The 112,709-nt window shown below is 65.6% G+C and carries 111 protein-coding genes and 2 tRNA genes (2 of these 113 cut by a window edge); 40 read left to right on the forward strand and 73 right to left on the reverse strand.

Going from position 1 to position 112,709, the window contains the following annotated elements; translation table 11 throughout:
• The 3 genes in view from nirB to LZ585_RS09790 are tightly spaced (at most 11 nt apart) and all read left to right on the forward strand, a layout consistent with a single transcriptional unit that may run on beyond the window.
• Positions 1-1,929: the 3' portion of a nitrite reductase large subunit NirB gene (gene nirB, locus LZ585_RS09780; protein WP_234853391.1), read on the forward strand. The gene continues 501 nt to the left of window position 1, outside the view; 1,929 of the gene's 2,430 nt are visible here — the last part of the coding sequence; the start codon falls outside the window, past its left edge; the stop codon is at positions 1,927-1,929.
• Positions 1,926-2,261: a nitrite reductase small subunit NirD gene (gene nirD / locus LZ585_RS09785; protein ID WP_234853392.1), complete on the forward strand. Its 336-nt coding sequence runs from the start codon at positions 1,926-1,928 to the stop codon at positions 2,259-2,261. The genes nirB and nirD overlap by 4 nt, the downstream gene beginning before the upstream one ends.
• Before the next feature lie 11 nt (positions 2,262-2,272).
• Positions 2,273-4,891 (forward strand): nitrate reductase, encoded by a 2,619-nt coding sequence (locus LZ585_RS09790; RefSeq protein ID WP_234853393.1) that lies wholly within the window; start codon positions 2,273-2,275, stop codon positions 4,889-4,891.
• 18 nt (positions 4,892-4,909) lie between these two features.
• Here LZ585_RS09790 and LZ585_RS09795 read toward each other — a convergent pair whose 3' ends face one another.
• Positions 4,910-6,316 (reverse strand): class II 3-deoxy-7-phosphoheptulonate synthase, encoded by a 1,407-nt coding sequence (locus LZ585_RS09795; protein ID WP_234853394.1) that lies wholly within the window; start codon positions 6,314-6,316, stop codon positions 4,910-4,912.
• Between the two features lie 147 nt (positions 6,317-6,463).
• Here LZ585_RS09795 and LZ585_RS09800 point away from each other — a divergent pair, with 147 nt between their 5' ends.
• Positions 6,464-7,438, forward strand: coding sequence for a GlxA family transcriptional regulator (locus tag LZ585_RS09800; RefSeq protein WP_234853395.1), 975 nt, complete (start codon positions 6,464-6,466; stop codon positions 7,436-7,438).
• A 55-nt stretch (positions 7,439-7,493) separates the two neighbouring features.
• Here LZ585_RS09800 and LZ585_RS09805 read toward each other — a convergent pair whose 3' ends face one another.
• The 6 genes from LZ585_RS09805 to LZ585_RS09830 form a co-directional block, all read right to left on the reverse strand.
• The gene (locus LZ585_RS09805; protein WP_234853396.1) at positions 7,494-7,943 is read right to left on the reverse strand and encodes a F0F1 ATP synthase subunit epsilon; all 450 of its coding nucleotides are present in this window, start codon (positions 7,941-7,943) and stop codon (positions 7,494-7,496) included.
• A 9-nt stretch (positions 7,944-7,952) separates the two neighbouring features.
• A complete protein-coding gene (gene atpD, locus LZ585_RS09810) occupies positions 7,953-9,377 on the reverse strand; it encodes a F0F1 ATP synthase subunit beta (RefSeq protein WP_234853397.1) in 1,425 nt (474 codons plus the stop codon).
• A gap of 17 nt (positions 9,378-9,394) precedes the next feature.
• Positions 9,395-10,273, reverse strand: coding sequence for a F0F1 ATP synthase subunit gamma (locus LZ585_RS09815; RefSeq protein WP_234853398.1), 879 nt, complete (start codon positions 10,271-10,273; stop codon positions 9,395-9,397).
• Between the two features lie 12 nt (positions 10,274-10,285).
• Entirely contained in the window at positions 10,286-11,821 is a 1,536-nt protein-coding gene (gene atpA / locus LZ585_RS09820; protein ID WP_234853399.1) for a F0F1 ATP synthase subunit alpha, read from the reverse strand.
• Positions 11,821-12,387, reverse strand: coding sequence for a F0F1 ATP synthase subunit delta (locus tag LZ585_RS09825; protein ID WP_234853400.1), 567 nt, complete (start codon positions 12,385-12,387; stop codon positions 11,821-11,823). The genes atpA and LZ585_RS09825 overlap by 1 nt, the downstream gene beginning before the upstream one ends.
• A gap of 482 nt (positions 12,388-12,869) precedes the next feature.
• Positions 12,870-13,697, reverse strand: a complete 828-nt coding sequence (locus tag LZ585_RS09830) for a class I SAM-dependent methyltransferase (protein ID WP_234853401.1) — start codon at positions 13,695-13,697, stop codon at positions 12,870-12,872.
• A gap of 58 nt (positions 13,698-13,755) precedes the next feature.
• Here LZ585_RS09830 and gloB point away from each other — a divergent pair, with 58 nt between their 5' ends.
• Both gloB and clpA read left to right on the forward strand, forming a co-directional pair.
• A complete protein-coding gene (gloB, locus tag LZ585_RS09835) occupies positions 13,756-14,502 on the forward strand; it encodes a hydroxyacylglutathione hydrolase (RefSeq protein WP_234853402.1) in 747 nt (248 codons plus the stop codon).
• 212 nt (positions 14,503-14,714) lie between these two features.
• On the forward strand, positions 14,715-17,036 hold the full coding sequence (clpA, locus tag LZ585_RS09840; protein WP_234853403.1) for an ATP-dependent Clp protease ATP-binding subunit ClpA: 2,322 nt from the start codon (positions 14,715-14,717) through the stop codon (positions 17,034-17,036).
• A gap of 125 nt (positions 17,037-17,161) precedes the next feature.
• On the opposite strand, the gene LZ585_RS09845 is transcribed toward clpA, so the two are convergent.
• Genes LZ585_RS09845 through LZ585_RS09860 form a run of 4 tightly spaced genes read right to left on the reverse strand, consistent with a single transcriptional unit; the run spans position 17,162 to position 22,936 of the window.
• On the reverse strand, positions 17,162-17,812 hold the full coding sequence (locus tag LZ585_RS09845) for an aminotransferase class IV family protein (RefSeq protein ID WP_390625061.1): 651 nt from the start codon (positions 17,810-17,812) through the stop codon (positions 17,162-17,164).
• Entirely contained in the window at positions 17,758-18,882 is a 1,125-nt protein-coding gene (locus tag LZ585_RS09850; RefSeq protein ID WP_256445614.1) for an aminodeoxychorismate synthase component I, read from the reverse strand. The genes LZ585_RS09845 and LZ585_RS09850 overlap by 55 nt, the downstream gene beginning before the upstream one ends.
• Positions 18,879-22,325, reverse strand: a complete 3,447-nt coding sequence (gene mfd, locus LZ585_RS09855) for a transcription-repair coupling factor (RefSeq protein WP_234853405.1) — start codon at positions 22,323-22,325, stop codon at positions 18,879-18,881. The genes LZ585_RS09850 and mfd overlap by 4 nt, the downstream gene beginning before the upstream one ends.
• A 38-nt stretch (positions 22,326-22,363) precedes the next feature.
• On the reverse strand, positions 22,364-22,936 hold the full coding sequence (locus LZ585_RS09860; RefSeq protein WP_234853406.1) for a hypothetical protein: 573 nt from the start codon (positions 22,934-22,936) through the stop codon (positions 22,364-22,366).
• A 91-nt stretch (positions 22,937-23,027) separates the two neighbouring features.
• Here LZ585_RS09860 and hemB point away from each other — a divergent pair, with 91 nt between their 5' ends.
• Both hemB and LZ585_RS09870 read left to right on the forward strand, forming a co-directional pair.
• Positions 23,028-24,032: a porphobilinogen synthase gene (hemB, locus tag LZ585_RS09865; protein ID WP_234853407.1), complete on the forward strand. Its 1,005-nt coding sequence runs from the start codon at positions 23,028-23,030 to the stop codon at positions 24,030-24,032.
• A gap of 111 nt (positions 24,033-24,143) precedes the next feature.
• Entirely contained in the window at positions 24,144-24,803 is a 660-nt protein-coding gene (locus LZ585_RS09870) for a lipid-binding SYLF domain-containing protein (RefSeq protein WP_234853408.1), read from the forward strand.
• On the opposite strand, the gene LZ585_RS09875 is transcribed toward LZ585_RS09870, so the two are convergent.
• Positions 24,800-25,447, reverse strand: a complete 648-nt coding sequence (locus LZ585_RS09875) for a GntR family transcriptional regulator (RefSeq protein ID WP_234855805.1) — start codon at positions 25,445-25,447, stop codon at positions 24,800-24,802. The genes LZ585_RS09870 and LZ585_RS09875 overlap by 4 nt on opposite strands.
• Positions 25,448-25,479: 32 nt before the next feature.
• Complete coding sequence (locus tag LZ585_RS09880; protein WP_390625062.1) at positions 25,480-26,229, reverse strand: M48 family metallopeptidase; 750 nt, start codon at positions 26,227-26,229, stop codon at positions 25,480-25,482.
• A gap of 61 nt (positions 26,230-26,290) precedes the next feature.
• Here LZ585_RS09880 and LZ585_RS09885 point away from each other — a divergent pair, with 61 nt between their 5' ends.
• On the forward strand, positions 26,291-26,605 hold the full coding sequence (locus tag LZ585_RS09885; protein ID WP_234853409.1) for an FYDLN acid domain-containing protein: 315 nt from the start codon (positions 26,291-26,293) through the stop codon (positions 26,603-26,605).
• Positions 26,606-26,732: 127 nt separating this feature from the next.
• On the opposite strand, the gene LZ585_RS09890 is transcribed toward LZ585_RS09885, so the two are convergent.
• Together LZ585_RS09890 and guaB are read right to left on the reverse strand one after the other, a co-directional pair.
• Positions 26,733-27,173 carry a YybH family protein gene (locus LZ585_RS09890; protein ID WP_234853410.1) on the reverse strand — a complete coding sequence of 147 codons (441 nt, stop codon included), beginning with the start codon at positions 27,171-27,173 and terminating at the stop codon, positions 26,733-26,735.
• 196 nt (positions 27,174-27,369) lie between these two features.
• Positions 27,370-28,818, reverse strand: a complete 1,449-nt coding sequence (gene guaB, locus LZ585_RS09895) for an IMP dehydrogenase (protein ID WP_234853411.1) — start codon at positions 28,816-28,818, stop codon at positions 27,370-27,372.
• A 248-nt stretch (positions 28,819-29,066) separates the two neighbouring features.
• Here guaB and LZ585_RS09900 point away from each other — a divergent pair, with 248 nt between their 5' ends.
• The 6 genes from LZ585_RS09900 (at position 29,067) to LZ585_RS09925 (ending at position 34,896) form a co-directional block, all read left to right on the forward strand.
• A complete protein-coding gene (locus tag LZ585_RS09900; protein WP_234853412.1) occupies positions 29,067-30,257 on the forward strand; it encodes an OmpP1/FadL family transporter in 1,191 nt (396 codons plus the stop codon).
• Positions 30,258-30,356: 99 nt separating this feature from the next.
• Entirely contained in the window at positions 30,357-31,217 is an 861-nt protein-coding gene (locus LZ585_RS09905; RefSeq protein ID WP_234853413.1) for an ATPase, read from the forward strand.
• Positions 31,218-31,221: 4 nt separating this feature from the next.
• The gene (locus tag LZ585_RS09910) at positions 31,222-32,148 is read left to right on the forward strand and encodes a homoserine O-succinyltransferase (protein ID WP_234853414.1); all 927 of its coding nucleotides are present in this window, start codon (positions 31,222-31,224) and stop codon (positions 32,146-32,148) included.
• 3 nt (positions 32,149-32,151) lie between these two features.
• Complete coding sequence (gene ppk2, locus LZ585_RS09915) at positions 32,152-33,030, forward strand: polyphosphate kinase 2 (protein ID WP_234853415.1); 879 nt, start codon at positions 32,152-32,154, stop codon at positions 33,028-33,030.
• 10 nt (positions 33,031-33,040) lie between these two features.
• Positions 33,041-33,763: an SDR family NAD(P)-dependent oxidoreductase gene (locus LZ585_RS09920; protein WP_234853416.1), complete on the forward strand. Its 723-nt coding sequence runs from the start codon at positions 33,041-33,043 to the stop codon at positions 33,761-33,763.
• Between the two features lie 92 nt (positions 33,764-33,855).
• Positions 33,856-34,896 (forward strand): ABC transporter substrate-binding protein, encoded by a 1,041-nt coding sequence (locus tag LZ585_RS09925; protein ID WP_234853417.1) that lies wholly within the window; start codon positions 33,856-33,858, stop codon positions 34,894-34,896.
• Positions 34,897-34,964: 68 nt separating this feature from the next.
• On the opposite strand, the gene metH is transcribed toward LZ585_RS09925, so the two are convergent.
• The 8 genes from metH to xdhA form a co-directional block, all read right to left on the reverse strand.
• Positions 34,965-37,679, reverse strand: a complete 2,715-nt coding sequence (gene metH, locus LZ585_RS09930) for a methionine synthase (protein ID WP_234853418.1) — start codon at positions 37,677-37,679, stop codon at positions 34,965-34,967.
• Positions 37,672-38,715 (reverse strand): homocysteine S-methyltransferase family protein, encoded by a 1,044-nt coding sequence (locus LZ585_RS09935; RefSeq protein WP_234853419.1) that lies wholly within the window; start codon positions 38,713-38,715, stop codon positions 37,672-37,674. Before LZ585_RS09935 ends, metH begins: the two co-directional genes overlap by 8 nt.
• 159 nt (positions 38,716-38,874) lie before the next feature.
• Positions 38,875-40,308, reverse strand: a complete 1,434-nt coding sequence (locus tag LZ585_RS09940; RefSeq protein ID WP_234853420.1) for a mannose-1-phosphate guanylyltransferase/mannose-6-phosphate isomerase — start codon at positions 40,306-40,308, stop codon at positions 38,875-38,877.
• Positions 40,309-40,435: 127 nt separating this feature from the next.
• A complete protein-coding gene (locus tag LZ585_RS09945; protein WP_234853421.1) occupies positions 40,436-40,891 on the reverse strand; it encodes a DUF1236 domain-containing protein in 456 nt (151 codons plus the stop codon).
• A 91-nt stretch (positions 40,892-40,982) separates the two neighbouring features.
• A complete protein-coding gene (guaD, locus tag LZ585_RS09950; protein WP_234853422.1) occupies positions 40,983-42,266 on the reverse strand; it encodes a guanine deaminase in 1,284 nt (427 codons plus the stop codon).
• Positions 42,254-42,994, reverse strand: a complete 741-nt coding sequence (xdhC, locus tag LZ585_RS09955; protein WP_234853423.1) for a xanthine dehydrogenase accessory protein XdhC — start codon at positions 42,992-42,994, stop codon at positions 42,254-42,256. Before xdhC ends, guaD begins: the two co-directional genes overlap by 13 nt.
• Positions 42,991-45,297: a xanthine dehydrogenase molybdopterin binding subunit gene (gene xdhB, locus LZ585_RS09960; protein ID WP_234853424.1), complete on the reverse strand. Its 2,307-nt coding sequence runs from the start codon at positions 45,295-45,297 to the stop codon at positions 42,991-42,993. The genes xdhC and xdhB overlap by 4 nt, the downstream gene beginning before the upstream one ends.
• 1 nt (position 45,298) lies before the next feature.
• Entirely contained in the window at positions 45,299-46,750 is a 1,452-nt protein-coding gene (xdhA, locus tag LZ585_RS09965; RefSeq protein WP_234853425.1) for a xanthine dehydrogenase small subunit, read from the reverse strand.
• A gap of 114 nt (positions 46,751-46,864) precedes the next feature.
• Between xdhA and LZ585_RS09970 the strand changes: the two genes are divergently transcribed.
• The gene (locus tag LZ585_RS09970) at positions 46,865-47,758 is read left to right on the forward strand and encodes a LysR family transcriptional regulator (RefSeq protein WP_234853426.1); all 894 of its coding nucleotides are present in this window, start codon (positions 46,865-46,867) and stop codon (positions 47,756-47,758) included.
• 21 nt (positions 47,759-47,779) lie between these two features.
• Here the strand turns inward: LZ585_RS09970 and LZ585_RS09975 are convergent, their stop codons facing one another.
• The 8 genes from LZ585_RS09975 to bhcA form a co-directional block, all read right to left on the reverse strand.
• Positions 47,780-49,042, reverse strand: coding sequence for a urate hydroxylase PuuD (locus LZ585_RS09975; protein WP_390625063.1), 1,263 nt, complete (start codon positions 49,040-49,042; stop codon positions 47,780-47,782).
• 3 nt (positions 49,043-49,045) lie between these two features.
• On the reverse strand, positions 49,046-49,399 hold the full coding sequence (uraH, locus tag LZ585_RS09980; protein WP_234853427.1) for a hydroxyisourate hydrolase: 354 nt from the start codon (positions 49,397-49,399) through the stop codon (positions 49,046-49,048).
• Positions 49,400-49,571: 172 nt separating this feature from the next.
• Complete coding sequence (locus LZ585_RS09985; protein WP_234853428.1) at positions 49,572-50,921, reverse strand: 8-oxoguanine deaminase; 1,350 nt, start codon at positions 50,919-50,921, stop codon at positions 49,572-49,574.
• Entirely contained in the window at positions 50,905-52,383 is a 1,479-nt protein-coding gene (locus LZ585_RS09990) for a nucleobase:cation symporter-2 family protein (RefSeq protein ID WP_234853429.1), read from the reverse strand. The genes LZ585_RS09985 and LZ585_RS09990 overlap by 17 nt, the downstream gene beginning before the upstream one ends.
• Before the next feature lie 35 nt (positions 52,384-52,418).
• The gene (gene bhcD, locus LZ585_RS09995; protein ID WP_234853430.1) at positions 52,419-53,381 is read right to left on the reverse strand and encodes an iminosuccinate reductase BhcD; all 963 of its coding nucleotides are present in this window, start codon (positions 53,379-53,381) and stop codon (positions 52,419-52,421) included.
• Entirely contained in the window at positions 53,381-54,562 is a 1,182-nt protein-coding gene (gene bhcC / locus LZ585_RS10000) for a 3-hydroxy-D-aspartate aldolase BhcC (RefSeq protein WP_234853431.1), read from the reverse strand. The genes bhcD and bhcC overlap by 1 nt, the downstream gene beginning before the upstream one ends.
• Positions 54,559-55,533, reverse strand: coding sequence for a beta-hydroxyaspartate dehydratase BhcB (gene bhcB, locus LZ585_RS10005; RefSeq protein ID WP_234853432.1), 975 nt, complete (start codon positions 55,531-55,533; stop codon positions 54,559-54,561). Before bhcB ends, bhcC begins: the two co-directional genes overlap by 4 nt.
• Positions 55,533-56,720: an L-aspartate--glyoxylate aminotransferase BhcA gene (gene bhcA, locus LZ585_RS10010; protein ID WP_234853433.1), complete on the reverse strand. Its 1,188-nt coding sequence runs from the start codon at positions 56,718-56,720 to the stop codon at positions 55,533-55,535. The genes bhcB and bhcA overlap by 1 nt, the downstream gene beginning before the upstream one ends.
• 184 nt (positions 56,721-56,904) lie before the next feature.
• Between bhcA and bhcR the strand changes: the two genes are divergently transcribed.
• Complete coding sequence (bhcR, locus tag LZ585_RS10015; protein WP_234853434.1) at positions 56,905-57,705, forward strand: HTH-type transcriptional regulator BhcR; 801 nt, start codon at positions 56,905-56,907, stop codon at positions 57,703-57,705.
• A 54-nt stretch (positions 57,706-57,759) separates the two neighbouring features.
• On the opposite strand, the gene LZ585_RS10020 is transcribed toward bhcR, so the two are convergent.
• The gene (locus tag LZ585_RS10020; protein WP_234853435.1) at positions 57,760-59,061 is read right to left on the reverse strand and encodes an NCS2 family permease; all 1,302 of its coding nucleotides are present in this window, start codon (positions 59,059-59,061) and stop codon (positions 57,760-57,762) included.
• 219 nt (positions 59,062-59,280) lie between these two features.
• Between LZ585_RS10020 and puuE the strand changes: the two genes are divergently transcribed.
• Together puuE and LZ585_RS10030 are read left to right on the forward strand one after the other, a co-directional pair.
• Positions 59,281-60,687, forward strand: coding sequence for an allantoinase PuuE (gene puuE / locus LZ585_RS10025; RefSeq protein WP_234853436.1), 1,407 nt, complete (start codon positions 59,281-59,283; stop codon positions 60,685-60,687).
• Positions 60,684-61,589, forward strand: coding sequence for a bifunctional allantoicase/(S)-ureidoglycine aminohydrolase (locus tag LZ585_RS10030; protein ID WP_256445616.1), 906 nt, complete (start codon positions 60,684-60,686; stop codon positions 61,587-61,589). The genes puuE and LZ585_RS10030 overlap by 4 nt, the downstream gene beginning before the upstream one ends.
• Before the next feature lie 31 nt (positions 61,590-61,620).
• On the opposite strand, the gene LZ585_RS10035 is transcribed toward LZ585_RS10030, so the two are convergent.
• Genes LZ585_RS10035 through LZ585_RS10045 form a run of 3 tightly spaced genes read right to left on the reverse strand, consistent with a single transcriptional unit; the run spans position 61,621 to position 65,000 of the window.
• On the reverse strand, positions 61,621-63,093 hold the full coding sequence (locus tag LZ585_RS10035) for a carboxypeptidase M32 (RefSeq protein WP_234853437.1): 1,473 nt from the start codon (positions 63,091-63,093) through the stop codon (positions 61,621-61,623).
• Positions 63,090-64,238 carry a heme A synthase gene (ctaA, locus tag LZ585_RS10040; RefSeq protein WP_234853438.1) on the reverse strand — a complete coding sequence of 383 codons (1,149 nt, stop codon included), beginning with the start codon at positions 64,236-64,238 and terminating at the stop codon, positions 63,090-63,092. The genes LZ585_RS10035 and ctaA overlap by 4 nt, the downstream gene beginning before the upstream one ends.
• A gap of 33 nt (positions 64,239-64,271) precedes the next feature.
• Complete coding sequence (locus LZ585_RS10045; protein ID WP_234853439.1) at positions 64,272-65,000, reverse strand: RNA methyltransferase; 729 nt, start codon at positions 64,998-65,000, stop codon at positions 64,272-64,274.
• 68 nt (positions 65,001-65,068) lie between these two features.
• Here LZ585_RS10045 and LZ585_RS10050 point away from each other — a divergent pair, with 68 nt between their 5' ends.
• On the forward strand, positions 65,069-65,683 hold the full coding sequence (locus LZ585_RS10050) for a thiamine phosphate synthase (RefSeq protein WP_234853440.1): 615 nt from the start codon (positions 65,069-65,071) through the stop codon (positions 65,681-65,683).
• Here the strand turns inward: LZ585_RS10050 and purN are convergent.
• Together purN and purM are read right to left on the reverse strand one after the other, a co-directional pair.
• On the reverse strand, positions 65,680-66,270 hold the full coding sequence (gene purN, locus LZ585_RS10055) for a phosphoribosylglycinamide formyltransferase (protein WP_234853441.1): 591 nt from the start codon (positions 66,268-66,270) through the stop codon (positions 65,680-65,682). The two genes, LZ585_RS10050 and purN, sit on opposite strands and share 4 nt — an antisense overlap.
• A complete protein-coding gene (purM, locus tag LZ585_RS10060; protein WP_234853442.1) occupies positions 66,267-67,307 on the reverse strand; it encodes a phosphoribosylformylglycinamidine cyclo-ligase in 1,041 nt (346 codons plus the stop codon). The genes purN and purM overlap by 4 nt, the downstream gene beginning before the upstream one ends.
• Positions 67,308-67,415: 108 nt before the next feature.
• Between purM and LZ585_RS10065 the strand changes: the two genes are divergently transcribed.
• A tRNA-Ile gene (locus LZ585_RS10065) sits at positions 67,416-67,491 on the forward strand.
• An 85-nt stretch (positions 67,492-67,576) separates the two neighbouring features.
• Here LZ585_RS10065 and LZ585_RS10070 read toward each other — a convergent pair.
• Positions 67,577-68,029, reverse strand: coding sequence for an Hsp20 family protein (locus LZ585_RS10070; RefSeq protein WP_234853443.1), 453 nt, complete (start codon positions 68,027-68,029; stop codon positions 67,577-67,579).
• A gap of 180 nt (positions 68,030-68,209) precedes the next feature.
• On the opposite strand from LZ585_RS10070, the gene LZ585_RS10075 reads away from it, so the two are divergent.
• Positions 68,210-68,956 (forward strand): DUF599 domain-containing protein, encoded by a 747-nt coding sequence (locus LZ585_RS10075; RefSeq protein ID WP_234853444.1) that lies wholly within the window; start codon positions 68,210-68,212, stop codon positions 68,954-68,956.
• Here LZ585_RS10075 and LZ585_RS10080 read toward each other — a convergent pair.
• Together LZ585_RS10080 and LZ585_RS10085 are read right to left on the reverse strand one after the other, a co-directional pair.
• Positions 68,877-70,061 carry an MFS transporter gene (locus LZ585_RS10080; protein WP_234853445.1) on the reverse strand — a complete coding sequence of 395 codons (1,185 nt, stop codon included), beginning with the start codon at positions 70,059-70,061 and terminating at the stop codon, positions 68,877-68,879. The two genes, LZ585_RS10075 and LZ585_RS10080, sit on opposite strands and share 80 nt — an antisense overlap.
• Positions 70,062-70,158: 97 nt before the next feature.
• Positions 70,159-70,557 carry a hypothetical protein gene (locus LZ585_RS10085; protein WP_234853446.1) on the reverse strand — a complete coding sequence of 133 codons (399 nt, stop codon included), beginning with the start codon at positions 70,555-70,557 and terminating at the stop codon, positions 70,159-70,161.
• A 54-nt stretch (positions 70,558-70,611) separates the two neighbouring features.
• Here LZ585_RS10085 and LZ585_RS10090 point away from each other — a divergent pair, with 54 nt between their 5' ends.
• Positions 70,612-71,385, forward strand: a complete 774-nt coding sequence (locus tag LZ585_RS10090; RefSeq protein ID WP_234853447.1) for an alpha/beta fold hydrolase — start codon at positions 70,612-70,614, stop codon at positions 71,383-71,385.
• On the opposite strand, the gene LZ585_RS10095 is transcribed toward LZ585_RS10090, so the two are convergent.
• From LZ585_RS10095 to LZ585_RS10105, 3 genes are read right to left on the reverse strand one after another with little or no spacing between them, the layout of a single operon-like run.
• Positions 71,363-71,689: a hypothetical protein gene (locus LZ585_RS10095; protein ID WP_234853448.1), complete on the reverse strand. Its 327-nt coding sequence runs from the start codon at positions 71,687-71,689 to the stop codon at positions 71,363-71,365. The two genes, LZ585_RS10090 and LZ585_RS10095, sit on opposite strands and share 23 nt — an antisense overlap.
• A gap of 36 nt (positions 71,690-71,725) precedes the next feature.
• Complete coding sequence (locus LZ585_RS10100; protein ID WP_234853449.1) at positions 71,726-72,088, reverse strand: cell division protein ZapA; 363 nt, start codon at positions 72,086-72,088, stop codon at positions 71,726-71,728.
• Entirely contained in the window at positions 72,088-72,573 is a 486-nt protein-coding gene (locus LZ585_RS10105) for a hypothetical protein (protein WP_234853450.1), read from the reverse strand. The genes LZ585_RS10100 and LZ585_RS10105 overlap by 1 nt, the downstream gene beginning before the upstream one ends.
• A 117-nt stretch (positions 72,574-72,690) precedes the next feature.
• Between LZ585_RS10105 and hisB the strand changes: the two genes are divergently transcribed.
• The 3 genes from hisB (at position 72,691) to LZ585_RS10120 (ending at position 75,189) form a co-directional block, all read left to right on the forward strand.
• A complete protein-coding gene (gene hisB, locus LZ585_RS10110; protein WP_234853451.1) occupies positions 72,691-73,278 on the forward strand; it encodes an imidazoleglycerol-phosphate dehydratase HisB in 588 nt (195 codons plus the stop codon).
• Positions 73,278-73,907, forward strand: a complete 630-nt coding sequence (gene hisH, locus LZ585_RS10115) for an imidazole glycerol phosphate synthase subunit HisH (protein WP_234853452.1) — start codon at positions 73,278-73,280, stop codon at positions 73,905-73,907. The genes hisB and hisH overlap by 1 nt, the downstream gene beginning before the upstream one ends.
• Positions 73,908-74,043: 136 nt before the next feature.
• Positions 74,044-75,189: a Hint domain-containing protein gene (locus LZ585_RS10120; protein ID WP_234853453.1), complete on the forward strand. Its 1,146-nt coding sequence runs from the start codon at positions 74,044-74,046 to the stop codon at positions 75,187-75,189.
• Positions 75,190-75,228: 39 nt separating this feature from the next.
• On the opposite strand, the gene LZ585_RS10125 is transcribed toward LZ585_RS10120, so the two are convergent.
• Positions 75,229-76,830, reverse strand: coding sequence for a bifunctional metallophosphatase/5'-nucleotidase (locus LZ585_RS10125; protein ID WP_234853454.1), 1,602 nt, complete (start codon positions 76,828-76,830; stop codon positions 75,229-75,231).
• 121 nt (positions 76,831-76,951) lie between these two features.
• Between LZ585_RS10125 and LZ585_RS10130 the strand changes: the two genes are divergently transcribed.
• Together LZ585_RS10130 and LZ585_RS10135 are read left to right on the forward strand one after the other, a co-directional pair.
• Positions 76,952-77,287: a DUF952 domain-containing protein gene (locus LZ585_RS10130; RefSeq protein ID WP_234853455.1), complete on the forward strand. Its 336-nt coding sequence runs from the start codon at positions 76,952-76,954 to the stop codon at positions 77,285-77,287.
• Positions 77,284-78,348: a quinone-dependent dihydroorotate dehydrogenase gene (locus LZ585_RS10135; RefSeq protein WP_234853456.1), complete on the forward strand. Its 1,065-nt coding sequence runs from the start codon at positions 77,284-77,286 to the stop codon at positions 78,346-78,348. Before LZ585_RS10130 ends, LZ585_RS10135 begins: the two co-directional genes overlap by 4 nt.
• On the opposite strand, the gene cysE is transcribed toward LZ585_RS10135, so the two are convergent.
• The 19 genes from cysE to LZ585_RS10230 form a co-directional block, all read right to left on the reverse strand.
• A complete protein-coding gene (cysE, locus tag LZ585_RS10140; protein WP_234853457.1) occupies positions 78,339-79,169 on the reverse strand; it encodes a serine O-acetyltransferase in 831 nt (276 codons plus the stop codon). The two genes, LZ585_RS10135 and cysE, sit on opposite strands and share 10 nt — an antisense overlap.
• Positions 79,170-79,235: 66 nt before the next feature.
• The gene (locus tag LZ585_RS10145; RefSeq protein ID WP_234853458.1) at positions 79,236-79,946 is read right to left on the reverse strand and encodes a DUF2793 domain-containing protein; all 711 of its coding nucleotides are present in this window, start codon (positions 79,944-79,946) and stop codon (positions 79,236-79,238) included.
• Entirely contained in the window at positions 79,936-83,820 is a 3,885-nt protein-coding gene (locus tag LZ585_RS10150) for a baseplate multidomain protein megatron (RefSeq protein ID WP_234853459.1), read from the reverse strand. The genes LZ585_RS10145 and LZ585_RS10150 overlap by 11 nt, the downstream gene beginning before the upstream one ends.
• A 22-nt stretch (positions 83,821-83,842) precedes the next feature.
• Positions 83,843-84,268, reverse strand: coding sequence for a C40 family peptidase (locus tag LZ585_RS10155; protein ID WP_390625117.1), 426 nt, complete (start codon positions 84,266-84,268; stop codon positions 83,843-83,845).
• Entirely contained in the window at positions 84,261-85,097 is an 837-nt protein-coding gene (locus LZ585_RS10160) for a DUF2163 domain-containing protein (protein WP_234853461.1), read from the reverse strand. Before LZ585_RS10160 ends, LZ585_RS10155 begins: the two co-directional genes overlap by 8 nt.
• On the reverse strand, positions 85,094-85,726 hold the full coding sequence (locus tag LZ585_RS10165; protein ID WP_234853462.1) for a DUF2460 domain-containing protein: 633 nt from the start codon (positions 85,724-85,726) through the stop codon (positions 85,094-85,096). Before LZ585_RS10165 ends, LZ585_RS10160 begins: the two co-directional genes overlap by 4 nt.
• 12 nt (positions 85,727-85,738) lie before the next feature.
• A complete protein-coding gene (locus tag LZ585_RS10170; protein WP_234853463.1) occupies positions 85,739-86,395 on the reverse strand; it encodes a phage tail tape measure protein in 657 nt (218 codons plus the stop codon).
• A gap of 12 nt (positions 86,396-86,407) precedes the next feature.
• On the reverse strand, positions 86,408-86,611 hold the full coding sequence (locus tag LZ585_RS10175) for a rcc01693 family protein (protein WP_167621751.1): 204 nt from the start codon (positions 86,609-86,611) through the stop codon (positions 86,408-86,410).
• Positions 86,608-86,922, reverse strand: a complete 315-nt coding sequence (locus tag LZ585_RS10180) for a gene transfer agent family protein (RefSeq protein WP_234853464.1) — start codon at positions 86,920-86,922, stop codon at positions 86,608-86,610. The genes LZ585_RS10175 and LZ585_RS10180 overlap by 4 nt, the downstream gene beginning before the upstream one ends.
• The gene (locus LZ585_RS10185; RefSeq protein ID WP_234853465.1) at positions 86,922-87,335 is read right to left on the reverse strand and encodes a phage major tail protein, TP901-1 family; all 414 of its coding nucleotides are present in this window, start codon (positions 87,333-87,335) and stop codon (positions 86,922-86,924) included. Before LZ585_RS10185 ends, LZ585_RS10180 begins: the two co-directional genes overlap by 1 nt.
• A gap of 12 nt (positions 87,336-87,347) precedes the next feature.
• Positions 87,348-87,767, reverse strand: a complete 420-nt coding sequence (locus LZ585_RS10190; RefSeq protein ID WP_234853466.1) for a DUF3168 domain-containing protein — start codon at positions 87,765-87,767, stop codon at positions 87,348-87,350.
• Entirely contained in the window at positions 87,764-88,102 is a 339-nt protein-coding gene (locus tag LZ585_RS10195) for a head-tail adaptor protein (RefSeq protein WP_234853467.1), read from the reverse strand. Before LZ585_RS10195 ends, LZ585_RS10190 begins: the two co-directional genes overlap by 4 nt.
• Positions 88,099-88,716: a head-tail connector protein gene (locus LZ585_RS10200; protein ID WP_234853468.1), complete on the reverse strand. Its 618-nt coding sequence runs from the start codon at positions 88,714-88,716 to the stop codon at positions 88,099-88,101. The genes LZ585_RS10195 and LZ585_RS10200 overlap by 4 nt, the downstream gene beginning before the upstream one ends.
• A gap of 190 nt (positions 88,717-88,906) precedes the next feature.
• The gene (locus LZ585_RS10205; RefSeq protein WP_234853469.1) at positions 88,907-90,070 is read right to left on the reverse strand and encodes a phage major capsid protein; all 1,164 of its coding nucleotides are present in this window, start codon (positions 90,068-90,070) and stop codon (positions 88,907-88,909) included.
• 115 nt (positions 90,071-90,185) lie between these two features.
• A complete protein-coding gene (locus LZ585_RS10210) occupies positions 90,186-90,713 on the reverse strand; it encodes an HK97 family phage prohead protease (protein WP_234853470.1) in 528 nt (175 codons plus the stop codon).
• A gap of 3 nt (positions 90,714-90,716) precedes the next feature.
• Complete coding sequence (locus LZ585_RS10215; RefSeq protein ID WP_234853471.1) at positions 90,717-90,950, reverse strand: GTA head formation protein, RCAP_rcc01685 family; 234 nt, start codon at positions 90,948-90,950, stop codon at positions 90,717-90,719.
• 4 nt (positions 90,951-90,954) lie between these two features.
• Positions 90,955-92,139, reverse strand: coding sequence for a phage portal protein (locus LZ585_RS10220; protein WP_234853472.1), 1,185 nt, complete (start codon positions 92,137-92,139; stop codon positions 90,955-90,957).
• Positions 92,140-92,241: 102 nt separating this feature from the next.
• A complete protein-coding gene (locus LZ585_RS10225) occupies positions 92,242-93,582 on the reverse strand; it encodes a DNA-packaging protein (protein WP_234853473.1) in 1,341 nt (446 codons plus the stop codon).
• Positions 93,533-93,943: a permease gene (locus LZ585_RS10230; RefSeq protein WP_234853474.1), complete on the reverse strand. Its 411-nt coding sequence runs from the start codon at positions 93,941-93,943 to the stop codon at positions 93,533-93,535. The genes LZ585_RS10225 and LZ585_RS10230 overlap by 50 nt, the downstream gene beginning before the upstream one ends.
• A gap of 207 nt (positions 93,944-94,150) precedes the next feature.
• On the opposite strand from LZ585_RS10230, the gene LZ585_RS14960 reads away from it, so the two are divergent.
• A protein-coding gene (locus LZ585_RS14960) for an IS630 family transposase (protein ID WP_390625058.1) occupies positions 94,151-95,108 on the forward strand; the annotation gives its coding sequence in 2 pieces (ribosomal slippage) (positions 94,151-94,489 and positions 94,491-95,108; 957 coding nt in all).
• 153 nt (positions 95,109-95,261) lie between these two features.
• Here the strand turns inward: LZ585_RS14960 and LZ585_RS10245 are convergent.
• The 5 genes from LZ585_RS10245 to nth form a co-directional block, all read right to left on the reverse strand.
• A complete protein-coding gene (locus LZ585_RS10245; RefSeq protein WP_234853475.1) occupies positions 95,262-95,693 on the reverse strand; it encodes a hypothetical protein in 432 nt (143 codons plus the stop codon).
• Positions 95,694-95,818: 125 nt separating this feature from the next.
• Entirely contained in the window at positions 95,819-97,003 is a 1,185-nt protein-coding gene (mltG, locus tag LZ585_RS10250) for an endolytic transglycosylase MltG (protein ID WP_234853476.1), read from the reverse strand.
• Positions 97,000-98,262 carry a beta-ketoacyl-ACP synthase II gene (gene fabF / locus LZ585_RS10255; RefSeq protein ID WP_234853477.1) on the reverse strand — a complete coding sequence of 421 codons (1,263 nt, stop codon included), beginning with the start codon at positions 98,260-98,262 and terminating at the stop codon, positions 97,000-97,002. The genes mltG and fabF overlap by 4 nt, the downstream gene beginning before the upstream one ends.
• Before the next feature lie 160 nt (positions 98,263-98,422).
• On the reverse strand, positions 98,423-99,436 hold the full coding sequence (locus LZ585_RS10260; protein WP_234853478.1) for an adenosine kinase: 1,014 nt from the start codon (positions 99,434-99,436) through the stop codon (positions 98,423-98,425).
• Positions 99,433-100,095 carry an endonuclease III gene (gene nth, locus LZ585_RS10265; protein ID WP_234853479.1) on the reverse strand — a complete coding sequence of 221 codons (663 nt, stop codon included), beginning with the start codon at positions 100,093-100,095 and terminating at the stop codon, positions 99,433-99,435. The genes LZ585_RS10260 and nth overlap by 4 nt, the downstream gene beginning before the upstream one ends.
• A 177-nt stretch (positions 100,096-100,272) precedes the next feature.
• Here nth and LZ585_RS10270 point away from each other — a divergent pair, with 177 nt between their 5' ends.
• Entirely contained in the window at positions 100,273-100,935 is a 663-nt protein-coding gene (locus LZ585_RS10270) for an OmpA family protein (RefSeq protein ID WP_234853480.1), read from the forward strand.
• Positions 100,936-101,006: 71 nt separating this feature from the next.
• On the opposite strand, the gene LZ585_RS10275 is transcribed toward LZ585_RS10270, so the two are convergent.
• The 5 genes from LZ585_RS10275 to LZ585_RS10295 all read right to left on the reverse strand — a co-directional run bounded on the left by LZ585_RS10275 (position 101,007) and on the right by LZ585_RS10295 (position 103,631).
• Positions 101,007-101,567, reverse strand: coding sequence for a F0F1 ATP synthase subunit B (locus LZ585_RS10275; protein WP_234853481.1), 561 nt, complete (start codon positions 101,565-101,567; stop codon positions 101,007-101,009).
• Complete coding sequence (locus LZ585_RS10280) at positions 101,564-102,154, reverse strand: F0F1 ATP synthase subunit B' (protein WP_234853482.1); 591 nt, start codon at positions 102,152-102,154, stop codon at positions 101,564-101,566. The genes LZ585_RS10275 and LZ585_RS10280 overlap by 4 nt, the downstream gene beginning before the upstream one ends.
• A 76-nt stretch (positions 102,155-102,230) precedes the next feature.
• A complete protein-coding gene (locus LZ585_RS10285; RefSeq protein ID WP_089343169.1) occupies positions 102,231-102,467 on the reverse strand; it encodes a F0F1 ATP synthase subunit C in 237 nt (78 codons plus the stop codon).
• A gap of 58 nt (positions 102,468-102,525) precedes the next feature.
• Positions 102,526-103,281: a F0F1 ATP synthase subunit A gene (locus LZ585_RS10290; protein ID WP_234853483.1), complete on the reverse strand. Its 756-nt coding sequence runs from the start codon at positions 103,279-103,281 to the stop codon at positions 102,526-102,528.
• A gap of 2 nt (positions 103,282-103,283) precedes the next feature.
• Positions 103,284-103,631 (reverse strand): AtpZ/AtpI family protein, encoded by a 348-nt coding sequence (locus tag LZ585_RS10295; protein WP_234853484.1) that lies wholly within the window; start codon positions 103,629-103,631, stop codon positions 103,284-103,286.
• 206 nt (positions 103,632-103,837) lie between these two features.
• Between LZ585_RS10295 and LZ585_RS10300 the strand changes: the two genes are divergently transcribed.
• From LZ585_RS10300 to selA, 10 genes are all read left to right on the forward strand, one after another.
• Positions 103,838-104,185, forward strand: a complete 348-nt coding sequence (locus LZ585_RS10300; protein WP_234855809.1) for an ArsR/SmtB family transcription factor — start codon at positions 103,838-103,840, stop codon at positions 104,183-104,185.
• Complete coding sequence (locus tag LZ585_RS10305) at positions 104,182-105,063, forward strand: PfkB family carbohydrate kinase (protein WP_234853485.1); 882 nt, start codon at positions 104,182-104,184, stop codon at positions 105,061-105,063. The genes LZ585_RS10300 and LZ585_RS10305 overlap by 4 nt, the downstream gene beginning before the upstream one ends.
• A complete protein-coding gene (locus tag LZ585_RS10310; RefSeq protein WP_234853486.1) occupies positions 105,060-105,974 on the forward strand; it encodes a pseudouridine-5'-phosphate glycosidase in 915 nt (304 codons plus the stop codon). Before LZ585_RS10305 ends, LZ585_RS10310 begins: the two co-directional genes overlap by 4 nt.
• 35 nt (positions 105,975-106,009) lie before the next feature.
• Positions 106,010-106,092: transfer RNA gene (locus tag LZ585_RS10315), tRNA-Leu, on the forward strand.
• A 108-nt stretch (positions 106,093-106,200) separates the two neighbouring features.
• The gene (locus tag LZ585_RS10320; RefSeq protein WP_234853487.1) at positions 106,201-106,611 is read left to right on the forward strand and encodes a cupin domain-containing protein; all 411 of its coding nucleotides are present in this window, start codon (positions 106,201-106,203) and stop codon (positions 106,609-106,611) included.
• A gap of 181 nt (positions 106,612-106,792) precedes the next feature.
• Complete coding sequence (fdnG, locus tag LZ585_RS10330) at positions 106,793-109,882, forward strand: formate dehydrogenase-N subunit alpha (protein ID WP_256445617.1); 3,090 nt, start codon at positions 106,793-106,795, stop codon at positions 109,880-109,882.
• Positions 109,879-110,859, forward strand: coding sequence for a formate dehydrogenase subunit beta (gene fdxH / locus LZ585_RS10335; protein WP_234853490.1), 981 nt, complete (start codon positions 109,879-109,881; stop codon positions 110,857-110,859). Before fdnG ends, fdxH begins: the two co-directional genes overlap by 4 nt.
• On the forward strand, positions 110,859-111,545 hold the full coding sequence (locus tag LZ585_RS10340) for a formate dehydrogenase subunit gamma (RefSeq protein WP_234853491.1): 687 nt from the start codon (positions 110,859-110,861) through the stop codon (positions 111,543-111,545). Before fdxH ends, LZ585_RS10340 begins: the two co-directional genes overlap by 1 nt.
• 31 nt (positions 111,546-111,576) lie before the next feature.
• A complete protein-coding gene (gene fdhE / locus LZ585_RS10345; RefSeq protein ID WP_234853492.1) occupies positions 111,577-112,494 on the forward strand; it encodes a formate dehydrogenase accessory protein FdhE in 918 nt (305 codons plus the stop codon).
• On the forward strand, positions 112,494-112,709 hold the 5' end (the start) of the coding sequence (gene selA, locus LZ585_RS10350; protein WP_234853493.1) for an L-seryl-tRNA(Sec) selenium transferase. Its footprint extends 1,152 nt past the window's final position; the window shows 216 of its 1,368 coding nt (coding positions 1-216); its start codon is at positions 112,494-112,496; the stop codon falls past the right edge of the window. The genes fdhE and selA overlap by 1 nt, the downstream gene beginning before the upstream one ends.

A 112,709-nucleotide genomic window follows, 5' to 3' on the forward strand; every position in this document is an offset into this window, starting at 1 on the left:
ACCGTGATCCACCTGATGGGGCATCTGATGGAACGCCAGCTTGATCCGGCGGCGGGGTATCTGTTGCAGCGCGACCTGGAAAAGCGCGGCATCGCCGTTCATTGCAAGGGCGCGACCAAGGCCATTTTTGGCACCGACCGTGCCGAGGCCGTGCTGCTGGAGGACGGCACCGTCTATCCCGCAGACCTGGTCTGCATGGCCGTGGGCATCCGCCCCGAAACCCGCATTGCCGTGGACGCGCATCTGGAGGTCGAGCGCGGCATCGTGGTGGACGACGCGCTGCGCACCAGCGACCCGGCGATCTTCGCGCTTGGCGAATGCGTGGAACATCGCGGCCAGGTCTTTGGACTAGTCGCGCCGCTTTACGATCAGGCCAAGGTTCTGGCGCAGACCCTTCTGGGCGCGGATGCCGTCTTTGCCCCCGTCCAGACCGCCACGAAGCTGAAGGTGACGGGCTGCGACCTGTTCAGCGCGGGCGATTTCGCCGACGGGCCGCGGCGCGAGGATATCGTGTTCCGCGATCCGGGGCGTGGCATCTACAAGCGCCTGGTGCTGGAAAACGACCGCATCATCGGGGTGGTGATGTATGGCGACACCGCGGATGGCGCCTGGTTCTATGGGCTGATGAAGGACGGCACCGACATCGGTCCGATGCGCGACACGCTGATCTTCGGCCCGGCTTTCCAGGGGGGTGCCGCCCCGGACCCTATGGCGGCCGTTGCAGCCTTGCCGCCTGAGGCGGAAATCTGCGGCTGCAACGGCGTTTCCAAGGGCGCGATCATGGATGCGGTGGCAGGCGGCGCCTGCACGCTGGACGCGATGCGGTCCTGCACCAAGGCAAGCGCCTCGTGCGGCACCTGCACCGGCCTTGTGCAGCAGGTGATGGCCCTGGCCCTGGGCGGCGCCGTTCAGGACGCCCCCGAAGGGATGTGCAAATGCACCGACCACACGCACGAGGATGTGCGCCGCCTGATCCGGTCCATGGGGCTGAAGTCGATCCCTGCCGTGATGCAGGACCTGGGGTGGCGGTCTGTCGGGGGGTGTCATTCCTGCCGCCCGGCACTGAACTACTATCTGCTGGCGGAATGGCCGCTGGAATACCGCGACGACCGGCAGTCGCGTTTCGTCAATGAAAGGAACCACGCCAATATCCAGAAGGACGGCACCTACTCGGTCGTCCCCCGGATGTGGGGCGGCGTGACCACGCCGGCGGAACTGCGCGCCATCGCCGACGCGGCCGAGAAATACGACGTGCCGATGGTCAAGGTGACGGGCGGGCAGCGGATCGACCTGCTGGGCGTGCGCAAGGAAGACCTGCCGCATATGTGGGCCGACCTGAATGCGGCGGGCCTTGTCAGCGGCCATGCCTATTCCAAGGGGCTGCGCACGGTCAAGACCTGCGTCGGCAAGGAATTCTGCCGCGTGGGCACGCAGGATTCGACCGGCCTGGGCATCAGGCTGGAAAAGCTGATGTGGGGATCCTGGACGCCCCACAAGCTGAAGCTGGGCGTTAGCGGCTGTCCCAGGAATTGCGCCGAGGCCACCTGCAAGGACATCGGCGTGGTCTGCGTGGACAGCGGCTATAACATTTCCATTGGCGGGGCCGCGGGAATGGAGGTGCGCGAGACCGTGCCCCTGGCCTCGACCCCGTCCGAGGATGAAACGGTCCAGATCATCCTGGCCGTAACCCAGCTTTACCGGGAAAACGCCCGCTATCTGGACCGCATCTGGAAATGGATGGGCAAGGTGGGCCTTGACTGGATCCGCGCGCAGGTCGTGGACGATCTGGAAAACCGCGCCGCCTTGGTCGAACGGTTCCAGATCAGCCAGTCCGTTTATCGCCGCGACCCCTGGGCCGATCTCTCCACCCCGTCCGAGACGCCCAAATGGGCGCCCCTTGCCGACCTGACGCTGGAGGCAGCCGAATGACCATCTTTGTCGATATTGGATCGCTGGACGACATCCCCGCACAGGGCGCGCGCCTGGTCAAGACCGCGCAGGGCTGCGTGGCCGTGTTCCGCACCGCCGACGACCGGGTCTTCGCCCTGGAGGACCGGTGCCCCCACAAGGGCGGGCCGCTGTCCGAAGGCATCGTCCACGGCACTTCCGTCACCTGCCCGCTGCACAACTGGGTCTTCGACATGAACACCGGGCAGGCGCAAGGCGCGGATCAGGGGATGGTGTGCACCTATCCCGTCAAGGTGCAGGAGGGACGCATCCTGATCGACGCCAGCCTGATCCGCCGCAGCGCCGCCGCATAGGGGGGACATCCATGACCATCCATCCCCCCCGCCCCGCCATCCGCACGACCTGCCCCTATTGCGGCGTCGGCTGCGGGGTTCTGGCAACCCCGGACGGCGCGGGCGGATTGGCGGTCGCGGGCGATCCCCGCCACCCCGCGAATTTCGGACGGCTCTGCGTCAAGGGCAGCGCCCTGGGTGAAACGGTGGGACTTGCGGGACGACTGCTCGCCCCCCGGATCGGCGGGCAAGAGGCAAGCTGGGATCAGGCGCTTGATCTGGTGGCGCGGCGGTTCTCGGACAGCATCGCGGAACACGGGCCGGATTCGGTGGCGATGTATGTCTCGGGCCAGTTGCTGACGGAGGATTACTATGTCGCCAACAAGCTGATGAAGGGTTTCATCGGCAGCGCCAATATAGACACGAATTCGCGGTTGTGCATGGCGTCATCCGTTGCGGGCCATCGCCGTGCCTTCGGAAGCGACACCGTGCCGGGTCTTTACGAGGATCTGGAACAGGCCGATTGCGTGGTTCTGGTGGGATCGAACCTGGCCTGGTGCCATCCGGTCCTGTATCAGCGCCTGGCCGCCGCGCGACAGGCGCGGGGGACCAGGGTGGTCGTCGTGGACCCCCGCCGCACCGCCACCTGCGACATCGCGGATCTGCACCTGCCGCTGGCAGCGGGATCGGATGGGGTGCTGTTCAACCTGCTGCTGGCCGAGATCCACCGGCGCGGGCTTGCAACGGAAAACCCCGATGGCCTGGCAGATGCGATTGCGGCGGCACAAGCCACCCTGCCTGCCCCCACCGCCCTGCCCCACAGCGCGCTGCGGCAGTTCATGGACCTGTGGTGCGGCAGCGAACGGGTCGTCACCGTTCATTCCCAGGGCATCAACCAGTCCGACAGCGGCACGGACAAGGTGAACGCGATCCTGAACTGTCACCTGGCGACCGGCCGCATCGGACGTCCCGGCATGGGACCGTTCAGCGTCACCGGCCAGCCCAATGCCATGGGCGGCCGAGAGGTGGGGGGACTGGCCAATATGCTGGCCTGCCACCTGGACATCGAAAACCCCGCGCACTGGGATGCCGTGCAGGCCTTCTGGAACGGCCCCCGCATGGCCGCCAATCCGGGCCTCAAGGCCGTGGATATGTTCCATGCGGTCGAGGACGGGCGGATCAAGGCGCTGTGGATCATCTGCACCAACCCCGCCGCCACCATGCCCGAGGCTGACCGCGTGGCGCGCGCCATCGCGCGCTGCGATTTCGTCGTGGTGTCCGACATGACCGCCCGGACCGACACGACCCGGCTGGCCCATGTGCTGCTGCCCGCGACGGGATGGGGTGAAAAGGACGGAACCGTCACCAATTCCGAACGCCGCATCAGCCGCCAGCGGCGCGTTCTTCCCGCCGCAGGCCAAGCCCGCGACGACTGGCGCATCATCGCCGATGTTGCGGCCCGCATGGGCTGGGGGGATGCCTTTGCCTGGGACAGCCCGGCGCAGGTCTTTGCCGAACACGCCGGCCTGTCGGGGATCGCGGGCGGGCTTGGCAGCGACTTCGACATCTCAACCCTTGGCGGGATCACGCCCGCGAAATACGACGCGATGGAGCCGTTCCTGTGGCCGCAATCGGCCTTGCGCCAAGGCGGGCGGTTCTTTGGGGACGGGCGGTTTCATACCCCATCGGGCAAGGCGCGGATGGTTCCGGTGACGCCCTGCCTGCCGCAGCCCGTCGGCGGGGCGTATCCTTTCCGCCTGAACACCGGGCGGGTGCGCGACCATTGGCACACGATGACCCGCACCGCCCTGTCGCCGCGCTTGTCGCGCCATTTGGCCGAGCCCTTCCTGGAACTGCACCCCGCCGACGCCGCCCGGTTGGGCCTGGTCCCGGCCGCATTGGCCGAGGTATCCAGCCCCCATGGCCACGCCATCCTGCGCGTGCTGGTCACGGATCGCGTGGCACCCGGTCATCCCTTCGCGCCGATCCACTGGACAGGGGAAACAGCCCCCAGCGGGCGCATTGATACCTTGGTCCCGGCGCTGACCGACCCGATCTCGGGCCAGCCTGCGCTGAAATCGGCCGCCGTGGCGATCCGGCCCTTTGCGGCGGCCTGGTATGGCTTTGCCGTCTCGACCAGAACCATCCGGCCCGATTGCGCATACTGGGCGCGCGCCGCATTGCCCATGGGGCAGCAGGCCGAGCTTGCGGCGCTGGCGGAACCCCCGGACTGGGCCGCTGCGGCCCGTGCGATGCTGGGCGCAAGGGGGGAACCGCTGACCGTCAGCGACCAACGCCATGGCATCCTGCGCATGGGTTTTGTCGAAGACGGCAAGCTTCAGGCCGCGCTGTTCGTGGCCCGTGAACCGGCCGCCTTGTCGCGCAGCCATGTCGCCGCCGCCCTGGGGACGGATTGCACGGGTGCGGTCCTGGCCGGGCGGGCGGGAACCGGCCAGCCGGACGAAGGCGCCCTGGTCTGCGCCTGCCTGGGCTTGGGGACCAACACCATCTTGCGCGGCATCGCCTCGCAGAAGCTGATGACGGTCGAGGCGATCGGCCAGGCGCTTGGCGCGGGCACGAATTGCGGATCCTGCCGCCCGGAACTGCGGACCTTGCTGGCGGCGGCTCAAACGAAAACAGCCGCCCGGTAAGGGGCGGCTGCGGAAAGGTCAGACGGCCAGGGCGTCCGGGGCCCGAACGGCGGCCTCGCGCCGGTTGCGCAATTCCTCGGCCACCAGGAAGGCCAGTTCCAGCGACTGGCTGGCGTTCAGCCGCGGATCGCAGGCGGTGTGATAGCGGTCCGACAGATCCTCGTCCGTGACGGCGCGGACGCCGCCGGTGCATTCGGTCACGTCCTTGCCGGTCATCTCGAAATGCACGCCGCCGGGGATGGTGCCCTCGGCCTTGTGGATCGCGAAGAACTCGCGCACCTCGCGCAGGATCGAATCGAAGGCCCGCGTCTTGTAGCCGGTCGAGGACTTGATGACGTTTCCGTGCATCGGGTCACAGGACCAGACCACATTTGCGCCCTCGGACTGGACGGTTTGCACCAGGCGCGGCAGGTGATCGCCGACCTTGCCCGCGCCAAAGCGCGCGATCAGCGTCAGCCGGCCCGGTTCGTTTTCCGGGTTCAACTTGGCCATCAAGACCTTCAGGTCATCCGCCGTGGTGGTCGGGCCGCATTTCAGCCCGATGGGGTTCTGGACGCCCCTGCAGAATTCCACATGGGCGCCATCGACCTGGCGGGTGCGGTCGCCGATCCAGATCATGTGGCCCGAACCCGCCACCGGCAGGCCGGTGGTCGAGTCCACGCGGGCAAGCGCTTCCTCGTATTCCAGCAGCAGGGCCTCGTGGCTGGTATAGAAATCGACCTGGGACAGTTGATGCGCCGTGTCCGAACTGACCCCTGCGGCCTGCATGAAGGCCATGGCGTCGCTGATCCGGCCCGCGATGTCGCGGTACTTCGCGGCCTCGGGTCCGCCCACGAAATCGGCGATCCAGCTTTGGACCCGGTGCATATCCGCGAAACCGCCGGTCGAGAATGCGCGCAGCAGGTTCAGGGACGCCGCCGCTTGGGTATAGGCCGCCAGCATCCGCTGCGGATCGGGAATGCGCGCTTCGGGTGTGAAGTCGAAGCCGTTGATGATGTCGCCGCGATAGGAGGGCAGCTCGACCCCGTCCATCACCTCGGTGGGCGCGCTGCGCGGCTTGGCGAACTGGCCCGCCATCCGGCCGACCTTCAGAACCGGCATCTGCGCGCCCCAGGTCAGCACCACGGCCATCTGCAACAGCACCTTGAAGGTGTCGCGGATGTTGTCGGCGCTGAATTCGGCGAAACTTTCGGCGCAGTCACCGCCCTGCAACAGGAAGGCCCGGCCCTGGGCCGCCTGGGCAAGCTGGGCTTTCAGGCGCCGCACCTCGCCCGCGAAGACCAGGGGGGGATAGCGGCGCAACTGCGCCTCGGCCGCCTGCAAGGCGTCGGGATCGGTATAATCCGGCATCTGCACGCGCGGATAGGCGCGCCAGCCGGCCTTGTCCCAGGCTTGGGTGGCGGTCTTGCGGTTCTCCTGCGTCATGGCACGGACTCCTTGGGGAAATGATCGGGACGATATAGACGGGAATGATGCCGAGGGGAAGGTGGTGGAGGGAAGGTGCCGGATCCCCTTGCGGCAGCGGGAAATCCCTGATGATGTGGCCCGATCACGCGCGCAAAGACTGCCTCCATGCCATCCGACAAGCCCCGCCGGTTCACGTTCCTTCTGCTGGACCGGTTCACCATGCTTCCCTTTACCGCCGCCATCGAGCCGCTGCGGCTTGCCAACCGCGCGGCAGGCCGGGATTTGTATTCCTGGCGCCTGGTCGGGCCAGGCCGGGACTGGGCCACGTGCTCGAACGGCGCCCGCGTCGCCCTGGACGGCGGCCTGGACGACACCTCGCCCGAACGCGACGACGTGGTGATCGCCTGCGGCGGCACCGAGATCGCGCGCGAGGCAACAAGGCCCGTGCTGACATGGCTGCGCAAGCAGGCGCGCGGCGGGGCAACGGTGGGCGCGGTCTGCACCGGCGCCTGGGTGCTGGCCGAGGCAGGGCTGCTGGACGGGCGAAAGGCCACGATCCATTGGGAAAACCACGACGGCTTTGCCGAGGCTTTCCCCCAGGTCGATCTGTACAGGTCGGTCTTTGTCAACAACGGCAATCGGCTGACCGCGGCGGGGGGCACGTCGTCCATCGACATGATGCTGCACCTGATCGCCGAAGCCCAGGGCGAGGCGCTGGCGACCGAGGTGGCCGACCAGATGCTGCACACCACGATCCGCACCAACCAGGATCGCCAGCGGCTGTCGATCCCCACGCGGATCGGCGTGCGCCACCCCCGGCTGGCCGCCGTGATCGCTCGGATGGAAGGCAACCTGGAAGACCCGATCAGCCCGGCCCAGCTGGCCGCCGATGCGGGAATGTCCACGCGGCAACTGGAACGGCTGTTCCGCCGTTACCTGAACCGCAGCCCCAAGCGGTATTACATGGAAACCCGGCTGGCCCGCGCCCGCAACCTGCTGATGCAGACCGAGATGTCGATCATCGAGGTCGCCCTGGCATCCGGCTTTTCCAGCCCGTCGCATTTTTCCAAATGCTACCGGGCGCTTTACGGCGGCACCCCTTATCGGGAACGCGGGACAGGGGCGGCGGCGCAGACATGAAAAAACCCGGCGCGGGACACCGCACCGGGTTCTTGGTTCCAGGCGGAACAGGCCCTTAGCTGGGCACGGTCGACTGGTTCGGGTCCAGCCCGATATGGGTGCCCATGGCTTCCATATCCGCCAGCAGCTTGACAGTGGCGGTGACGACATCCTCGCCCACGGTGTCGCGCTTGGCCTCGACCGTGCGGCGGCGGCGATGCGCCTCGGCCATCATGTCGTTGAAGACGGCTTGCGTCATTTCATCACGCGCATGGCCGCGTTCGGCGAGCAGGCTGACTGAATCGGCGCTGATTTCCACGAACCCGCCGGTGACGGCGAATTCGGTCTGCGCGCCGTCGGTCCCGACCACGGTGACAAGGCCCGGCCGCAGCGTGACAATGGTCGGCGCATGGCCGGGCATGGCGGTCAGATCGCCATCCGTGCCCGGCAGGCGCACCTCGCGCACGGGAATGGAGACGAGGCTCCGTTCCGGCGACACGAGGTCGAACTGCATGGTATCGGCCATGATGCCCCCTTACGCGGCTTCTGCCGCAAGACGCTGGGCTTTCGCCTTCACGTCCTCGATATCGCCGACCATGTAGAAGGCGCCTTCCGGCAGGTGGTCGTATTCACCGGCAACCACGGCCTTGAACGAGGCAATGGTCTTTTCCAGCGGCACCTGGACGCCGTCGGACCCGGTGAACACCTTGGCCACGTCGAAGGGCTGGGACAGGAAGCGCTGGATCTTCCGGGCGCGGGCCACGGTCAGCTTGTCCTCCTCGGACAGTTCGTCCATGCCCAGGATGGCGATGATGTCCTGCAGCGACTTGTATTTCTGCAAGATACCCTGAACGTCGCGGGCAACCTGATAATGCTCCTCGCCCACGACGGCGGGGTCGAGGATCCGGCTGTTGGAATCCAGCGGATCCACGGCCGGATAGATGCCCAGTTCCGAAATCGCACGCGACAGCACGGTCGTGGCGTCCAGGTGTGCAAAGGTCGTGGCAGGCGCCGGGTCGGTCAGGTCGTCGGCCGGAACATAGACGGCCTGGATTGAGGTGATCGAGCCGTTCTTGGTCGAGGTGATGCGTTCCTGCATCGCGCCCATGTCGGTGGCCAGCGTCGGCTGGTATCCCACGGCGGACGGGATGCGGCCCAGCAGCGCCGACACTTCGGAACCCGCCTGGGTAAAGCGGAAGATGTTGTCCACGAAGAACAGAACGTCCGTGCCCGAGGCATCGCGGAACTGTTCCGCAACAGTCAGGCCGGTCAGGGCAACGCGCATCCGCGCACCCGGCGGCTCGTTCATCTGGCCGTAAACCAAAGCCACTTTCGATTCGACCAGGTTGTCGGGAACGATAACGCCGGATTCAACCATTTCGTGATACAGGTCGTTGCCCTCGCGGGTGCGTTCGCCAACGCCCGCGAACACGGAATATCCCGAGTGCACCTTGGCGATGTTGTTGATCAGTTCCATGATCAGAACGGTCTTGCCCACGCCGGCGCCGCCGAACAGGCCGATCTTGCCACCCTTGGAATAAGGCGCCAGCAGGTCGATGACCTTGATGCCGGTGACCAGGATTTCCGACGAGGTGGCCTGCGCAGCGAATTCGGGGGCCGGCTGGTGGATCGCACGACGTTCGGTGACGTTCAGCGGCGTGCCTTCGTCAACCGGTTCGCCCACGACGTTCAGGATGCGGCCCAGCGTCACGTCGCCCACCGGAACGGTGATCGGACCGCCGGTGTCGCTGACCGGCTCGCCCCGGACCAGGCCTTCGGTCGCATCCATCGCGATGGTGCGCACGGTGTTCTCGCCAAGATGCTGCGCCACTTCCAGGACCAGCTTCTTGCCGTTGTTGCTGGTTTCCAGCGCGTTCAGAATCGCCGGCAGGTGACTGTCGAACTGCACGTCAACGACGGCGCCGATCACCTGCGTGATTTTACCAGTGGCCTCTGCCATGTGATTACCCCTGCGTGTCAGAGCGCCTCGGCGCCCGAAATGATTTCGATGAGTTCCTTGGTGATCGCTGCCTGACGCGAGCGGTTGTACACCGTTGTCAGACGGTCGATCATGTCGCCCGCATTGCGCGTGGCGTTGTCCATGGCCGTCATCCGCGCGCCCTGTTCCGAGGCCGCGTTTTCCAGAAGCGCCGCAAACACCTGCGTCGCGATCGAACGCGGCAGCAGTTCGCCGAGAATGGCATCCTCGCCCGGTTCGTAATCATACAACGCCGAGGCGCCGCCTGCCGCTTCACCTTCCGGCATTTCGGCCGGGATGATCTGGCGCGCGGTCGGGATCTGGCTGATCACCGATTCGAACCGGTTATAGAAGATCGTCGCCACGTCAAAATCACCGGCCTCGAACCGGTCCAGCACGTCGTCGGCGATGGCGCGGGCATTGTCATAGCCCACGCGCTTGACTTCGGACATATCGACATGGCTGACGAACAGGCTGCCATAGTCGCGCTTCAGCTGCTCGCGGCCCTTCTTGCCGACGGTCAGGATCGCGACTTCCTTTCCTTCGCCCCGCAGGCGGTCGGCGTGTTGCCTGGCCAGCTTGACGATGGAACTGTTGAAGCCGCCTGCCAGGCCGCGTTCCGAGGTCATGACCACCAGCAGATGCTTGCGGTCCGCACCCGTTCCCGCCAGCAGGCGCGGCGCCGATGCCGAACCGGCCGCATTCGCGGTCAGCCCGGCCATCACCGCCGCCATCCGGTCGGCATAGGGACGCGCGGCAACCGCCGCGTCCTGCGCACGGCGCAGTTTCGCGGCGGCGACCATTTGCATCGCCTTCGTGATCTTCCGCGTGTTCTTGACGCTTCCGATCCGGTTCTTGAGATCCTTGAGACTGGGCATCTATTCCCCCTCTCAGGCGCGGGTCTTGTTGTATGCGTCCAACGCGGCCTTGATCGCGGCTTCCAGGTCGCCCGAGACCTTGCGGTCGTTGCGGGTCATGTCGTCCAGCAGGTCGGACTTCTGGTTGCGCAGGAACTGGAGCAGCCCTTCTTCCCAGGCCACGACATCGCGCACCGGCACGTTGTCGATGTAACCCTTGGTCCCGGCATAGATCACGATCACGATCTCCGCGTTCGTCAGCGGGCGATACTGCGCCTGCTTCATCAACTCGGTCAGGCGCGCACCGCGGTTCAGCAGGCGCTGCGTGGCTGCGTCCAGGTCGGACCCGAACTGGGCGAATGCCGCCATCTCGCGGTACTGCGCCAGTTCCAGCTTAACCGGACCGGCGACGGATTTCATCGCCTTGGTCTGGGCAGCCGAACCCACGCGGGACACGGACAGACCGGTGTTCACGGCCGGGCGGATGCCCTGAAAGAACAATTCCGTTTCCAGGAAGATCTGGCCGTCGGTGATCGAGATCACGTTGGTCGGGATATAGGCCGACACGTCACCCGCTTGGGTTTCGATGATCGGCAGCGCGGTCAGCGAACCTGCGCCGTGGTTCTCGTTCAGCTTGGCCGAACGCTCCAGCAGGCGGGAATGCAGATAGAACACGTCGCCCGGATAGGCTTCACGGCCGGGCGGACGGCGCAGCAGCAACGACATCTGGCGATAGGCCACGGCCTGCTTGGACAGGTCGTCATAGATGATCAGCGCGTCCATGCCGTTGTCGCGGAAATATTCCCCGATCGCGGTGCCGGAATAAGGCGCCAGGAACTGCATCGGCGCAGGATCGGACGCGGTCGCGGCCACAACGGTCGTATAGGCCATGGCGCCGGTTTCTTCCAGCTTCTTGACCAGTTGGGCCACGGTCGAGCGCTTCTGGCCCACGGCGACATAGACGCAGTGCAGCGTCTTCATGCCGTCGCCTTCGCGGCCGTTGTAGTTCAACTGGTTCAGGATGGTGTCCAGGGCGATGGCGGTCTTGCCGGTCTGGCGGTCGCCGATGATCAGTTCGCGCTGGCCGCGGCCAACGGGGATCATCGCGTCCACGGCCTTCAGTCCGGTCGCCATCGGCTCGTGCACCGACTTGCGCGGCATGATGCCCGGCGCCTTCACGTCGGCGATGCGGCGCTCGGTCGCCTCGATCGGGCCCTTGCCGTCGATGGGATTGCCCAGGCCGTCAACGACGCGGCCCAGCAGGGCCTTGCCCACCGGCACGTCCACGATGGAGCGGGTGCGCTTGACGGTGTCGCCTTCCTTGATCTCGCGGTCGTCGCCGAAGATCACGATGCCGACGTTGTCGGTCTCAAGGTTCAGAACCATGCCCCGGACGCCGCCCGGGAATTCCACCATCTCGCCGGCCTGCACCTTGTCGAGGCCGTAGACGCGGGCGATACCGTCACCGACGGACAGCACCTGGCCCACTTCGGCCACTTCGGCTTCCTGGCCGAAATTCCTGATCTGATCCTTGAGGATGGCCGAAATTTCGGCTGCCTGGATTCCCATTATCCGACCTCTTTCATAGCATTCTGGAGGGAAGCGAGCTTCGAGCGGATCGAGCTGTCGATCATCTGCGAACCCAGCTTGACAATCATGCCGCCGATGAGAGCCTCATCGACGCGGGTGTTCAGTTTGACTTTCTTGCCGGACTTCCGTGCCAGCGTGTCGCGCAGGCGTGCCTGCTGGTCGTCGTTCAGGGCGATGGCGCTTGTCACGTCGGCGGTGACCTCGCCGCGTTCATCGGCGATCAGCGCCTGCAGCTGGCGCACCAGCTGGGGCAGCACGAACAGGCGGCGGTTCCGGGCCATCAGTTGCAGCGTGTTGGCCAGGACAGGCGACAAGCCCATCTTCTGGGACAAGGCGCCAATGGCGCGGGCCTGGTCGTCGCGGGTATAGATGGGGGAGCTGATCAGGTCGCGCAGATCGGCGCTGTCATGCAGCGCGGCGCCCAGATCCTGGGTCTGCTGCGCCAGGCCGTCGAGGCCCCCGTCTTCCTTGACGATGTCAAAGACGGCCTGCGCATAGCGCCCGGCGATGCTCTGGGACATGGAAACAGAGTTGGCCACGGTCATCCTTTACGGTTTGCGCAAGCCCCACTGGCGGGCCGGTTTGCTGCCGGTCTGTCGCGGGGTGCGGGTCGCAGTCGCACGGCTTATGGAGGGCCGTTCGGAAATCTGCGGCGTCTCTAGCAGGTGAATGCGGCCCGGGCAACCGGATAGCGCACGGAAATGAGAGGCTTGCGACCTAAGAATCCGCGCCGTGCGGATCGCCGCGCAAAACGCCCGGACAGGGTGCGGCAGGCTGTCGCAGGCAAGCGGCGGCGCAGGATGCAGGGCTGTTGCGGCCCCTGCCCCCCTGGTCCCAAAACAAACGAAAAAACCCGGCGCGCGCGGCCAGCAGGAACTGACCCCGTGCGCCGGGCGCAACTGGGAACGGAACAGAGGGGCTTGTCCGCGTCGTCGATATCGGGATCGATTGAACGGATGAACACAAACAGCAGGCTACCAGGTACAAATCCGGCATATGCCAAATCTTCACCGGGGGGCAGTTCACCTTATGGACAGGTCTGCCGCGATTCGACCGGCAAGCGCGGTCGGTCGTCTTGCAGATGCTGCAGATGTCGCCCCAGCGGCGCGCGGGCATGCCGGGGCCTGGCAACGCCGTCCAGGATCTCCAGCGGGCTGGGGACATGGACGCGCTGATCCGGTCCAATCATCGCCCGCACCTGCTTTGACAATTCGATCAGCACGACCCCCGCGATCAGGACGCGGCTGATGCGCGTGCCCGTGCGTTCCCACATCTGTGCGCTGCCCAGCCAGAACCGCCGGTCGGAAGGCGGGATATAGACGGCCGATCCATGCCATTCCGGCACGAAACCCGCCCGCCGGGCCTGGGTTTCGATCTGGCCGGTCGTATAGCTGCGGCCCAGGCCGAATGGGGTGCGCTCGGACGCGGCCCACAGGCCCGCCCGGTTCGGCACCATCACCATCATCCGCCCGCCGGGACCAAGGACGCGCCAGGCCTCGGCAAGAAGGGCGGTGGGATCGTCGCTGGTTTCAAGCCCATGCAGCATGACCAGCCGGTCCACGCTGCCGGTTTCCAGCGGCCAGGCTGTCTCGTCGCACAAGACGCTGTGATTGGGCATCCCGGCAGGCCAGGCCATCACCCCCTGCGGACCCGGCATCAGCGCCGTCACGCGCCGCGCCGAATGCAGGAACGGCCGCAGCATCGGGGCGGCGAAGCCAAAGCCCGCCACCGTCATGCCGGTGCATCCCCCCGGCGGCCAGCGCGACACCAGCCGGTCGCGCAGGATTCGCTGCACCACGCGTCCCAGCGATCGCTGGTAATAGAACTGGCGAAGGTCCGCGATATCGTGGTGCATTGCGCCTCGGCCCGGCTTTTGACAGGCTTGAACACAACACAGGAAAGGGACTTTGCCAATGCCGCTGGAACTGGTCACGCTGCGCTGCCGGACCGACAACTATGCCTATCTGCTGCACGGCGCCGACGGCACCGTCCTGATCGACGCCCCCGAGGCGACCCCCATCCTGCGCGAACTGGCCGCCCGCGACCGGAGCCTGTCGGCGATCCTTCTGACCCACCACCACGGCGATCACGTCGATGGCGTGGCCGAGATCGTCGAGGCGACCGGCGCCATGGTGATCGGCGCGGCAGCCGATGCCCACCGCCTGCCGCCGCTGGACCTGCGCATCACGCCGGGCGAACCGCTAGAGGTTTTGGGCGAACCCGTCGCGATCATCGACGTGCCCGGCCATACCGTGGGCCATGTCGCCTTTCATTTTCCCCAGTCCGGCTTTGCCTTTACCGCCGACAGCCTGATGGCCCTTGGCTGCGGCCGCCTGTTCGAGGGGTCGGCCGCGATGATGTGGGACAGCCTGTCGCGGCTGAACGCCCTGCCCGCCGACACGCTGATCTGTTCGGGCCATGACTACTGCACCGGCAACGGGGCCTTTGCGCTGTCGGTCGATCCCGACAACCAGGCCCTGCGCGACCGGCTGGATGCCGTCCAGCGTGCCGAACAGCCATGCGCCCCCGCGACCCTGGCCGTGGAACGTGAAACGAATCCCTTTCTGCGGGTCGCGGCCCTGCGCGCGTCGCTGGGCATGGACGAGGCTCCCGACGCAGAGGTTTTCGCGCGGCTGCGCGCCATGAAGGACAGGTTCTGACGGGCAAGTGAAAACCGCAGCGCCGGGGGTCGTGCTTGAAATCCGCATCCCGGCGCATCACATCTGCCTCAACCGTGGGAAAAACGTGGCATCGTGACGAGAAAGCTCTTGATGCTGACTGAAATCCACCAAATCTTAACTGTATCGTGACAGTCTGGGCAGGTGGGCCTCAAGATATGCCCATACCGCCAGTCGACTGACAGGAGACGACCGTGCCAAGTTTCTCGACCTCACTGGAACAGGCCATTCACCAGGCGCTTGCGCTGGCGAACGAACATCGACACGAGCTTGCCACGCTCGAACATCTTCTTCTGGCCCTGACCGAGGAACCGGACGCGGTCAAGGTGATGCGCGCCTGCAATGTCGATCTGGACGAACTGCGCAAGCTGCTGATCGATTTCATCGAAGATGACCTGTCCACCCTCATCACCGACGTGGAGGGATCCGAGGCCGTTCCCACCGCCGCCTTCCAGCGGGTGATCCAACGCGCCGCGATCCATGTCCAAAGCTCGGGCCGGCAAGAAGTGACGGGCGCCAATGTCCTGGTCGCGATCTTTGCCGAACGCGAATCGAACGCGGCCTTCTTCCTGCAGGAAATGGATATGACTCGCTATGACGCGGTCAACTTCATTGCCCATGGCGTGGCCAAGAATCCGTCCTTCAACGAAAACCGCAAGGTGGTCGGATCGGATGAGCCTGAACAGAAACAGGCCGAATCCGCGCCCGAGGCCAAGGACGAAACCGCGCTTGGGAAATACTGCGTCGATCTGAATGCCAAATCCAAGAAAGGCGACGTGGACCCCCTGATTGGCCGCGAACCCGAGGTTGAACGCGCCATCCAGGTTCTGTGCCGCCGTCGCAAGAACAACCCGCTTCTGGTGGGCGATCCTGGCGTGGGCAAGACCGCCATTGCGGAAGGGCTGGCGCTGAAGATCACGCGCGGGGAAACCCCCGACGTTCTGGCGGGCGCGACGATCTTTTCGCTGGACATGGGCGCGCTTCTGGCGGGCACCCGTTATCGCGGCGATTTCGAGGAACGCCTGAAGGCCGTCGTGAAGGAGTTGGAAAACCATCCCGACGCGATCCTGTTCATTGACGAGATCCACACCGTCATCGGCGCAGGCGCGACCTCGGGCGGGGCGATGGACGCCTCGAACCTGCTCAAGCCCGCGCTGTCGGGCGGCAAGCTGCGCTGCATGGGATCCACCACCTACAAGGAGTTCCGCCAGCACTTCGAAAAGGACCGCGCCCTTGCGCGCCGGTTCCAGAAGATCGACGTGAACGAACCTTCGGTTCCCGACACGATCAAGATCCTGATGGGCCTGAAACCGTCCTTCGAGAAGCACCACGATCTTCGCTATACTAACGAGGCGATCAAGTCGGCGGTGGAACTGGCCAGCCGCTATATCAACGACCGCAAGCTGCCTGACAGCGCCATCGACGTGATCGACGAGGCCGGTGCGGCGCAGCATCTGGTTTCCGAAAGCAAGCGCCGCAAGACGATTTCCCCCAAGGAGATCGAGGCCGTCGTGGCCAAGATCGCCCGCATTCCGCCGAAAAACGTCAGCAAGGACGATGCCGAGGTTCTTCGCGATCTCGAATCCTCGTTGAAGCGGGTCGTTTTCGGTCAGGACGCGGCGATCACGGCGCTGTCGTCAGCCATCAAACTGGCGCGCGCGGGCCTGCGGGAACCCGAAAAGCCCATCGGCAACTATCTGTTCGCCGGACCCACGGGCGTCGGCAAGACCGAGGTTGCCAAGCAGTTGGCAAGCACCCTGGGCGTGGAACTGCTGCGCTTCGACATGTCGGAATACATGGAGAAGCACGCGGTTTCCCGTCTGATCGGCGCACCTCCGGGCTATGTCGGCTTTGACCAGGGCGGGATGCTGACCGACGGCGTGGACCAGCATCCGCATTGCGTGCTGCTGCTGGACGAGATTGAGAAGGCGCACCCGGATGTCTACAACATCCTGTTGCAGGTGATGGACCACGGCAAGCTGACGGACCACAACGGTCGTCAGGTGGATTTCCGCAACGTGATCCTGATCATGACCTCGAACGCGGGTGCGTCCGATATGCAGAAGGCCGCGATCGGCTTTGGCCGCGACAAACGCGAGGGCGAGGATACGGCTGCGATCGAGCGGACCTTCACGCCCGAGTTCCGCAACCGTCTGGACGCGGTCATCAGCTTTGCTGCCCTGTCGCGCGACGTGGTGGTCCATGTGGTCGAAAAGTTCGTGCTGCAACTGGAAGCGCAGCTGATGGACCGCAACGTCCATATCGAGCTGACCCCCGAGGCCGCCGACTGGCTGGCCGAAAAGGGTTACGACGACAAGATGGGCGCGCGTCCCCTGGGCCGCGTGATCCAGGAGAACATCAAGAAGCCGCTGGCCGAGGAACTGCTGTTCGGCCGGCTGACTAAGGGCGGCGTGGTCCGCGTGAAGATCGAGGACGACAAGCCCGCCTTCGACATCACCGGCCCGGACGCCCCGCGCATCGGCAAGTCCAAGACGCCGCTGCTGACCGCCGAGTGATCGGCCCGACAGGAACGAAGCCCCGCCCGACCTTGTCGCGGCGGGGCTTTTCTTTTGCAGCGGGCGGCAAGCCGAAGGCTTGGCGTTTCCGGCCCCTTCGATGGGGGTTGGAAACGCCCTTCCCCTCAGACCAGTTGCGCCGGGATCAGCCCGCGCAAGGCGTTCCCCATGAACAGATCGCCCGCGGCCAGATCGGCGGGCATCAGCCGCGCCTCCTCGGCCCTGCCCGCGTCGATCAGCGACCTGCGCAGCACCCCCGGCAGCAGCCCGCAGGACAGCGGTGGCGTCAGCAGCCGGTCTCCCCGCCGCAGGAAAAGGTTGGTGATGGTCCCCTCGCAGACCTCGCCGCGTTCGTTCAGCAGGATCGCCTCGTCTGTCCCCTCGGGCAAGGCCGCGCGCGCCCGGTCATAGACGGGTCGGTGCGAGGTCTTGATCCCCAGCCAGGGATCTGCGCTGTCCAGCCGCAAAGGCGACAGGACCACCCGCCAGAAGGCCGGATTGGCAGGCAGCGGCTGGTGCGTCACACTAATCGCCCCCACCGCATAGACCGCCAGCCGCACCCGCAGGATTTGGCCCTTCGGCACGGCGCCCAGGGCGGCCTGGACCGCATCCTCATCCAGCGGAAAGCCCACCAGTGCGCAACCGTGCCGCAGCCGATCACGGTGCAGCGGCCACAGCGCGATCCGGCCATCCGCCTCGACGCGCATAGTCTCGAAAACGGTCAGGCCTGGCGGGACAGGTCCAGGAAAGCGGCCTTGCACAATGCTTCCTCCCATTCGGATCCGGCGCGGCTGTCATGGGTGATGCCGCCGCCCACATTCAGCAGCAGGCGGTCTGGGCGATCCAGGACCGGCGTGCGGATCGCCACCGAAAAGCGCATCGGCCCCGCAGGATCCATCCAGCCTATCGCCCCGCAGTAAACGCCCCGCGCGGCCTGTTCCAGTTCCGCGATGATCTGCATCGCCCGGATTTTCGGCGCCCCGGTGATGGACCCGCAAGGAAACAGCGCCCGCAGGATATCCGGGAAACCGACCCCAGGCGCCAGTTGGCCCGTCACGGCGGAAACCATCTGGTGCAGCGTGGCATAGGTTTCGACATGGAACAGCTGCGGCACCTTCACGCTGCCTGGCAGGCAGATGCGCGACAGATCGTTGCGCAGCAGATCGACGATCATCAGGTTCTCGGCCCGGTCCTTTTCGGACGCGGCCAGGGCGGCCGCGCGATCCGCGTCTTGAGCCGCATCGCCCCCGCGCGGGGCCGTGCCCTTCATCGGCCGCGTTTCGATGCGGCCCGACCTATCAACGGCAAAGAACAGTTCCGGGCTGCGCGACAAGACGACCGGCCCACCCAGATCGACAAAAGCCCCCTCGCCCACCGGTTGCCGCGCGGCGAGGGCGCCGTAAAGGGCCAAGGGTTCGCCTGCCACATCGGCTTGCATTGGGAAGGTCAGGTTGACCTGATAGCAATCGCCCGCAGCGATGTAGTCCCGCGCCCTGGCAATGGCTGCGTCATAGCGCGCGCGCGACCACAGCGGTTGCGCGGGGCCGATGGCGGCGGTGGATTCGGGCAAGGCCGGCACGGGCCGGGGGCAGTCGAAGACCCCCATCAGGATCAGCGGATGGTTGCGCACCGCAGGCATCAGCGGGGCCAGTTTCGGGGTCAGCGCATGGCCCAATTCATAGGACAGGCAGCCCGCAACCCAATGCCCCTGCGCCCGCGCGGCCTCGATGGCAGCCAAGGCCGGGGCGACGCCCGCCGCCGTGTCGGCGCGGATCACCATCCGGGGCGCCGCGAACAGGGTGCCGCCGGGCAAGGGGCCGTGGTCGAACCGGATTTGCCCGGTCACTTGGCGGCCTTGGCCTTGGCCGCCAGATCGCGGGCCACCGCGAAGGCGCCCTTGATGCGGTCGGCATCCGTCTTCCAGTCGTTGGCCACGAAGATCTTGTTGTCGGTGACCTTCGCCCGCGCCCGATGTTCGGTCAGGAATTCAACCAAGCCAGAGGGGTTGGGGAACTTGTCCATGTGGAACTGGACCGTCGCCCCCTTCGGCCCGGCATCCAGCCGCGAGATATTGGCCCGCTTGGCCATTGCCTTGATGCGGATCACCAGCAGCAGGGTGTTCACCTCTCTCGGAAGAGGACCGAAGCGGTCGATCAGCTCGGCGGCAAAGCCCTCCAGTTCGACCTTGGTGGTCAGTCCGGACAAGCGGCGGTACAATCCAAGGCGCACGTCCAGGTCGGGGATGAAGCTTTCCGGGATCGTCACCGGCACGCCCAGGTTCAGTTGCGGCGCCCATTCGTCCTCGGGCGTGCCCTCGATCTCGCCCGATTTCAGCTTGGCGATGGTTTCCTCCAGCATCTGCTGGTAAAGTTCGAAACCCACCTCCTTGATATGGCCCGACTGTTCCTCGCCCAGAAGGTTGCCGGCGCCGCGCAGATCCAAGTCCTGCGAGGCCAGGTTGAAGCCCGCCCCCAGCCCGTCGATGGATCCCAGGAATTTCAGCCGCCGCATGGCCTGCTGGGTCAGCGGCTGGCGCGGCTTGGTGGTCAGATAGCAATAAGCGCGGGTCTTGGACCGGCCCACCCGGCCCCGGATCTGGTAAAGCTGCGCCAGCCCGAACATATCGGCGCGCCAGACGATCATGGTGTTGGCGGTCGGGATATCCAGGCCGGATTCCACGATCGAGGTCGCGACCAGCACGTCATGGCTGCCGTCGTAAAAGCCGTTCATCCGCCCATCCAGATCGCCCGCCGCAAGCTGGCCATGGGCGACGAGATAGCTGACCTCGGGCATATTCTCGCGCAGCCAGTGTTCCACGTCCGGCAGGTCGGACAGGCGCGGAACCACGAAGAAGCTTTGTCCGCCGCGATATTTCTCGCGCAGCAGGGCCTCTCGGATGGTGACGCTGTCGAATTCGCTGACATAGGTGCGGATCGACAGGCGGTCCACGGGCGGCGTGCCGATCACCGACAGGTCGCGCACGCCGGTCAGCGACAGTTGCAGCGTGCGCGGGATCGGCGTCGCGGTCAGGGTCAGGACGTGGATGTCCGACCGCAGTTCCTTGAGCCGTTCCTTGTGGGCCACGCCGAAATGCTGTTCCTCGTCGATGATCAGCAGGCCCAGGTTCTTGAAACGCACGCCCTTGGCCAGGACTGCATGGGTGCCGACGACAATATCGACCGCGCCGTCGGACAGCCCTTCGCGCGTCTTGGCCGCATCCTTGGTGGAAACGAAACGCGACAAGGGGCGAACCACGATCGCCGTGCCCCGGAAACGTTCGGCGAAGGTCTTGAAATGCTGCCGCGCCAGCAGGGTCGTGGGCGCCACGACCGCGACCTGCATTCCCTGCGACGCCGCGATAAAGGCCGCGCGCATCGCGACCTCGGTCTTGCCGAAGCCCACGTCGCCCACGATCAGGCGGTCCATGGGGCGGCCCGCCGCCAGATCCTCGGCCACGTCGTCGATGGCGGACAGTTGGTCGTCGGTTTCGCTATAGGGAAAGCGCGCGGCGAAGGCCTGCCAGTCGTGATCCTCGGGTTCCAGAACGGGCGCGGCGCGCAGCAGGCGTTCGGCGGCAACCCGCATCAGCTTGTCGGCGATCAGCTTGATACGTTCCTTGAGGCGCGCCTTTCGCGCCTGCCAGGCCCCGCCGCCAAGACGGTCCAGCAGCCCTTCCTCGTGCCCATAGCGCGACAGCAGTTCGATATTCTCGACCGGCAGGTAAAGGCGGTCGCCGCCCGCATATTCCAGCGCCACGCAGTCATGGGGCACGCCCATGGCCTTGATGGTTTCCAGCCCCGTGTAACGACCGATGCCGTGTTCGACATGGACGACCAGATCGCCCGGCGTCAGGCTGGTCGTGTCCTTCAGGAAATTATCAGCCTTGCGGCGCTTCTTTGCGCCCCGGATCAGGCGGTCGCCCAGCACGTCCTGTTCGGAAATCACCGCCAGCTTGCCGAGCGCCTGCCCGTCCGCCACGAAGCCTTCGTCCAGCGGCCAGACCGCCAGACCCACGGTACCCGGCTTGTCCGACAGGTCGCGGATGTCGGTGACGGGCTTGGCAGCGGCCATGCCTTCATCCGCCAGCAGGCCGGCCAAGCGCTCCCGCGCGCCTTCGGAAAAGCTGGCGACGACGACCCGATGGTCCTTGGACAATGCCTTCACATGATCGGCCAGAGCCTTGAACAGGTTGATGCTTTCGGCCTGGCGCTCGGGTGCGAAATTGCGGCCCACGCGCCCGCCCGCGTCCAGCACCCCCGGTCCCGGCGGCTGCGGCAGGACCGACAGCCGCAGCACCCGGTGCGCGGCCAGCCAGGCGGACCATTCGCCTTCAGGGGGGAACATCGCGTCTGGAGGCACGGGTTTATAGACCGTGTCGCTGCGCCCCTTGGCGGCCATCGCGGCCTTTCGCGCCCCGAACTGTTCGTTGATCATGCCCCGGCGGGCGTCGATGACCTGACCCACATGGTCGTCCAGCAGGATGGATGCACCGGGCAGGTAATCGAACAGGCTTTCCATCCGGTCGTGGAACCAGGGCAGCCAATGTTCCATCCCTGCCGTCTTGCGTCCCGCGCTGACGCTTTCATACAGCGGGTCGTTCGTGCCCCCGCCATATTCGGTGCGATAGTTCTGGCGGAACCGGGTAATGGCGTCCTGATCCAGGATCACCTCGGACATTGGCGCAAGCTCGATCCGCGACAGCTTTTCGGTGGTGCGCTGCGTTTCCGCATCGAACCGGCGCGCGCCGTCCAGCACGTCGCCAAACAGATCCAGCCGCACGGGGCCGGATTCGCCGGGCGGGAAGATGTCGATGATCCCGCCGCGCACGGCATAGTCGCCGGGTTCGGTCACGGTGGGCGACTGGGTGAAGCCCATGCGCACCAGGAAATCGCGCAAGGCGCCTTCGTCGATGCGGTCGCCCACGCGGGCCACGAAGCTGGCACCCTGGACGACATTGCGGGCGGGCACCCGTTGCAGCACGGCGTTCAGTGTGGTCAGCAGCACGAACGGCCCCTTGACCGCCCCCTGCACCAGGCCCGCCAATGTCGCCATGCGCGCCGCCTGGATATCAGGCGAGGGCGAGACGCGGTCGTAAGGCGTCGTATCCCAGGCCGGAAAATCCAGAACGACAAGATCGGGCGCCAGGAAAGCCAGGGACGCCCGCATCGCGGCCATGCGGCGGTCGTCGCGGGCGATGTGAATCACGGGCGCGCCGCGCGCAGCCTCGCGCGCAAGCAACGCGGCGTCATAGCCCTCGGGCGCGCCGGAAAGGATCAGGTGTTCGGCCATGCGGTTGAGGTAAAGCCCCGCGCGGCGGAGTCAAGGCGTCAGAAGCCATAGGGATGGATCAGCGACCACAGCGCACCCAGCAGGGCCGTCACCGCGACCGCCGCCATCGACAGGACCGTGACCAGCCGCCGGTGGATCACCATGCGGCGCACGGCCTCGGCCGCGATGGCCGGAACGGGCTGCGCGCCCTGCTCCGCGGCATCCAGCAAGGGCACCAGGCGGCGGGCAAGCGCCACGCGCATCCAGAACAGGATCGCAAAGGGAAACAGCAGCAGGAAACCGGCAAGCGCCAGTTCCAGCCCATAGCCCAGTCCCATGATCGCAAGCGAGGTCAGCGCAAATCCCGTAGCCCCCAGGAACACCGCGCCTTCCCGCGCGCCCAGGCGCCAGCGGGGCAGGACCAGCGACAGCCAGTCCAGCAGGTGCAGCACGACAGGGGATTCGCTCTCGCCCGCCTGGATCGCCGTGCGGGCGCGGCCCAGGATCTCGACCGGCACGCCGATCACGCCGCGACCGGTCAGCGACCAGGTGCCGATCACCACCAGCCAATACCAGACCGTGCCAAAGGACCGGCTGTCCAGAAAGCCGATCAGGCTGTCGAATTGCGGCACGCGGGCTTCCTTGTCCTTGGTCGCGCGCGACCTTAGAACGGCTGTTGCCGAAGGAAAAGCCGTCTTGCGCCCCCCCGAAAGGAAGCCTGCCATGCCGACGCCGATCATCGCCCCCTTCCCCGCTTCGCGCCTGCGCCGCCTGCGCCGGACCCCTGCGATCCGCGCCATGGTGTCGGAATGCGACGTGACGCCCGCCAACCTGATCTGGCCGATCTTCGTGACCGAGGTTCCGGGGGCCGAGGGGGAAATATCCTCCATGCCCGGCGTCGAACGGCTGACGCTGGACGGGGCACGGCGGGCGGCGGAACGGGCGGCACGGCTGAACATCCCGGCGATCTGCATCTTTCCCCATTCCGATCAGGATCTTAAGACGGAAACCTGCGAACGCGCATGGGATCCCGACAACATCGGCAACCGCGCCATTCGCGCCGTCAAGGAAGCCGCGCCCGACCTGGCGGTAATGACCGACATCGCGCTCGATCCCTACAACGCCAACGGACATGACGGCATCGTCGTGAACGGCGAAATCCTGAACGACGAAACGGTCGAGGCCCTGGTGCGCATGGCCCTGGTCCAGGCGGAATCCGGCGCCGACATCCTGGGGCCGTCGGACATGATGGACGGCCGCATCGGCGCGCTGCGCGGCGCGCTGGAAGGGGCGGGTCACAAGCACACGGCGATCCTGTCCTATGCCGCCAAGTTCGCCTCCAGCTTCTATGGTCCGTTCCGCGATGCGGTGGGCGCATCCGGTCGGCTGGTGGGCGACAAGAAGACCTATCAGGTCAACCCTGCCAACCGAGGCGAGGCGATCCGCTGCGTCGCGCGCGACCTCGCCGAAGGCGCGGACATGGTCATGGTCAAGCCTGGCCTGCCCTATCTGGACATCTGCCGCGCGGTAAAGGACCAGTTCGGCGCACCCACCTTTGCCTATCAGGTCAGCGGCGAATACGCGATGCTGGAAGGCGCGATCCGCAACGGCTGGCTGTCGCGCGACGCCATGTTCGAAAGCCTTTTGTGCTTCCGCCGGGCGGGTTGCGACGGGATCCTGACCTATTTCGCGCCCCAGGTGGCCGAGGCCATTGCGGCCCGTGCCTAGGCGGCAGGCGAACCGTCGCCCGCCTCCATCGGGGCGGGTGACAGGCACGTTGGAATACCCTACATTCCCGGCAAAATGCCGGGGCATCCGGCGACAACGCGGGGACACGTGATGAGCAGCCTTTTCCAGACCAGGATCGACCGTCGCGTGCTGCTGAGGGGCGTTGCGGGCACTGCAGCCCTGGCTCTTGCCGGATGCAGCAATGCCGTGGGTACGAATGCCGGGGCGGAACTGGATGCGCGGGTCGATGCGACCCACAACTACCTGATCCAGAACTATCCCTCGGCGCAGGCGCTGGTGCAGAACGCGCGCGGCGTCCTGTACATGCCCCTGATGACCGAGGCGGCGCTTGGCGTCGGCGGGGCCTATGGCCAAGGCGCGCTGCGGATCGGCGGGGCGACGGTGGATTACTATTCCGCCACGCGCGCCACCGTGGGCCTTCAGGCGGGCGCGCAGCAGTATGCGCATGTGCTGATCTTCCAGACCGATGCCGCGCTTGCGTCCTTCCGGGCCTCGCCCGGTTGGCTGGCGGGGGCCAACGCCTTCTATGCGATCCCGCAGGGCGGCATGGCGCTTGGCGCGGACACGATCACCGCGCAACTGCCGGTCGTGGCGATGATCTTCGGCCAGGCGGGACTGATGGCAGGCGCGTCCATCGAGGGCACGAAATACACCCGCGTCATCCCGTCCGAAATACCGACCCTGGGCTTTGGCGGCATGGGATTGCCGCAGATGCAGATGCCGCAAATGCCCCAGATGGGCCGTTACTAGCCCGAGGTCAGGTGCCGCAGCCCGTGCGTGACATCGGCGCGCACGGCCAGCCGCAGCGCGGGTTCATCCCCCGCCCGCAACGCGGCCAGGATCATGCGGTGGTGGCGTGGGGGTTCGTTCCGCTTCACCCGGCCATACAGCGCGCGCATCGTCGGACCCAGTTGCAGCCAGATGGTTTCCAGCATCGCCAGCATCGCGGGTGCCTGGGCGCGCAGATACAGCATCCGGTGAAATTCCAGGTTGCAGCGGATATAGCCCACTGCATCATGGTTTTCGACCGCATCGGCAATGCGCGCGTTCATCTGCGCCAGCCGGTCGATCAGCGCGAAATGTGCGCGCGGCAGGGCGCGGGCGGCCAGCTCGGGTTCGATCAGGGCGCGCAGGGCGGCCAATTCCTCGATCCGGTCGTCCGACAGCGCAGGCGTGGTCACCCGGCCCGAGGCGGACATCGTCAGCGCCCCTTCGGCCACCAGGCGGCGCACAGCCTCGCGCGCGGGGGTCATCGACAGGTTGTATTCGCGGGCGATGCCGCGCAGGGTCAGCGGCTTGCCAGGGGGCAGTTCGCCCAGCATGATCCGGCTGCGCAGGTTGCGATACAGCTTTTCATGGGCGGATGGATCGGTTGATCGGGCGGGGGCATTCATGTCCGTGGTTGTGATCACAAAGGGCGCCCCCGTCAATCCCTCGCCGGATCGCGGAACTGCCAGGCCATCAATTCCGACCCATGCCGCCGCAGCCAGTCGCGGTGCTTCGCGTAATCGGGAACCAGCCCGGCCACGGTCGCCCAGAAACGCGGTGAATGATCCATGTGGCGCAGATGCGCGACCTCGTGCGCGGCGACATAGTCCAGCACGGCGGGCGGGGCCATCGCCAGACGCCAGGAAAACATCAGCCGCCCGTCCGATGTGCAACTGCCCCACCGCGACCGCGTATCGCGCAGGACAATCGCCTGATAACTGCGGCCCAGCGCCGCCGCATGACGGTCGCAGGCCGCGCGCAGATGGCCCATCGCCTTGTGCTTGAGAAAGGCCTGCACCACCGGCCCCGCCGGGCGGGTGGCGGGCAGCAACAGCGCCTTACCCGCCACCTGGGCCGCCCGGACGGCGGCAGGGGACAGCGCCAGCCGCTCGCCCGACACCGGGACCACTGCGCCGTGTCGGACGATGCTGGGGGCGGGCCGGCGATCCGCGGCTTGCAGCAGCCATTCCGCCTTGGATTCCGCAAATGCCGCGCCATCCGACAACGCAACATGGATGGGCAGCGTCAGCACGACAGGCCCGCCATCGCGCGGCACGCGCAGCGTCATGCGGCGGGCACGGCCCGACCGCCGGCACATGATCCGCATCCCGTTGCCGATGGTGAACGCCTCGGCCATCCGCCTGCCCTTGCCCTGCCCCGCCGTTGCTGTCAGAAAAGCCTTTGACACCCCCCGGCACCTGTGGCAGGGGGACCACCGATTTCCCTAAACGCGGCGGAAGGAAAATGCCATGCCCAAAGAGGAATGGGGCACGAAACGCCTGTGCCCGCACTGCGCCACGCGGTTCTATGACCTGCGCGCCAATCCGATGACCTGCCCGGCCTGCGCTAACCAGTTTTCGCTGGAAAGCCTGACCGACAGAAGCGGCAAGACGCTTGTCACCGAAAAGACCGTCGCCCGCGACACCGACGACCTTGTCGATGACGAGGAGGATTTGGGCGACGATGCAGGCGAACTGGACGACGATCTGCTGGAAGAAGACGATGACGACGGCGACGTGTCGCTGGACGACATCGCCGACGTTGCCGAAAGCGACGAGGATTAAGAAAAAGGCCGGTCCCAGGACCGGCCTTTTTGCTTCGCAGCAGCCGGGCGATGATTCAGGCCGCACCGGGTGAACCTCGGCCTTGTCTCGACAGCCTGTCGGCATCGCTGCCCTATCCAGCCCTTGATCAGTTGAAGGTATGCACCCTCAGCTTCAGGCTGCCATCTTCCTGCCTTTCGAAGACATGGGTCGCCACCCCTGCCCATGGCTGGTCGGCGCCCTGGGCGTCCTTGCCATTGGCCGACCATTTGGCCGTGCCGACCAGCAGGTCGTCGTTGCCCTCGGCCTCGATCAGTTCCAGCTTGTGTCCCGTCACCCCCATGCCGAACAGTCCGCCAAAGAACTCCTCGACCCCCTGGGGGCCTTTGATCACGTCATGGGTGGCGGGCAGAAAGATCGCGTCCGGCGCATAAAGCGCCGCAACGGCTTTCGCATCACCCGCGTTGAAGGCCGCGTCCCATGCGGAATTGGCGGCGCTGACATCGCTGGCGGGATCGGCACCAGCGGCAGTGGCCGCCAAAGCGCAAGCACACAGCACCGCAGACATCGAGGTCGGAGATTTGACCATAACTTCCTCCCTGCAATTTCCGGGGTACGCCATCACGGCGCCCCAGCCCATCATACATCCTCACCAGCCCTCTGTCGCCAACCGTGGCGCAGGGTGCTGCGGCTGGCGTCCGGGCCAGGTCTTGCTGAAGCAGCGGCTCCTCGGAATATACCGAGAAAGGACGACCGGCACCCTGCCGAGACCCGCATAAGGCTGGTCAGCCCATACGATAGTTCGGACTTTCCCGCGTGATCTGCACGTCGTGGACGTGGCTTTCCTTCAGCCCCGCGCCGGTGATGCGGACGAACTGGCAGTTCCGGCGCATCTCCTCGACCGTGGCGCAGCCGGTATAGCCCATGGCCGCCCGCAGGCCGCCCACAAGCTGGTGGATCACCGCATTGGCGGAACCCTTGTAGGCCACCTGCCCCTCGATCCCTTCGGGAACCAGCTTGTCGGTCGCGGCATCCTTCTGGAAATAGCGGTCCGCGCTGCCCCGCGCCATGGCACCCAGGGATCCCATGCCGCGATAGGACTTGAAGCTGCGGCCCTGGTACAGGATCACCTCGCCCGGCGCCTCGTCGGTGCCTGCGATGGCGCTGCCGACCATGGCGCAGCTTGCGCCCGCCGCGATCGCCTTGGCGAAATCGCCGGAAAACTTGATGCCGCCATCCGCAATGATCGGCACGTCGCCCGCAGCGGATGCCGCGTCCATGATCGCCGTCAACTGCGGCACGCCGACGCCCGCCACGATCCGCGTGGTGCAGATCGACCCAGGCCCGATGCCCACCTTGACCGCATCGGCGCCCGCGTCGATCAAGGCACGCGTGGCTTCGGCCGTGGCGACGTTGCCCGCGACCACCTGCACCTGGTTGGAAAACAGCTTGACGCGCTCGACCGCCTTGGCGACGCCCGCCGAATGGCCATGGGCGGTGTCGATCACGACCATGTCCACGCCCGCCTCGATCAGAGCCTGGCTGCGCTCAAAGCCCTCGTCGCCCACGGTAGAGGCCGCAGCGACACGCAGGCGGCCCAGGTCGTCCTTGCAGGCCAGCGGGTTCAGGACCGACTTCTCGGTATCCTTCAGGGTCAAGAGGCCTGTCAGCTTGCCTTGGCTGTCGGCGATCAGCAGCTTTTCGATCCGGCGTTCCTTCATCAGGCCGATGGCCTGCTGGCGGTCCGCCGGTTCATTCAGCATCGCCAGATTGTCCGTGGTCATCACGGCACGCACCGGCGTCCGATTGTCGCTGGCGAAACGCATGTCGCGGTTGGTCACGATGCCGACGATGCGCCCCTCGTCGTCCACCACCGGAAAGCCGGTGACATTAAAGCGTTCCTGGAAGGCCCGCGCGTCGCCCACGGTCTGGTCGGCCCGCAGCGTGATCGGGTTATAGACGATGCCCGATTCGAACCGCTTGACGCGCCGAACCTCGTCGGCCTGCTGTTCGGCGGTCAGGTTGCGATGGATCACGCCCATGCCGCCCGCCTGAGCCATAGCGATGGCCATGCGGCTTTCGGTGACGGTGTCCATGGCGGACGACAGCAACGGGATGTTCATGGCGATGCTTCGGGTCACGCGCGTTGTTACATCGGCGGTCGACGGCATGACCGTGGATGCGGCAGGCACCAGAAGAACATCATCAAAGGTAAGCGCCTCACGAATCTGCATGGGAGTGTCCTTGCGGCAACATCGTTTGGCAGTTTCCCCTTTCACGCGTCGGGGTCTTTGTCCAGTGCGTTGGCGCGGATTTCTTGCGCGAACTGCATGGGCACGGACAACCGAAAGTTGCCCCAATGCCACGGACCCCACACGCATTCCGGGCGGACGCCGCGTCATATTGCACCGTCAATTGATTCGTAGAACATCGGCGGTAAGTTGCGAATCCAGCGGTCCCATGACTGCCAAGGGAGGAACCTATGAAGAAAATCATGACGGGCGGTGCGGTTCTGCTGATATCCGCATCACCGCTCATCGCGGGCGGGATCGAGCGCGCGCCGCAGTCCCTGTCGGTGCTGTTCGAGGAAGGCAATTACGCGGAATTGAGCTTTGGTGGTGTCGATCCCACCGTGGAAGGGACGGATGTCGGCGTTCCGCCCAATCCGTTTATTCCCAGCGGCATTCCTCCCAGCTCGACCGGCGACGTGGCACAGGGCTATGGCTTCGTCGGCCTGTCCTACAAGCACCAGTTCAACGATAACATATCAGCTGCCATCATCATGGAGCAGCCTTTCGGAGCGGACATCCGCTATCCACTGGCGCCGGCCGGTTCGCCCGTTCTTGGCGGCACCCGGGTTGAGGTTAATTCGACCACCTTCACGGCATTGGCGCGATACAAGTTCGAAAACAACTTTTCGATCCATGGCGGGATCCGCGCATCGAAAGCCAATGGTGGCGTGACCTTGAACGGGTTGGGATACAACCGGATTGCGCCGCCCTACAATCTGGAGATCGAGGACGAATGGGGCATGGGCTACGTCCTCGGCGCGGCCTACGAGATACCCGAGATCGCCGGCCGTGTGTCGCTGACCTACAACTCGTCCATCGACCACGACTTTGAGATGACCGAAACGGGAGATGTCATTCTGGGTGCGACCAACGGCCTGACCGATACCATCTCGGGGCGCTATACGGTCAAGACGCCGCGCAGCTGGACCGTGGAAGGTCAGACCGGCATTGCGCAGGACACCCTGGTTTTCGGTTCGATCCGCTGGGTGAAATGGTCCGAATTCATTGTCGACAACGCCGTCTTTCCTATCACTCCCCCGACAGGGGGAACGGTTCCGCTTGTCGAGGTCGAGGACACGACGACCTATACAATCGGCGTGGGGCGCAAATTAACGGACAACTGGTCCGCGTCGCTGTCGTTCGTCTATGAGCCCAGCGAAGGGGATACGGTTTCACCGCTTGCCCCGACCAACGGGCGCAAGGGTGTTACCCTCGCCGGCATATACACAATGGATAACATTAAGATCACGACAGGTATCAACTATACCCGGTTGGGTGGTTCTGACGTGGGCATCGGCGAAACCGGCAACAAAACGACCGTCGCCACGATGGAGGACAACCACGCCTGGGGCATCGGCGTCCGCATCGGCTACAGCTTCTGAAGCTTCCGCACCGTGACACTGGCAAGGCCTCGCTTCGGCGGGGCCTTTGCTTTCGAAACCCCCTGCATTACCTATGCGCCCGAAACGAAGGGGCATCCGATGATCTATGGCAGCGGCGGCGAATGGCTGGGGACAAGCGCCAAGCGCATTGTGCTGTTCGGGATGTCGGGCCTGGGCAAGACCTATCTGGCCAATATGCTGCGCGAAGCGGGCGACTGGTTCCACTATAGCGTCGATTACCGGATCGGCACCCGCTATATGGGCGAATTCATCGCCGACAACTTCAAGCGCGAGGCGATGAAGGTTCCTTTCCTGCGGGAACTGCTGCTGTCGGACAGCATCTATGTCGCCAGCAACATCACCTTTGACAACCTGGCGCCGCTGTCCACCTATCTGGGCAAGCCCGGAAGCCCCTCGCGCGGGGGGCTGCCCTTTGACGAATACTGCCTGCGCCAGAACCAGCACCGGAGGGCCGAGATCGCGGCCCTTCTGGACACGCGCCATTTTATGACCCGCGCCCGCGACATCTATGCCATCCCGCATTTCGTCTGCGACAGCGGCGGGTCGATCTGCGAGGTCGTGGATCCCGAAGATCCCGCCGATCCGGTCCTACAAGCCCTGGAACGCGACCTGCTGATGGTCTGGATCAAGGGGTCGGATGCCCATACCGCCGAACTGGTCCGCCGCTTCGACCGCGCACCCAAGCCCATGTATTACCAGCCGGAGTTCCTGGAAAAGGCCTGGATCGCCTATCGCGTGGAAAAGGGCCTGGACGGGGACGAGGTCAATCCCGACGACTTCATCCGCTGGATCTATGCCCGCGCCCTGGCCCACCGACAGCCGCGATACGAAGCCATGGCGCGGCGCGGCGTCACCATCCTGGCCGAGGAAGTGGCCGAAGTCCGAACCCCCGCCGATTTCGACCGCCTGATCGCCCGCGCCATCGACCGCAAGGAATGAACCCATGCCCATCACCCTGAACGAGAACCTGCCCGCCTATCGCATCCTGTCGGACGAAGGCGTGATGGTCATGTCTCCGGGCCGGGCCGCGACGCAGGACATCCGGCCGCTGCGCATCGCGCTGCTGAACCTGATGCCCAAGAAGATCCAGACCGAAAACCAGTTTGCCCGGCTGATCGGCGCCACGCCCCTGCAGATCGACTTTCAGTTGATCCGCATGTCCGACCATGAAAGCCGCAATACGGCGGCAGACCACCTGGAAAGCTTCTATCGCCCCTTCCGCGATGTTGCCGCCACGGGAGAGAAATTCGACGGCCTTCTGATCACCGGCGCCCCGGTCGAAAAGCTTCCCTTCGAGGACGTGACCTATTGGGACGAACTGACCCAGGTGTTCGCCTGGACGCAAAGCCATGTCCATTCCACCTTCGGCGTCTGCTGGGGCGGCATGGCGATGGCCTGGCATTTCCACCGGCTTGAAAAGCACCCCCTGGACCACAAGGCATTCGGCTGCTTCCGCCACCACAACCAGGCCCCGGCGTCCCCCTATCTTCGGGGCTTTTCGGACGATGTGCTGGTCCCCGTCAGCCGCTGGACCGAGGTGCGACAGCCCGACGTGGACGCCCGCCCTGCCCTGCGCACCCTGCTGGCCAGCGACCAGTGCGGTCCCTGCCTGCTGGAGGATCCGGGACACCGCGCGCTGTATGTCTTCAACCATTTCGAATACGACAGCACCACGCTCAAGGAAGAATACGACCGCGACGTGGCAGCGGGCAGGCTGATCAACGTGCCGGCGAACTATTATCCCGACGACGATCCGACCCGCGCGCCGTCGAACCGCTGGCGCAGCCATGCGCATCTGCTTTACGGTAACTGGATCAACGAGATCTATCAGACGACGCAATACGATCTGAACCGCATCGGAGAAGGATAGGACATGGCCCAAACCCCGGACCTTCCCCTGGTCGGCAAGATCACCGAGGCCTTGAAGGCCGCGCCCAAGGACATCAGGAAGCTGGTGGAAGGCGCGGACAAGGACGGCATCCTGGATCCGACCTATCCTTATCGCCGGGAACTGGACAAGAAGACCTACGAGGCGCAGATGGACCAGTTGCAGTTGCAACTGGTGCGCATGATGGGCGACGTGGTGGCGACCGGCAAGCGGCTGGTCGTGCTGTTCGAGGGGCGCGACGCCGCCGGCAAGGGCGGCACCATCGAACGCACCCGCGAAAACCTGAACCCCCGATCCGCCAGTATCGTCGCCCTGCCCACCCCGACCGAACGCGAGGCGGGTCAGTGGTATTTCCAACGCTATGTGGACTGGTTGCCCGCCGCGGGGGAAATAACCCTGTTCGACCGAAGCTGGTACAATCGCGGCATCGTCGAGCGCGTGTTCGGCTTTTCGACCGAACAGCAGCGCAACGCCTTTTTTCGCCAGTTGCCAAGCTTTGAACAAACCTTGGTCGATGACGGGATCATCCTGGTCAAGCTGTGGCTGAATGTGGGCCGCGCCGAACAGATGCGCCGCTTTCTGGACCGGGAATCCGATCCCCTGAAGCAATGGAAACTGTCGCGGATCGACGTGGACGGGCTGGCGAAGTGGGACGATTACACCGCCGCGATCCGCGACACGCTGAACCTGTCGCATTCGCCCATCGCGCCCTGGACCGTGATCCGGTCGGACGACAAGCGACGCGCGCGGCTGGCCGCGATCCAGACGATCCTGGGTGCGGTGGATTTCGCGTGCAAGGATATGGATCAGATCGGTGTCGCCGACCCCGCCATCACCGGCGGGCCGGAATTGCTGGACCGGTAAGGAGGGACCGATGGAACTGCGAAACAGCCGGGCCATCGTCACCGGCGGCGCCTCGGGCCTGGGGGCCGCGACCGCGGCATGGTTCCGTGAACAAGGCGCCACCGTGGTCATCCTGGACCGGGACGCGGGAGACGATCCCAACCACGTCCAGGCCGACGTGACTTCGGCCGACAGCACGGCCGCTGCCATTGCGCAGGCCGTGGATCGCATGGGTGGGATCGACATCTGCGTGAACTGCGCGGGGGTGGTCATTGGCGAACGGACCGTCGGGCGGAACGGACCGCATGACCTGGACGCCTTTCGCCGTGTGGTCGATGTGAACCTGATCGGCAGCTTCAATGTCCTGCGGCTGGCGGCAGCGGAAATGGCCGGGAACGGGCGGACCGAGAATGGCGTGATCGTCAACACCGCATCCGTCGCGGCCTTTGACGGGCAGAAGGGCCAGGCCGCCTATGCCGCATCCAAGGCGGCGATCGCGGGCATGACCCTGCCGCTTGCGCGCGATCTGGCGGGCCTGGGGATCCGGGTCTGCGCCATCGCACCGGGCATCTTTGCCACGCCGATGCTGCGCGGGCTGCCGCCCGACGTGCAGAACGGGCTTGCGGCCGAGGTCACCTTCCCGCCCCGGCTTGGCGATCCGAGGGAATTTGCCCGCATGGCCGCGCATATTGTCGAAAACGCCTATCTGAACGGCGAGGTGATCCGCCTGGACGGCGCCCTGCGGATGCGGTGATCACTGGGCGTTGAGAGCCGCGCGATTCCCTTGCGCGAGGGTTTCGCGGCCGTTAGCGTTTGGTCAAACCGCCCAACAGGAAGGCCGATTTCATGCGCTTGCTGACAACTACCGCCCTTGCCTCTGCCATCGCCCTGCCCGCCCTTGCGGCGGACCCAGAACTGACCGTCTTTGACTGGGCAGGGTTCGAGGAACCGTCGATTTTCCAGGGCTACGTGGACAAGCATGGCGACAGTCCGACCTATGCCTTTTACGGCGACGACGACGAGGCGTTCCAGAAGGTTGCCTCGGGGTTTCAGGCCGATGTGGCCCATCCCTGCAGCCAGATGGTCAGCAAATACCGCGATGCCGGACTGATCGAGCCTTGGGATACGTCGAAAATCCCGAATTTCGACAAGATCGCGCCCGAGTTCCTGGAATCCGAGGTGTTCAAGGATGACCAGGGCGTGTGGTTCATCCCGACCGATTGGGGCGCGACCGCCATCGCCTATAACACCGAGACGGTCCCTGCCGAGGACGTGTCCAGCCTGCAGGTCTTCACCGACCCCAAATACCAGGGCCGCACGTCCCTGCCGGATTCGTCGGACGATGTCTGGGCGCTTGCCTATCTGGCGACCGGGACGACCGATTGGACGGACGTGACCGACGAACAATTCTCCGCCGCGGCCGATTGGCTGCGCCAGGCGCATCAGAACGTCGCGGCCTATTGGGCCGATCCGTCGGAACAGGCCCAGTTGATGGCTTCCGGCGCGGTGGACATCGCCTGGTCCTGGAACGACGGCGTCGTCTATCTGCAAGCCGACAACTATCCGGTGGGCTTCCAACGGGCGCCAAAGGAAGGATCGTCCACCTTCTTTTGCGGCTATATCAATCTGAAGAACGGGCCGGGCAACGAGGAAAAGGCCTATGACTTCATCAACGCCTGGCTGGAGCCTTCGGCGGGCAAGGCGCTGCTGGACACGATTGGCTATGGGCATACCTCGACCGAGGCGATGGCGACCATTGCCGAGGAGCCTGCTGTAAAGGAAGGTCTGGGCGAGATCGACGCCCCGATCCTGGCGCAGACTCCGAACGATCCGGCGCAGCGCGAAAAGCAGCTGGCCGAGTTCGAGAAGATCAAGGCCGGGTTCTAGGCGGAAAGGCGGGGGACCAGTCCCCCGCACCCCCTTGGGATATTTAGGTGAAGAAGAAAGGACGGGGCTTAGGCAGCCTCGTCCTTTTTGCGTGGGATATAGTTCAGGATCGGCGCCAGCCAGCGTTCGACCTCGGCCAGGTCCATGCCCTTGCGCGCGGCATAGTCTCGGGCCTGGTCTTCCTCGATCTTCGCCACGCCGAAGTAATAGCTGTCGGGATGCCCGATATAGAGGCCGGACACCGAGGATCCCGGCCACATCGCCATGCTTTCCGTCAGCCGCACCCCGGTCGCGGCTTCGGCATCCAGCAGGCGGAACAAGGTCAGCTTTTCGGTATGGTCGGGCTGCGCGGGATAGCCGGGCGCGGGGCGGATGCCCTTGTAGGGCTCTCCGATCAGATCCTGCGGCTTGAAGGTTTCGTCCGCGCCATAGCCCCAGAAGTCCTTGCGGACGCGCTCGTGTAGCATCTCGGCCATGGCCTCGGCGATGCGGTCGGCAAGGGCCTTGACCATGATGGCAGAATAATCGTCATTCGCGCGTTCATAGCGGGCCGCGATCTCGGATTCCTCGGGACCGGCGGTGACGACGAAGCCGCCGACATAATCAGGCCGGCCCTCGGGCGCCACGAAATCGGACAGCGCCACGTTCGGGCGCTCGCCACGTTTCGTCACCTGCTGGCGCAGGGTGTGCAGGGTTGCCAGCGGCTTCGACCTGTCCTCGCCCGTGAACAGGCGGATGTCGTCGCCCACCGCGTTGGCAGGCCAGAAGCCCAGCACGGCGCGGGGGTTGAACCACTTGCCGTCGATGATGCGGGCCAGCATCTCCTGCGCTTCCTTGAACAAGGCGCGCGCGGCCTCGCCCTGCTTTTCATCGTCAAGGATGCGGGGATAGACGCCCTTCAATTCCCAGGTCTGGAAGAACGGCGTCCAGTCGATATAGCGCGCGATTTCCGCCAGATCCCAGTCTTCGACGATCCGGGGGCCGGTGAACTGCGGGACAGTGGCGCGGTAGCCGGACCAGTCCACCTTCAGCGCATTGGCCCGCGCCGCAACCAGCGGCAGGCGCTGCTTCGCAGCCTCGGCCCGTTCGTGGCGTTCCGCAACTTCCAGGTATTCGGCGCGGATCCCGTCCACATAGCCCGCCTGCTGGGTGGGCGACAGCAGGGACGACACCACCCCCACAGCGCGGCTCGCATCGGTCACATAGACGGCCGCGCCCTGATGGTAGCGCGGCGCGATCTTGACCGCAGTGTGGATTTTCGAGGTCGTGGCACCGCCGATCAGCAGGGGCACATGGAAGCCCTCGCGTTCCATTTCCGAGGCGACATGGACCATCTCGTCCAGGGACGGCGTGATCAGGCCGGACAGGCCGATCACATCGACCTGCCGTTCCTTCGCGACCTCGAGGATCTTCTGCGCGGGGACCATGACGCCCAGGTCGATCACCTCGTAATTGTTGCAGGCCAGGACCACGCCGACGATGTTCTTGCCGATGTCGTGAACGTCGCCCTTGACAGTCGCCATCAGGATCCTGCCCGCCGCCTGCCGTTCAGTGCCGCCGGTCAGACGCTTTTCCTCCTCCATATAGGGAAGAAGGACGGCGACCGCCTGCTTCATCACACGGGCGGATTTCACCACCTGCGGCAGGAACATCTTGCCCGCGCCGAACAGGTCGCCCACCACGTTCATCCCCGCCATCAGCGGGCCTTCGATGACGTGCAGCGGGCGTTCGGCCTGAAGGCGCGCTTCCTCGGTATCAGCCTCGATATATTCGGTGATGCCGTTCACAAGCGCATGTTCCAGCCGTTTTTCGACGGTCCATTCGCGCCAGGACAGATCCTTTTCGCGTGCCTTCTGCCCGCCTTCGCCCTTGAAGCGTTCGGCGATCTCCAGCAGGCGTTCGGTGGCATCGGGGCGGCGGTTCAGGACCACATCCTCGCAGGCGTCGCGCAGATCCGCTTCGATCGCGTCATAAACGGCAAGCTGCCCTGCGTTCACGATGCCCATGTCCATGCCCGCCTGGATCGCGTGATACAGGAACACGGCGTGCATCGCCTCGCGCACGGGCTCGTTGCCGCGGAACGAGAAGGACAGGTTCGACACCCCGCCCGAGACATGGGCGTGGGGCAGGTTCTGGCGGATCCAGCGGGTGGCCTCGATGAAATCGACGCCATAGTTGTTGTGCTCCTCGATCCCCGTCGCCACGGCGAAGATGTTGGGGTCGAAGATGATGTCCTCGGGCGGGAGGCCCACTTCCTCGGTCAGGATTTTATAGGCCCGCGTGCAGATCTCGATCTTGCGGGCGCAGGTGTCGGCCTGTCCCTGTTCGTCGAAGGCCATGACCACGACCGCCGCGCCATAGGCGAGGCACAGGCGGGCGTGATGGCGGAACTGGTCCTCGCCTTCCTTCATGCTGATGGAATTGACGACCGGCTTGCCCTGGACGCATTGCAGGCCCGCCTCGATCACCTCCCATTTGGAACTGTCGATCATTACCGGGACGCGGGCGATGTCGGGTTCGGCCGCCAGCAGGTTCAAGTATTCGACCATGGCGGCACGGCTGTCGATCAGCCCCTCGTCCATGTTGATGTCGATGATCTGCGCACCGTTTTCCACCTGATCGCGCGCAACCTCCAGGGCTGCGGCATAATCGCGGTTGGTGATCAGCTTGCGGAAGCGGGCAGACCCGGTGACGTTGGTGCGTTCGCCGATGTTCACAAAGGGAATGTCGGGCGTCAGGACAAAGGGTTCCAGGCCCGACAGGCGCAAGTGACGTTCAAGCATATTCCGGAACCTTTCGGGGGGCATAAGCCGCAACAGCCTCGGCAATGGCGCGGATGTGGTCGGGCGTCGTGCCGCAGCAGCCGCCGACGACGTTAACCAGCCCTTCGCGTGCGAATTCGGCAACCTGCACGGCGGTGTCGCCGGGGCCTTCGTCGTATTGGCCGAAGGCGTTGGGCAGGCCCGCGTTGGGATAGGCGCAGATGTTTGTGTCCGCCACGCCCGCCAGTTCCGCCAGATGCGGACGCATGGCCGATGCGCCAAGCGCGCAGTTCAGGCCCACTGACCAGGGCCGGGCATGGCGGACCGAATACCAGAACGCAGTCGGCGTCTGTCCCGACAGCGTGCGCCCCGAAGCATCGGTGATCGTCCCCGAAATCATCAGCGGCAAGGCCTGCCCGTGCGCCTCCATTGCCTGGATGCAGGCGAAGATCGCGGCCTTGGCGTTCAGCGTGTCGAAGATCGTCTCGATCAGCAGGATGTCGGCGCCGCCTTCGATCAGGCCCCGTGCCTGTTGCAGATAGGCTGCGCGCAGATCGTCAAAGGTGACGGCGCGGTATCCGGGGTCGTTCACATCCGGGCTGATGGACGCGGTGCGGTTCGTCGGCCCGATGGCGCCCGCGACGAAACGCGGCCGTCCATCCTGTGCGGTTGCGCGATCCAGCGCCCGGCGCACGATGCGCGTGCCCTCGACGTTCAGGTCGTGGACGGCCTCCTGCATCCCGTAATCGGCCTGGGCGATGGTGGTGGCGGAAAAGGTGTTGGTTTCGACGATATCCGCGCCTGCCATGGCATAGCGGTAATGGATCTCCTCGACCGCTTGAGGCTGGGTCAGGATCAGAAGGTCGTTGTTGCCCTGCTGGGGATGATCGGAATGATGGCGGCAGGCATGGCCCGACCCGTGGCCAGTATAATCGTCCTCGGCCAGCCGAAGCTGCTGGATTTGCGTGCCCATCGCCCCGTCCAGGATCAGGATCCGTTCGGCCGCAGCCGCGTCAAGCGCCGCGAAGGCGGGGGATCGGGAAAGTCTGCCGGTCATCGTGTCAACCCTTGCCAGGAAGGCGCAGGTATAGCGACAGGGGCGCGCAACGGCAAATTCATAATCCTACAGAAGATTATGAAAGCGTGGCATATCTCTTTTACCTTGGCTTCAATATCCTCGGGGGGTCCGGGGGGCGAAGCGTCCCCGGCTTATCGCTCACTCGGCGCTGTCACGGGCATAGACATCCTCGTATCGGATGATGTCGTCTTCGCCCAGGTAGCTGCCGGTCTGCACCTCGATCAGGACCATGGGCACCTTGCCGGGATTTTCCATCCGGTGAACGGCGCCCAGCGGCACATAGATCGACTGGTTTTCCGTCACCAGCGTCACCTTGTCATCGACCGTCACACGCGCGGTGCCGCTGACGACGATCCAGTGTTCGGACCGATGCACATGGCTTTGCAGCGACAGGGCCGCGCCGGGCTTCACCACGATGCGCTTGACCTGAAAGCGGTCGGCCAGGGCCAGCGTCTCGAACCAGCCCCAGGGGCGGTGATCGCGCGGGAATGCCGTGGCCTGCTTGCAGCCCTTGGCCTTCAGCGCGGTGACGGCGTGGCGCACGTCCTGGGCGCGGCTTTTGTCGGCCACCAGCACCGCGTCCGATGTCGCGACGACCATGACATCCGTCAAGCCGATCCCCACGACCTGCAAGTCGTCGCTGTCCGACCGCAGCAGCACGTCGTGGCAGTCGATCGCGGTGGAATTTCCGTCCGTCACCACCCCGGTGTCCGAGGGTTCCTCCAGCAAGGCCTCGCGCCAGACGGCGTCCCAGCCCCCCAGGTCGGACCAGCGCTCGGAAAAGCGCACCACGGTCAGGTTGCCGGCCTTTTCCATCACCGCATAGTCGATGGACTGGTCGGGCAGGCTGTCCCACGGCCCCTTGGCCAGCCGCAGAAATCCGATGTCGTCCTTGGCCTCGTCCAGGGCGGCCAGAACGGGGGACAGGTATTCCGGCGCATGGGCGCGAAACGCGTCAACCATGATGCTGGCCTTGAACAGGAAGATGCCTGCGTTCCACAGGAAACTGCCTTGCGCCAGCATCTGCGCCGCCGTCGCCGCATCGGGCTTTTCGACAAAGCGCGCCAAGGGCTGCGGGCCGTCGCCCTGCCCTACCAGTTCCAGATAGCCATAGCCGGTCTCGGGGCGGTCGGGGGTGATGCCGAACGTGACGATCCGGCCCTCGGCCGCCGGTCCCGCGCCCTGCCGCACGGCACGCCCAAAGGCCGCCTCGTCCGGGATCACATGATCGGAGGGGGCGACCAGCAACAGCCCTTCGGGATCTTTCGCCGCGACCATCAGCGCGGCGACCAGGATCGCGGGGGCCGTGTTGCGGCCCGACGGTTCGATCACGATGGCGCCGGGGCGGATGCCGGCCTGTTCCAGTTGCTCGGCCACGATAAAGCGGAAATCCGCGTTCGTCATCACCACGGGATCGGCAAAGTCCGGCCCTGCCAGCCTGCGGGCCGAGGCTTGGAACAGGGTCTGGTCCCCCATCAAGGGGGCGAACTGCTTGGGAAAGCTCTTGCGGGACACGGGCCACAGGCGGGTTCCCGATCCGCCTGCCATCAGGACGGGGGTGATCTTGGTCATGTAGCTGTCCCTTGCGGCCGGTTTTGTTACGCAAGGGATAGCCTGCGCCGTGGGCTGAGAAAAGCCCGCACATATGAAAAGACCGGCCCCGAAGGACCGGCCTGCAACGCGGGACAAGCCCCCACGCTTATTCGTAGATGTGGATGACCTTGCGGGTCTCGGGCTCGACCACCACGGGGCGGTCGTTGACATAGACGTATTGCACGGTCGAGTTCGGCACCGTCTGGATCGTCGCCGTTTCCGGCACAACGGTGCCAACCGCAAGGTCGCCGTCCAGAACGACGGACTCGGTGCGGTTTTCCATGATGTAGGTGCGGGTTTCGGGGGTCAGCGCGTCTTCGCTGACGTCGCCCATGACAGCACCGGCAACGCCGCCGATGGCCGCACCAATCGGGCCGCCAACCGCCGCGCCGGCGACTGCACCGGTCGCCGCACCGCCAAGCGCGCCGCCGCCGGTGGTGTTCGGGTCGCTTTCGACCTGCGTCACCGAGGTCGAAGGCTGGGTTTGAACGATGGTGGTTTCAGCAAAGCTGGCGCCCGCTGCAAGCGCCGCTACTGCGGTCATGGTCAGAAGGGTTTTCATCGTGATCTCCATTTCCGTATCTGCGTGTAAAATTCGCAAACCAGCGTCGAAGTTCCCGACGATCACGGATTATTGCCGTGACGCCACGGCATTAACCATGTTTCTTCATCGGCTTACCCGCCACATAGGTCTGGCGGATGCTGCGGTCGTCGCCCATGATCTGCAGCACGAACAGTTCCTGTTCCAGCGTTTCCGCCCGTTCCATGCGCAGCGCCATCGCGGGCGTGGCGCGGGCATCCAGCACCACCAGATCCGCCATGCTGCCGTGCGCCAGCGTGCCGATCTGATCCTCCATTCCCAAGGTCAGGGCATTGCCCCGCGTGATCCAGTGAAAGGCCGACAGCGGTGTCAGCTTTTGCCCGCGCAGTTGCAGGATCTTGTAGCCTTCGTTCAGGGTTTGCAGCATCGAATAACTGGTGCCGCCGCCGACATCGGTGGCGATGCCGCTGACCACGCCCGCCGCCCGCAGCCCTGCCTCGTCGAACAGCCCGGATCCCAGGAACAGGTTCGAGGTCGGGCAGAACACCGCCCGGCTGCCGGTTTCGGCCATGCGCGCGATCTCTCGCGGGCGCAGATGGATGGAATGGCCCAGCAGCAGCCTGGGGGACAGCAGGCCGTAGGTTTCATAGATGTCCAAGTAGTCGCGGGCCTGGGGATAAAGGCTCAGCGTGAAATCGATCTCGTCCAGGTTTTCCGACAGGTGCGTCTGGACATGGCAATCGGGATGTTCGCGCACCAGCGTTCCCGCCATCTCCATCTGTTCGGGGGTCGAGGTGATGGCAAAGCGCGGCGTGATCGCGTAACGCTGGCGCCCCTTGCCGTGCCAGCGGTCGATCAGGGCCTTGCTGTCGTCGTATCCCTGCCGGGGCGTGTCCAGAACCTCGGGCGGGGCATTGCGGTCCATCATCACCTTGCCGGCGACCATTGCCATGTTGCGGGCATGAGCTGCGGAAAACAGCGCCTCGGCGGATTCCTTGTGGACGGAACAGAAGGCCACGGCGGTGGTCGTGCCATGGTCGGTCAGCAGGTTCAGGAAGGCGTCGGCCATGGCGGGTGCATGGCCCTGCTGGCGAAAGCGGGCCTCCTCGGGGAAGGTATAGGTGTTCAGCCAGTCCAGAAGCTGCGCGCCCCAGCTGGCGATCACCTGCAGCTGCGGGAAATGGATATGCGTGTCGATGAAGCCCGGCAGGATCAGGTGCGGACGGTGGTCGATTTCCGCCAGGTCGGGGCGCGCCAAGGCCGTGTAGTCGTCCACGGCAAGGATGCGGCCATCCTCGACCAGGATCGCGCCGTCCTCGAGGTAGCGGTGGTTGGCGTCGGTGTCCTGTGGGTCGGCATGGAAGCCCAGAACGCGCCCCCGGATCAGCTGTTGCATGGATATTTTCGTGAAGAAGAATTGACGGTCAGCCGCGCGATCAGTTCGGCGGCGGTGAAGGCGGCAATGACGGCCGGGCGCTTGTCATGGGTGAAGCCCGCGCCGATGGGGCAGATCAAGGGCGCAGGGTCCAGGCCCCGTTCGCGGGCAAAGCGGCTGAACTGCGCACGCTTGGTGGCGCTGCCGATCATGCCGACATAGGGCAGGTCGTCGCGCGACAGCGCCTCGGCCGCCAGCAGGAAGTCGAGCGCGTGGTCATGGGTCAGGATCACCACGGAACTGCCAGGGCGGGCGGCGCGGATCTCGGCTTCGGGCAAGGGGGTCAGGCGTGTTTCGATGCCGAGCGCAGCCTGGGCCAGTTCCTCGGGACGTTGGTCGATCAGCAGGGGGTTGACCGGCAGGGGATGCAGGGCCTGCACCAGCGCGCGCCCGACATGGCCTGCGCCAAAGACCAGCACATCGGGATGATCCTCGGGCGTGGGGCCATGGCGGTCCAGTTGCAGGACCACCCTGCCCCCGCAGCATTGCCCGATCTCGGGGCCAAGGGGGATGTCCATGCGGGCCTCGGCCTCGCCCGATGCCAGCATGGCCCGCGCGCGGTCGATGGCCATGTATTCCAGCTGGCCGCCGCCGATGGTGCCTTCCACGCGATCGGGGCCGACAAACATCTCGGCCCCCGCATCGCGTGGCGTGGACCCGAGGGCCGATATGACCCGGACGCGGATCATCCCCGCAGCGCCTCGATCGCCATCAGCACGCGCTCGGGCGTGGCGGGGGCGTCCAGGCGGGCCGGTTCGCGGTAATCGCTGAAGGACGCGACGGCCATGTTGATCGCCTCGAACACGCTGATGCCCAGCATGAAGGGCGGCTCGCCCACGGCCTTGGACCGCTTGATGGTGCGCTCGGTCGCCTCGGACCAGTCGGCCAGGCTGACGTTGAAGATGCGCGGGCGGTCGGATGCCAGCGGCACCTTGTAGGTCGACGGCGCATGGGTGCGCAGCCGTCCCTTGTCATCCCACCACAATTCCTCGGTCGTCAGCCAGCCTGCGCCCTGGACAAAGGCGCCTTCGACCTGGCCCTTGTCCAGCGCCGGGTTCAGCGATCGGCCCACGTCGTGGATCACGTCGGTGCGGTCGATGACGTATTCTCCGGTTAGGGTATCGACCGAGACCTCGGACACCGCCGCGCCATAGGCATAGTAATAGAAAGGCCGCCCCCGCCCCGTCGCGCGGTCCCAATGGATCTTCGGCGTCTTGTAGAAACCCGCCGCCGACAGGTGGATCCGCGCCATATAGGCCGCCGCGATCACGTCGTTCCAGGGGATCATGTGGTCGCCCGCGCGGATATGGCCGGGGACGAACCGGACGTCCTCGCGCGGCTGCTGCCAGCGTTCGGCCACGAATTCGACCAGCCGGGCCTTGATCTGTTCCGCCGCGTCCAGCGCCGCCATGCCGTTCAGGTCCGTTCCCGAGGACGCCGCCGTGGCCGAGGTGTTGGGCACCTTTTCCGTCGTCGTGCGGGTGATCTTGATGCAGGTGATGTCGCACTGGAAGGCCTCGGCCACGACCTGCGCCACCTTGGTGTTGAGGCCCTGCCCCATCTCGCACCCGCCGTGGTTCAGGGCGATGGAGCCGTCGTTATAGACATGGATCAGCGCGCCAGCCTGGTTGAACCAGGTCGCAGTGAAGCTGATGCCGAACTTGACCGGCGTCAGCGCGATGCCCTTGCGGATCACGCCGCCTTTGGCGTTCCAGTCCAGCACGGCCTGGCGGCGGGCCTGATAGTCGCTGGATGCCTCCAGATCGGCGAAGATGCGGGGCAGGATCTGGTCGTTGACCTCCTGGTGATAGGGGGTCAGCTGGCCGTTCTGGTAAAGGTTGGCCTTGCGGATCTCCAGCGGATCGCGGCCCAATGCATAGGCGATTTCCTCGATCATCCGTTCGGCAACAATCACCCCTTGCGGACCGCCGAAGCCGCGAAATGCGGTGTTGCTGACGGTGTTCGTCTTCATCGGATGGCTGCTGATCCGCACGTCGGGGTAGTAATAGGCATTGTCCGCGTGAAACAGCGCGCGGTCCGTCACCGGGCCGGACAGGTCGGCGGAAAAGCCGCAGCGGGCATACCAGTCGCCCCGGACGGCGCGGATGCGGCCGGTGTCGTCAAAGCCCACCTCGTAATCCACGACGAAATCGTGGCGCTTGCCGGTGGCGGTCATGTCGTCGTCGCGGTCGGGGCGGATCTTGACGGCGCGGTTCCAGCGTTTCGCGGCAATGGCCGCGACGCAGGAAAACAGGTTCATCTGCGTTTCCTTGCCGCCGAAGCCACCGCCCATCCGGCGCACGTTCACCACGACCGCGTTGTTCCGGCAGCCTAGGACATGGGCGACCATGTGCTGCACCTCGGACGGGTGCTGGGTCGAGACGTTGATTGTCACGTCCTCGTCCTCGCCCGGGATGGCCATGGCGATCTGGCCTTCCAGATAGAAATGGTCCTGCCCGCCGATGTTGAAGCGACCCTTGATCCGGCGGGGCGCGGCGGCCATGCCCGCGTCGGCATCGCCCCGGCGCAGCGTCAGCGGGTCGGTGACATAGCCCATGCCCGCGTCCTTCGCGGCCATCGGATCAAGCGCATGGGGCAAGACGTCATAGGTGATGCGCGCCTTGTGCGCCGCGCGCCGCGCCTGGTCGCGGGTTTCCGCGATCACGGCAAAGACCGGCTGCCCCCAGAACAGCACCTCGCGTTCCGCAAAGATCGGGTCGTCGTTCTTGCCATTAGGCGACACGTCGTTGACGCCGGGAATGTCCTCGGCCGTCAGCACGCCCACCACGCCGGGGGATGCCAGCGTCTCCGAAAAATCCATGCCGGTAATCAACCCGTGGGCGCATTGAGACAAGCCCAGATAGGCGTGCAGCAACCCGTGAGGCTCGGCCAGGTCGTCGGTATAGTCGGCGCGGCCGGTGACGTGCTTGATGGCGCTGTCGTGGATGGTGTCCTGATGGGCCTGGCCGCGAATGGCGGTTTCGTCTTTCATCTCACGCTCCTACGGCTTGGCTCAGGCGCACGGGCAGGCCGGGCTCGGATTGTTCCAGCCAGAAGCGGCGGAACAGGTTGGCGGCGACCGTGCGGCGATAATCGGCGCTGGCGCGCCAGTCGGACAAGGGCTGGAAGTCGTCGGCCACGGCGCGGGCTGCGGCCTCGAACGTCTCGCGGGCGAAGGGCTGGCCAGTCAGCGCGGCCTCGGCCCCCGTGGCGCGCTTGGGCGTGCCCGCCATGCCGCCAAAGCAGATCCGGGCATCGGCGATGGTGCCATTGTCAACGGTCAGGCAGAAACCTGCGGCGACGGCGGTGATGTCGCTGTCGCGGCGCTTGGTGATCTTGTAGGCGGCGATCATGGCCTGCGGTTGGACAGGGATGATGACTTCCTCGACAAACTCGCCCGGCGCACGGTCTTGTTTCCCGTATTCGATGAAGAAGTCCCCCAACGGCAATTCGCGCCGCGCCGCGCCCTTGCGCAGCACGATCCGCGCACCCAGCGCGATCAGCAGCGGCGGCGTGTCGCCGATGGGGGATCCGTTGGCGATATTGGCGCCGATGGTGCCCATGTTGCGCACCTGCCAGCCGCCGATGCGCAGCCAATAGTCATGGGCGGCGGGGATGTGCTGGCGGATCAGGGGCGCGGCTTCGGAATAGGTGACGCCCGCGCCCAGGCGGATCTCGCCATTCTCGGCACGCTTCGACTTCATCAGGTGGCCGATGAACACGGCGGGCGAAATGTCGCGCATGAACTTCGTGACCCACAGCCCAACATCGGTCGCCCCTGCGATGATCGTGGCCTTCGGCTCGGCCTCCAGCACGGCGGCCAGGTCGTCGGTGTCGGCGGGGATGACCGCGCGTTCGCCGTTCTTCGACAGCTCGACCCGTTCCCCCCGCATATCGCGCAGTCTTGCAGCCACAAGCTCGCGTTCCACTGCCAAGGCATCGGCGGCCTGACCGCCTGCGCGGCCGGCGGCAAGCGCGGCCTTGATGATCGGCTCGTATCCCGTGCAGCGGCAGATATTGCCCTGCAGCGCGACCTCGATATCGGTGGCCGTGGCGCCCGGATTGGTCATCCACAAGCCATACAGCGCCATGATGATGCCGGGCGTGCAAAAGCCGCACTGGCTGCCATGATATTCCACCATCGCCGCCTGGATCGGGTGCAGCCCTCCGTCGGGACCGCGCAGGTGTTCGATCGTCACGACATGGCAGCCGTGGCAGGAGGCCAGAAAGCGGATGCAGGCGTTCACCGGTTCATAGACCAGCCCGTCATCGGTCAGCCGGCCCACCAGCACGGTGCAGGCGCCGCAGTCGCCCTCGGCGCAGCCTTCCTTGGTGCCGGTCAGCCGCCGGTCGATGCGCAGGAAATCCAGCAGCGTGTCGGACGCCCCGACAGCGGTCAGTTCGACGGGCCTGCCGTTCAGCAAAAAGCGCAGCGCGGGTGTCATGGCATTCCTTTGTGGCTGTGGACCCATGGGAAAACCTAGGCCGAAAAAAACGGTTGCGAAATCGGTGCCGACCCGGAAGACTTTACACGATTCCTTGAAAACGGCCTAACATCCATGTCATATCTTGAAAGCCTGCGCGTCTTTGTCCGTGTGGTCGAACTGGGATCGATCACCGCGGGGGGCAGGGATCTGCGGCTTTCGCCGGCGGTCGCCTCGAACCGCATCAAGGATCTGGAAAACCGATTTGGTGTGCGGCTGCTGAACCGCACCACCCGCAAGCTGACCCCGACCGAGATCGGGCGCGCCTTCTATGACAACGCCCGCCGCGTGATCGACACCCTGGACGAGGCCGAGGCGCTTGTGTCCAGCTTTTCCGGCCGTCCGCAGGGGGTGATCCGCCTGACCGCGCCCCTGGGCCTGGGGCGGCGGCTGATTGCGCCGCTGATTCCGCCCTTTTGCGCCGAAAATCCCGGAGTGGATTTCCGCCTGCGGCTGTCGGACCGCAACGTCAATATCGTGGAAGACGCCATCGACCTGGCGTTTTTCCTGGGGGAACCTGCCGATTCCGCATTGAAATGGCGCAAGATCGCGGACTGCCCACGCGTGTTGGTCGCATCCCCCGACTATCTCTCGCGCAGCGGGACGCCAAAAGCGCCCGAGGATCTGGTCGATCACAACTGCCTGTTGCTGCGCTATCCCCGCAGCCCGGAATATTACTGGGTCCTGCAATCCGAGGACGGCCCGCAGAAGATGATGGTCAGCGGGCGGTTCGACACCGACGACGGCGATGTTCTGACCGCCTGGGCGCTTGGCGGCGAAGGCATTGCCAACCGGCCGCTTTACGAGGTCGCGGCGGACATCAAGGCCGGGCGCCTGGCCGAGGTCTTGCCAGACAACCGGCCCCTGCCCTCGCAGTTCGGCGCCCTGACGCCGCATCGGCGGTTGCAGGATCCGAAGGTGCGGATGTTTGCGGATTTCGCGGTGCGGGAATTGAAAAAGGTGTTCTGACGGCGAAAGACCAGGCGGGCCTTACATCCCCGCCAGATCCGCCGCACCTGCCGCGCGGAACCAGCGGATGATCTGCTCGCGTTCCTGCGGTTCCATATAGGTGACATTCGCCGGCGGCATGGCATCGGTCAGGCCCGCCTGGACATAGATCTCGCGCGCGTGGCGGGCGATGTCGCCGGGGGTTTCCAGGAAAACCCCCTTCGGTGCATGGCGAATGCCCTCATAGCCGGGTTCGCGGGCATGACACATGGAACAGCGGCCCAGCACCGCGTCGCTGACCTGCTGGAATCCTTCAGCCTCGGCAAAGCGGGTTTCCACCGGGGTCAGGGGCCGCGCCTCGGCCTGTTCCAGGCTGTCCTGGTTCAGCCCGGCCGATGACAGCCACATCACCATGATGAACAGCACCACCGTCACCGCCCAGGTCCACCACTGGTATCCCTTGCGGGCGTGCATGGTGTTGAAGAAATGCCGGATGGTCACGCCCATCAGGAAGATCAGCGCCGCGATCAGCCAGTTGTACTGGCTGGCAAAGGCCAGTGGATAATGGTTCGACAGCATCAGGAAGATCACGGGCAGCGTCAGATAGTTGTTGTGCGTCGACCGCAGCTTGGCGATCTTGCCGTATTTCGGATCGGGCGCCCGCCCGGCCTTGAGGTCCGCCACCACGATCCGCTGGTTCGGCATGATGATGAAGAACACGTTGGCCGTCATGATCGTCGCGGTGAACGCGCCCAGATGCAGCAGCGCCGCGCGGCCGGTGAAGACCTGCGTATAGCCCCAGCCCATCGCCACAAGCGCCACGAACAGAAGCAGCATCAGGACCGTCGGAGTCTCGCCCAGGCGCGACTTGCACAGCGTGTCATAGATCAGCCAGCCCAACGCCAGCGACCCGGCCGAGATCAGGATCGCCTGCCAAGTCGCTAGGTCGGCCTTGGCGGTGTCGATCAGATACAGGTTCGCGCCAGCCCAGTACGTGACCATCAGCAGGGCGGCGCCCGACAGCCAGGTCGAATAGCTTTCCCATTTGAACCAGGTCAGATGATCGGGCATCTGTTCGGGGGCGACCAGGTATTTGTTGATGTGATAGAAGCCGCCTCCGTGGACCTGCCATTCCTCGCCATGCGCCCCTTTCGGCAGGTGCGGCGCCTTTTGCAATCCCAAGTCCAAGGCGATGAAATAGAAGGACGAGCCGATCCAGGCAATGGCGGTGATGACATGGGTCCAGCGGATCGCGAAGGCCAGCCATTCCCAGATGATGGTTTGGTCGGGAATCAGGTGCAGCATGGATCAGCTTCCCCGATAGGTGGAATAGCCGAAAGGCGAGACCAGCAGCGGCACATGGTAATGGTCGTCCTGCGACATGCCAAAGCGGATCGGGATCACGTCCAGGAAACGGGGGCTTTCGGGTTCGATCCCGGTCGCGTCCATCCAGGCTCCGGCGTGGAACTCCAGTTCAAAGGTGCCGGTGGCGAAATCCGCCGCGGGCAGGATCTGGCTATCGGTGCGGCCGTCGCTGTTGGTCTTCAGCCGCGCAAGTTCGGTCCGCTGGCCGTTCTCAAGACGGAACAGCACCACCTCCATCCCCTCGGCCGGACGGCCTCGGGCCGTGTCCAGCACATGGGTGGTCAGGTATCCAGGCATCGTCGCCCTCCCTTATTATCGCTGATTTCTTGATAACCGATCCCTTTGCATCCGCACGAGAGGGACCATAAGCAAGGTAGTCTTAAGATTTCGTAGAAAATCCGGCGTTCACTTTGGCGCAAATATCCTCGGGGGGAGCGCGAAGCGCGTGGGGGGCAGACAGCCCCCCAGCCTACCCCGCCAGGCGCGCCACGGCCTTTTCGGCACGCGCCCTCAGATCGCGCGGGTTGGCCGTCAGCAGCCGGTGATCATCGACGACCGCCCTGCCCCCGACATAGACCGCACGGGGGCGGATCGGCGCACAGAAGATCAGCGCCGCGACCGGATCCCACTCCCCCGCCAGCGGCAGGTCCGACACGTCCCACAACACCAGATCCGCCTGCATCCCGGGCTTCAGCGCGCCGATGTCGCTGCGGCCCAGAACACGCGCCCCGCCAAGCGTCGCGATCTCCAACGCCTCGCGCGCGCCCATGGCAGCCGGTCCGTCCTTGAGCCGAGCGACCAGCATGGCCTGCCGCGCCTCCAGCCCCAGATGGCTGCAATCGTTGCTGGCCGACCCGTCCACGCCAAGGCCCACGGGCACGCCCGCGTCGCGCATGGCGCGGACCGGCGCGATGCCGCTGGCAAGCCGCGCGTTGGAACAGGGGCAATGCGCCACCCCGGTCCCCGTGCGGGCGAACAGGTCGATCTCGGGCGCGGACAGCTTCACGCAGTGCGCGTGCCACACGTCGTCACCGGTCCAGCCCAGGCTTTCGGCGTAATCGCCCGGCAGCATCCCGAAGTTGTCCAGCGAATAGCGGACATCCTCGTCATTCTCGGCCAGATGGGTGTGCAGGCGCACGCCCTTTTCCCGCGCCAGGATCGCTGCATCGCGCATCAGTTCCCGGCTGACCGAGAAAGGCGAACAAGGGGCAAGCGCCACCTGCACCATCGCCCCCTCGCCCCCGTCGTGGAAGGCATCGACCACCCGTTCGCTGTCGCGCAGGATCGCGGCCTCGTCCTCGACCAAGGCGTCGGGCGGCAGGCCGCCCTTGCTTTCGCCGATGGACATGGCCCCGCGCGTGGCTATGAAGCGGAGGCCGATCCCCTGCGCCGCCTCGATGCTGTCGTCCAGGCGCGATCCGTTCGGGAACAGATACAGGTGGTCCGACGAACAGGTGCAGCCCGACAGCGCCAGTTCCGCAAGCCCCACCTCGGCCGACAGGCGGATGTCATCCGGCGTCATGCGCGACCAGATGGGATAAAGCGTGCGCAGCCAGCCGAACAGCGCCGCGTCCTGTGCGGCAGGCACCGCGCGGGTCAGGGTCTGGAACAGGTGATGATGGGTGTTGACCAGCCCCGGCGTGATGACGCAGCCGCCGGCCTCGACCACCGTCGCAGCATCGCGCGGCAGGTTTTCACCCGCCGCGACGATCTTTCCATTCTCGACCAGGACATCCCCGCCCCGGATCTCGCGCCGGGCGTCGTCCATGGTGACGACGACCTCGGCGCCCCGGAACAGCGTCCTAGTGGTCCGCGACATGGCCCGCCGCCCGCAGCTCTTCCTCGTCCACATGGGCTGCACCGTTGTAGAACCAGTTCAGCACGACCGCACTGATCGCCGCCAGCAGGATGCCGGAATGGATCAGCGGGTGGATCGCGTGGGGCATCCACTGGTTGAAGTTAGGCGCGACCAGCGGGATCATCCCCATACCCACCGAGATCGCGACGATGAACAGGTTGTGCCGGTTGCTGGCGAAATCGACACGCGACAGGATGCGCACGCCGGTTGCCGCGACCATGCCGAACATCACCAGACCAGCGCCGCCCAGGACGGTGGTGGGCAGGCTTTCGACCAGCGCGCCCATCTTCGGGATCAGGCCCAGCACGATCATGATCGCGCCGCCCGCCACGCAGACAAAGCGCGACCGGATGCCCGTGACGCCCACAAGGCCCACGTTCTGCGAAAACGAGGTATAGGGGAAGGTGTTGAAGATGCCGCCGATCATGGTGCCCAGGCCGTCCGCGCGCAGACCGGCGGCCAGGGATTTCTGGCTCATCGGCTTCTTGCAGATATCCGACAGCGCCAGAAACATACCCGTGCTTTCGATCAGCGTCACCAGCATGACCAGCACCATGGTGGCGATCATGATCGGATCGAATGTCGGCATCCCGAAATGGAAGGGCTTGATCACCGCGAACCATTCCGCCGAGGCGACCTTGTCGAAGCTCATCATGCCCAGCATGGCCGCGACGACGCCGCCCACGACAATGCCCACCAGCACCGCGATGTTGGACAGGAAGCCGCGGGCGAATTTCGACACCAGCAGGATCGTGCCCAGCACCAGAACCGCGATCAGGATGTTCTGACCGGCTGCATAAAGCGGGTTCTGCACCGTTGGCGCCAGCGTCACGCTGGCCGGCACCTCGCCTGCAGCCCTTGCGGCGTCAAGCCAGGCGGCGGCTTCCGGGTCCACGATCTTGGGCGCGGTCGGCCCGACCTGGAGGCCGAAAATCCAGTTGATGCCGATGGGCATCAGGCTGATGCCGATGGTCAGGATCAGCGTGCCCGTCACGACCGGCGGAAAGAACCGCAGCATCCTGGAGATGAAGGGCGCGATGAAGATGCCGATGATCCCCGCCGCGATGATCGCCCCGAACAGGGCGCGCGCGCCTTCGTGGCCGGGCAAGGACGTGGCGACCGCGACCATCGGGCCGACGGATGCAAAGGTCACGCCCATCATCACCGGCAGCTTGATCCCGAAATACTGGGTCGCGCCAAGGCTCTGGATGATGGAGACGATGCCGCAGACGAAAAGGTCGGCGGAAATCAGGAATGCCACCTCCTCGGGCGGCAGGTTCAGTGCGCGCCCGACGATCAGCGGAACCGCGATCGCGCCCGCATACATGACCAGCACGTGCTGGAATCCAAGCGTGAACAGCTTGGGGGCGGGCAGCATCTCATCCACCGGATGAACGCCCCCCTGATAGGTTGCATCAGACATAGCGGACCTCCCTTTCCACGGCTGTCTTGTTTCGTTCAGATCTCGACCTTCGCGGCCTTTCCCTGTTGTTTCGCCAGTTCCAGGACCGCCGCCGCGACGGCCAGATCCTGCAAGCCGACGCCCGTTCCGTCGAAGATGGTGACCTCGGCATCGCCGCGCCCCGGATGGTTGCCGATGATGACCTGGCCTATCGCGGTGACATCGCTGTCGGAAATCAGTTTCCGTGCGCTTGCGTGCTGGAATTCACCGATGCTGAGTGATTGGGCAACCTCGTCGGTAAACAGGCGCGCGCGGGCGACAAGCGCCGGGTCCAGTTCCTGCTTGCCCTTGGTGTCGGTGCCCATGGCCGCGATATGAGTCGGGCCTTTGACATGGCCGTCCATCAGAAGCGGCTCGAAGGCCGAGGTGATCGAGATGATCACGTCAGCCTCGGCGCCCAGTTGCGGCAGGTCCACCGCCTCGAAGGGCAGGCCCAGTTCCGCGGCCGTGTCGGCCAGGCGGGTGAGCATCTCGGGATGGGGGTTCCAGCCGATCACCTTTTCGAAGGCGCCGAAGCGGACGGCGGCGCGCATCTGGAAGGCGGACTGGTGGCCCGCCCCGATCATGCCCAGCACACGCGCGCCCTGCGGGGCCAGGTACTTGCTGGACACGGCACTGGCAGCCGCCGTGCGCAGCGCGGTCAGCAGGTTGCCCCCGACCGCCGCCGACACGCGGCCGGTGTCGGGATCGAACAGGAACACCGTGGACTGGTGGTTGATCAACCCTTGTTTCTGGTTGTTGGGCCAGTATCCCCCGGCCTTCAGGCCCAGCGTCAGCCCGGCCCCGTCAAAGCCGCCCTTGAAGCCGTAAAGCGCGTCCTCGTGGCCAAGGGCCTCGCGCACGACGGGGAAGTTCCGGGCCTCCCCGCGCGCCATGGCGGCAAAGACCGCCTCGACCGCGTCGAACGCGGCCTCGGGGGTCATCAGGCCGGCGATCTCGCCTTCAGGAACGACCCACATCAATAGGCCTTCCCGCGCGCCGAGACCGGCCACAGGGTTTCCACCTTGCCGTTCCGGACACCCACATACCAGTCGTGGACGTTGCAGGTCGGGTCGCAATGGCCCGGCACCAGCCGCAGCTTGTCGTTGACCTTGAGGACGCCGTTGTCGTCCTGGACCACGCCATGTTCGTCGCTGCACTTGATGTATTTCACGTCGTCGCGGCCATAGACGAAGGGCAGGCCGCTGTCGACCGACTGCGCCTTCAGCCCCGCGTCCACCACCGCCAGATGCGGCTTGGCATGCGACATCACGCTGGTCAGGATGAACAGCGCGTTTTCCCATTCGCCCTGGTCGATGCGCTTGCCGTCCGCGTCGTGGATGCGGCCATAATCGGCATCCATGAAGGCGTAGGAGCCGCATTGCAGCTCGTTGTAGACCCCCGAGTTGCTCTCGAAGTAATAGCTGCCGGTGCCGCCGCCCGACACCAGTTCCGGCTCCAGCCCGATGGCCTTCAGCGCCTCGACCGCGTCGGTCACTTGGGCGATGGCCGCGTCCAGCTTGGCCTTGCGGTCGTCATAGCTGTCCATGTGCTGCATCGCGCCCTGATAGGCCTGGATGCCGGTGAACTTCAGGCCCGGTGCGGCATCGATGGCCTTGGCGATCTCGACCACTTCGGGCGTGGTCTTCACGCCGCAGCGGCCCGCGCCGCAGTCGATCTCCACGAAGCATTCGATGGTGGTGCCGTGCTTTTGCGCCGCAGCCGAGAGATCCGCCACGTTCGCCACGTCGTCCACGCAGACGATGATCCGGCCGCCCGAGATCTTCGGCAGCCGTGCCAGCCGGTCGATCTTGGCCGGGTCGCGCACCTGGTTCGAGACCAGGATGTCGGTGATCCCGGCGCGGGCAAAGACCTCGGCCTCCGACACCTTCTGGCAGCAGACGCCGATGGCGCCGCCCAGGTCCATCTGCAGCTTCAGCACGTCCACGGACTTGTGCATCTTGCCATGCGCCCGGTGGCGCATCCCGTGCGCCTTGGCATAGTCGCCCATCTTCCTGATGTTGCGTTCAAGCGCGTCCAGATCCAGGATCAGGCAGGGCGTCTGGATATCCGCCTCGTTCATGCCCGGCAGCGCCGGCACGTCGAAGCCGACTTCTAGAGTGTCGAAGTTCACGTCATTCGACTTGATGGGTGCGTTCATGATTGCGCTCCTTGGATCCAGGGCAGCCTGTCGAGGTCGACATTGCCGCCGGTAATGATGATGCCGACGCGCTTGCCGGCGAATGCGTCGCGGTTCTTCAGGATGGTGGCCAGCGGCACGGCACTGGAAGGCTCCATCACCACGCGCAGGTGCTTCCAGATCAGCTTCATCGCCTCGACGATCTCGGCGTCGGATGCCGTATAGATCTCGGAGACGTGGTTGCTGACGAAGTGCCAGGTCAGGTCCTTCAGGGGCACCAGCAGCCCGTCGGCGATGGTCTTCGGTGCATCGTCGGCGATGATGTGGCCGGCCTTGAAGCTGCGATAGGCGTCGTCGGCCTGTTCCGGTTCCGCCGCGATGACCTTGGTTTCCGGGGCCAGCGTCGCAAGCGTCAGGCAGGTGCCCGAGATCATGCCGCCGCCGCCGATCGGCGCCACCACCATGTCCAGCCCGTCGGTCTGATCCATGAACTCGCGCGAACAGGTGCCCTGCCCCGCGATCACCCGCGGGTCGTTATAAGGGTGGACGAAATCGCCCCCGGTGCGGGCCTGCACCTCGGCGAAGGTCGCCTCGCGCGAACTGGTGGACGGCTCGCACTCGGTGATCACGCCCCCATAGCGGCGCACGGTGTCCTTCTTGGCCTGCGGCGCGGTGCGCGGCATCACCACGTTGCAGGGAATGCCCCGGCGCATGGCTGCATAGGACAGGCACGACGCGTGGTTGCCCGATGAATGCGTGGCAACCCCCTTGGCCGCCTGGACGTCGTCCAAGCCGAAGACGGCGTTGGCGGCGCCGCGCACCTTGAAGGCCCCCGGCTCCTGGAAGTTCTCGCATTTGAAGAACAGTTGCGCGCCGGTCAGGTCGTTCAGGTAATCCGAGGTCCGCACCGGCGTGTGCCGGATGTGGGGCTGGATACGCTCATGCGCGTCCAGCATATCCTGATAGGTCGGGATATACATGGCGTCCCTCATCACGCGGCCTTTTGCATGGCGGGCACGCTGCGGCGGTAATGGTCCTGCGCGGCGGCGACGCCGGAACCCAGCTTCACCGGCAGGCCCAGGTCGGCCATGACCATTTCCGCCGTGGCGATGCCCGACAACGCCATCACGTCGGTCAGGCTGCCCAGGTGGCCGATGCGGAACACCTTGCCCGCGACATCGCCAAGCCCGGTCCCGAAGGCTACGCCATAGGCGTTCAGCGCATGGCTGACGATCTTGTTGGCATCGAAGCCTTCCGGCACACGGATCGCACTGACGCTGTCCGAATACAGTTCCGGCCGCTTGGCGCAAAGCTGCATCCCCCAGGCGCCGACCGCGCGGCGCACGCCCTCGGCAATGCGGTGGTGGCGGGCAAAGACGTTCTCCAGCCCTTCGTCCAGCAGCATCTCGCAGGCGACGTTCAACCCGTTAAGCAGCCCGACCGGCGGCGTGTAGGGATAGCCGTTGGCGCAATAGCCCTTCGCCATGTCGCGGATGTCGAAGAAGGTGCGCGGCAGCTTCGCCGTCTCGACCGCAGCCATGGCTTTCGGCGAAAAGCCGACGATGGCCAGGCCCGGGGGCAGCATGAAGCCCTTCTGGCTGCCGGTCACGGCAATATCGACGCCCCATTCGTCCATGCGGAAATCATAGCACGCGATCGACGAAACCCCGTCCACGAACAGCAGCGCCGGGTGGCCCGCGTTGTCCAACGCGCGGCGGACGGCGGCGATGTCGCTGCGCACGCCGGTGGCGGTCTCGTTATGGGTTGCAAGGACGACCTTGATCTGGTGGCCCTTGTCGGCGGTCAGGATTTCCTCGAACCGGTCGGCGGGGACGCCCTCGCCCCATTCCTGGGCGACGACCTCGACGTCCAGGCCGTGGCGCTGGCACATGTCGATCCAGCGATGGCTGAACATGCCGTTGCGCGTGGCCAGGACCTTGTCGCCGGGCGACAGCGTGTTGGTGATCGCGGTTTCCCAGCCGCCAGTGCCCGTCGACGGAAAGACGAAGACCTGCCCCTGCGTCGTTTTCAGCACCTTCTTCACCCCTTCCAGCGCGGGGTGCAGGATCTTGCCGAAGACCGGGCTGCGATGGTCGATCGTGGGCATGTCCACGGCCTTGCGCAGGATCTCGGGGATGTTGGTGGGGCCGGGAATGAACACGGGATTCTGGCTGGTCATGGCTGTTCCTCCTCTGATAAGCGCATAATACCCCTTGCGGCCAGAGGTCACAATTTTTCTGGAAAACATTTCCATTTTTGCGCTAAAAGCTGAAATACCATGCCTGAACAGGGTCTTGCCATTTTTCAGACCGCGAAACGGATTACTGCGATTTTGGCAATGTATTCTTTAGAAAAGGACGAAAATGTCTGAACCCATCCGCCGCCGGGGCCGGCCCCGCAGCGCCAAGGACACGGGCGGCACCGTGCAGGTGCTGGACCGTGCGCTTGACATCCTAGACCTGCTGGCTGCCCATCCCGGCCTGACGCTGAGCGAGGTCGCGGACCGCATCGGCCAGTCGCCGTCCACCGTGCACAGGCTGCTGCATTCGCTGGCCGCGCGCGGCATGGTGGAAAGCGATCCGGCCACGCAGGCCTGGAACATCGGCCCCGCGACCTTTCGGCTGGGCTCGGCCTTCATGCGGCGGTCCGGGATCGTGGAACGCGCCCGCCCCATCCTGCACGCCTTGATGAAGCATACCGGGGAAACGGCAAACCTGGGGATTTTGAACGGCGATGCGGTGCTATTCGTCAGCCAGGCCGAAACCCACGAAACCATCCGCGCGTTCTTCCCCCCCGGCACCCGGTCCCCCCTGCACGCATCGGGCATCGGCAAGGCGCTGCTGGCATTCGGCCGCCCCGAGACTCTGCAGGCCTATCTGGACAGCGCAAGCCTTGCAGGCTTTACCGACAAGACGCTGGTGACGCCCGACGCACTGACCCAGGACATGGCCCGCATCCGGTCGCGCGGCTTTTCCTTTGACGACGAGGAACGGACCCGCGGGATGCGCTGCATCGCCGCCCCGGTCTTTGACCTGACGGGCGAGGCGATTGCCGGGGTCAGCGTCAGCGGCCCCACCCACCGGATCGGGCACGAACATGTCAAGACGCTGGGCGCGGTCGTGGCGGCGGCGGCGGCGGAACTGAGCCACGCGATGGGCGGATAGAAAAAGGCTTCGCGATCACTCGCGAAGCCCGCTGGTTGCGATCCCGTGTCGCGATCAGTGCCCGCCGAAGAAGGCGAACTTGATCACGAACAGGGCGGCCACGATCCAGGTCGCGGCATGGACCTGGGACGCCTTGCCGGTCAGCAGCTTGATCACCGCATAGCTGATGAAGCCGAAGGCCAGGCCATTCGCGATGGAATAGGTGAAGGGCATGACCAGGGCGGTCAGAACGGCGGGGGCGGCTTCGGTCACGTCTTCCCAGGCGATCTCGGACAGTTCCCGCACCATGAGGGTCGCGACATACAGCAGCGCGGGCGCGGTGGCATAGGCCGGCACCGACCCCGCCAGCGGCGCAAAGAACATCGCCAGCAGGAACAGCACCGCCACCACAAGCGCCGTCAGCCCCGTGCGCCCGCCCGCCTGCACGCCCGCCGCGCTTTCGACATAGGCGGTGGTAGATGACGTGCCCAGCATCGACCCGACCGTGATCGCGGTCGAATCGGCCATCAGCGCGCGCGACAGCCCGGGATTGGTATGGGCCGGTCCTTCCTTCAGCAGCCCTGCGCGCTTGGCGACGCCGATCAGGGTGCCCGTGGCGTCAAAGACCTCGACCAGGACCATGACCAGGATCACGTGGAAGATGCCGTAATGCAGCGCGCCCATGATATCCAGTTGCAGGAATGTCGGCCCGATGGCGGGCGGCATGGACATGATCCCGCCGAACTGCGTGACGCCCAGCAGGATGGCGGCAACCGTGGTGACCAGGATGCCGATCAGGATGGCACCCGTCACCCGCATGGCATCCAGCGCCACGATGATGAAGAAGCCCGCGATGGTCAGCAGCGTGCCCGGGTTGGTCAGGTCGCCCAGCGTGACCAGCGTCGCGTCGCTGTTGACCACGATGCCCGACGATTGCAGCGCGATGATGCCCAGGAACATCCCGATGCCCGCCGCCACGCCGCTGCGCATCGACACCGGGATCCCCGCCACCAGCCAGCGGCGGATGCCGGTCGCCGACAGGATCAGGAAGATGATGCCGCTGATGAAGACCGCGCCCAGCGCCTGTTGCCAGGTGAAGCCCATCGCGCCGACCACGGTAAAGGCGAAAAAGGCGTTCAGCCCCATCCCCGGCGCCATGCCGATGGGCCAGTTGGCCCACAGCGCCATGACCGCCGATCCGATGGCGGCGGCAAGGCAGGTCGCCACGAAGACCGCGTTGCTGTCCATGCCCGTGGTGGACAGGATGGAAGGGTTGACGAAGATGATATAGGCCATCGTCAGGAAGGTGGTGATGCCTGCGATCACCTCGGTCCTGACGGTGCTGCCGTGCTGGGCCAGCTTGAAGTAGCGTTCCATGGGTTTTCCCTCCCGCGGCTCCTCCGGCCGCCATGGGGGCAGCTTATGGGGGCTGTGACTGGCGCAACAATCGGCGCGAACCCGCAAGTCTTTCAATGGCTTTTTGAAACCGCCCGCGATCTTTGCCGATTCCTTGATACAGAATGTCGTCCCTGCCCGCTTGCCGTGCGGGTGCGGGCGCGCTTTGCTGTGCCCAGGATGCCACAGGAAGGATGCCCCATGCGCTATAGCCGCGACTTGCGAGGATATGGAGAAACCACCCCCGACCCGCAATGGCCCGGCGGCGCCCGGATCGCCGTGCAGATCGTCGTCAACTACGAGGAGGGCGGCGAGAACAGCATCGAACATGGCGACGCCGCCTCCGAGGCCTTCCTGTCCGAGATCATCGGCGCCCAGCCCTGGCCGGGCAAGCGGCACTGGAACATGGAATCGATCTATGACTATGGCGCGCGGTCGGGTTTCTGGCGGCTGCACCGGATGCTGCGCGACATTCCCGTGACGGTCTATGGCGTGGCCACCGCGCTGGAACGCAGCCCCGAACAGGTGGCCGCGATGAAGGCTGCGGGGTGGGAGATCGCGACCCACGGGCTGAAATGGATCGACTATCGCGACATCCCGCGCGAGCTCGAGGCGGACCACATCGCCCAGGCGATCGACCTGCATACTCGCGTCACCGGGGAACGCCCGCGCGGCTTTTATCAGGGGCGCACGTCGATGAACACGGTGGCGCTTGGCTGCGAGGAGGGCGGCTTCGAATACCTGGCCGACACCATCGCGGACGAGCTGCCCTATTGGCACGTTCACAACGGCAAGCCGCAGTTGATGGTGCCCTATACGATGGACGCCAACGACATGAGGTTTTCATCGGGCCAGGGCTTCGGCACGGGCACGGATTTCTTCGACTATCTGCGCGACAGCTTTGACGTGCTGTATGCCGAAGGCGCGGCAGGTGCGCCCAAGATGATGTCCGTCGGCCTGCATTGCCGCCTGGCCGGGCGTCCGGGGCGGGCGATGGCGATCCAGCGGTTCCTGGACCATTGCCGCGCCCATGAAGGCGTCTGGTTCACCAGCCGCCTGGACATTGCCCGGCACTGGGCCGAAGTGCATCCGTTCCAGCCGCGCCAGCGGCCGTCCGAAATGGACCGCGACAGCTTTGTCGCGAAATTCGGCGGCATCTATGAACATTCGCCCTTTATCGCAGAACGGGTCTGGGACGGAGAGATGGGCACGGTCCATGACAGCGCGGCGGGCCTTGCCGCGCGGATGGCGCAGGTCTTCCGCAGCGCGTCCGACGCGGAACGGCTGGGCGTGCTGACCGCCCACCCCGATCTGGCGGGCAAGCTGGCGCAGGCGAAACGGCTGACCGCCGACAGCACTGCCGAACAGGCCAGCGCGGGGCTGGACAGCCTGACCGATGACGAACGCGCCACCTTCACGCGCCTGAACGACGCCTATGTCGCCAAGCACGGCTTTCCCTTCATCATCGCCGTGCGCGACCACGACAAGGCAGGCATCATGCGCGCCATGCAGTCCCGCATCGACAACGACACCCAGACCGAGCGCGCCGAGGCCGAACGCCAGGTCACCCGCATCGGCGAACTCCGCCTGAACGAGGCTTTGAAATGACCGACCTGTCCCCCGACCTTCCCCCCGCCGGCGCGCCGACGGGCGACATTGCCGAAGTCCCCCGGGCCGAGACGCAGCGCGTCCCCTATGCCGGTCCCGTGGCGGGCCTGCCCCCGCAGACCGGGATGACCACCGACACGGCGGTCTTTACCGAGGCTTACGCCGTCATTCCCCGCACCGTGATGCGCGACATCGTCACCAGCTATCTGCCCGGCTGGGAAGGAATGCGGATGTGGATGATCGCCCGGCCCTTGTCGGGCTTCGCGGAAACCTTCAGCCAGTACATCGTCGAACTGGCCGAGGGCGGCGGATCGGACAATCCCGACGACGACCCCGAGGTCCAGCACGCCCTGTTCGTGACCGGCGGGTCCATGTCGGTCACCATCGACGGGGCCGAGCATCTGCTGACACCGGGGGGCTTTGCCTATGTCCCCCCCGGCACGCCCTGGTCAGTGCGCAACACCACGCCCGGCAACACCGGGTTCCACTGGTGGCGCAAGCGGTGGCAGCCCTGCAATGGCGTCGACAAGCCCGATCCGATCATCACGCAGGAACAGGACATCCCGCCCTCGATGATGCCCGACACCGATGGGGCTTGGGGCACCACGCGCTTCATGGACCCGGCCGACCTGCGCCACGACATGCACATCACGGTCGTGACCTTCAAGCCGGGCGGCTCGATCCCCTTCGCCGAAACCCATGTCATGGAACACGGGCTGTTCGTGCTGGAGGGCAAGGCCGTCTATCGCCTGAACCGCGACTGGGTCGAGGTCGGTCCCGGCGACTATATGTGGCTGCGCGCCTTTTGCCCGCAGGCCTGCTATGCGGGCGGGCCCGGACCGTTCCGGTATCTGCTCTACAAGGACGTGAACCGCCACGCGCCCTTGTGGTCGAACCGATAGGCGAAAGGCCGGGCATCGCGCCCGGCCTTTTTCACACCGCGTATATCTGCCCGAACTTCTGTTCCAGATAGGCCAGCAGCGGTTCGGGCGAAACGTCGGCGCCTGTCGCCTCGCCGATCAGGGCGCGCGGGCGCTTGATACCGCCGTGGCGCTGCACGTTTTCCCGCAGCCATTCGACGGCGGGCGCGGCGTCGCCTGCGGCAAGCGAGGCGTCCAGGTCGGGCACGGCGTCCCGCATGGCCTGGTTCAGGCAGCCCGCAAAGACGTTGCCCAAGGCATAGGTCGGAAAATAGCCGAACAGCCCAACCGCCCAATGCACGTCCTGCAAGACGCCGTTCGCGGGTCGGTCCACCACAACGCCGAAATCGCGCAGGAAACGGGCGTTCCAGGCCTCGACCAGATCGTCGGTGGACAGCTTGCCCGCGATCAGGTCGCGTTCCAGGTCAAACCGCATCATGATGTGCAGGTTGTATTGCACCTCGTCGGCCTCGGTGCGGATGAAGCCGGGGGTGACGCGGTTCACGGTGGCATAGAAGGCGTCGGGGTCGGTGATGTTCAACCCGCCAAAGGCATCCCCCATGCGGTTGAACAGCCAGCCCGTGAAGGCGCGGCCCCGGCCCATCTGGTTTTCATAGATGCGGCTCTGGCTTTCGTGGACGCCCATGGACACGCCGCGGCCCAGCGGCGTGAAGGCGTAATCGTCGTCGATGCCCAGCTCATAGCTGGAATGACCGACCTCGTGGATTGTGGAATAGATGCAGTTGAAGGGATCGGCCTCTACCACCCGCGTGGTGATGCGGCTGTCCTGCCAGCGGCCGCTGCTGAAGGGATGGACGGCAATGTCCATCCGCCCCCGCGACCAGTCATAGCCGAAGGCCGTCGCGCAGATGCGCGCCAGCCGGATCTGGGTTTCCTGCGGGAAATGTCCGGTCAGCGGCTGCGGCTGACGCTCGGCCCCCAACACGTCCTCGCGCAGGGCCACCAGGCGCGGGCGCATGGTGTCGAACAGGGCCGCGATCTCGGCCCCCGTCATGCCCTGTTCGTAATCGTCCAGCAGCGCGTCATAAGGATCGCCGCCGTCGGCCAGGGCCGCGGCCTCGTCCTGCTTCAACACCAGAACCTGGTCCAGCGTCGGCAGGAAATCCTCGGGCGCGTCATTGGCACGCGCGTCTGCCCAGATGCCTTGGGACAGCGAGGTCAGCCGCGCCAGTTCCTGGGCCAGCCTGGCCGGGATGCGGCTTGCCCGGTTGAAATCGCGGGCGATCAGTTCAACAGATCGCGCCTCGGCCTCGGACTGCGGTTCGGCCACGTCCAGCCATTCGCCGATGCGCGGGTCCGTGCGGCGTTCGTGCAGGACGGCTTCGATCGCGGCCATCTCCTCGGCCCGCTGCTCGACCGCGCCGCGCGGCATGACGGTTTCCTGGTCCCAGCCCAGGCGTTCGGCGACCGAGGACAGCGCCTCGGTCTGGCGCTGAAAGGCAAGCAGGTCGTTGATGGCCGTCATCGGATGGTCCCCCTGACCGAGGTTTCATGCGGAAAGCGCGCATGATGCCTTGCCCGGATGATAAGTGCAAACAGCACGACCGCGCCGACCTGATGCGACAAGGCCAGTCCCAGGGGCGAGGCGTGGATGACGTTCATGATGCCAAGGCCCACCTGGGCGGCGACCGCAGCCAGCATGACCGTGAAAGCGCCCCGCGTCACCGGGTGGGGCGACCGGCGGGCGCGCGACCAGACCACCACGGCAAAGATCGCCAGCAGGTAACCCACCATGCGGTGGACGAACTGCACAAGGGCCGGGTTCTCGAACAGGTTGCGCCAGCCAAGGGCGGGATCCCAGATCGCCGCCGGGATCCATTCGCCGCCCATGGTGGGCCAGCCGGTATAGGTCCGGCCCGCGTCGATGCCCGCGACAAGCGCCCCGATCAGGATCTGCACAAAGGCCAGGTGCATCAGGCCCGTGGACATGGAGAACAGCTTGGGTTCGCCCGCGCGGCGGGCGCGCAGCAACTCGGCCTCACTGCGCCCCAGCAGCAGGACATACCAAGCGATCAGGCCCAGGATCACGAAGGCCAGCCCCAGATGGGTGGCCAGGCGATAGGATGCCACGCGGGTCATGCCCTCGACCAGGCCGGAACTGACCATCCACCAGCCGATGGCCCCTTGCAGACCGCCTAACGCGCCCAGGCCCAGCAAGCGCGGCGTCCAGCCCACAGGGATGCGTTTGCTGGCCAGGAAAAACACAAAGCCTGCCGCCCAGACAAGGCCGATCAGCCGTCCCAGGAGGCGATGCGCCCATTCCCACAGATAGATCTGCTTGAAGCCCGCCAGATCCATGTCGGAGTTTACCTCGACATATTGGGGGATCTGCTTGTAAGCCTCAAATTCCGATTGCCATTCCGCGTCCGACATGGGTGGAATGGTGCCCGTGACGGGCGCCCATTCGGTGATGGACAGGCCGGATCCGGTCAGGCGCGTCGCCCCGCCAAGCGCGATCATCGCCAGGACCATCACGAACAACACCATCAGCCAGGCGCGGATGGCGCGCCGCGCGCCGCGCGGGGCCGCGTCGATCATGCCGGTCGTGGTCACGGGGCGGCTGGGGGCGGCGGGGTCGAGAACTTCCTGGAAAACGGGGCGCTTGGCCATCGCTTGCTCCTTCAGGCGGACAGTAGGGGTGGGTCAGCGCCGGGTCAATTGCCGCAGCATCCCGTGCAGGATGCGCACGTCGCCGCGCGTCAGCGCCAGGCGCGACCACATGTTGCGCAGGTTCAGCCGCATCGACGCGGCCTTGGTTTCGGGAAAGAAGAAGCCTGCCTCGCCCAACCTTTCCTCGAAGTGGTCGCCCAGCTTCTCGATCTCCAGCCGGTCGGCCAGGGCAATCGCCTCGGGGCGGGCATGGTGGGGGGACGGTTCGGGCGGCAGGATGTCGCGCCCGTATTCATAACCCATCAGCAGCACGGCCTGGGCCAGGTTCAGCGACGGGAAGTCGGGGTTCACAGGCACCGTCACGATGGCGTTGGCACGGGCAACGTCGTCGTTTTCCAGCCCCGTGCGTTCCGGGCCAAAGATGATCGCGCAACGCCCCGGATGAGCACGGGCCATGTCCATCGCCGTTGCCGGGGTATGGACGGGCTTCGACAGTTCCCGCCCCCGCGCGGTGGTGGCAAAGGCAAAGTCGATCCCTTCCATGGCTTCGGCCAGGGTCGGGAAGATCCGCGCGTGGTCCAGCACCTGCCCGGCGGCACCCGATGCCATGGCAATCGCGCGCGGATTGGGCCAGCCGTCGCGAGGATCGACCAGCCGCATCTCGGTCAGGCCGAAGTTCAGCATGGCGCGGGCGGCCGCGCCGATGTTTTCGCCCATCTGCGGGCGGACCAGAATGATGACAGGCAGGCGGGTGCTTTCCATGCGGGGCAGATAGTCCGTCTGGCGGCGGGCGGCAAGCTGCGCTATGGGCGGGATAAAGGAGTTCCGCCATGCCTGACGCCGCACAAGACGCCCCGCAGCTTTACCTGATAACGCCCGCGGGCGCGCAGGCATCCACTCTGGGGCCGCAACTGGCGGCGGTGATGGACGCCTTTCCGGTGGCCTGCCTGCGCATCCGCGCAGGGGCCGAGGAGGACGAGCTGGGCCGCATCGCCGATCTGGCCCGCGAAATCGCCCATGCGCGCGACGTGGCCGTGGTGATCGACGACCTTGTGGCGCTGGCGCATCGGCATGGGCTGGACGGGGTGCATCTGACCGATGGCGCAAAGGCCGTCCGCTATGCCCGCAAGGAACTGGGCACGGATGCCATTATCGGCGCCTTTTGCGGCAGTTCGCGTCACGAGGGGATGAAAGCGGGCGAGGCGGGGGCGGATTACGTCAGCTTTGGCCCGGTGGGCGACAGCGCGCTGTATCGCGGCGAACCCGCACCGCTGGATCTGTTCCAGTGGTGGTCCGAGACGATCGAGGTGCCGGTCGTGGCCGAAGGCGCCATTACCCGGGATCTGCTGGCGCACCTGTCCTCGGTCAGCGACTTTGTCGCCATCGGCCCGGAAATCTGGTCAGCCGAGGATCCGGTGGCCGCGCTGACGGCGCTGTGGGGCTAGATATCGAAGCGTTCGCGGGCGCCTGCGGCAAAGCGGCGCAGGATCAGCGGGTAAAGCTGGTGTTCGCGTTCCAAGACGCGGGCGGCCAGCGTTTCGGGCGTGTCGCCGGGTTCGACGGGAACGCGCGCCTGGCCCAGGATCGGGCCTGAATCCAGGTCGGACGTGACCTCGTGGACGGTGGCGCCGGCTTCCTCATCCCCGGCCTCGATGGCGCGGGCATGGGTGCGCAGGCCGGGATATTTGGGCAGCAGCGACGGATGGATGTTGATCATCCGGCCTTCGAAGCGGTCGATGAAGGCGGGCGTCAGGATGCGCATGAAGCCCGCAAGGCAGATGATGTCGGGACGGGCGCCCAGCAGCGGTTCCAGAAGTGCGGCCTCGAAGGCGGCGCGGTCGCCATTATAGGCACGGTGATCCACGGCGGCGGTAGCCACGCCCCGGGCCGCCGCCTTGGCAAGCCCGGCGGCGGCAGGATCGTTCGAGGCGACCAGAACCGGCTGGGCCGGATGATCGCCTGCCTGCATATCCTCGATCAGGCGGACCATGTTCGATCCGCTGCCCGAAATCAGGATGGCGACACGCTTCACGCAAGCGTCCCGTGGTAACGGACGCCCTGCCCTGCGGTGACGCGGCCAAGGCGGTGGACCGTCTCGCCCTGCGCGGCCAGCAGGTCAGCCAGCCCATCGGCCCGGTCAGAGGCGACCGCCAGGATCATGCCGATGCCGCTGTTGAAGGTCTTCAGCATCTCGGCCGCCTCGATCCCGCCAGCCCGCGCCAGCCAGCGGAAGACCGGCGGCAAGGTCCAGGACGACAGGTCGATTTCCGCGCCCAGATCCTTGGGCAGGACGCGCGGCAGGTTTTCGGTGATGCCGCCGCCGGTGATATGGGCCAGGGCATGAACCCCGCCTGCCCGGATCGCCGCCAGGGCGGGCTGGACGTAAAGCCGCGTGGGCGTCAGCAGCGCCGTGCCCAAGTCGCCGTCGCCGAATGGCGAGGCCGCATCCCAGCCCAGCCCCGCGTGTTCCGCGACCTTGCGGACCAGCGAATAGCCGTTGGAATGCACCCCGTCCGACGCCAGGCCCAGCAGCACGTCGCCCTCGGCCACGCCCGCAGGCAGGTCGGTGCCGCGCTGCATGGCGCCGACCGCGAAACCGGCCAGGTCGAAGTCGCCGTCGTGATACATACCCGGCATTTCCGCCGTCTCGCCGCCGATCAGGGCGCAGCCCGCGGTCTTGCACCCCCTCGCGATGCTTTCGACGACGCGCGCGCCTTCGTCCACCGACAGCTTGCCGGTGGCAAAATAATCCAGGAAGAACAGCGGTTCCGCGCCCTGGCAGACCAGGTCGTTGACGCACATGGCGACCAGATCCTGACCGATGCCGTCCAGGTGGCCGGTGTCAATGGCGATGCGCAGCTTGGTACCGACGCCATCGGTCGCCGCGACCAGGACCGGATCGTCATATCCCGCCGCGCGGGGGTCGAACAGCGCGCCGAAGCCGCCAAGCGCATCCATCACGCCGGGACGCGCAGTCGCGGCGGCGGCGGGCTTGATGCGTTCGACAAGCGCATTGCCCGCGTCGATATTGACGCCCGCATCGCGATAGCTGATCCCGTTCTTGGTCATGGCGGTCCCCGGCTGAATCTGCGCATCCGATAACGGAAGGCGCCAACCGGGGCAACGGTGATCGCGCTTGACCCATGGCGCGCACATGATTAACCCAAGAACCGCTGGGGGCCTGTAGCTCAATGGTCAGAGCAGGGCGCTCATAACGCCTTGGTTGGGGGTTCGAGTCCCTCCGGGCCTACCATCCCCCCGGCGTCATGTCATGCAAAATGCCCGCCGGATGAACCGACGGGCATTCGGGCTTCACGGAGCGGAAGCCGACCGGATTCTTACGAATCCAGCTTTTCGACCCTGGGGGCAGCTTTCGCGATCTCGATCCGGCGGGGCTTCAGCGCCTCGGGAATTTCGCGGATCAGGTCGATATGCAGCATCCCGTCGGCATTGCTGGCGCCCTCGACGCGCACATGGTCGGCCAGCGTGAACTTGCGTTCGAACGCACGGGTGGCGATGCCGCGATGCAGATAGGTGCGGGTGTCGTCTTCCTCGGCCTTGCGGGCAGAGACGATCACGGCGCCGTCCCGAACCTCGACAGACAGGTCGTTTTCGGCAAAACCCGCCACCGCAATCGAGATGCGATAGGCATTCTCGCCCGTCTTCTCGATGTTGTAGGGGGGATAGGTCGGCGCGGACACGTCGGCCGACAGGGCACGGTCCATGACGTCTGCCAGGCGGTCAAAACCGACCGAGGCACGATACAGGGGGGTCAAGTCAAAGTTGCGCATGGTCACATCCTTTTCAAGCGATGCAGAGTCTGCCCCCCGGTTGCCGGGCGGGCGATCTTGCCAGCGCCAATTTGGCCGCCGGCAATGCAGATTTAAGAAAGCGCCAAGCCTGTTCAAGACCCCTGCCCCGGTCTTTTCAACAACCTGTGATCGGCGCTAGAACGGGTCATGGATTTGTTGATGTCCCTTCCCGTTTCGCTGCCCCTGACGGATCTGTCAGCCGTCGTCCTGCTGTTCGCCGTCTGGTTCGGGATCGGCTGGTTCACCGAACGACCCCCCGCGGGCAAGCCGTCGGTTTCGGTCCTGATGACGCGGTTCCGGCGCGAATGGATGATGCATTTCCTTGCCCGCGACCCGCGCATCTTTGACGGCAACATCCTGACCAGCCTGCGCGACGGCACGGCCTTTTTCGCGTCGGCCTGCATGATTGCCACGGGCGGGATCCTGGCGTTGATCGGCAATACCGACCAGTTGCAGACCCTGGCCGACGGGTTGGCCCTGGAAGGCGGCGGCATCCTGTGGGAATTGAAGCTGCTGGTGACGATGTTCTTTGTCGTCAACGCCTTCCTGAAATTCGTCTGGGCGCATCGGCTGTTCGGATATTGCGCCATCATGATGGGCGCAGTGCCCAATGATCCCGACGATCCGATGGCGCGCGACCGGGCGATGCAGGCGGCGGATCTGAACATCACCGCCGCGCGCAGCTTCAACGCGGGGCTGCGCAGCGTTTATTTCGCGCTTGGGTCGCTGGGATGGCTGGCGGGGCCATGGGTCCTGATGCTGGGCACGGGCGTGGTGCTGTTCGTGACCTGGCGGCGGGAATTCGCCTCGACCTCGCGGCAGGTGATCATGCGCAGTCTGCCACCGCCCCGCTTGCCCGATCATGCCAGACTGCCCCTGTCAGGACCACCGCCCCCGCAGCCGTAAGCGCGATCCCCACATAGCCGCTGGAGGCCCAGCCCCAGCCCGCCGACAGCGCCAGCCCCGCCAGGAACGGTCCCAGCGCATTGGCGGCGTTGAAGGCCGCGTGGTTCATTGCGGCGGCCATGTTCTGGGCACGGCCCGCGACATCCATCAGCCGGGTTTGCAACGGAATCACCAGGCCCGCCCCTGCCGCCAGCAGGAATGACGACAACACCATCATCGGCCAGTTGCCCACCGCAAAAGATGCAAAGCCCTGAGTCGCCGCCATCGCGGCCAGGCTGACATAGGCCGCACGGATCTGGCCCACCCGTTCGGTCAGCCGGCCCGCGACCAGGGTGCCCAGCGTGCCGCCCACGCCAAAGACGGCCAGCGCCAGGGGGATCGCATAGGCGGGCGCGTCGGTCGTGGCGATCATCGCAGCGGTCAGGAAGGCATAAACGGCAAAGAACCCGCCGAACCCGATGGCCCCCACGGCCAGCAGCCACAGCACGCGCGGGTTGCGCAAGGCCTGCAATTCATCCCAGGGCCGGGCGTCCGGATTGCCGCCGATGCGCGGGGCGACCTTCAGGATCAGCCATGCCGACAACAGCGCGATAAAGCCCGGCAGGGCAAAGCCCCATCGCCAGCCGATGCTTTGCCCCAGCCAGCCGGCCAGCGGCACGCCCACGATATTGGCGACCGTCAGGCCAATGATGACCTGTGCGGCCCCCCGCGCCCGATGCTCTCGCGGTAGGGCATCGGCGGCATACAGCATCGCCACGCCCAGGAAACCGCCATGCGGCAGACCGGCCAGGAACCGCATCCCAGTCAGCGCGGCAAGCCCCGGCACCACCGCAGCGGCCAGGTTCATCAGGCCATAGAACGCCATCAGCGCGGCAAGATAACGGCGGCGCGGCAGACGTGCCCCCATGATCGAGGTCAGGGGCGCCCCGATCACGACGCCCAGGGCATAGGCGCTGATGACATGGCCCGCCTGCGGTTCCGTTATGCCCAGATCGCCGGCGAAATAAGGCAGCAATCCCATCGCCGCGAATTCCGAGGTGCCGATGGCAAAGGCGCCAAGCGCCAATGCAAGAATGGCATAGCGGAGATTACCGTGTTCAGTCATGCGCGCGTTCCTGTGGGTGGTTGCCCTAACATCATGCTGCATTGCAGCAAAGGCAACCCCGACAGTGCCCAAATCTGCATTGCATGGAATGCAAGGCCTAGAGATATCCGCGCTGAAGCAGGATCCAGACCGTGGCTGCTGCCAGAACAAGCAGTCCCAGCACGACCGAGGCCGCAAAGCCGATCGCGCGGCCCTGCCAGCGGGACAGTTCGCCAAGCGGCTGAAGATGCGTGATCAACGCCTGATGCGCGCGCGACAGGCCGGGCAGGTCCAGTTGCCGGGCGACCTTGGGCTGGGCGGACAGCTGGTCGGCCTGCGCCAATGTCCAGGCTTTCTTGCGCAGCCGCCGCGGCAAGGCACCGCCCCGGCGGCGCAGCATCACCGACAGCGGCGGACGTTCGCCCCGGCGCGCACCGCCGAAACGGGCGGCGATCAGGCGCGACACCTCGTCCGCCATGTCGCGGATATCATCGGCATTGGTTGCATTTCGCGTCATGGGCGCAGTCTAGCGGCTCTGGCCCGGGGGCGCCAGACGATCTAGGATTGCGGCATGAGACTGAATCACAGCATCACCGGCCCCGCCGAGGGCCTGCCCGTCCTGATGGTCCACGGCCTGTTCGGGCAGGGCCGCAACCTGGGCGCCGTGGCGCGCCGCCTGGCCGAACGGCGGCAGGTCGCCATTGTGGACATGCGCAACCACGGCACCAGTTTTCACGACCCGGACCACGGCTATCCCGCGCTTGCGGACGATCTGGCGCAGGCAATCTTCGACCTGGGCGGGCGAGTCGATCTGGTCGGGCATTCGATGGGCGGCAAGGCGTCCATGGTTCTGGCGCTGACACGGCCCGACCTGGTGCGCAAGCTGGCGGTCATGGACATCGCACCGGTTGCCTATGCCCATTCGCAGAATGCGCTGATCGACGCGATGGCGTCGCTGGACCTAGGATCCATCGACCGCCGCAGCGCCGCCGACGCCGCCCTGGCAAGGCAGGTGGACGATCCGGGCGTTCGGGCCTTTCTGTTGCAATCGCTGGATCTGAAATCCGACCCAAAGGCGTGGCGCCTAAACCTGCCGGTCCTGCGCGACCAGATGGACAAGTTGGTCGGTTGGCCCGAGAACCTGCCCAAGGCGTCCTTCAATGGGCCGGTGCTGGAGATCGCCGGCGAACGGTCGGATTACGTCACCGACGCAGGCCAGGCCGCCCTGCGCGAGCATTTCCCCCAGGCCCGCGTCGTGCGCGTCAAGGGCGCAGGGCACTGGCTTCACGCCGACGCGCCCGAGGCGGTGGCGCAAATCCTTGTCAGCTATCTGGGCGAGGGCTGAGGGCGCCCCAGCAGTCCAGATCGAACCGCGCCACACCGGTATCCCCCGGCACCGTCGTCTTGCCGCTGAAGGCAATCACTTCGCAACCCGTGGCCTGGGCAGCGGCCCGGGCCATCAAGGCGGGGATTTCCTGACGGGACGGGCGGGCGATAAAGGTTGTCCGCACGACCTCGGCCCGGTCGTCCTTGTGAAAGACGACAAAGTCGATGTTGTGCAGCCGGATATCGTGCCGCGCCGCGTCCAGCATCCCCGGCGAAGGGCTGGCGCAGGCGCACAGGATCAGAAGAAGGAAAAGGTAACGCATGGCATCCTTCTTGCCATGCCTTGTCTTAAGGCAGGGTTAACGGCCGCCTTGTTCTTCCATCCGGTCAGCCAGGGATTCGGCGCGTGCGGCCAGTTCGGCCATCGCCTCCTTCAGGTCGGACGGAATGGTCGGCACCTCGACGCGCACGGGGTTGGACTGCAAGCGGTTCAGGTGCCGCTCGGCCTTTTCGGCGCGGTCCTCCATGGTCGCCAGCCGGTCCGCCAGCATCAGCCCTGCTAAAAGCAGCAGGCGCGGTTCGGGCGTCCGGCCCGCCTGGGACAGGATATGCTGCGCCTCGGTGTCCAGAAGGGCTGCGGCGCGTTGCAGCAACCGTTCCTCGCCGTCGTGGGCGGCCAGGCGGTATTCCTTGTGCCCGATCGTGAACTCGACCTCGGCCATTACCGGTCCTCCTGCGGGATGTCGCTGTTCTGGATGGTTTCGGGAACCCCGCCGGCATCGCCCGCAACTTCAGGCGTGGCAACAGGCGCGGGGCCGTCCTCGGCCAGCAGCCGCTCGACCTCGGCCATCAGGGCGCCAAGCTGGGCTGCCTCGGCCGCGCGGGCGGCGCGCAGGGCCTCGATCTCGGCCTCGAGCGCGACGGTGACGGTCTCGATGACGTCCCCTTCTCCGGCCGCGGCCTGGATCAGGGCGCGGTTCGCCGCAGCCAGGTCGTCATTGGCGGCAGCCAGTCGCGCGGCCTGTTCGGCCATGTCCTGCTGTTCCAGCCGGTCCGTCAGCGCCTCGATCCGGGCATGGGCCGCCTCGAGTTCGGCCCGAAGATCCGCGCCGGGCACTGCATGAACTACCCCGCCGCGATCGAGGAACTGGTCGATGCGGTCCAGTGCGGCACTCAGGCGGCGTTCGCTGACAGAGATATCGCTCATCGGCGGTCCTTTCAAAGCGTCACCTTGGTTGTGGCATTGCGTCCGGCCCATGACAAGCCTGCCCGCTTGGCGCGCCTGCCGCAGCACCCTATAAGACGGGCGACGAAAGGATATTCCATGCGCGAAGCCACTATCACCCGCACCACCGCCGAGACGCAGATCGAGGTCGCGCTGAACCTGGACGGGACCGGCGTTTACGACAACCAGACAGGGGTGGGCTTTTTCGATCATATGCTGGACCAGTTGTCGCGCCATTCGCTGATCGACCTGACCATCCGCGCCAAGGGCGATCTGCACGTGGACGACCACCACACGGTCGAGGATACGGGCATCGCCATCGGCCAGGCCCTGACCCGCGCACTTGGCGACAAGAAGGGCATCCGCCGTTACGGCAGCTTCCTGCTGGCAATGGACGATTCGCTGGTGCGCGCGGCCCTGGATCTGTCCGCCCGCCCCTTCCTGGTGTGGAACGTCGATTTCCCGACCGAGAAGATCGGCGGCTTCGACACCCAGTTGGTGCGCGAGTTCTTTCAGGCGCTGTCCACGCATGGCGGCATGACGCTGCATGTGGACCGTATCCATGGCATCAACAGCCACCACATCGCCGAGGCTGCCTTCAAGGCCGTGGCCCGTGCCCTGCGCGAGGCGGTGGAACCTGATCCGCGCATGGCGGGCGTGCTGCCGTCCACCAAGGGGGCGCTGTGATGCGGGTCGCGCTGATCGACTATGACAGCGGCAACCTGCATTCGGCGGAAAAGGCGTTCCAGCTGATGGGCCGCGACGCCGAGGCCGAGATCGTCGTGACGGCGGACCCGCAAGTGGCGGCCATGGCCGACCGGATCGTGCTGCCGGGCGACGGCGCCTTTCCCGCCTGCCGCACCGCCTTGGGCGAGGTGGACGGCATGGCCGAGGCGCTGCGCGAGGCCGTTCTGGGCCGCGGCGTGCCCTTCATGGGCATCTGCGTGGGGATGCAGATGCTGGCCACCACCGGCCACGAATACCGCGAAACCCCCGGCTTGGACTGGATCGGCGGAGAGATCGGCGCCATCGCCGCCCCCGGCCTGAAGGTGCCTCATATGGGCTGGAACGATCTGGTGATCGACCGCCCGCATCCGGTGCTGGAGGGAATCGCCACGGGCGATCACGCCTATTTCGTCCACAGCTGGCAGTTCCAGGTTTCCGATCCGGCGCATCTGCTGGCCCATGTGGATTACGGCGGGCCGGTGACGGCGGTCGTGGGGCGCGACAATATCGTGGGCACCCAGTTCCATCCCGAAAAATCCCAGGCAGTCGGGCTGCGGCTGATCGCGAATTTCCTGACCTGGAAGCCCTGAGCAGCGTCCTTGTCCGTCGCTAAACCGATGTTAACACTTCGTTAACCATCGGCCGATATGCCTCTGCGGACGGCTGTATTTCCGGCCGTCCAGGGTCCGGTCAGCCGGGCCGTCCTCAAACCAGGGCGATGGGCGTATGGATTATCAGTTCACGGTGCTGACCGTCAGTCAACGCATCACAACGAACCCGGAGACCGTGAACGAACCAGCCCCCTGGTCGAACCTGCTGAACAAAACAATCACGATGCCGGGCGCGACGCTGTCGACGATCACCATCAGTGACGACGACGGCAGCTTCCAGAGCGGACGCTATGCCCCAGATACGACCGGACAAACGCTGACAGCGGCGGTGACCTTTGGCAACGACGCGCAGCCCGTCCCGGCCGGAACGCCGTTATCGTTTCACACCTCTACCATCATCAAGAGCACCACGGCCAATACCGACGGCAGTTTTGACCAGTTCAGGGCATTGTTTCCCCGCAAGCTGATTCCGGGTTCCATCGGCACTGAACTGGGGGGGCGATATTCGGTCTTGCTGATGCCCCTGGCACGCGCCGACGGCACATATCCAACCTTCAGCCTGGCCAAGTCCTACACCGCCCAGGCTGTGCAGCCTCTCGGGCGGGCGGCTGATGCGGTCGCCTATCCCCCTGCTGTAACCTGCTTTGGGATGGGAACGATGATTGACACGGTTTCTGGCCCCTGCCCGGTGGAAACGCTGCGTCCCGGCGATCTGGTCCTGACGCGGGACCGGGGGCCACAGCCCCTGCGCTGGCAGGGCGGTTCGCACGTCACGGCGCAAGGGTTAGGGGAGCGGCCAAATCTGCGGCCCATCCTGATCCGCGCGGGCGCCCTTGGCGCAGGCAGCCCGAGCCGGGATCTGGTCGTCTCGCCCCAACATCGGGTTCTGGTCCGATCCCGTATCGCCCACCGGTTGTTCAAGGACGGAGAGATTCTGGTCGCCGCCCGGCATCTGATCGGGTTGCCGGGGATCGAGGTGACAGTGCCTGCCGGCGGCATCACCTATTTTCACCTGCTGTTCGACCGGCATGAAATCGTGATGTCGGACGGCGCCTGGTCCGAAAGCCTGTTCACCGGCCCGCAGGCGCTGAATTCTGTCAGCGAGGCCGCGCGCAGAGAGATTTTTGCCCTGTTCCCCGACCTGGCCGCAGGTCTTGCCCCGCAGCCCGCCCGGCGCCTGCTGACAGGGCGCGAGGCGCGGCAGTTGGCCGACCGCCAGCGGCGCAACCTGGGGCGGCGGAACCTGGTCGAATCGCTGTGACGGCGGATGCCCCCGGCCAAGCCAGGGGCGTCACGTGGTTCATTTGACGGTAATGCGCCCTTCAAGCGCGGGCTTATAGGCTCCGTCCTGCGCGCCCAGATAGCCGGCGACCACCTCGGCCAGATCAGGGCCAAAGTCATAGGCGTTTTGCGCCTTCGTCTCGAATACATCGTAACCGTCGCCGCCTGACCGCATATAGTTGTTGGACACGACCCCATAGGTCGCGGCGGGGTCGATGGGCTTCCAGTCGCCTTCCGCCATCACCATCACGTCGCTGATCCGGCTGCCGGGTTCCGCCGCCGGATCGACGGTGTATTTCAGCCCCGCCACCTGCGAGAAGCGTCCTGCGCTTTCCTCATATTGGCTGGCACCGTTTTCCAAGGCCGTCACCACATCCGCCCCTTTCAGCTGAAAGGTCGCCAGCGTGTTCTGGAACGGCAGAACGGTATAAACCTCTCCCATCGTGACCGGCCCCTGGTCAATCGAGGCGCGCAATCCTCCGCCATTGGCGATGGCAATGGTGATGCCCTGGTTCTTCACCCGCTCCAGCATCGAATCGGTGACCAGGTTGCCCATCTCGCATTCCTTCGCCCGGCAACTGGACCGGTCGCCGTCGATGGGGGCTGCGGTTTCGGCCACGACCTTCTGGCGCAATTCCTCGATGGGGGCGGCCATTTCCTTGACGCGCGCCGCGATGGCTTCGTCTTCGGGGACAGAATTGTCTAGCAGGACCGGCTGTCCCTCGGCCTTGGTCAGGGTGCCGTTGTCATCAAAGGTCAGCGTCAGGTGGCCCAGGTATTTGGAATAGGCATAGGCGGTTGCAATGGGAACCTCTGTGCCGTCAGGTCCGGCGACCATTGTGGGATACGGCCCCTCGGCGCCTTCCATGTCGCCCAGCAAGGTGTGGGAATGCCCGCCGACGATCGCATCCAGGCCGGGAACCTCCTTGGCGAAATCCTGGTCGCGCAGATAGCCGACATGGGTCAGGGCGATGATCTTGTTCACCCCCTGATCGGTCAGTTCCTGCACATCGGCCTTGAGGCTGTCGATATCGTCCTGGAAAATCACGTTCGGGCCAGGCGATGCCGTTTCGGGCGTGTCCATCGCCAAGGCGGAAACGATGCCGATCTTTTCGCCTCCAACATCAAGGGTCACGGCATTCTCGACCTTGCCGTTCAGCACGTTGGATTGCGACAGGTCCAGGTTCCCGGACAGGACCGGAAACTCGACCCCGTCCGCCAAGATCGCCAGCCCTTCGGGGCCGTCATCAAATTCGTGATTGCCCACGGCCATCGCATCATAGCCGATGGCGGTCATGAATTCGGCAACATCCTTGCCCTTGTAGGTCATGTAGAACAGCGACCCCTGATACTGGTCGCCCGCGTCCAGCACGATCACATTGCCGCCTTCGGCGGTAATTTTATCGCGCAGTTCCTTGACCTTGGCTGCCACCCGGGCAACGCCACCGAAACACTCTCCAGCGGCCGTAGTTTCCGCGTCGCACGTGCTGTCGAATTCGTTGATCGCCTCGATCCGGCTGTGCAGATCGTTGGTGTGCAGGATATGCAAAACCGTATCTGCCTGGGCGGCGCCTGCGAAAAGCGCCGCAGCCGAAGCGGCGGTCAGAAGGCGAAATGCCATGGGTGATTCCTTTCTTCCCGGTGGGTCGGATCGAAAGGAAGATTGGCCCAGCATGGCGAAAGGGTCAAATGGGCGAAGGCTGTCGCTTGACCCGGGGCATGGTCCGGCGGCAAATGCGGCCATGATGATCTACAAGATTTTCCGCCCCTCGGAATGGGCCCATTTGCAAACTGCGGGCATCTCAAAGGGTGCGCCAGTCGATCTGGCAGACGGATACGTGCATTTCTCGACGGCGGCGCAGCTTGGCGTCACGCTGTCCAAGCATTTCGCGGCAGAGGGGGATCTGATCCTGCTGGCCTGCGATCCGACGGGGCTTGGCGAAGATCTGCGGTGCGAGCCGTCGCGTGGCGGCGATTTATTTCCCCATCTTTACCGCCCCCTAGCCTTGGGGGACATCGCGTGGTCGCGTGTCATCCGGCGCGGCGACAACGGCCACGAAACGGGACCGCTGGAATGAATGTAGTCGAGAAACTGGGCCTTGCCGCGCTGCACCGGATAGACCCGGAACGCGCGCACGATCTGTCCATCCGCGCGCTGTCGGCCGGATTGGCTCCCCTGCCCGGATCGCCTTTCACATCCGACCGTCTGCGGGTCACGCTGGCGGGGTTGGATTTGCCAAACCCCATTGGACTGGCTGCCGGATACGACAAGAACGCCAGGGTTGTTGCCCCCCTGATGGGCGCAGGCTTCGGCTTTATCGAACTGGGTGCCGCCACGCCCCGCCCGCAACCGGGCAACCCAAAGCCGCGCCTGTTTCGCCTGACCGGGGACCGGGCCATCATCAACCGCTTCGGCTTCAACAACGACGGCGCCCTGGCCATCGCATCCCGCATGGCCGCGCGTCCCCAAGGCATTCCTGTCGGCCTGAACATCGGGGCCAACAAGGACAGCGCGGATCGTGCGGCCGATTTCGCGGCGGCGGTGGATATCGCAGGCGCGTCGGCGGATTTCCTGACGGTCAACGTTTCCTCGCCCAATACGGAACGGCTGCGCGATCTTCAGGGCGCAGAGGCGCTGACCGCGCTGCTTCGCGGTGTGCTTTGGGCCAGGGACAGCCTGCCAACGCGCCGCCCGGTCTTTCTGAAGATCGCCCCCGACCTGACGGAAGGGGAAATCGACGACATCGCCACCGTGGCCCTGGACTGCGCCGTCGATGGTATCATCGCAACGAACACCACCCTGTCACGCGACGGTCTGGCAAGCCCCCATGCCAAACAGGCGGGCGGGCTGTCAGGGCGTCCGTTGTTCGAACGCTCGACCGCGGTTCTGGCAAAGTTGTATCGCGCGACGGACGGCGCCATACCGATCATCGGTGTAGGGGGCATTTCGTCAGTCGAGGATGCATGGGAAAAGATCCGCGCGGGTGCCAGTGCCGTGCAGATCTATTCAGCCTTGATCTATCAGGGTTTTTCCCTGGTGACCCAGATGGCGAAAGCCTTGGATGCCAGATTGCACGACCAGAACGTCACTCTGAAAAGCCTGCGCGGCAGCGGCGCCGCCGAGTGGTCTCAAAGATAGTCCTCACCAAGCCCCAGCAGCTGGTTCATGCTGTGCGACGGCTCGGGACATCCCGCATCCCCGATCACGCGAGCGGGAACGCCGGCAACCGTCTTGCAGGACGGCACATCGTGCAGGACCACCGAACCCGCGGCGATGCGCGAATGGTGCCCCACATGGATATTGCCCAGAACCTTGGCGCCCGCCCCGATCATCACCCCGTCGCCGATCTTTGGGTGACGGTCGCCGTCTTCCTTGCCGGTGCCGCCCAGTGTCACGGAATGCAGCATTGACACGTCGTTGCCGACCGTGGCCGTCTCGCCGATGACAATGGAATGGGCGTGGTCGATCATCACGCCGGTGCCGATCCGTGCCGCCGGATGAATATCCACGCCGAAACATTCCGAACAGCGCATCTGCACGAAATAGGCCATGTCGCAGCGCCCCATCTGCCACAGCCAATGCGCCATGCGATAGGCTTGCAGTGCCTGAAACCCCTTGAAGAACAGGATCGGCTGCAACAATCGGTGCGTCGCCGGGTCGCGGTCATAAACCGCCATCAGGTCAGCCCGCGCGGCGTCCCCCAGTCCGGGCGAGGTGCGATACGCCTGGTCCGCGATCTCTCGCAGGATCTGCTCACTCATCTCGCCGCTGGCCAGCTTGAGCGAGAAGCGATAGGCCAAGGCCGCTTCCAGGCTGTTGTGATGCAGCAACCCTGCATGGATCAGCGCCCCCAGCAAGGGTTCATCGCGGACCGCCGAACGCGCCTCGTCCCGCAGCTGCGCCCAGATCGCATCGCGATCCAGGCCCAGGTTCTTCTTGGTGCTGCTTTGCATGTTCATGTCACAGGTCCAGGCCAGTCTTCGGCCCTTCTTAGCGCGAACAGGCGGCAGGGAAAAGGACGGGCATCAATCTGGCAGCCGCAGTTCCATCCAGTGAACCGCTAGCCTGACCTTTCCGCCCGTGAATCCACCCCCTTCACCGGTCATCAGCAGCGTCGCGCTGTTGTAATAGGTCATCGGGGCACCCAGCATCCCGCGCGCCCATGAACCCGCGCCCTTGCCCAGTCCCTGACCAAAGCGGTTGTTCGAATCCGCCGTGCCCAGCCGCCAGGTCGCCAGCCCCCCAGTCAGGGCCTGCGTGACCCGGGCGACAGCCCCGATCACCATTGCACCGGCCGGAATCGCGATGCCGGTATCAAAGGATGCGCCGGTGCCCACGGTCACGTCTCCCTCGGCCATTCCGAAGGCAAGCCCCGATCCCCTGGCGCCAAACGTCATGGCGCCCATGAACCAGCCGTGCCCATCAAAGACGGCCTCGACCCCGCGATCGGCCACAAAGGCACGCATCCCGCGCGACGGCACCACGAAGACCCAGCCGCCGTTCGCACCAACCGCGATCCGTCCGCCCTGGCCTGCCCAGGCGCCAGACGCCCCCGAAGGAACACCCCAGGATTGTCCGTCGATCACCGCCTCGGGCGGCACGGCGACCGATGCGCTTTCCAGCACGGCATTGGTCAGGCCATCCAGACGCATCAACGCCTCGTTCACCGTGACGTGCTTCTGGGCCTGGGCCGGTTGCAGCAGCGGCAGTTGAAGCCGCATGGTTTCATTGGCCATTGAAAATCCTCCTGACAAAGGGGCCGGGGCCGAACTGGTCGGACAACTGGGCAACGGCGGCGACAAAGGCGCCGCCGCTGGCCGCATCGTTCCAGACCTGTTCTGGCACAGTGTATTCGGGGACACTGACATCCGCTTCGTGCAGGACGACGCCATCCCGCAGGATGCGGACGCGGTAGCGCTCGCGAACCTCGCCCAAGGGGATCTCTGCGCCATCCCAGCCGTCGCCCTCGACACGGCTGCGGCGAATCCAGCTTAAGGCGCGGCCTTGGGCACGCAGATGGCAGGGGGCATAGGGCCGCAGCCCGATCCCCCGCGCCTGGGTCGTCAGCGCCCGATAGCTGGGATCGTCAAAGGCCCGCCGCGCCGGGCCGATGCGCCAGAACCGTTCCTGCCCCCTGGCCGAAGGCGGCAGCGCCACCTGTTGCGCCGCGCCGTCCAGCAACACCACGACGCTGCCCTTGGGCCAGACCTCAGGCATGATGCCGTCGGTCCCGGCCTGACCGCGCAGCCTGTCGCCGATCTCCCACAGATCCTTGTCCACGGGAACGGCCTTGGAAAACTGGATAACCTCCCAGTTTTCCAACGACCCGTCCCCGATTGCCAAGGCATTCCCGCCCGCCAAAAGCGCCTTCAGCCCCACCGACCGGAGTGACGCATCCTTCAACCGGATGCGCAGGGGCGCACCGCGGTCGATCACCCCGGGCCGCGCGCGGTGCAGCGGCGTTTCGGTTCGGCCGACAAAGGCGCGCCGCAGCAGCGTGGTGTTCAGTTCGAACCCGCCCGTCTCCTCGATCGAAGAATAGGCGACTACCGACCCGGGCCAAGGCTTTGCCGTGGCGGCCAGATAAGGCGCGTGCGGCTGTTCGTCACCCTTCAGCAGCGGCAGGTCCAGAAACAGGGACCAGACCGGCAATGGCGGATTATAGCGCCCGACAAAGCCGTCATCCTCGTTCGTGGCCGCCTGACGATAGACGCCCGGTTCGACCCTGACGGCATCAACCGTCACAGCACCCGCGCGTTCGACGCGGTCGATTCTCCAGCGTTTGGGTTCGGCACGTCCGTCATCCATGCGGATCACGTCGCCCGGACCCAGATCGCCAAGCGACGGGGGCAGGGCAAAGCGGGCGGTATCCCGCGACACCACCGATTCCGCCAGCCAACGTTCGGCAATGGCGCGGCCCTCGGCACGTATCAGGGACATCGGAAATTCGCTGTCGCTGGCCGTGTTTCCCTGGGCATCGGCCAGGCTGGCCTCGGCCGTGGCCGTGGCATAGTCGCCCCCGGCCTCGACATGGGACAGGCGCAGCCGCCCGGACAGTTCCGCCTGGGCAAGACGTAGGGTTTCGAAGCCCTGAACCTCGTTGCCAACCGCCAGATGCTCGCGCCCCAGGGTGCGCTTGAACAGCCCGTCGCGGGGGACAAAGCGCAGGCAGCCGTCGCGTTCCACGGCGTCGATGCCATGGGCCAGCAGGATGGGTTGCAAGGCAGCGCGTGACGATTCCCCACCGTTGACGTGGAAACCGCGCACCACACCCGTGACGGCGCTGACATCGAAATTTGCCACTCCGGCCTCGCGGCAGATGTCGGCGATGACGGATGCCAGCATCACCGACCCGGCCCGGCCGTTCAGCCAATGGCCACGTTGCCAGGCAGGACCATCGGACCACAGGTCAGGCCGTCCCGGAAAGGCCGGAAAGGGCCGCGCGTCCCAGCACCACACATGCGCCCGGTCCAGGACCACCATGCGCCCACCCCCCGCCTTGGCGGGATTGTTAGCGGGCCTAGACCAATAGGACGTGACGGCCTGGACATAGGCGGCCTGGATCGCATCGTCGCGCTGACCGCTGGAATAATGCGGCAGCGTGCTTTCCGAACTCATGGCGTCCAGGAACTTGTTCGGCTGGTTCGTGGCCTTGTCCAGGGCCGCGCAGCCGTATTCTGTGAACCAGATCGGCTTCGATCCCGGCACCCAACCTGTCGCCTGCCGCGAGCGCACCCCGTTCGGGCGGTCGTAATGCAGGTTCTGCCACCAGCCTGCCAGATCCTTGTATCGCCAGACCCACGCCTCGTCATAAGCGCCGTCCGTGATCGGCGTCCGCCGTTGAGCGTCGCGGTCGGCGTCGCTGGCATAATACCAGTCGTACCCCTCGCCACCACAAACATTGGCTTCCAGATAGGCGGGGTTGCCGATCCGGCCCCAATGGGCATCCAGGTGATCTTCGGCGTCTCGCCAATCTGACAGCGGCATATAGTTGTCAATGCCGACAAAGTCGATGTCCGGATGCGCCCACAGCGGGTCCAGGTGAAAGAACAATTCGCCGCCGCCCGGATGGTGGCCGAAATACTCCGACCAGTCGGCGGCATAGCCGATCTTGACGAACGGCCCCAGAATCGCGCGAACATCCTGGGCCAAGCGGCACAACTGCTGGACTGCGGGATAGCTGTTCCCCGCGCCGCGAATCTGGGTCATGCCGATCATTTCCGACCCGATCAGGAAGGCGTCGATCCCGCCTGCCGCTGCGCATAGATGGGCATAATGCAGGATGAACCGGCGATAGGACCATTCGTCAGGCCCGTGATAAGATACCGTGTCCCCCTCCCGGCGGAAATCCTCGGCCGCAGCGGCGCCAAAGAACGCATCGACCTGGGCGTTGGCCGCAGCGGTGCCGTCAACAGACCCAGCCCGCCCCGGCGCGACCGAGGTCGTGATCCTGCCGCGCCAGGGCATGACCGGCTGCTCGCCCGTACCATAAGGATCAGCCAGCCCATTGCCCGCCAACTGCTCCATCAGGATGAACGGATAAAACACCGCCTTGCGCCCTGATTGTGCAATGGCCCGCAGCCCTTCAACGACCGCCCCATCCGCAGGCGTCCCGCCATAGATCGGCCGGTCGTTCACCCGCGCGACCTGGACCGCGGCCTCTCGGCCGATGCCCGCAACCGTCCAGGGCATTTCGGCGCCATCGATCTCGTTCTGCTCGACCTTGGGCTGAACCGTGCAGCGGTCGATCCGCAGGTCGCTGCCGAACCAGGACACGACCAGCGACACCGACCCGACATTCGGCAACTCGCGCCCCAGAATGTTCATCGAGGCGGTGAAATCCGTTCCTCCCATCGGCGTGTTCACATTCGTGGACCGCAACTCCCCCAGGCCCAGATCCTGGTTGACCGGCGTGGTCGCAAGTGAATATTCGCCCGTACCGGGGATCAGCGCGACCGCGCGCACGTCGCGGCACAGACCGCTGCCGTCCTGCGCGGGCGAGGTCACCTCGAAGCTCAGCTGGGGCATCCGGTTGCCCCAGGCCTCCAGGTTCAGGTCCTCCAGCAGGACATAGGCCAGACCGCGATAGGCAGGCGCCAGATCCGCTTCATGCGCCGCAATGGCGGGATCGGGACGCTGGTCCTCGTCTCCGTTATAGACCCTCATGTTCAAGTCATCGGCCGAGATTTCCTCGCCATCTGCCCAGACGCGGCCTACGCCCAGGATCCGCCCTTCGCACAGCGCAAGAGCGACGGACAGGCGATAGCTGATCTGCGTAACCGTGGACCGGGGCGTGCCCTTGCCTCCTCCCGCATCCTCGGACCGCGCGATTTCATCAAGCGGAGAAGCCCATATCACGTGCCCCGGCAGGCGCATCTGGCCCCAGATGCGCGGGATCGGCGCGCCCTCGCCCGCGGTCTGCAGGCGCAGGCGGTCGATGCGTCCGGTTTCCACGGCCTTGGACCCGCTGCCCAACAGCCGCTGGTCGATGACGCGGCCCACCGTCGCACCGACCGCGCGGCCGATCACGGCACCCGACAGGCCCAGAACCGCGCCGCCGAAGCTTCCGCCAATCGACGCCCCTACGGCGGACAGCACGATGGTCGCCATGATGGCCTCCTAAGACTTGAAATCAGGGAAAGCGGAACCGGGCAGCAATCCGGTTCTGCCAAGGCGTCGTCAACGGACTGTCGATGACGCCATGCGCGTTATAGGCATGGATGAAGCGCGGCGCCTCGCCGGCGTCAGACAGGATGCCCAGATGCTTGGCTACCGCCCCTGCCCGCATTCGGAATAACAGCACCTCGCCTGCCTGCATCGCCTGGTGGCGGCAGACAGGCACCAGATGGCGCAGCGCGGCTTCCATCAGAACCTCGTGACCGCCGCCTTCGCCCCAGTCAGGGGTATAGGGCGGAGGCGCCTCCGGCTCGGTGCCATGGCACTCGCGCCAGACGCCCCGGATCAATCCCAGGCAGTCACAGGCCACGCCCTTGACACTGGCCTGATGCTGATAAGGCGTGCCGATCCACGCCCTGGCCACGGCCACGACATCATCCACCACGGCGCGATCCCGCTTGCGGCGCCATGATCCAGTCTTCCGACGGAAGATGAGGAAAGCCGCGAAAGTTGATGAAGTTGTTGAACTTGTCCCGGCAGGTCGCGGCGCGCTTGTCGCATCCTGCAACAAGCCGGATCCGATCCCCGACAAGGGGCGCGATCCCAAGACCCTGCCACAACTCGATCTTGCGACCGCCATTCGGCAATGCGTCGTCGTTCTTGACGGTGGCGGTCAGCCCCTCGGCTTCGCCGGACAGGACCAGCAGGCTGCCCCTCTCGAACCATCCCGCCTCATAGGCCGGAAAGCCCGCGAACCGCAGGATGCGCCCGTCCTCGATGGCAGCAATAGTCGCCTGGGCGGCAAAGGTCTCTCCGCCCAAGGCCAGCTTGCATTGGCCATCCCCCAGGCGGGCGGAACAGCGGGGATGGAACACCCGGCCCCGCGCGGCGTTCAACGGCTCCGACAACCCTCGCAGTTCCGCGCGGAAAGCCCCCTGGGACCGGGCGATTTCCCCCAAACTGCCGGCAAAGACCAGCCGCCGGGCCGCCAGGTTTGTCCAGTCCGCCTCCCACATCCTGACTTCGGCCCCATCCCAACGGCCTGCAAGCACATCCTTTTCCGTGATGGCGTCGTCGGACAGCGCCCCTTCGGCCTCGGAGTTGTCGACCGAAAGCCCTGTTGCCTGAACCAAGGCGCGGGCGGACATACCGTGGTCGGGGCGGAACCGGACGCCCTCAAAGGTCAGGACCGCATCATGGTCGGTGAACCCCAGCACCATCCCGTCCGCCCGCCGCACCATCCAGGCGCGCGCGATTGTCGTGGCCGTCATACCCGCACCTCGATCACCGGGATGGCAGGCATCTCGCCCGCCTGGAAGGACGCGACCGACACTGCGATCCGGTCGGTATCGAACCGCACGGGCACGTCGAATTCGAAGCCCGCCGTGACCTCGGCCCCCGGCTCGGGCGCGTCGCTGAAGGTGATCAGTCCCTTGGCATGATCGACCCCGTAATGGATGCCCGGAAAGACCTCGTTTCCGCCAACACCCGCGCGAACGGTGTCCTTGACCGGCTTGTCGATCGGCCGGGCATAGCGGCCCGGCCCCGACGCATAGGTTTTCGCCAGTTGAAAGACCCGCGTCACGCCGTCGCCCTGCCCGATCACCTGGTCGTCAAAGGCCGGTGCGCGCGACGGCAGGCAGCTTTTGTAATCCGACCAGTCCTTCCAGCGGAACCCGTGCAGTTGGCCCGCCCGCGCCTCGAAAAACGCAACCAGGGCCGACAGGTCGTCGAGCGACCGCAGTCCCATGCCCGCGTCGTAACGGCGGCGGGCGTGCGCCCATGGAGTGTTGCGTTCCTCGAAACCGCTGGCAAGCGCCACGATCTCGGTCCGGCGTTCTGGACCGCCAATGGAACCGAAGGACAGGTTCGCCGGAAATCTTACCTCGTGAAATGCCATGTCCGCCCTGCTTCAGCTGTTGCGTTCGCCGCGCGCCAGAACGCGGCCCAGTTGGGCGGCGATCTGCGACTGGCTGCGTTGGAAGCCCGCGACATCGGGCGTGGTGACATTCACCGTGACGTTCATCGGACGCGATCCGCCCCCGGCAGACGCCACCCCCAGCCTGCCATCCGCCCCCCGGCGCAACGGCATGATCGCCTCGGGACCGGCCTCGCCCATAAGGCCGGTTGCTCCGCGCATCGGGAAATGCGTGGGCTGGCTGACGACGCCGCCCTTGGCAAAGGGCATCACCCGCCCCTGGACAAAGGCACCGCCATTGGCAAAAGGCAAGGCCCCCGACAGCATCCCGCCGATCCCCTGGGCCAGCGATCCTGCCAAGGCGTTCTCGACCGGCTTCATGGCCATGGAAAACACCGTGTCAGCAATCGACCGACCGATACCCTTCAGCGATTCCGACAGCTTGTCGCCGTCAAAGACCAGCCCGTCGAATGCGCGCCGCAATCCGCCCTCGATCCCTGAACTCAACGATCCCACCTCGCGCGCGGTGACGGTCATCGATTGCCGCAGCCGGTCCAGTTCCGCCTCGAAGGCGGCGGTCATGCGGCTGGTTTGGCCGAACCCCTGATCCAGGTCGTCCAGCGTCGTGCTGAAACCATCCTTGTTGGCCATAAGCCTTGCCCCTTATCCAGATGTATCGCGCGGCCTGTCGGGAAAGCGCGCGGCCAGTTCGGCCAGCCTGTCCCGCGTCATGGCGGGTGGCCCCGCCTCGACCCCCAGCATCAGCGCCAATTCGGCGGGCGTCAGCGCCCAGAACTGATCCGGGCGCAGGCCCAGGCCGCGCATCCCGGCCCGCATCAGGCCCGGCCAGTCCAGGCCCCCGCTCATGCGGCGATCCGAAATGCCCGCGCCAGAAGCTCGGCGGCGGCCCGGCCTGCTGCAACCGGCCCGCCCCCGATTTCGACGCTCAGCAGATCGGCGGTCGTGCCGCGCCAGCCGCCGCCACGCAGGCCCGCGACCAGCACCGCCAGCACGTCGCGGCTGCTGAAACGGCCCGCTTCGAAACGCTCGGCAATCGCCATCAGGCTGTCGGCGCCCAGATCGTGTTCCAGTTCCGCCAAGGCCCCCAGCGTCAGCCGTGCGACATGGGCAGTGCCGTCCAGCACTACCTCGACCTCTCCGCGCATCGGGTTTGCCATCACAGCGCCATGAAGGTCAGCGCACCGGCCGAGGCCATCGTCACCTCATAGGTCGCCTCGCCATTATAGCTGCCTGCATACTCCAAGGCGGTAATCTGGAACGGCCCTTCAACGGTGCCGAAATCCGGGATCACCACTTGGAACCGGGGCACTTCTGCGTCAAAGAAGATCTGCCGCGCCCGCCCGTCGGTATTGGCATCGCGAAACACCCCCGAGCCGGAAATGGACGCGCTGCGCACGCCTGCCCCGCCCAGCAATTCGCGCCAGCCGCCTTGGCTTTCAAGGCTGGTCACATCGATCGTCTCGGCATTGAACGACAGGCGGGACGCACGCAGCCCGGCTATCGTCTCGAAGGCCCCGTTCCCGGTCATGTCCATCTTGATCAGAAGATCGCGTCCATTCTGTGCCGCCATGGCCCCTACTCCTCAGCCCAGGTCAATGCGCGCGCGAAAGGTCAGATCGACCCGCCGCGCTGCGCCGTTTTCAATCCGCCGCGCCCTGGCACGTTGGAACCACAATGCGGTCAACCGCCCCCGGCTCAGTGCCAGTTGCGCCTGGTCAAGGGCGTCTGCCACGGCCACTGCCGCCGCCTTGACCGACGCAAAGCCCGCGCCTTGATCAGCGCCAGACAGAACCGAGACGACGAAATCGTGCTGGGACGCCGCCGCCGTCATGTCGCCGGCGTCCCGGACATCCTCGGGTCCAAGGGACACGAAGACGCCCGCGGGCGCCTCGACGGGCATTGCATCGAAGATCGCATCGCCCACCAGATCATGCAGTGCCGCATCCCCGCGAAGGCATTGATAAACTGCCCCTTGCAGGGCGACGCTTGCCGCAAAGCTCATGCCTGGTCCTCCTCGCGTGCAAAACAGGTCAGCCACTGCCCGGCGCTGTCACGCTCGGCCACGGCCTCGATGGCAAACAGACGCTGCCCCATCCGCAGCCGCTGGCCCGCCGCCGGGCGCCGGGGATCGCCAACCTTGGCCCCCCGCACGGTGATCCGCCAGGACACGACGCTTTCGGGACCGACCTCGGCCCCGCGTTCCCGCCCGGTGCCAGCCTTCATCTCGGGCCACAGCGACCCGATCCGCTGCCAGACGATACGATAGCCGCCCATCCCGTCGCCCTGCCGGGCCGACCCTTCCAGCTCCAGCCGGACATTCAGTGTCGGCACGCTCATCGCCGCACCTCACGGCTGCCTCGCCCGCCCAGCGTGCGGACCTGGCGCCAGCGTTCGATCAGGGCGCTGACGCCGAATGGCATGGCGCCCTTCGTGCCGTCATGACTGCGATCCTCGTAGTAACGCGCCGCCAGCATGATCACCGCCTGCGCCAGGTCGGCGGGAACCAGGGACCAAGCATCTCCGAACCCCGCCATAAAGGGCACGCTGACCATCCCGCGGCGCGGCACATGGGGCAGGATCACCCCCGTGGGCAGGATCATCGGCCGCTGTCCATGCGGCAGCAGCCGCCAGTTCTCGGCCGGAACCTCGGTCACGGTGCCCATGCCGTCGTCGATCTCGATCTTCTCGACTGCGACCACCGGCGCCAGGGGCAAGGTCTGGCCCAGCCGGTCGCGCCAGTCGTCCAGTTGCATCCGAAAGCGCCGGGTCAGCAGCACCTTGCCCGTGCGCGCCTCGATCGTTGCGATCGCCGCGCGCAGGAACCCTGCCAGGGCCATGTCCTCGGCCGTATCGTCCGCAATCTCGAAGCCTGTTCCAAGCCGCAAATGCTCGCGCAGCGCCGCGACAGGCAGCGCCTCGGCTGCAGGCGCCGTTTCCTCGATCAGCATCATCTCGCGAACCTCCCGTCTTGCTGTCCGCTTGTATTTCCACCGGGCAAGGCCCACCCGGGGCCTCGCCGTTGCATCACGTCGGGAAAGACCGCGCCCGCGCGCCGGCCATCAGCGCGCGCGGACAGTTGCAAACCGGCATGGCCAGCGACCGGTGCGCGGTCTTTCCCTCACCTGGTCCCGCGATCGGGGATCAGGCGAACTGCAACAGCTTGACGGCGCGGGAATCGGTCACGCCGCCACCCACACGCTTGGTCGCATAGAACAACACATGGGGCTTGGCGCTGAACGGATCGCGCAACACGCGCAGATCGGGACGCTCGACGATGGTATAGGCGGCGCGGAAATCGCCGAATGCCACGGCGATCGCTTCAGTGCCGATGTCGGGCATATCCTCGCTGATCAGCACCGGATAGCCCAACAGTTGCGGGGTCTGGCCCGCCGCCAGGGCGTCTGTCCACAGGAACCGGCCATCGGCATCCTTCATCTTGCGGATGGCGGCAGCGGTTTTGGAGTTCATGACGAAGCTGGCATTGACCCGGTATTCGGCACCAAGGGCATAGATCAGGTTGATCAGCGCATCCGCCGGGGCGGCCGTATCGAACCCGCCCATGGTGCCTGTTTCGACGACGCCGATGGTGCCGTCGCCCGCCGTGGAATTGGGCGCGGTCGGATAGCTCAGGATGCCACGCGGCTTCGACATACCGTCGCCCGCGACAAAGGCTGCAGCCTCGGACCGGGCGAACTTGTCGGCGATGCGCTCGGCTAGCCAGGCCTCAACGTCGAAGGCACCATCGTCCAGCAGGCGCTGGCTGGCCTTTGGCATGGCCGACAACTCGTGCAGCGGGATCGAGATACGCTCGATGCCGCCCGGCGCGGTCTCGGCCGCCATGTCCTCGTCTGCCCAGCCTGCGCCCATCTCGCCCTTCTCGACCAGCACTTCATAGCTGGCGGATTCGATGGTCACGACATTGGCCAGCTTGCGCAGGGACGCGCCGGACCGCAGCACGTTCTGCACAGTCTCGGCCACCTGGGGCGCCGCCAGGAAACCGCCGTCGCTGGCGACGGTCAGGCCCTTTTCCTCGATGACCAAGCCACGCAGGCCGTCGTCGTCGCCGCTGCGCAGATAGGCGTTGAACGCCTTCTGATGGGGCACCTCGACTTCGGCGGCAGTGGACAGCGGGGTGCGGCCACGAAGGGCGGTCTTGCGATCAAGCATGGTCATGCGTTCGTCCTGTGCAGTGAATTTCTTTTGAATGTCGTCACGAAAGCCCCTGAGTTCGCTGACGAACCCCATCATGGCCCCCTTCAGGTCGGCGGCCGTGCCGCCACCGTCCGCGGCTTTCACCTCGGTCATGGTCTGTCTCCTCATCACGATGATCGGGGATGCCGCAGCTCCTTGGCCGCCCCTGCCTTCGGGTCGCCAAGGCGACCCAAATCCGTAGGGTGCGCGCTCGCACGCACCGCCAATTTCAAACCCGCAAGGCCTCAGCCGCCGCCACAAAGAGCGCTGCCACCTCGCGCAGGTCGTCCGCGTCCTTGCGGCCCACCTTGGCCTCGGGCAGCATCGGGAACGTGACCAGCGACACTTCCCACAACTCGACCTCGGCCAGCACCCGGCGGCCCTGCTTGTCCCGTTCCGCCCGGATCGTGCGATAGCCGATGGACAGGCCGTCGATGGCGCCCGCCTGGATCAGGGCCGCGGCTTCCCGAGCCTGGGTCACCTCGGGCAGCAACCGTCCCTTGACCCACAATCCCTTCTCGTCCTCGCGGATCTCGTCCCAGACGCCGATGGGCTTTGCCGGGTCGTGCTGCCACAGCATCCGCACCTTGTCGCCCTTGGCCGCCAGCCGCGCGAGGGATGCGCCAAAGGCCCCCGGCGCCACCGCGTCGCCCCCTTGGTCTGTCATCCCGAAAAGACTGGCATAGCCCTCGATCACCTGCCCGTCGGTCAGGACGGGCGCACCGCCCGCAAATTTCACCTCAAGTCCCGGAACCATTTGTCAGCCTCCTTTGGGCGCAAATTCGATAATGCCCTGCACGGCCTGCGTCAGGATCACCGCGACGACGCCATAGACGGTCATCCACAACCGACGCTCCAGCCCCTCGATCAGCGCCTCGATCCGCTCCAGCCGCTTCTCCATGCCGCCGAATTGCAGCGCCATGATCCGTTCCTGAGCTTCGAACCGCTGGTCGTGCCAGCCAAAGCTGTCCTTCACAAAGCGCGACCCTTCCATCCGATCACGCTCCGGCCAGCGGCGGCAGACCCAGCAGCGCCCGCTTTTCCGCATCCGTCAGAAAGGTCGCGGCCCCGATCCTGGCCCATTGCTGGTCCCGCTCCTCGGCCAAGGCCGGGATGCGGTCGGGATCCGGGCGCAACTCGAACTCGGCGCCCAAATGCTCGGACAGCCACCAGGCGACCGATGCCGCGACCCGCGTAGCCAACGGCAGCACCGTCAGCCGGTAAAAGGCCCGATGCGCCTCGGCATAGTTGGCATAGGTCGCGTCACCGGGGATCCCCAGCAACATGGGCGGCACGCCGAATGCCAGCGCGATCTCTCGCGCCGCCGACAGCTTCGTCTCGTGGAACTCCATGTCGCTGGGGCTGAACCCCATCGGCTTCCAGTCAAGTCCCCCTTCCAGCAGCATCGGACGCCCCGCATTGCGCGCGCCCTGGTGGTTCATCTCGATCTCGCCCACCAGGCGGTCGTATTGTTCGGGCGACAGAACCCCCTGGCCGTCGATGCCCTTATAGACAATGGCCCCCGAAGGCCGCGCCGCGTTGTCCAGCAGTGCCTTGGACCAGGCCGATGCGCTGTTGTGGACATCCAGCGCCACCGCCGCCGCCTGCATGGGGGACAGACCGTAATGGTCGTCCTGCGGATGGAAGGACTTGACGTGGCAGATCGGATCGGGACTGCCGGTCATGTCGAACCGATGCTTGCGCCCGCCCACCGCATATTCATAGGCGACGGGCCATCCGTCCGCCCCTGGAACGATGCTCATCCGGTCCGACCGCAGCACATGCAGTTCCTCGGGCAGCCCCTGGGCGCCCAGGCCAGCCGCCTCGACATAGCCGTTGCCCGACAACAGCATCTGCCCGAACAACGCCTCGAACAGTTCTGCCCGGCCTTGGCCCGGATTGGGGCGACGCAACAGATCCAGCACGGGATGCACGTCATACCGCCGGTCGCGATCCTCGCAGACCAGCGGCACGGCAGCCCCTGCCTCGGCGATCAGCTTCACGCAGCGAAAGCCCACGGGATTGCCCACGAACCCGCCGCGCGTCAGGCTGGCCGTATCGCGCGCCGACCAGACCGCACGGCCCGCGCCGCTGGCCAGCGCCACCACTCGGCCCGTCGCACTGGCCTTTCTTTCCGGCGCGGGGGCCTGCTTTTCCTCCCGCGAAAACATTCGAAACGCCATCTCTGCCTCCATGCCACGAAAAAGGGCCGCCAAACGGCAGCCCTTTCATCCTGGTCCAAATATCCTCTGGGGGTCCGGGGGGCGAAGCGCCCCCGGCTTTTGCTACAACCGCCGCATCTGCGGCCGCCGCCAGCTTGATCCCGGCTCGATCACCAGTTCGTGGATCGCCCAGACCAGCGCATCCAGCCGGTCCGGCGACCCGCGCCCCTCGAAGCCGCGCACCGTCATCTGGCACATCTGGTCCTCCAGCGCGCCAAGCCCGCGCAGGTGCTTGACCCGCCCCTGCTCGTACAGCGCGGCCACAGGCTCGGCCCGCAATCCCTTGCCGCGACCGGCCCGCAAGGCCCGGAAAGGCACCAAGGGATCCACCTGCCGGATCACGCTTTCCACCAGGTCGCCGCCCTGGTTCACCTCGGCCACCAGGCGTTCCGCCCCATGCCGGTCCATCGCGGCAATCGCGGCACGGGCCCAGTCCAACGGCCCGCCCCTGATCGTGGCGTCCTCCAGCACATAGGTCCGCCAGTCGCCCGGCTCGCCCTCGGCCACGACGCCCGCGACCACGATCCCGCATTCGTCGCTGGCCTTGCCCGCCGTGACGGCAGGATCGACCGCCACGACAACGCGCGACAGCCTGGGCGCCCGGTCCACCCGGCAACCTTCCAGCATGGCCGTCGTCCACAATGCGCCCTCGACATCGTCCAGCAGCACGCCATCCAGTTCCTGCCGCCCCAGCCGGGTGCCGCCATAACGCTGCGCCACCTCGGCCAGGAAGCTTTCCGCCAGATAAGCGCGGTTCGCATCCGTGGGCGCATGGGTCGTGACCGTGGACGCGTTACCCAGGATCCGCTTCAGCACACCCACGTTGCGCGGCGTGGTCGTGACCACCTGCTGCGGATTGTCCCCCAGGCGCAGCGCGAATTGCAGCATATCCCAGACATCCTCGGACTTCTTCCACTTGGCCAGCTCGTCCGCCCAGGCCGCGTCGAACTGCGGCCCGCGCAAGGCCTCGGGCTCGTGCGCGGAATAAACCGTGGCCGTCGCGCCGTTGACCCAGACCAGCCGCTTGCGCCCGGCCTCCCAGACGGGACGCCGGTCGGGAGGAGAGCAGGCGAGGATCCCGCTTTCCCCGAACACCATCACCTCGCGCACCTGGTCAAAGGTTTCCCCGACCAGGGCCACGCGATGACAGCGCCCGGGTGCGGCGGCGCTCGGTCCCTCGACCATCCGCCGCACCCATTCGGACCCGGCGCGGGTCTTGCCCGCACCGCGCCCGCCCATGATGACCCAGGTCTTCCAGTCGCCCTCGGGGGGCAACTGGTGGGGCAAGGCCCAGAACTCGAACAGCCAGGGCAATGCCATCAGCGCGTTTTCCGAAAGCCCGCCCAGGAAAGCGTCAACGTCCTCCGGCGCGGCGGAGGCAAGCCAGGCGGCGCCCGATTTCATCTCGTGCCGCGTCAAGGTCAAGGCTTCCGCCCCCGACCCCGCCGGCGATATCCTTGCGTAACTTGTCAACCCTGTTCCTTTCCACCATCAAAAGGCCGACCGCTTCGCGGACGACCTTTGCGGTCTGCATGGCGTCCTTCAACTCGGCGGGATCGACGGCCCCACTTTGCCGGGCCTCCAACGCGGCCTCGTGTCGTTTCAAATCCTTGACATAGGACCAGAACAAACCCTCGGCGACGGCAATGGCCTCGCTGGGGTCCATCGCAGCCTCCGCACTCGCAACCGGCTTCACGTCCGCCCGGACCGGGTTGACCCCGGACACGAACGGTCCTTCGAGGTCAGAAACCCCGCGCCATTCCATATCGTTCATGCAAACTGTCCCGCCTCGTGTCCTGTCCGCACGAGCCGAAAAACGAAAAAGCGGCCCAAGGGGTGCCCCCCGGCCGCTTGCCCATTTCTCCCAGCATGGAAATGTTCTACCTTAGAGCGTATTTCAGCCATCAAGATTCAGGATTCCCAGCCTGCCAATGATGTGATTCCCTTCTGCTGAGGCAGATGGAGATTTCAGATGGGCAAGCCACATCCAGCAGAGCTTCGTAGCCGGGTTATCGGCTACGTGGACGAAGGTCACGGACACCGTCAGGCGGCCCGGCACTTTCGGGTGTCGCCGAAATTCGTCAATGATCTGGTGAAGCTGCGACGCGAGATCGGATGTTTGACCCCGAGGCGACAAGGCAATGGCGGCGGACATGGCAAGCTGGTGGGCATGACCGGCTGGCTCAAGGCCCGCGTCACGGCCAAAAGCGGGATCACGCTTGATGAACTCGTAGCCGAGTTGGCTGAGACGCATGGCATCGATGTCCACCGCGCCACCGTCTGGCGCGTTCTGCGGGGTCTCGGACTGAGCCATAAAAAAAACTCTGCAGGCGCTTGAACAAAAGCGAAAGGACGTCGCCGCTCTGCGCCATGTCTGGATCGCGAGACGCCAGCCTTTCATGGCCAATCACCTGGAGCGATTGGCGTTTGTTGATGAGACCGGGGTCAAGACGAACATGGCCAAGACCTCCGGCTGGGCACCCTGCGGGCAGCGCCTCGTTGATCATGCGCCGTTCGGGCATTGGCGCACCCAGACCTTTGTCGCGGCCCTGCGCCATGACCGGTTGGATGCGCCCTGGGTAATCGACGGCGCAATGAACGCCGAGATGTTCGATCTCTACACCAAAACCCAGTTGGTCCCGACACTCCGGCCCGGCGATGTCGTCATTCTGGACAATCTCTCCAGCCACAAGAGCCCTGCCGCAGCGGCAGCACTGCGCGATGTTGGCGCGTGGTTCCTTTTCCTGCCGCCATACAGCCCCGACCTCAACCCGATCGAGATGGCCTTCGCCAAACTCAAGACGCTGATCAGAAAAGCCGCCGCCCGCACCTACGATCAGCTTTGGGCTGCGGTTGGCCAGGTCTGCGATCTGTTCTCCGATGAGGAGTGCTACAACTACTTCAAAGCCGCAGGGTATGAGACCGATTGAGTGCAACAGGCTCTAGGGCGTTCGGTAAGTCAATCACTAAACCCAGGGGCGTTCGCTTCACCCAAGTTTAACCAATCCGAACAAGGCCTTGATCCGCGCAACACCCCATGCAACACCCGCCTAGACAGGCTGTCGCAACGCATCGGGATTCGCCTAGACGTCCTTCTTTTTCTGGCCTTTAGCCTCGGTCGCGGCGGCGATTGCATTGGCGGCCTCGTCCTGCATCTTTTGCGCGAACCCGACCATCTGCGCGGCATAGGCTTCGGTCCATTCCGGCAAGTGCCCCGACTTCATGGCGGCGGCGCGCATTTCCTCGCCCTTGTCGCGCATCTTCTGGAACTGTTCTTCCCAGGCGGTCTGCATGACCTGCCACTGATTGCGGACATTTTCCCCGGCTTCCTCGAAATAGTTCTGGAACTGACGGTTCATCTCGTCCTGGCGCTGCATGGCTGTTTCCTGCCATTTGCGCGCGCTTGCCATCATCTCGTCGTTGCGGCTGCTCATATTGTCCTGCCACTCGGTCACGCGCTTTTCATAGGTGCGCGCGTTTTCGGCCAGGGTGGAAAACATATCGGACAGTCTCATGGCTCAACCTCCTTGCAAAGACTCAGGCCCGGCGCGGTCCACGCCATCGGAAAAGCCCGCCCCTTGCCTGCGATGCTGCGGCGGGGGGCGGGCCTTGTCAAACCCTTTGCATGGCTTGGGCTGGCTCAGCCGTCGCCCTGGACGGGACTGGTCGGATCGCCGCCCTGCTGGCGTTCGATCTCGCGCCAGCGCGCGACGGCGGCGTTGTGTTCCTCCAGCGTGCGCGAAAAGCTATGCCCGCCGGTCCCGTCCGCCACGAAAAAGATGTAATCCGTGCTGTCGGGGTTCAGCGCTGCCCGGATCGCCGCCCGGCCCGGATTGGCGATCGGCGTCGGCGGCAGCCCATCCACCCGATAGGTGTTGTAGGGCGTGGGCGCCGCCAGTTCGGACCGCCGCAAGCCCCGGTCCAGAACCCCCTGCCCGTTCGTGATGCCATAGATCACTGTCGGGTCCGTTTCCAGCCGCATCCCGCGTTCCAGCCGGTTCACGAAGACGCTGGCGACCTGGGGGCGTTCCTCGGCAAGGCCGGTCTCCTTTTCCACGATCGACGCCATCACAAGCGCCTCCTCGGGCGAAGCATAGGGAAGGCCGAACGGCCGTGCTTCCCATTCCTCGGCCAGGATCGCCGCCTGCCGCTGCGCCATCTGGGCCAGCAAGGCCGAACGGCTGCCGCCCTTCTCGACCTCATAGGTGTCCGGCGCCAGGCTGCCCTCGGCGGGAACCTCCTCGATTTCGCCGCTCAGGAAGGGCGCGGCCTTCAAGGCCTCGACCACCTGCCAGCTGGTCACGCCTTCGGCCATGGCGACCCGCAGCCGCGCGCCCGGCCGGTCAACCGCCGTGCTGATCGCCTGCGGCGGTTGCTCGGTCGCCGGATCGAACCGGGCCATCTCCTCGAAGGCGCCGGTATCCGGGTTCATGTCGCGCAACAGCACCGTATTCTCGCGCACGCCGACCCGCACCACCACCTCGGTCCCGCAGGTCGAAGGCCCGCCTGCCGTGATCACATCGACGATCTGCCCCATGCTGGTATGGGGTGGAACCAGATAGCTGCCGAACTTCAGATCCCGCGCCTTTTCCAGGTAATCCGTTCCTGCCCGGAAGACATAGGAATTGCTGATCGCCCCCTGCTCCACCAGTTGCTGGCTGATCGCGTTCAGGCTGGCCCCCGGCGCCACCTGCACGCATTGCGCCACCGCGCTTGGGCCCGGCCCGGTGAACTGATGCTTGCCCCATGCCACCGCGGCCGCCGCGGCTATCAGCAGCACGATCAGCAGCGTCAGGAAGTTCGAGGCGATGTTGCGCCAGATCATCCCCGGACCTTTCCGAGGACCAGGCAGGCATTCGTGCCGCCAAAGCCAAAGCTGTTCGACAAGGCCACCTCGACGCGGCGCCGGACAGCCGCGTTGGCTGCCAGGTCAAGCCGCGGTTCGACTGCAGGATTGTCCAGGTTGATCGTCGGCGGGCAAATCCCGTCGCGGATCGCCAGCGTGCAAAAGATCGTCTCGACCGCGCCCGCAGCCCCCAGCAGGTGGCCGATGCTGGACTTGGTGGACGACATCACCACGTTCGGCGCGTGATCGCCCAACAGGCGTTCCACCGCACGCAGCTCGATCGTGTCGGCCATGGTGCTGGTGCCATGCGCATTGATATAGTCGATGTCGGACGGCTCCAGTCTTGCATGGCGCAGCGCGTTCTGCATCGCCCGGAAGCCGCCGTCGCCATCCTCGCTGGGCGCGGTGATGTGATAGGCATCCCCCGACAACCCGTATCCCAGCACCTCGGCATAGATCTTGGCACCCCGTGCGCGGGCGTGCTCGTATTCCTCCAGGATGACGCAGCCCGCACCCTCGCCCATGACAAACCCGTCCCGGTCCACGTCATAGGGACGCGAGGCCGCCTGCGGATCGTTGTCGCGCTTGGTCGACAGCGCCTTGCAGGCGTTGAAGCCCGCGATGCCGATCTCGCTGATGGGGCTTTCGGCCCCGCCCGCGACCATCACATCGGCATCGCCCAGCATGATCAGGCGCGCCGCGTCGCCGATGGCGTGGGCGCCTGTGGAACAGGCGGTCACGACCGCGTGGTTCGGCCCCTTGAAGCCAAAGCGGATCGACACCTGGCCCGACACCAAGTTGATCAGCGCACCGGGAATAAAGAAGGGCGACACCCGCTTCGGCCCGCGTTCCTTGATCAGCACTGCCGTTTCCGCGATCGAGGTCAGCCCGCCGATCCCCGACCCGATCATCACCCCGGTCCGCTCGCGGTCCTCATCGGTCTGGGGCTCCCAGCCGGAATCCTGGACGGCCTGAACCGCTGCGGCCATCCCGTACAGGATAAAATCATCGACCTTGCGCCGGTCCTTCGGCTCCATCCAGTCGTCGGGGTTGAAGCTGCCGTCGCGGCCATCGCCCATGGGGATCTCGCAGGCGTATTTCGTCACCACGTCCTTGGGATCAAACCGGGTGATCGGCCCCGCGCCGGACTGCCCGGCCAACAGCCGTTCCCACGTCGCCTCGACGCCGCAGGCCAGCGGCGTGACCATTCCCAACCCGGTGACAACAACCCTGCGCATCCGATGTCCTTCACGCTGCAAATTCGTTGCGGCCCTGATACACGCGCCGCGAGATCCACGCAACGTCGCGCCTGCCCTCTATCCGGCGGGCTTTTGCCTTGGTCCAAATATCCTCGGGGGGTCTGGGGGGCGAAGCGCCCCCAGCCTTTGCGGGACGCAATCAGACCAACCCTTCGGCCCTGAAATCCGCCCGCAGGTCGCGTTCGGGGCGTGGCCCGACGTGCCCGATCACCTCGGCTGCGGCCACGCAGCCCATCCGGCCCGCCACCGCCAGCGGCGCCCCCAGCGCCAGCCCATAGATCAGCCCAGCCGCGAACTGGTCCCCGGCCCCTGTCGCATCCACCGGCACGACCCGATGGACCGGCGCGGTTACCCGCTCGCCTTCCCGGATCAGGATCGCGTCGTCCCCCGACCGGGTGCAGACCACCGTGCCGCAATCGGCCGATGCCAGGCGCAGCGCCTCCTCCAGATCCGTGACCTGATACAACGAGGTCCATTCGTGGATGTTGCCGATCACATAATCCATCGGCCCTGCCACCAGCCGCCGGAAATCCGCGCGGTGACGGTCCACGCAGAAGGGATCGGACAGCGCGATGCCTGCCTGCCCGCCTGCTTGGTGACAAGACTGCGCGGCCTTCAGGAAAGCCTCCTTCCCCTTGGGCTTGTCGAACAGATAGCCTTCCAGGAACAGCCACCCGGCCCCTTGAAAGACCGAAGGATTCACGTCGTCCGGCCCCAGTTCGGCGGAAATCCCCAGATAGGTGTTCATCGACCGCTCGCCGTCCGGCGTCACCAGGATGATGCTGCGCGACGTGGGCAACTGGTCCCCCGCGACCGGAGGGTTCACGAAGACCGTCCCTGCCGCCTCGGTCTGCTCGGCATAGGACAGGCCCAGCGCATCATTGGCGACCCGCCCGATAAAGGCCGTGCGCAACCCCAGCATCCCGATCCCGGCCAGCGTGTTCGCCACCGACCCCCCCGGCACAAGCCGCGACTGGGCGCGTCCCGGCCCATGGTCGTCGGCCTGCACGGCCATCAGGTATTCCGACCGTTCCCGCTCGATCAGCTGCATGATCCCCTTCTGCACCCCCAGTGCCGCAAGCCGCGCGTCATCGGTGGGCGAGATCACGTCCATCACCGCATTGCCGATGCCGATCACGTAAGGGGTGGTCATGCGGTCTTCTCCTCATATGGACACAGGTCATGGATGATGCAGACCGCACAGCGCGGGCGGCGGGCCTGGCAGATGTATCGGCCATGCAGGATCAGCCAGTGATGGGCGTTGTCCTGGAACCGGGCTGGCACGTTGTCCTCGATCGCGCGTTCCACTTCGTCGACGTCGCGGCCCGGCGCGATCCGGGTGCGGTTGCCCACGCGGAAGATATGCGTATCGACCGCCTGCGCCGGATGGCCAAAAGCCGTGTTCAGCACCACATTGGCCGTCTTGCGCCCCACGCCGGGCAGGGTCATCAGCGCCGCGCGGCTGTCGGGAACCTCGCCGCCATATTCGTCTACCAGGATGCGCGACAGGGCCATCACGTTCCTGGCCTTCTGGCGGAACAGCCCGATGGTCTTGATATGGTCGGTCACGCCGTCCAGCCCCAGGGCCAGCATCTTCTGCGGCGTGTCCGCCACCGCGAACAGGCCCCTGGTCGCCTTGTTCACCCCCACGTCGGTCGCCTGCGCCGACAGCGCAACCGCCACGACCAGCGTGAAGGGGTTGGTGAATTCCAGCTCGGTTTCGGGCTTCGCGTTCGCGCCCGCCAGCCGCGAGAAAATCGCGACCTGATGGGCAAAGGGCAAGGGCTGCGGCAGACGGCGGGGCTGGACCATGGTCCGTTGCTTTTGACTGCCCCTGCCAGGCATTGCAAGCCCGGCCCGCCGTTCAGGGATTTTTCCGCCAATCCAGCAGGTTCCACGCAGCCGTGACTTTCCTTTCGCCCGGAACTGCGCCAGCCTCCGCACGTTGAGCGGCAGCCGCAAGGCTGCGAGTCCCGGAAAGGAAAGCCCATGAACCTTCGCCTCACAACCCTCCTTGCCGCATCGGGCCTTGTCGCCCTTGGCGCCTGCGCGCCCACCGACGGCACCGGCACCACCGGCATGAGCCGCACCCAGCAAGGCGCCCTGGCCGGGGCCGCGGTCGGCGCCGTCCTGGGCGCGACCCGCGATGACGACAGCAACAACGAGGGCCGGGACGCCGCGCGCGGCGCGATCCTGGGCGCGGCGGCGGGCGCCGTCGCCGGCAATGTCCTGGACCGCCAGGCCCAGGCCCTGCAACAGTCGTTGTCGAACCCGAACATCCAGGTGATCAACCGGGGATCCTATCTGCAGGTCGTCATGCCCGAAGGCATCCTATTCGCCACGGGTTCCGCCGCCGTATCGGGCGCCGCGCAGAACGACCTGTATGCCGTCGCGCGCAACCTGAACCAATACCCCAACAGCCGGGTCGAGGTCGTGGGCCATACCGACAATACCGGCAGCATGGCGCTGAACATGGACCTGTCGCAGCGCCGCGCGCAATCCGTCGCAGGCATCCTGGCCGCAGCGGGCGTGTCGTCCGGCCGTCTGATGGCTTCTGGCGCGGGGTATAACCGGCCCATCGCGTCGAACAACACAGCCGAAGGCCGCGCCCAGAACCGCCGGGTCGAGATCCTGATCCGCCCGACCAACTGATCCCAAAAGCTAAACCCCCGCCGCTTGCGCAACGGGGGTTTTTCACTGTCCGCTGATCCGGCTTGCGCCCGTCAGTTCAAACGACGCGCCACGTCTTCGATGGCTTCGTCGATCCCGGCGGACCGTTGCCCGCCGCGCACCTGCTGGGCCAGCAGGGCGGATGCCGCGGCAATCGCCGCCTGCACCGCACGGTCGCGCACGGCGCGCACCGCATCGGCCTCGGCACTGGCGATCTGATCCTCGGCCCCCTTCAGGCGGCGTTCGATGGATGCTTTCAGATCGGCCTGGGCCTTGGCGGCCTGGCCTTCGGCCTCGCGCTTTGCATTGGCGACGATCTGGTCCGCCTGCCCTGCCACGTCGCGCTGGCGGCGTTCATAGCTGGCATAGATTTCCTGCGCTTCCTCGCGCAGGCGCTTGGCCTCGTCCAGGTCGCGCCGGATGCCTGCCGCGCGGCTGTCCAGCAGCGCGCCGATCCGGGCGGGAACCTTGAAATACAGCAGCACGCCCACGAAGACCAAGAACGAGATCAGGACGATGAAGTTCGTATTTCCCAGCGAAAAGAACGAACCCGTCGCGGCAAAGGCCGGTCCGGCGGTCAGCGCGGCGGCAGCAATGACGGCAAGTTTCTTCATTGCAACGTCCCCTTCATGCGGCTGTCCACGGCCTGATCGACCGCAGCCTGATCCACCGTCCCGCCAAAGCTGCGCACCAGTTCGGCGGCAACATCGCGGGCGACCTCGCGCGCGTCGGTGTCGGCGGAATCGCGGATCTCGCGGATGCGCTTTTCCGATTCCGCCGCGCGGGCCGAAATCTCGGCATCGGCATGGGCAATGGCGGCGTCCAGTTCCTTCTGGATTTCCGCGCGATTGGCCGCGACGATCTTGCCAGCCTCGGCCCGTGCATCGGCAAGGGCCTTGTCATAGGCAGCCTCGGCCTCCTTGGCCTTCAGCTTGAATTCCTCGGCGGCCATCAGATCGCCGGACACGGCGCCCTGGCGGTCCGACAGGACGGCGCCGATGCGCGGCAGCGCGATCTTGGCCACGACCCAATACAGCACCAACATGGTGATGATGAGCCAGAAAATCTGGTTCGCAAACGTCGCGGTGTCCAGCTGGGGCAGGCCCGTGGCTGTCTCGGTCTCGCCATGCGCGATCGAGCTGGCGACGCTTTCGGTATGTTCGGCCGCGGTTGTGGCGGCCTGTTGCAACAGGCTGATCATGTCCAGACCCCTTGGCCTTGTCAGGTCACGAAGGGGCGGAGGCGAACCCCCACCCCGCCGCAAGGATGAACAGGAATCAGACCGCGAACATCAGCAGAAGCGCGACGAGGAACGAGAAGATCCCCAGGGCTTCGGCAAAGGCCATGCCGATGAACAGCGTGGCGGTCTGGCCGGCGGCGGCCGACGGGTTGCGCAGGGCGCCCGACAGGAAGTTGCCGGCAACGTTGCCCACACCGATGGCGGCCCCGCCCATGCCGATGGCGGTCAGGCCGACGCCGATGTACTGGCCCAGTTCTCCGATATTGCCTTCCATGATGATGCTCCTTGCGGTTGGAAGTTGTGGATGGGGGTGATGACCTGTGCGTCCGGCGTCAGTGCGACGGATGCAGCGCGTCCTTCAGGTAAACGCAGGTCAGGATGGTAAAGACGTATGCCTGGATGAAGGCCACCAGGATTTCAAAGGCATACATGCCGACAACCGCCAGGATCGAGATCGGAGCGACGGCGGCGATGGCCGCAAAGCCCGCGAACACCTTGATCACGGCGTGACCGGCGATCATGTTGCCTGCAAGTCGGATGGAATGGCTGACGGGGCGCACGAAATAGCTGATGACCTCGATCACCGCCAGAACCGGGCGGATCGCCAGGGGCGCCGAGCGGACCCAGAACAGATCCAGGAAATGCGCGCCGTTCTTGACAAAACCGATGGTGGTCACGGTCAGGAAGACCGCCACGGCCAGCAGCCCGGTGATCGCGATGTGCGAGGTGACCGTGAAGGCCATGGGCAGCAGGCCCAGGAAGTTTGCGAACAGCACGAACATGAACAGCGTCATGATATAGGGGAAATACTTCAGCCCGTCCTTGCCCGCGATGTCGGCGACCATCTTGTGGACTAGGCCATAGGCCAGCTCGGCCATCGACTGGCTGCGGTTCGGCACGATGGCACGCCCGCGCGTCCCCATGACCAGCAGCGCCAGCGTGGCCACGACGATCAGGAACAGCCACAGCGTGACATTGGTCGGCGTGTACCAGTGGACCGCCCCGTCGCCAAACAGCGGGCGCACGATGAACTGGTCCATCGGGTGGAAAGACAGGCCGGTTGCCTCGCCATGCGCTTCTGTCGCCACGATCAGTCCCTCTCGTCGGTGCCCGGCGTCTTGCCGGAGGTGCTGCCAAGTTCGGCTGCCGTGCGCATCATCACCTTGATGCCGGCCACGAAGCCCAAAAGTACAAACAGGATCAGCATCATCGGCAAGGTGCCGAACAGCCAGTCCAACCCGTATCCGATCCCGGCGCCCAGCATGATGCCCGCGACGATCTCGGTGACCATGCGCCAGGCGACGTGCGCCTTGTCATAGCCCACCATCGGCCCGGCGGCCTCTGGCAGTTTGGTCAGCTTGGACAGCCGTCCTTCCAGGTCGCGCAGGCGGGCCGCATCCGCTTCCCTGTCCGCGTCGTTCCCGGGCCGATCGGCCATCTGTCACGTCCCCGTTATTCGGTTGCCGGGTGTCTAGGGTGGATCGCCGGGCAAGTCAAGCAACTGGCCTTGATGTTCAACATATTGAATCTGCTTTATTTTCCAGATTGCATAACCGCCGCGTGCGGCTTGCAATCCCCGCCCCGCCCGGACATTATTCAACCGCATGGTTGACCATTCCGGTCATCGACCTGCTCTGGACCTTGATGAACGCCCCCTCGCCCGACCGCCTGGACCTGATCTTCGCCGCCCTGGCCGATCCCACGCGCCGGCGCGTGCTGTCGATGCTGCTGGAGGACGACATGGCCGTCAGCGACGTGGCCCAGCCCTTCGAGATGAGCCTTGCGGCGATTTCCAAGCACCTGTCGGTTCTTGCGGCGGCGGGCCTGATCCGGCAGGAACGGCGGGGCCGGATCACCTGGTGCAAGCTGGATCCCGACGGGATGCGCGCGGCCTCGGTCTGGATGGGGGGTTTCGGGCAGTTCGACCCGGTTGACCTCGACGATTTCGAGCGCTTTCTGGAAGCCGAGATGCAGGACTGGACCAAGGAATGACCCCTCGCCCCGACATCCTGTGCATCGGCGCGATGCTGTGGGACGTGATCGGCCGCGCACCGCGCCGCATGGCGCCGGGCGCCGATGTGCCGGGCCGCATTCGCCACATTCCCGGCGGGGTGGCGCTGAACGTCGCCGTCGCCCTTGCCCGCTGGGGCCTGCGCCCCGCCGTGCTGTCCGCCGTGGGCCGCGACCCGGAAGGCCACGCGCTTGTGGCCGAGGCCGAACGGCTGGGCGTGATCACCGCGCATCTGGCCCGCGACACCGGGCTGCCCACCGACACCTATATGGGCGTCGAGGACAGCGAAGGGCTGATCGCCGCCATTGCCGATGTCCACAGCCTGGAAGACGCGGGCGCCGCCATTCTTGCGCCGCTGGACGGCGCGTTGTCCGGCTGGACCGCCCCGGTGGTCCTGGACGGCAACCTGACCGCCGACCTGCTGGACGCCATCGCCCGCGACGCCCGCCTGATGGGCGCCGACCTGTGCGTGGTTCCCGCCAGCCCCGGCAAGGCCGAGCGGCTGGAACCGCTGATCGCCGCCCGCCGCGGCTGCTTCTACCTCAACCGGCTCGAGGCCGAGATCCTTGCCGGCCACGCCTGCCCTGATGCCGCCAGCGCCGCGCAAGCCGTGGTGGCCCGCGGCGCCGCCCGCGTGCTGGTGACCGACGGTCCCCACCTTGTGGCCGAGGCGATGGCCGGCGCGCCCACCCTGACCTTTGCCCCGCCCGCCGTGACCGTGGCCCGCGTGACTGGCGCGGGCGATTGCTTTCTGGCGGCACATCTTGCCGCCGAGCTGGCAGACCAGCCGCGCGACACATCCCTGCGCCGCGCTGTGGAAGCCGCAGCCGCCCATGTTTCCGGAAAGGACGTTCCATGACCGCCCCCCTGACCCACTCGCCCGAGGTGTCCGACGCGCTTGCCGCCGGCCGCCCGGTTGTCGCGCTTGAATCGACGATCATCACCCACGGGATGCCCTGGCCGCAGAACCTGGAGATGGCGCGGCAGGTGGAACAGGTGATCCGCGACAATGGCGCGGTGCCCGCGACGATCGCGGTCATGGACGGGCAGATCCATGTGGGGCTGACGGACGACGCCTTGCAGGCCCTGGCCCGGACCCCGTCCGAACAGGCGATGAAGCTGTCGCGCGCCGATCTGGCGGTCTGCCTTGCCAATGGCCGCACGGGCGCGACCACGGTGGCGGCGACCATGATCTGCGCGCATCTGGCGGGCATCCGGGTCTTTGCCACCGGCGGCATCGGGGGCGTGCATCGGGGGGCGGAAAGCAGCTTCGACATTTCCGCCGATCTGCAGGAACTGTCGCAAACCCCGGTGACCGTGGTTGCGGCGGGCGCCAAGGCGATCCTGGACCTGCCAAAGACATGGGAGGTGCTGGAAACCCTGGGCGTTCCGGTGATCGCCTATGGCCAGGACGACCTGCCCGCCTTCTGGTCGCGCAACAGCGGGATCCGCGCGCCGCTGCGCATGGACAACGCCGGCCAGATCGCCGCCGCCGCCGCCATGCGCGGGCGCCTGGGCCTGAAAGGCGGCCAACTGGTCGCCAACCCGATCCCGCCCGAAGCCGAGATCCCCCGCGACCAGATCATGCCGGTCATCGAACAAGCCCTGTCCGAAGCCGAAGCCCAAGGCGTCGCCGCCAAGGAGGTCACGCCCTTCCTGCTGCAACGCATCTTCGAACTGACGGGTGGCCGGTCGCTGCAATCCAACATCGCCCTGGTCCTGAACAACGCCCGCCTGGCGTCGCAAATTGCCATCGCCATGACCCGTTGACCAGACAACCCCTTCTGCCGTAAGGCTGGCGGCGTGCGCGGCTGGCGGAATTGGTAGACGCAGTTGGTTTAGGTCCAACCGCTTCGGCGTGGGGGTTCGAGTCCCTCGCCGCGCACCACATCCACCGCCCTGCTGCTTGACGTGAACACCCTGCCCGTGGGAACTTGGAAGGATCGTGTCCGACCCGATACGGTATGACTGTTCACCTGTGCCGACATGGAAGACCATGATGAGTGACGAGGGGCGGCGTCGGCTGGTCAGGCCGGGCGGAACCTATGATGGCAAGCAAGGCTTCCGCTACCTTGAAGGGATCTCGGCTGAAAGCGTCGGCACGACCGGCATCTGCCTGCACCTTCTGACGATCCCGGCCGGCGGACGCGCCAAGGCGCATCTGCACAGCGCCCATGAGACGGCGATCTATGTCCTGAGCGGGGTGTCCGAGATGTGGTACGGCGATCGGCTGCAGCATCATATGCGCGCAAGCGCGGGCGACATGGTCTATATCCCTGCAGGAGAGCCGCACCTGCCGTTCAACCCCGGACCCGAGCCAGTGGTGGCGGTGATTGCACGCACCGATCCGAACGAACAGGAAAGCGTGATGTTGCTGCCTGAACTTGAAGGGCTTGTTCCGCGGTGAGCGTCGAACAGTTTTTTCTTTGGTAATCCAATAGGACACGGGCTGTCTTTAGACGTGGCGCCAAGAAGGGCCGCGGCTTCGGACGGCAGGACGGCACAACCCCTGCCACAGCTTGACTTTTGACCGCTTGGTCAGCAAACTTGCCTTGTACCTATCTATCGACAGGCAGCAGGAGGGTCTTATGAACATCGACCTTTCGCGGCGCGGCTTTTTCAAGCTGGCGGGCGCGGGGGTTGCGGCGACATCGCTTGGGGCCATGGGCTTCGGCGAGGCCGAGGCGGCGGAACAGGCGCATGTGCGCGCCTTCAAGCTGGCCACGACCACGGAAACGCGCAACACCTGCCCTTATTGCTCGGTCGCTTGCGGCATCATCCTTTATTCCAAGGGTGACGTGAAAGCCGGCGAGACCGCCGAGCTTCTGCACATCGAGGGCGACGCGGACCACCCGACGAACCGCGGCACACTGTGCCCTAAGGGCGCCGCGCTCAAGGATTTCGTCCACGCACCGACGCGTTTGACCAAGCCGCGCTATCGCGCAGCCGGCGGCGCCGAATTCCAGGACATCACCTGGGAAGAAGCCCTGGACAAGATCGCCCGCGCGATGAAGGACGATCGCGACGCCAACTTCATCCAGACGAACGAGGCGGGCGTGCCCGTCAACCGCTGGACGACGACGGGCTTTCTGGCGGCATCGGCAACCACGAATGAGACCGCATGGCTGACCTACAAGACGGTCCGGTCCATGGGGATCGTCGGATTCGATAACCAGGCGCGCGTCTGACACGGCCCCACGGTGTCCAGTTTGGGCCCGACATTTGGCCGTGGAGCGATGACCAACTCCTGGACCGACATCAAGAATACCGACCTTGTCATTGTCATGGGCGGCAATGCCGCCGAAGCGCATCCCTGCGGCTTCAAATGGGTGACCGAGGCGAAGCACCATCGCGGCGCCAGGCTGATCGTGGTCGATCCCCGATTCACCCGCACGGCATCGGTGGCCGATTACTATGCCCCGATCCGTCCGGGCAGCGACATCGTGTTCCTGATGGGCATGATCCGCTGGATGATCGAGAACAACAAGGTTCAGTGGGATTACGTCCGCAACTATACCAACGCCTCCTTGCTGGTGAAGGACGAGTTCGGCTGGTCCGACGGGCTTTTCACCGGCTATGACGAGGAAAAGCGCGACTATGACAAGTCGTCCTGGGACTACAAGATGGGCGAGGACGGCTTCGTCCAGACCGATCCCACGCTTCAGGATCCGCGCTGCGTCTGGAACCTGCTGAAGGCCCATGTCGACGCCTATACGCCCGAGATGGTGGAACGCGTCTGCGGCACGCCTGCGGACAAGTTCCTCCACATCGCCGAGATGATCGGCGAATGCTCGACGCCGACCAAGACCATGACCTCGATGTATGCGCTTGGCTGGACGCAGCATTCCAAGGGCGCGCAGAACATCCGCGGCATGGCGATGCTGCAGTTGATCCTGGGCAACATCGGCGTCCGGGGTGGGGGCATGAACGCGCTTCGCGGCCATTCCAACATCCAGGGCCTGACCGATATCGGCCTGATGTCGAACCTGATCCCGGGATACCTGAACATTCCCACGGAAAAGGAAGCAGACTGGGCGACCTATATGTCCACCCGCGGGTTCAAGCCGATCGTGCCGGGCCAGACCAGCTATTGGCAGAACTATTCCAAGTTCATGGTCAGCTTCATGAAGTCCATGTGGGGCGACGCGGCGACGCCGGAAAACGACTGGGCCTATGACTATCTGCCGAAACTCGACGTGCCTGCCTATGACGCGATGCGCATGTTCGAGATGATGAACAACGGCAAGGTGAACCTATATTTCTGCCAGGGATTCAACGCGCTTTTGTCCTTCCCCAACCGCGACAGGATGACCGAGGCCTTCTCCAAGCTGAAGATGCTGGTGATCATGGATCCGCTGACCACGGAAACCTCGCATTTCTGGCAGAACCACGGCATCCATAACGACGTGGCTACGGCATCCATCCAGACCGAGGTTCTGGAACTGCCCACCACCTGCTTTGCCGAGGATGAAGGCGCCTTGGTCAACTCGGGACGGTGGCTGCAATGGCACTGGCCGGGGGCCACCCCTCCGGGAGAGGCCAAGCACGACACATGGATCATGGCTCAGATCTTCCAGCGGGTGAAAAAGCTCTATCAGGACGAAGGCGGGGTTTTCCCTGAACCGATCCTTAACCTGAGCTGGGACTATGCCGACCCTCTGGAACCCATGCCGGAGGAGTTGGCCAAGGAAATGAACGGCCGCGCGCTGTCCCCTGTCTATGACCTCAATGACCCGACCAAGGTCGTGGCCGAGGCTGGGCAGCAGTTGTCGAACTTTGGCCAGTATCGCGACGACGGATCGACGATGGGCGGCTGCTGGATCTATGCCGGCAGCTGGACCGAGGACGGCAACATGATGGCGCGTCGGGACAATAACGATCCCGACAACACCGGCACCTTTTCCAACTGGTCCTTCTCGTGGCCTGCGAACAGGCGGATCTTGTATAACGCTGCCTCCTGCGACCCGCAGGGCAAGCCTTGGGATCCGTCGCGCAAGATCATCGAATGGACGGGCGAAAAATGGGAAGGCTATGACGTGCCGGACATTCCGGTCACGGCAAAGCCGGGCGAGGTCCATCCCTTCATTATGAACCCGGAAGGCGTGTCGCGCTTGTTCAGCCGGGGCATGATGCGGGACGGTCCCTTCCCCACGCATATGGAGCCGTTCGAATCGCCGGTTGCCAACGTGTTCAACCCCAGGATGCGGGGCAATCCGGTGGCGCGGGTCTTCGAAAGCGTGGCAGACCAGTTCGCGGATATCGGCGATCCCGGTTTCCCCTTCGTCGCGACCTCCTATCGCCTGACCGAGCATTTCCATTACTGGACCAAGCACAACCCGGTGAACGCCGCGTTGCAGCCCGAGTTCTTCGTGGAAATCAGCGAGGAACTGGCAGCCGAACGGGGCATCGCCAAGGGTGCCCGCGTCCGGGTCTGGAGCAAGCGGGGCGAGGTCTGGGCCAAGGCCCTTGTGACCAAGCGGCTGCGGCCGATGCAGGTGGATGGCAAGACCGTCCATGTCATCGGCATTCCGCTGCACTGGGGCTTTGTGGGCGCGGCGCGCAAGGGCTTCGGCCCGAACAGCCTGACCTCTCGGGTTGGTGACGCGAACGTGGAAACGCCGGAATTCAAGGCCTTCATGGTCAATATCGAACCCGCAGCAGAGGAGCCGGTGGCATGAGCGAGACCGCGCCCCAACCCACGACCGCGGCGGCGAACCCGCCGGTGCAACCCATGGCGTCCAACCTGCTGCCGTCCGACGTGGTCCGAATCTCGGCCACGCTGGACGTGCCGCAGCCGGATCGGCAACTGACCAAGGTCGCCAAGCTGATCGACGTGTCCAAGTGCATCGGCTGCAAGGCGTGCCAGTCGGCCTGCATCGAATGGAACGACACCAAGCCCGAGGTCGAAACCAACGTGGGGGTTTACGAAAACCCCCACGACCTGACGCCCAATATGTTCACCCTGATGCGCTTTGCCGAATGGGTGAACCCGGAAACCGACAACCTGGAATGGCTGATCCGCAAGGACGGCTGCATGCATTGCGAGGATCCGGGCTGCCTCAAGGCCTGCCCGGCGCCCGGCGCCATCGTGCAATATTCCAACGGCATCGTCGATTTCATCCACGAGAACTGCATCGGTTGCGGATACTGCGTGACCGGCTGCCCCTTCGACATCCCGCGCATCAGCAAGGTCGATCACAAAAGCTATAAATGCACGCTGTGTTCGGACCGTGTTGCGGTCGGCCAGGGACCGGCCTGCGCCAAGGCCTGCCCGACCGAGGCGATCGTCTTTGGCACCAAGGACGACATGATCGCCCATGCCAATGAACGGGTCGCGGACCTGAAATCGCGCGGCTATGACAATGCGGGCATCTATGACCCGGCAGGGGTCGGCGGCACCCATGTCTTTTACGTGCTGCACCATGCCGACAAGCCCACGATCTATAACGGCTTGCCGGAAAACCCGCGCATCTCGCCCGTGGTCGAGGGCTGGAAGGGCGTGACCAAGACCGCCGGGCTTGCGGTCCTGGGGGTTGCGGCCGTGGGCGCGGCGATCCACGGGATCTTCGCCCGCGCCAACCGCGTCGACGAACACGAGGAAAAGGCCGCCGAAAGGCTGGTCGGTTCCGGGCCGGATGACAGGGGGGCCGTCTGATGGCGCGCCCCTATTATTCCGAACCGGGCGACCGGATCGAATCCACGAAACCGGTGACGGTCAGCCGTTACCGGGGCTTCATCCGGGCGAACCACTGGATCACCGCGATCTCGCTGATCCTGCTGCTGTTGTCGGGCCTGGCGTTCTTCCACCCGTCGCTGTATTTCCTGACAGGCCTTTTCGGCGGCGGGCAGACGGCACGATGGCTGCACCCGATCATCGGCGTGGTGCTGTTCGTCAGCTTCCTTGTGATGTTCATCCAGTTGTGGCGCCTCAATATGCCCAAGCCCGAGGACAGGACCTGGGTCGCCCAGATCGGCGACGTGGTGAAAGGCAACGAGGAAAACCTGCCCGAGCTTGGCAAGTACAATGCCGGGCAAAAGATGATCTTCTGGTCCATGACGATCCTGATCGTGGTGCTGATCGTGTCCGGCATCATGATCTGGGAACAGTTCTTCGGCGAGCTGGCCAGCATCCCCACCCGCCGCTGGGCCGTCCTGATCCATGCGCTTGCGGCAGTGGCGATCATCCTGGTGTTCATCCTGCACGTTTATGCGGCCTTCTGGACCCGCGGCACGCTGCGGGCCATGACCCGGGGCACCGTCACCGGCGGCTGGGCTTATCGCCATCACCGCAAATGGCTGCGCGAACTGGCTGGACGCCGCCAGAACGGCCCCGCAGAATAAGCACAAGTGGCCGGTCCGGCCCGGAGATTAGATGAACACGACCATCCAGCCCGACCCCTCGGCCATCGGCGGCGTCCCCACGGCGCCGCTGGCTTTTTTGCCAAACCCGGCGGCGGTCTTTGACAAGCGCGCCGGGCGGTTCGCCTTTCTGGCCGATCACGGCGGCAACCTGGCCCCCTATCTGCGGTTCCTGGGCGACCTGACGGCGTTGCAGGCGCGTCTGGCCCGCGAACTGCCCCCCGTGGCGCCCATCCCGGCAGATCGGGTGGACCTTGCCCGGTCCAGCCGGATGCCCCCCATCGACCGCGCCGCCATGGCCCGGGACGAAGGGATGCACGCCACGCTGGACCGCTTTCTGGCGGATGCTGCCAGCCTGACCATGCCCGAAGCCGCCCGGCTGGCGCTGTCCGCCGTGACGGCTGCGGGCATCGCGGACCGGCACTGGCTGCTGGACAACATCCTGTCCGACAAGATCCCCGATGACAGCGCGGCGCCGCACCTGTTCGTGGCCGCCGCCGTGCAACTGCACCTGGCGCGGCTGGCCGCCACGCTGGACGCTGCAAAGCTGGTCAAGATCAGGACCGGCACCTGCCCCACCTGCGGCGGGCGCCCCGCGACATCGGCGGTCGTGGGGGGTGCTGCGGGGATCGAAAGCACCCGCTATGCCACGTGCGGCTGCTGCGCGACCCAGTGGAACGAGGTTCGCGTGACCTGCCTGTGCTGCGGCACCACCAAGGGGATCAGCTATCGCAGCGTCGAAACCGACGAGGCGACGGTCAAGGCCGAGCTGTGCAGCGAATGCAATTCCTGGGTCAAGATCCTGTATCAGAACAAGAATGCCAGCCTGGAACCGATTGCCGACGACGTGTCCAGCCTGGGCCTGGATATGCTGATGAAGGGCACGGATTTCCGGCGCGGCGGCTTCAACCCGTTCATCGCGGGATACTGATGGCGGGGTTTCGCGCCCTGCCCTCGGTCGATCAGGTTTTGCTGTCCCCGATGGGCCAGGCGCTGATCGACGGCCATGGCCGCGCGGCGGTCACGACTGCGCTTCGCAACCGGCTGGATGCCGCGCGGACGGCAATCCGCGAGGGCGCCGACGGCGAAACCGAGGCCGCGCGCCTGCCCCACCTGCTGGCCGCCGACCTGGCGTCCGCCGCGCGG

It is taken from the genome of Paracoccus everestensis, assembly GCF_021491915.1.
GTDB classification, from domain to species: domain Bacteria; phylum Pseudomonadota; class Alphaproteobacteria; order Rhodobacterales; family Rhodobacteraceae; genus Paracoccus; species Paracoccus everestensis.

Coding starts and splice junctions, on each gene's coding strand:
- LZ585_RS10030 (WP_256445616.1), top strand. CDS start 60,684: ATGACCGACCTGTCCCCCGACCTTCCCCCCGCCGGCGCGCCGACGGGC.
- LZ585_RS10075 (WP_234853444.1), top strand. CDS start 68,210: ATGTCCCTTCCCGTTTCGCTGCCCCTGACGGATCTGTCAGCCGTCGTC.
- LZ585_RS10085 (WP_234853446.1), bottom strand. CDS start 70,557: ATGACGCGAAATGCAACCAATGCCGATGATATCCGCGACATGGCGGAC.
- LZ585_RS10050 (WP_234853440.1), top strand. CDS start 65,069: ATGCCTGACGCCGCACAAGACGCCCCGCAGCTTTACCTGATAACGCCC.
- LZ585_RS09990 (WP_234853429.1), bottom strand. CDS start 52,383: ATGTCTGATGCAACCTATCAGGGGGGCGTTCATCCGGTGGATGAGATG.
- LZ585_RS09870 (WP_234853408.1), top strand. CDS start 24,144: ATGAGCAGCCTTTTCCAGACCAGGATCGACCGTCGCGTGCTGCTGAGG.
- LZ585_RS09910 (WP_234853414.1), top strand. CDS start 31,222: ATGCCCATCACCCTGAACGAGAACCTGCCCGCCTATCGCATCCTGTCG.
- LZ585_RS10130 (WP_234853455.1), top strand. CDS start 76,952: ATGATGATCTACAAGATTTTCCGCCCCTCGGAATGGGCCCATTTGCAA.
- LZ585_RS10260 (WP_234853478.1), bottom strand. CDS start 99,436: ATGACCACCCCTTACGTGATCGGCATCGGCAATGCGGTGATGGACGTG.
- LZ585_RS10020 (WP_234853435.1), bottom strand. CDS start 59,061: ATGGAACGCTACTTCAAGCTGGCCCAGCACGGCAGCACCGTCAGGACC.
- LZ585_RS10180 (WP_234853464.1), bottom strand. CDS start 86,922: ATGGCAAACCCGATGCGCGGAGAGGTCGAGGTAGTGCTGGACGGCACT.
- LZ585_RS10120 (WP_234853453.1), top strand. CDS start 74,044: ATGGATTATCAGTTCACGGTGCTGACCGTCAGTCAACGCATCACAACG.
- bhcB (WP_234853432.1), bottom strand. CDS start 55,533: ATGAGGGACGCCATGTATATCCCGACCTATCAGGATATGCTGGACGCG.
- LZ585_RS09790 (WP_234853393.1), top strand. CDS start 2,273: ATGACCATCCATCCCCCCCGCCCCGCCATCCGCACGACCTGCCCCTAT.
- LZ585_RS09920 (WP_234853416.1), top strand. CDS start 33,041: ATGGAACTGCGAAACAGCCGGGCCATCGTCACCGGCGGCGCCTCGGGC.
- LZ585_RS10210 (WP_234853470.1), bottom strand. CDS start 90,713: ATGGTTCCGGGACTTGAGGTGAAATTTGCGGGCGGTGCGCCCGTCCTG.
- LZ585_RS10070 (WP_234853443.1), bottom strand. CDS start 68,029: ATGCGCAACTTTGACTTGACCCCCCTGTATCGTGCCTCGGTCGGTTTT.
- LZ585_RS10080 (WP_234853445.1), bottom strand. CDS start 70,061: ATGACTGAACACGGTAATCTCCGCTATGCCATTCTTGCATTGGCGCTT.
- LZ585_RS10320 (WP_234853487.1), top strand. CDS start 106,201: ATGATGAGTGACGAGGGGCGGCGTCGGCTGGTCAGGCCGGGCGGAACC.
- fdxH (WP_234853490.1), top strand. CDS start 109,879: ATGAGCGAGACCGCGCCCCAACCCACGACCGCGGCGGCGAACCCGCCG.
- LZ585_RS10105 (WP_234853450.1), bottom strand. CDS start 72,573: ATGAGCGATATCTCTGTCAGCGAACGCCGCCTGAGTGCCGCACTGGAC.
- hisH (WP_234853452.1), top strand. CDS start 73,278: ATGCGGGTCGCGCTGATCGACTATGACAGCGGCAACCTGCATTCGGCG.
- fdhE (WP_234853492.1), top strand. CDS start 111,577: ATGAACACGACCATCCAGCCCGACCCCTCGGCCATCGGCGGCGTCCCC.
- ppk2 (WP_234853415.1), top strand. CDS start 32,152: ATGGCCCAAACCCCGGACCTTCCCCTGGTCGGCAAGATCACCGAGGCC.
- LZ585_RS09830 (WP_234853401.1), bottom strand. CDS start 13,697: ATGCACCACGATATCGCGGACCTTCGCCAGTTCTATTACCAGCGATCG.
- guaD (WP_234853422.1), bottom strand. CDS start 42,266: ATGCAACAGCTGATCCGGGGGCGCGTTCTGGGCTTCCATGCCGACCCA.
- LZ585_RS10200 (WP_234853468.1), bottom strand. CDS start 88,716: ATGATGCTGATCGAGGAAACGGCGCCTGCAGCCGAGGCGCTGCCTGTC.
- uraH (WP_234853427.1), bottom strand. CDS start 49,399: ATGCCTGGATACCTGACCACCCATGTGCTGGACACGGCCCGAGGCCGT.
- LZ585_RS09905 (WP_234853413.1), top strand. CDS start 30,357: ATGATCTATGGCAGCGGCGGCGAATGGCTGGGGACAAGCGCCAAGCGC.
- LZ585_RS10145 (WP_234853458.1), bottom strand. CDS start 79,946: ATGGCCAATGAAACCATGCGGCTTCAACTGCCGCTGCTGCAACCGGCC.
- LZ585_RS10195 (WP_234853467.1), bottom strand. CDS start 88,102: ATGAGCGTGCCGACACTGAATGTCCGGCTGGAGCTGGAAGGGTCGGCC.
- LZ585_RS09795 (WP_234853394.1), bottom strand. CDS start 6,316: ATGACGCAGGAGAACCGCAAGACCGCCACCCAAGCCTGGGACAAGGCC.
- LZ585_RS09825 (WP_234853400.1), bottom strand. CDS start 12,387: ATGACCGTGGCCAACTCTGTTTCCATGTCCCAGAGCATCGCCGGGCGC.
- nirD (WP_234853392.1), top strand. CDS start 1,926: ATGACCATCTTTGTCGATATTGGATCGCTGGACGACATCCCCGCACAG.
- atpD (WP_234853397.1), bottom strand. CDS start 9,377: ATGGCAGAGGCCACTGGTAAAATCACGCAGGTGATCGGCGCCGTCGTT.
- LZ585_RS10285 (WP_089343169.1), bottom strand. CDS start 102,467: ATGGAAGGCAATATCGGAGAACTGGGCCAGTACATCGGCGTCGGCCTG.
- LZ585_RS09890 (WP_234853410.1), bottom strand. CDS start 27,173: ATGGTCAAATCTCCGACCTCGATGTCTGCGGTGCTGTGTGCTTGCGCT.
- mltG (WP_234853476.1), bottom strand. CDS start 97,003: ATGATCTGGCGCAACATCGCCTCGAACTTCCTGACGCTGCTGATCGTG.
- LZ585_RS09940 (WP_234853420.1), bottom strand. CDS start 40,308: ATGACCAAGATCACCCCCGTCCTGATGGCAGGCGGATCGGGAACCCGC.
- purM (WP_234853442.1), bottom strand. CDS start 67,307: ATGACCAAGAACGGGATCAGCTATCGCGATGCGGGCGTCAATATCGAC.
- LZ585_RS10090 (WP_234853447.1), top strand. CDS start 70,612: ATGAGACTGAATCACAGCATCACCGGCCCCGCCGAGGGCCTGCCCGTC.
- LZ585_RS10295 (WP_234853484.1), bottom strand. CDS start 103,631: ATGGCCGATCGGCCCGGGAACGACGCGGACAGGGAAGCGGATGCGGCC.
- LZ585_RS10045 (WP_234853439.1), bottom strand. CDS start 65,000: ATGGAAAGCACCCGCCTGCCTGTCATCATTCTGGTCCGCCCGCAGATG.
- LZ585_RS10150 (WP_234853459.1), bottom strand. CDS start 83,820: ATGGCGACCATCGTGCTGTCCGCCGTAGGGGCGTCGATTGGCGGAAGC.
- mfd (WP_234853405.1), bottom strand. CDS start 22,325: ATGGCCGAACACCTGATCCTTTCCGGCGCGCCCGAGGGCTATGACGCC.
- LZ585_RS10095 (WP_234853448.1), bottom strand. CDS start 71,689: ATGCGTTACCTTTTCCTTCTTCTGATCCTGTGCGCCTGCGCCAGCCCT.
- LZ585_RS10175 (WP_167621751.1), bottom strand. CDS start 86,611: ATGAGCGGGGGCCTGGACTGGCCGGGCCTGATGCGGGCCGGGATGCGC.
- LZ585_RS10220 (WP_234853472.1), bottom strand. CDS start 92,139: ATGGCGTTTCGAATGTTTTCGCGGGAGGAAAAGCAGGCCCCCGCGCCG.
- gloB (WP_234853402.1), top strand. CDS start 13,756: ATGCCGCTGGAACTGGTCACGCTGCGCTGCCGGACCGACAACTATGCC.
- fabF (WP_234853477.1), bottom strand. CDS start 98,262: ATGCGCAGGGTTGTTGTCACCGGGTTGGGAATGGTCACGCCGCTGGCC.
- LZ585_RS09985 (WP_234853428.1), bottom strand. CDS start 50,921: ATGTCGCGGACCACTAGGACGCTGTTCCGGGGCGCCGAGGTCGTCGTC.
- LZ585_RS09875 (WP_234855805.1), bottom strand. CDS start 25,447: ATGAATGCCCCCGCCCGATCAACCGATCCATCCGCCCATGAAAAGCTG.
- puuE (WP_234853436.1), top strand. CDS start 59,281: ATGCGCTATAGCCGCGACTTGCGAGGATATGGAGAAACCACCCCCGAC.
- hisB (WP_234853451.1), top strand. CDS start 72,691: ATGCGCGAAGCCACTATCACCCGCACCACCGCCGAGACGCAGATCGAG.
- LZ585_RS10300 (WP_234855809.1), top strand. CDS start 103,838: ATGAACGCCCCCTCGCCCGACCGCCTGGACCTGATCTTCGCCGCCCTG.
- xdhC (WP_234853423.1), bottom strand. CDS start 42,994: ATGATCCGCGTCCGGGTCATATCGGCCCTCGGGTCCACGCCACGCGAT.
- LZ585_RS09885 (WP_234853409.1), top strand. CDS start 26,291: ATGCCCAAAGAGGAATGGGGCACGAAACGCCTGTGCCCGCACTGCGCC.
- LZ585_RS10185 (WP_234853465.1), bottom strand. CDS start 87,335: ATGGCGGCACAGAATGGACGCGATCTTCTGATCAAGATGGACATGACC.
- LZ585_RS09925 (WP_234853417.1), top strand. CDS start 33,856: ATGCGCTTGCTGACAACTACCGCCCTTGCCTCTGCCATCGCCCTGCCC.
- LZ585_RS10245 (WP_234853475.1), bottom strand. CDS start 95,693: ATGAGACTGTCCGATATGTTTTCCACCCTGGCCGAAAACGCGCGCACC.
- LZ585_RS10165 (WP_234853462.1), bottom strand. CDS start 85,726: ATGGCATTTCACGAGGTAAGATTTCCGGCGAACCTGTCCTTCGGTTCC.
- bhcA (WP_234853433.1), bottom strand. CDS start 56,720: ATGACCAGCCAGAATCCCGTGTTCATTCCCGGCCCCACCAACATCCCC.
- LZ585_RS10205 (WP_234853469.1), bottom strand. CDS start 90,070: ATGACCGAGGTGAAAGCCGCGGACGGTGGCGGCACGGCCGCCGACCTG.
- xdhA (WP_234853425.1), bottom strand. CDS start 46,750: ATGACACCCGCGCTGCGCTTTTTGCTGAACGGCAGGCCCGTCGAACTG.
- LZ585_RS10135 (WP_234853456.1), top strand. CDS start 77,284: ATGAATGTAGTCGAGAAACTGGGCCTTGCCGCGCTGCACCGGATAGAC.
- bhcC (WP_234853431.1), bottom strand. CDS start 54,562: ATGAACGCACCCATCAAGTCGAATGACGTGAACTTCGACACTCTAGAA.
- LZ585_RS09975 (WP_390625063.1), bottom strand. CDS start 49,042: ATGCTGCACCTGATTCCCGACCAAACCATCATCTGGGAATGGCTGGCC.
- LZ585_RS10215 (WP_234853471.1), bottom strand. CDS start 90,950: ATGGAAGGGTCGCGCTTTGTGAAGGACAGCTTTGGCTGGCACGACCAG.
- LZ585_RS10125 (WP_234853454.1), bottom strand. CDS start 76,830: ATGGCATTTCGCCTTCTGACCGCCGCTTCGGCTGCGGCGCTTTTCGCA.
- cysE (WP_234853457.1), bottom strand. CDS start 79,169: ATGAACATGCAAAGCAGCACCAAGAAGAACCTGGGCCTGGATCGCGAT.
- bhcR (WP_234853434.1), top strand. CDS start 56,905: ATGTCTGAACCCATCCGCCGCCGGGGCCGGCCCCGCAGCGCCAAGGAC.
- nth (WP_234853479.1), bottom strand. CDS start 100,095: ATGGTCCAGCCCCGCCGTCTGCCGCAGCCCTTGCCCTTTGCCCATCAG.
- LZ585_RS09805 (WP_234853396.1), bottom strand. CDS start 7,943: ATGGCCGATACCATGCAGTTCGACCTCGTGTCGCCGGAACGGAGCCTC.
- LZ585_RS09970 (WP_234853426.1), top strand. CDS start 46,865: ATGTCATATCTTGAAAGCCTGCGCGTCTTTGTCCGTGTGGTCGAACTG.
- LZ585_RS10280 (WP_234853482.1), bottom strand. CDS start 102,154: ATGATCAGCCTGTTGCAACAGGCCGCCACAACCGCGGCCGAACATACC.
- LZ585_RS09945 (WP_234853421.1), bottom strand. CDS start 40,891: ATGAAAACCCTTCTGACCATGACCGCAGTAGCGGCGCTTGCAGCGGGC.
- xdhB (WP_234853424.1), bottom strand. CDS start 45,297: ATGAAAGACGAAACCGCCATTCGCGGCCAGGCCCATCAGGACACCATC.
- bhcD (WP_234853430.1), bottom strand. CDS start 53,381: ATGTGGGTCGTTCCTGAAGGCGAGATCGCCGGCCTGATGACCCCCGAG.
- ctaA (WP_234853438.1), bottom strand. CDS start 64,238: ATGGCCAAGCGCCCCGTTTTCCAGGAAGTTCTCGACCCCGCCGCCCCC.
- LZ585_RS10310 (WP_234853486.1), top strand. CDS start 105,060: ATGACCGCCCCCCTGACCCACTCGCCCGAGGTGTCCGACGCGCTTGCC.
- LZ585_RS09935 (WP_234853419.1), bottom strand. CDS start 38,715: ATGACCGGCAGACTTTCCCGATCCCCCGCCTTCGCGGCGCTTGACGCG.
- LZ585_RS10100 (WP_234853449.1), bottom strand. CDS start 72,088: ATGGCCGAGGTCGAGTTCACGATCGGGCACAAGGAATACCGCCTGGCC.
- LZ585_RS10230 (WP_234853474.1), bottom strand. CDS start 93,943: ATGGAATGGCGCGGGGTTTCTGACCTCGAAGGACCGTTCGTGTCCGGG.
- atpA (WP_234853399.1), bottom strand. CDS start 11,821: ATGGGAATCCAGGCAGCCGAAATTTCGGCCATCCTCAAGGATCAGATC.
- LZ585_RS10270 (WP_234853480.1), top strand. CDS start 100,273: ATGAACCTTCGCCTCACAACCCTCCTTGCCGCATCGGGCCTTGTCGCC.
- LZ585_RS10340 (WP_234853491.1), top strand. CDS start 110,859: ATGGCGCGCCCCTATTATTCCGAACCGGGCGACCGGATCGAATCCACG.
- LZ585_RS10170 (WP_234853463.1), bottom strand. CDS start 86,395: ATGGCCAACAAGGATGGTTTCAGCACGACGCTGGACGACCTGGATCAG.
- hemB (WP_234853407.1), top strand. CDS start 23,028: ATGCCGACGCCGATCATCGCCCCCTTCCCCGCTTCGCGCCTGCGCCGC.
- LZ585_RS10275 (WP_234853481.1), bottom strand. CDS start 101,567: ATGAAGAAACTTGCCGTCATTGCTGCCGCCGCGCTGACCGCCGGACCG.
- LZ585_RS09900 (WP_234853412.1), top strand. CDS start 29,067: ATGAAGAAAATCATGACGGGCGGTGCGGTTCTGCTGATATCCGCATCA.
- guaB (WP_234853411.1), bottom strand. CDS start 28,818: ATGCAGATTCGTGAGGCGCTTACCTTTGATGATGTTCTTCTGGTGCCT.
- LZ585_RS10190 (WP_234853466.1), bottom strand. CDS start 87,767: ATGAGCTTTGCGGCAAGCGTCGCCCTGCAAGGGGCAGTTTATCAATGC.
- metH (WP_234853418.1), bottom strand. CDS start 37,679: ATGCTTGAACGTCACTTGCGCCTGTCGGGCCTGGAACCCTTTGTCCTG.
- LZ585_RS09845 (WP_390625061.1), bottom strand. CDS start 17,812: ATGGGAGGAAGCATTGTGCAAGGCCGCTTTCCTGGACCTGTCCCGCCA.
- LZ585_RS10160 (WP_234853461.1), bottom strand. CDS start 85,097: ATGACGGCCACGACAATCGCGCGCGCCTGGATGGTGCGGCGGGCGGAC.
- LZ585_RS10305 (WP_234853485.1), top strand. CDS start 104,182: ATGACCCCTCGCCCCGACATCCTGTGCATCGGCGCGATGCTGTGGGAC.
- LZ585_RS10035 (WP_234853437.1), bottom strand. CDS start 63,093: ATGACGGCCATCAACGACCTGCTTGCCTTTCAGCGCCAGACCGAGGCG.
- LZ585_RS09815 (WP_234853398.1), bottom strand. CDS start 10,273: ATGCCCAGTCTCAAGGATCTCAAGAACCGGATCGGAAGCGTCAAGAAC.
- LZ585_RS09800 (WP_234853395.1), top strand. CDS start 6,464: ATGCCATCCGACAAGCCCCGCCGGTTCACGTTCCTTCTGCTGGACCGG.
- LZ585_RS10225 (WP_234853473.1), bottom strand. CDS start 93,582: ATGAAATCGGGCGCCGCCTGGCTTGCCTCCGCCGCGCCGGAGGACGTT.